Below are 113750 nucleotides of genomic sequence, written 5' to 3' on the forward strand. Positions count from 1 at the left end.
GATGCCGCTCAGCGCGAACCCCAGGCCAATGGCGGCGGCGGACCGCAGCAGGTTGTTGTTGACGTCGCTGCGCGTTTCGTAATCCATGATGTGGAGCATCCACAGGAAATCGAACCAGCGCCACAGGCTGTGCCGGCGCGCCAGCAACGCGCCGGTATCGGGTGAAAAATACAGCGTGGTGGCGCCGCGGTCGGCGAAATGCACCGCCCACATCGGCACCGGCCGGGTGGCGACCTCCTGCGGCGCATCGGTAATCCACTGCACGCTGCTGACGCCGGCCTGGCCCTGGTACGCCGCCACCGCCAGCGCCCTGGCCGTGGCTTCGTCCAGCGGACTGATCCGTTCGCCGGAGGCGGCATCGATCAGCACGCTGCGCTCGCCCTGGCGAAGTTCGAACACCTCCCGCTCCAGCAGGCGCTTGAGCCGGTACGAAGTCATCCCCGGATAGCGCTCGGACAGCGCGGCCGGATCGATGCGCTGCGCCGATGGCTGCAACGGTTCTGCATGGGTGTGCGCCAGATGGTCGCCGTGGATGATGTCCAGCGAGATGACCGTCATGTAGACGCCGCTGATCATCCACAGCAAGGCCTGCACACCGACGATCAAGCCGATCCATTTGTGGGCGCGGCGCGCCCAGAATGCGGGTTTCATAAGCGGGATTCTTCCAGATTCGACTGCGTTCACAAACGCCAGGCGGCTCCGCCGGCGCATGGCCGGCGAAGCCGCGCGCGTTCACCTGCGGCTCACCAGCGATATCCGATGCGCGCGTACCAACGGCGACCCAGCAAGTCGTAGGTCATCGTGTCGGTATTGGCATCGGTATAGCTCTGGATGAAGGGCGCGTCCTTGTCGAACAGGTTGTCGATGCCCAGCGACACGTCGAAGGCTTCGCTGACCGCATACTTCAGCTGCACGTTGTGATAGCTGACGCTGGGCGCGTGGTCGCCGATATCCCCCGGCGCGGCATTGATGTCGTCGGCCGAGCCGATGTACTGCAGGCTGTAGGAGCCCGACCACGCGTCCCGCGCCATCGTCAACGAAGCGAACGCGCGCCACTGCGTATAGCTGCCTTGGCCGCCGGTGATCCTGCCGGCGTAGTCGATCTCCTCGCCGCCCGGATAAGGGACGAAGTCGTAGCGGTCCAGGTACGAAAGATCGAAGTTGACGGTGGTGTCCCAGCCCGACAGGTCGAACTCGTACAGCATGCCAAGATCGATGCCGGAGACGCGTTCGCTGGCGGTATTGACCGGCTGCGCGGACAGGAAATCCACCTCGCCGGTGACCGGATTGCGGGTGAAGTTGCTGCTGCTGCAGAAAGGATGCGCCAGATTGGGCGTGTTGTAGCACAGCGCCAACTTGGTCGAACCGGCCACGCTGCGGATGGCGTTGTCGATCTTGATGTCGTAGTAGTCCAGCGTGAGCGTCAGTCCGGGGGCGAAGCCCGGTGTCCACACCGCGCCCAGCGTCGTCGTCCTGGCATCCTCGGGCTCCAGATCGATATTGCCGCCGGTGGTGGTCAGGATGGTGTTGCCCAGTTGGGTGTATCCGGCCGGGACGCCATGGGCCTGGCAGTTCTGGTAGACCGTCGACGACGCCGGCTGGCTGCTCCAGCCGCTGCAGGGATCGGCCGTGGTCAGGTTGCCCTCGCTGACGCCGCCGAACAGTTCCGGCACGTTGGGCACGCGGAACGCGGTGGAATAGATGCCGCGCAGCTTGAAGCTGGGCACCACCTGCCAGTCCAGCCCGACCTTGTAGTTGGTGTCGCTGCCGAACAGATCGTAGTCGGAGTAGCGCACCGCGGCATTGAACGTCAGCGAGTCGGCCAGCGCCAATCCCTGCAGCAGCGGCACCGCGAATTCGGCGAAGGCTTCCCTGGCCTCGTACTCGCCATCGATGCGTTGCTGCGCATTGCTGTTGGCGATGCCCAGCTGGGTCAGCTGATCCGGGTCGCGCCAGCCGCGGTCCTTGCGCGCCTCCACGCCAGCGGCAAAACCCACCCAGCCGGCCGGCATTTCGAACAACTGTCCGCTCAGGTTGGCGGTGAAGCTGCGCTGTTCGTTGCCGCCGGTGTCGCGCGTGGTGAACAGGATGTAGTCCAGCACCTCGCGGGTCACGTCGCCGTAGCCGAGATAATCGGCGCAGGGAATCGCCGCCCCCGGCGCATTGCTGCAGATGGCGGTGTTCAGGGTCTGGTCCACCCGGTCCAGATTGGCGACATTGCTGGAACCGTCGATACCGGTGTTGCGGCCCCAGTTGACGGCCGCATTCCACTCCCAGCCGGTGCCAAAGCGCCCCTCCAGGCCCAGCACCGCACGGAAGGTGTCGGTCTCCTGGTAGAAATGGCGCGGACCGGCTTCTTCCAGGCGGCGGCGTTGCAGCACCAGATCCTGGCCGGTGGGATTGGTCGGATGGTCTGCGGCAATGTTCATGGCGCGGTACTGGCCGAGCGAACCCGGCGTCGCCAGTTGATTGGAGCGCCGGTTGGTGAACATCAGCTCGGTGAACAGGTTCAGGTCCTCGCCCAGCGCCATGTCGCCGAATGCGCTGAAGCTCAGGCGCTTGATCGGATTGACCGCATTGAGCGACGGGTTGCCGTTGTAGTTGTGGATGGACGAATACGGCTCATAGAAGTCGCCATCGCCGTTGGGGTCCTGATTGAAGTTGACAGTACTGCCGTCGGCCAGGCGCGCGCGGCCGCCGATGGTGGCCGAACTGCCCACGCATTGCAGTCGCCCGTCGACCTCGCCCAGCCCGCATGGCGCACGGTCGGCCATATTGACCGCCTTGCCTTCGGAATAGCTCAGCGCCGCCATCAGCGAGCCGCGGTCGCTCTGGGTGCCCCAGGACAGATCGAAAGCGTAGTCGGCACCGTCGCCCTGGAAGGTTTCGCCGTAACGGAGGCCGACCTGACCGCCATCGAAGTCCTTCTTGGTGATGATGTTGACCACGCCGGCCACCGCATCGGCGCCGTAGATGGCCGATGCGCCGTCCTTCAGCACTTCGATGCGTTCGATCAATGCCACCGGAATCACGTTGAGATCGACCGATGCATTGGCGCCGGTACCGCCATTGACGATGCGGCGGCCGTTGAGCAGCACCAGCGTGCGGTTGATGCCCAGCCCGCGCAGGTTGACCTGGGTGGTGCCGTAACCGTTGCCGGCCCAATAGGCGTTGGTCTGGTTGCCGGCGAAACCGGCCGAAGCCGGCAGCCGCTGCAGCAGCGTTTCCACAGTGGTGGCGCCGGAACGCTGGATGGTTTCGGCATCGACCACCGTGACCGGGCCCACGCCCGATATCTGCGCGCGTTTGATGTGGCTGCCGGTGACCCTCACCGTTTCCATCGTGGCGGCCTGGCCGGATGCCGGTTCGGCCTGTGCTTGCTGCGCTTGCGAAGTATTGACGGCACCGGCGCACAGCAGCACGCCGACCGCTGTCGCCAGTGGGTTACGCTTGAAAGACATGGGTTCTCTCCCCAATCGGGTTGATCTTGTTCGGGTTCGGCCCGCTTGGCGCTAGGCGCGCCGCGGATGGCAGGGCCAACGGAAGCTCGCCGGCAAGGCGAGCGGACAAGATCAGGCGATAGGAGGTCGGAAGACCGGGGAGATCTCGTTGCGGACGCTGTGCGTCCTCAGGGTGCCGAGATAGACCGAAGCCAGCGCGTGCTGGGCGGAGAAAAGCACGCTGCCGCCGGGCGGATAGAAGGTGAGCATGCAACTGCAGCCGCAGAAGGCCTGGGCGCCGCAATCGCAGCCCTGGTGCGCGGTCCGGCCATCATTCTGTTGCCTGTCCGCAGCGCTGCCGTCTTCGCAATCTTCGATGTTCCCCTGTCCCGCCGCCGCGGACGCTTCGGCGTGCGCGATTGCGCCAACCGCCATCCGGGTGGAGGCCCAGGCGCCCAGTACGCCTTCCGCGCACAGCACGAAAATCAACAGCACTCGCAGCAGCGACTTGGCGGACGGCATGGGTGGCGTGGGGGGTTCAACGTGGGGTTGACGCCCCAAGCAATAACACGCGTTAAAAACCCGTGTCAACGCATCGGCGTCTTGCGGGTCGTCCGCCACGCCGCCAGCGTCGGAGAATCCGCGGACTGCCAAGCGCCGGACCGGCTCCCTCTGGCTACCGTTTTCGACAAGTTCGCGGAAATCAAAGCTGCCGCAGCGCCAGCGGGCGAACCGTTGGTCGGTCCGGCGCCTGATGGCCCGACAAACCCTTGACTCTTGACCAAGGTCAAAGGTGCAGAATGCGCGGGTCAGCCATTCCGGAGACCGCCATGAATATCGGACAGCTCGCGCGCCAGGCCGGCGTTGCCATCGATACCATCCGCTACTACGAACGCCAGCGGCTGCTGCCGGATCCGCCGCGCAGCGCCAGCGGCTACCGCCGCTACGAAAGCGGCGACGTGGTCCGTCTGCATTTCATCCGCCGCGCCAAAGGGCTGGGTTTCACCCTGGACGAAATCCGCGAACTGCTGGCCCTGAGCGCCAGCCGCGACCAGGACATGGCGGCGATGAAGACCGTTGCCGCGGCCAAGCTGGCGGTGGTCGAACAACGCCTGCAGGAACTGACCCGCATGCGCGATGCGCTGCGCACCCTGGTCGACGTCTGCCCGGGCCACGGGGCCCTGGAGCAGTGCCCCATCCTCAATGCCTTGACGGAGGAAACCGCATGAGCGCGCACAGCCACAATGGCGCTCCATCGCATGCATGCTGCGGCCGGCATGGCACTGCTGGGCAGGAAGACGGCGGGAAAGCCCGAGACCCGGTCTGCGGCATGCGCGTGGACCCGGCGCAAACCGCGCACCACGCCCAACACCAGGGACAGGACTACCACTTCTGTTCCGCCGGCTGCCGGACCAAGTTCGTTGGCGATCCGGAGAAATATCTGAATCCGGGCGAAGCCGCCGCGCCGGCGGCCCCGCCCGGCACCCAGTACACCTGCCCGATGCATCCGGAAATCGTTCGCGATGCGCCCGGCACCTGCCCCATCTGCGGGATGGCGCTGGAACCGATGATGCCGTCGCTGGACGAGGACGAGAACCCGGAGCTGCGCGACTTCCGCCGCCGCTTCTGGTGGACGCTGCCGTTGACCGTCGCCACCCTGCTGCTGGCGATGGCGGGGCAATACCTGCACCTGTTCTCGCCGACGCTGCGCAGCTGGCTGGAACTGGTCCTGAGCGCACCGGTGGTGTTGTGGGCGGCCTGGCCGTTCTTCGTGCGCTGGGCTCAGTCCATCGGCAACCGCAGCCCCAACATGTGGACGCTGATCGGTACCGGCGTGGCGGCCGCGTTCGGCTACAGCGTGCTGGCCACGGTCGCGCCGGGCGTGTTTCCCGATTCGTTCCGCGAACACGGCCGCGTCGGCGTCTATTTCGAAGCCGCCGCGGTGATCGTCTCGCTGACCCTGCTGGGCCAGATACTGGAATTGCGTGCGCGTTCGAAGACCTCGGCCGCCATCAAGGCCCTGCTGGGGCTGGCGCCCAAGACCGCGCGCCGCCTGCGCGAGGACGGCAGCGAAGAGGACATCGAACTGAGCCATGTCCATGTCGGCGACCGCCTGCGCGTGCGCCCGGGCGAGAAGGTGCCGGTCGACGGCAAGGTCATCGAGGGCCACTCCAACGTCGACGAATCGATGCTGACCGGCGAACCGATACCGGTCGAAAAAGCCGTCGGCGCCGCGGTGATCGGCGCCACCATGAACGGCAACGGCAGCCTGGTCATCCGCGCCGAGAAGGTCGGTTCGGCAACCGTGCTGTCGCAGATCGTGCAACTGGTGGCGCAGGCGCAGCGTTCGCGCGCGCCGATGCAGCGCATGGCCGACAAGGTCGCGTTCTGGTTCGTGCTGGCGGTGCTGGCGGTGGCGCTGGCCACGTTCCTGGTCTGGGGCCTGTTGGGCCCCGAACCGTCATGGACCTACGCCGTGCTCAACGCCGTGTCGGTGCTGATCATCGCCTGCCCGTGCGCGCTGGGGCTGGCGACGCCGATGTCGATCATGGTGGCCACCGGGCAGGCGGCCAAGGGCGGCGTGCTGTTCCGCGATGCCGAGGCCATCGAGAACTTCCGCAAGATCGATACCTTGATCGTCGACAAGACCGGAACATTGACCGAAGGCCGTCCTAAGTTCCGCACCGTCGTGGCCATCGGGGAACGCAGCGAGGACGACGTGCTGCGCCTGGCCGCCAGCCTGGATCAGAACAGCGAGCATCCGCTGGCCGATGCCATCGTCGCCGAGGCGCGCCAGCGCAAGCTGACGCTGACCGCCCCGGACAGCTTCGAATCCTCTACCGGCATCGGCGTGCGTGGCCGGGTCGCCGGAAACGGGATCGCGATCGGCAATACCGCGCTGATGCGCGAACTGGGCGTGGATCCGGATCCGCTGCGCGAGCGCGCCGAGGCCCTGCGCAGGGAAGGCGCCAGCGTGATGTTCGTGGCCATCGACGACCAGCTCGCCGGCCTGCTGGCGGTCGCCGACCCGATCAAGGCCTCCACCGCCGACGCCATCGGCGCGCTGCATCGGGCCGGATTGCGCATCGTCATGGCCACCGGCGACGGCGCGGCGACCGCCCAGGCGGTGGCGCGCACGCTGGGCATCGATGAGGTGCACGGCGAAGTGCGCCCGAAGGACAAGATCGAACTGGTGCAGCGGCTGAAAGCCGAAGGCCGGACCGTGGCGATGGCAGGCGACGGCATCAACGATGCGCCCGCCCTGGCCGGCGCCGATATCGGCATCGCCATGGGCACCGGTACCGACGTGGCCATGTCCAGCGCCCAGGTCACCCTGGTCAAGGGCGATCTGCGCGGCATCGTCCGCGCCCGCGTCCTCTCCACGGCGACGGTGGCCAACATGAAGCAGAACCTGACCTTCGCGTTCCTGTACAACGCGCTGGGCGTGCCGATCGCCGCCGGCGTGCTGTTCCCGCTCACCGGACTGCTGCTGAGCCCGATGATCGCCGCGCTGGCGATGAGCCTGAGTTCGGTTTCGGTGGTGGTCAACGCGCTGCGGTTGGGGCGTACCGAGTTTTAAGGCGTCGTTGCATCCGATCATCGGGCCTGCGCGCACCGTGAAGCGGAGCTTGTCCATGTTCCCCGGGCGGTATCCACTGCTGTTCGTGCATGGGCTTCGGAACGGCCAACCGAGCGAGCTCAAGAGCACCAGAATAGAAATCCTTGTGGGAGCGACATAAGTCGCGACATTGATGCTTCCGTCGCGACTTACGTCGCTCCCACCAGGCGGCGATATCAGCGGTGGCGGGCCGCGCTGGCCCCAACGCAGCGTTGGCGAAAAGCAGCCATCGCGTGCCACGCCCATGCCAGCCCTGGCCTCGCAGGCGCCTGCGGCGCTATCGCGCTGCGGGGACAGATTGCGTTGCTATCGGCGTCCTTCGCTGTCCGCTGCACCCTCTGTGCCAGCGCTGCCAGTTTCAGCAGCGTCAACAGGCCAGCGTTCTGGATTCCGCCACTCCCCGCTAGAATGCCGACGCGGGCATCAATCGGGGAATACCATGCACAGGCAGGCAACGCCGCCGGCGACCGGGCGCGCCGGCAAAGCATCGCTTGGGCGATACGCGCTTTTGGTAGCGCTGCCGCTGCTGGCGGCAACGGCGCTTGCGCTTCATTTCGGCGGCCAACAAACGGGGCTCGACATGGCTCCGGCCATGGTCACCCATCTGTCCTCGCCGCTGGCGCGGTTCCTGCTGCAGTTGCTGACCGTGCTGGTGGTGGCAAAAGTCGCGGGGTGGTTGCTGCGCCACCTGGGCCAGCCCGCCGTCATTGGAGAAATGGCGGCCGGACTGTTGCTGGGTCCGTTGCTGTTCGGCGCGCTGCTGCCGCAAACCCAGGCCTGGTTGTTCGCGCCCGAGTCCTTGGGAGCGCTGACCCTGGTCAGCCAGTTGGGTGTGCTGATGTTCCTGTTCGTGGCCGGCGCCGAGTTCGAGGTTTCCAGGTTGCGCGGCCAGCGCGGCTTCGCGCTGCTGGTCAGCCACGCCGGCATCGCGCTGCCGTTCCTGGGCGGCGTGTTGCTGGCATTTGCGCTGTATCGCCACCACGCGCCGGTGGGGGTTGGCTTTACCGGTTTCGCATTGTTCATGGGTATCGCCTTGAGCGTCACCGCGTTTCCGGTGCTGTTGCGCATCCTCTCCGATCGCGGAATGGAGGGCACGTCGCTGGGACGCATCGCCATCGCCTGCGCCGCGTTGGGCGATGCCAGCGCCTGGTGCCTGTTGGCCATCGTGGTGGCATGGGTGCATGCCGGTAGCTGGAACGCGGCGCTGCTCAGCCTGGCCGGAAGCCTGGTCTTCGCGGTGGTGATGGTTTCCGCGTTGCGCCCATGGATCAGCAAGCGTTCGATTGCGCCGGCACGCGAGGGTCGCGCGCTGATAGCCCTGTTGCTGCTGGCGTTGGCGGCGGCGCTGGCGACCGAACTGCTGGGCATCCATGCCCTGTTCGGGGCATTCCTGGCCGGTGCCGCGGTATCGGGCAACCAGCGACTGCGCGATCTGCTGGTGCAGCGGGTGGAGCCGCTGGCGATCGCATTGCTGCTTCCGTTGTTCTTCGCGATGACCGGCCTGCGCCTGCGCATCGATGGCTGGCAGGCTGGCGACCTGCTGCTGTGCGGGGCCGTGATAGCGGTCGCCACGCTGGGCAAGTTCGGCGGCACCTGGCTGGCCGCACGTTCGGCCGGCATGCCTTCGGCCGAGGCTTCGCGCCTGGGCGTGCTGATGAACACCCGCGGCCTGATGGAACTGATCGTGCTGAACCTGGGCTACGAGCTGGGCCTGATCGGCGACCGCCTGTTTGCGGTGCTGGTCATCATGGCATTGGTGACCACCGCAATGACCGGTCCGTTGCTGGATCTGCTCGATCGCCGCGCCGATCAGCGGCGACGATGACGCTGGCGGAATAAACCCGCCAGCGCCGGTGAACGCTCACTTGCCCAGTTTGGCGTAGGTGCCCTTCAACGCGACGCCGGACATGATGTTGCCGGCATAGCATTCGTAGTGGGTCGCGCTGCGGAATTCGTTTTTCTTGTAATAGCTGACCATGTCGATTACCGCATTGGCGCCGCGCGCCCTGGCCGACTCCTGGAATGCCTTCAGCACCGACAGCGCCACCCAGCGGCAGGCTTCCTCATCGGACTTGCCCACGCCGTTGGTCTTCTTGTTGGACACATCCTCGCCCATCTTCGAAGCCGCTGCCGGATGCGGCTGGCCGGCCAGGTAGAAGCGCACGCTGCCGTCGATGCCGGCTTCCTTGGCCTGTGGCGAATCCAGCAGTTCCTGCAACGGCAGCTCGACGCGGCGATCGGCGGCAGCGGCGTGCGTGGCCGTCATCGCCAAGCCGATCAAAGCAGTTGTCAGAAGTCGTTTCATGGTGTCACTCCATTGGACGGGAAGAATGACCTGTCCGCTGGATGCGGCGCAGGTCGCCAGCGCTGGCGCCACGGGATCCTGCCGGCTCGATGGTGGCAGGTCAATGGATCGGCGGCACATCTTCCTCGGGCCCGATCTCGATTGCCGCCTGATCGTTCGCATACTCGATCTTGAAGTCGCCCCGCCGCAGCCAGGCTGCCGTATCGGCGGCCAAGGCATTGCTGATCTTGCTCAATGACGAGCAACCGTCGCGGAAAAGCGTCATGGTGCGCCGGTAGGGCTGGTACTGGCCCACCAACGCGCCGTCCTCGTAAAGCTCGGCACGGATCATTGCCCACTTGGGCCCCGAGAACGCGCCTCCATCCGCGCTGCGCATATGCATGATGCGAATACGCAGGACACGGCCCGGTAGTGTCGCCAGATCCTGGTCGGTCAACTCGACCAGGCCTTTTGAGTATTCGGCCAGGCGTGCAGGAAACTCCGCCGTCCAATCGCATTCCTTCATGAACTCCGGATATCCGGCATAGCCCTCGCGCAGTTCGATCACCGGGCTGGTGCGGATCGGGTTGTCGGCCAACGCTGGCAAAGCCAGCAGAAGCAGGCACAGGGCCAACGGCAGGCGCAAGCCATTCATGGCGCTACGGCCGATGATGCGGGCTGGTGAAACACCGGCGAGGCCTGGATGTCGTGGGCCAGGTTGCGGATCCAGCGGTTGTAGTTGCCGTGGATCTCCGGTGCTCCGCGCTTGACCCGGTAGTTCATCTCCACGCTGGACACATACTCGATCTTGAAGCCATTGTCGTCGTAGCGCACGGCAACGACGACCTCATGCTCACGCGGCGAATAACGCAGCGTGACCCTACCCGGCTCGCTGTCAACGACGGTCCAGCCTCGCCGTTGGCCGGCATGGATGACTGCCGCCTTGATGCGCGCGGCGGTGGGCGCAATGCCGTTGGTGGATTCGACTCGCTGGTACTGCGGTATCGCCATCGGGTCGTGCTTGCCTGCGGCAGCGGGTCCGGACATCACGGCAAGCGCTGCCGCAAGCAGCAGCGAAACGGAGTGCTTCTTCATCTCTCTCCCCTATAGATGGTGAACAGTCAGGTCTGCCAGCGCTTGAAAATCAGCGAGGTGTTGATACCGCCGAAGGCGAAGTTGTTGCTCATCACGTAGTCGGTCTGCAGTTCCCTGCCCTCGCCGGTGATGTAGTCCAGTTCGGCGCAATGCGGATCGCGCTGTTCCAGATTCAGCGTCGGCGCAAACCAGCCTTCGCGCATCATGCCGATGCTGGCCCAGGCCTCGTAGGCGCCGCAGGCTCCGAGCGTGTGGCCGACATAGCTCTTCAGCGAACTGATCGGCATGCGCGCGCCGAACACCTGCGCGGTGGCCGCGGTTTCGGCGATGTCGCCGTGATCGGTGGCGGTGCCGTGGGCGTTGACGTAGCCGATGGCGGCGGCGCTCAAACCGGCATCCTCCAGCGCCAGCCGCATCGCCTGCGCCATCGTTTCGGCGCTGGGCTGGGTGACATGCTGGCCATCGCTGTTGGTGCCGTAACCGACGATCTCCGCCAGTATCGGCGCGCCGCGCTCGCGCGCGTGTTCGTACTCCTCCAGGATCAGCGTGCAGGCACCCTCGCCCAGCACCAGACCATCGCGGTTGGCGTCGAACGGACGCGGCGTGGTTTCCGGCGCATCGTTGCGTACGCTGGTGGCGAACAACGTGTCGAATACCGCCGCGGCGGTGGCGTCCAACTGCTCGGCGCCGCCGGCGATCATCGCGATCTGCTTGCCGGCGCGAATGACTTCGTAAGCCGAACCCACACCCTGGCTGCCGGAGGTACAGGCGCTGGAGGTGGTGATGACGCGCCCGGTCAGGCCGAAGAACACGCCGATATTGACCGGCGCGGTGTGGCTCATCATCTTCAGGTAGGTGGTGGCGCTGATGCCTTCGGTGGTGTGCTCGTTGAGCATGCGGCCGAACTCGCCGACGGCATCGTGGCTGCCGGCCGAAGATCCGTAGGACACGCCCACCCGGCCGCTTTTCAGCAGCGGGTCGCCCAGCAGGCCGGCCTGCTGCAGCGCCAGCTCGGTGGCGCGTACCGACATCAATGCGACCCGCCCCATGCTGCGGGTGGTCTTGCGGTTGTAATGCGACGGCAGCTGGAAATCCTCGGCCGGCGCCGCCAGCTTGGTGTTGAGCCCTTCGTAGATGTCCCAGGCGTCGATGCGGCGTACCGCGTTGCGGCATTCGCGCAACCGCAGATGCACGCTGTTCCAGTCATGGCCCAGCGGGCTGATGGTGCCGCCGCCGGTGACGACGACGCGCCTGTCGGTATTGCGGCTCATCCGATCAATCCCCCATTGACGGAGATCACCTGGCGGGTGATGTAGCTGGCCTGTTCGGAAACCAGGAACGCGACGATGGCCGCCACTTCCTCCGGCCGGCCCATCCGCCGCATCGGGATCATCTTCAACGCTTCCTCCAGCACTTCGCCACTGACCATCTCGGTATCGATCAAGCCCGGCGCCACGCAGTTGACGGTGATCGCGCGACTGGCCAGCTCCAGCGCCAGCGCCTTGCTTGCGCCGATGATGCCGGCCTTGGCCGCGCTGTAGTTGGTCTGGCCGCGGTTGCCGACCAGCCCGGACACCGACGACAGCGTCACGATGCGTCCGGGCTTGCGCCGGCGCACCATCGGCATGATCAACGGGTTGAGCACGTTGTAGAACGCATCCAGGTTGGTGTGGATGACCGCATCCCAGTCCTCGCCGCTCATCGCCGGAAAAGCGTTGTCGCGGGCGATGCCGGCATTGCAGACCACGCCGTAGCAGGCGCCGTGTTCGGCCACGTCGGCCTCCAGCGCCTGCGCGCAGGCCGCGCGGTCGGCGACATCGAACGCCAGTACGCGCGCCCGGCGGCCCAGCGCGCGGATCTCGTCGGCCACGGCCTCGGCTTCCGCCACCCGGCTGCGGCAATGCACGGCCACATCAAATCCGTCCCGGGCCAGCCGCAGCGCGATCGCGCGGCCGATGCCCCGGCTCCCTCCTGTCACCAGGATGGTCGAGTCCCCACTCATGCTTCGTCATTCTCCAGATAAGCCTTCGCATCCGCCGGTTCGTAGACCGATACGTTGGCGGAAGCCAACTCGTTGCCGCCTTCCAGAATCCGGCAGGCGAACATCCCCAGGCCATTGTCGCCCAACAGCTCGCATCTTGCCTCCACCCGCAACACTGCGCCGGGGCGGAAATACGGTTCCGCGCAGACATAGCGGCGTGTGCCCAGCAGGAAGCCGATCGACGGCTCGCCGCCGGCCCGGCGCGCGCGGCAGCCGGCCCAGGCAGCGATGGTCTGCGCCATGTACTCCACGCCCACCCAGGCCGGCACGCCCTGCTCGGCGTTGAACGGCCCGTCGGCCGGCACCTGCAGTTCCACCGCGGCGCTTTCTTCGTCCCACTCCAGCAGGCGCTCGATCAGCAGCAGAGTGCCGCGGTGCGGCACCACCCTTTCGATGTCGTAAAGCGTATTCATCCGTCGGCTCCGAACAGCAGTACGGCATTGCTGCCGCCAAAGGCGAACGAGTGGCTCAGCACATGCCGCAACGGCGCCGCCGCGCGTTCGCCCGGCGCAGCGAAACGCAATGCCGGCAATCCGGGATCGGCCTGGCCGTCCCACCAGTGCGGCGGCAGCCGGTGCTCGGGATTGTCGGCCATCGCCAGCCAGCACAGCGCCGCCTCGATGGCGCCGGCTGCGCCCAGCGTATGCCCGGTCAGCGCCTTGGTCGAACTGACCGGCGTGTCCAGGCCCACCGTGGCGGCCACGGCCCGGCTTTCCATCGCATCGTTCTGCGGGGTGGCGGTGCCATGCAGATTGACGTAATCGACATCGCCCGCTGCGATGCCGGCACGCGCGAGCGCCTGGCCGATCGCCGCAATCGCACCCAGGCCCTGCGGTTCGGGCGAAGAGATATGGTGCGCATCGGAGGTTTCGCCCCAGCCGGCCAGCCTTACCGGACCGGGTTCGCGGGTCATCAGGAACAGCGCCGCACCCTCGCCGATGTTGATGCCGTTGCGGTTGCGCGAAAACGGATTGCAGCGCGTCGCCGACACCGATTCCAGCGCGGAGAAGCCGTTGATGGTGAACCGGCAAAGCGAATCGGCGCCGCCGGCGATCACCGCATCGGCAATTCCGGCGCGCAGCAGCCGCGCCGCCGATGCCAACGCCTTGGCGCTGGAAGAACAGGCGGTGGAAAGCGTCCAGGCCGGCCCGCCGGCGCCGGCTTCGGCAGCGATGAAGCGCGATGGCGCGCCGATTTCCTGCTGGCCGTAGTGGAAACCTTCCGGCCACCGGCCGCTGGCGCGCCATAGCGGCAGCGCCCGCTCGGATTCGCCGATGCCGGACGTGCTGGTGCCCAGGATCACCGCGACCCGGTGTGCGCCGTAACGCGCCACGGCCGCGCCGGCGGCAACGCGGATCTGTTCGAAAGCCAGCCGCAGCAACGCGTTGTTGCGGCCGCGCAGCGGCAACGGACAATCGGAAAGATCCGGCAACGGCGCGGCGACTTCGCCCAGCGCCAGCGGCCGCCCCGGCGTCCACGCATCGGTGAGCGTCAATGGCGCCGGGGCGTCGGACCGCAACAGCGCCTGGGCAACCTGGCGGCGGCCATTGCCCAGCGCGCAGACCACGCCGAGTTCACTGAGAAAAACCGGCTGCGAGGCGCTCACTGGGTTTCCCCGTCTGCCGATTCGATCTCCAGCCGGTAGCCCTCGGCCAGGTTTTCCAGCCGTACCCGCTGCGGCGACAGCTCGGTCGCCACCAGCCACGCGGTGCCGCCATGCAGCAGCGTGCGCACGCCTGGCGACTGCTGCAGCTGCCAGCCTTCCGGCAGTGCGGCACGGATCGCCTCGGCGGGCCAGCGGACGAATTGCAGGTCGTCGAGCACGCGTTCGCCGCGCACCGCCGGCGGCAGCCAGGGGGCGCGTTGCTGTTGAAGTTCGCGTCCATCCCAGCGCAGGCGCACACCGGACTGGCCCAGCGCCAGCACCAGCAGGCGGACTTCGTGCCCATCGACCTCCAACAGCGCGTCCAGTTCGCGCTGTTGCGCGCCGAAGCTGAAATGCAGCCGTTGCTGCACCGAGATCGTCTGCCCCAGCGAGGCCGGAGACAACCGCAACGGCGGCAACTCCTGCAACGACGCCGCAGGCCTGTGCGCGCACGCGGCCAGCAACAGGCAGGCCAGCAGCAGCGGCATGGACATCAACCGGCGCACAGTTGCTCCAGCACGCGCAGCCGGCGCTCGGTTTCGGCCACGTAGGGATTGCGTTTGTCCCAGGCGTAGCCGGCCAGAATCGAACAGATCATGGCGCGGATATCCGGCTGCGGGTCTGGATGGAAGATGATCTTCTGGAAGCCGCCCTGGTACCACGCCTCGACGAAACGGCGGAACGTCTGCACGCCGTCGCGCAGCGGAATGGCGAAATCCCGTTCCCAGTCGACCGTCTCGCCGGCGTACTTGCGCTGCAGGCAAGCGCTGGCCAGCTGCGCCGACTTGAAGGCGATGGTGACGCCGGAAGAAAACACCGGGTCGAGGAATTCGCCGGCATTACCCAGCAGCGCGTAGCCCGGCCCCCACAGCGACTTCACATTGGCCGAGTAGCCGGTGATCTGGCGCACCGGCAGCACGCCCCATTCGGCGTTCTTCAGCAGCCGGGTCAGATTGGGATCCTCGCCGACAATGGCCTGCAGCCGCTCCATCTCGCCGCCGCGGTAGCGCTCCAGGAACGCCGGTTCGGCCACCACGCCCAGCGAACAGCAGCCGTTGGAGAACGGAATCGTCCAGTACCACACGTCCACATGTTCGGGGTGGGTGGTGATCAGGATCTTGTTGCGGTCGAAACCGGCATCGGCCGGAATATGGTCGCGCACATGGGTGAAGATGGCGCCGCGTACCGGGAAGTTGGACGGGCTTTCCAGCTTCAGCAGCCGCGGCAGCAGCCGGCCGAAACCGCTGGCGTCGAGCATGAAATCGGCCTGGATGATGTATTCCTCGCCTTCCGGCGAACGCACCGTGACCTGCGGGACTTCGCCCGGCATGGCCGCCAGCACTTCGTGCCGGTAGCGGACTTCCGCGCCCATCCGCTCGGCGCCCTTGGCCAGCACGTGGTCGAAATCGGCGCGCTGCACCTGGTAGGTGGTGCCCCAACCCGGCGAAAACTTGTCGCGGAAATCGAACTCGGTGCTGCGCTCGCCGCGCACGAACGCGGCGCCGTTCTTGTACTGGAAACCGGCCTCGACCACGTCCTGCAGCAGGCCGGCGGCCTCGATGTACTCCATGCTCTGCGGCAGCAGGCTCTCGCCGATGGAAAAGCGCGGAAACTGCTCGCGCTCGAGAATCAGCACCTGGCGCCCCTGCTGGCGCAGCAGCGCAGCAGCGACCGAACCGGCCGGCCCCGCGCCGATGATCAGGATTTCCGTCTTTTCGATCTTCATTCCGTTTTGTCCGTACCAGGGTTGGATAAAGGGGCGGCCAACGGCCGGAACAATGGCGAAATCAGCCAGACCAGGCCGATGCCGAACAGCAGCGTCAGCCCGAAGGCGCGCAACGCCGGCGTGGCCGACAGCGCCAGCAAGCCGAACGACAGCCAGGTGCTGGCGGCGCCGACGCAGACCGCCAGCCAGGCGCTGGCATCGCCGCGATGCTCGACCAGGAAGATGCCGTAGTCGATGCCCATGCCCAGCAACAGCAGCAGCGCCAGCACGTTGAACAACTGCAGCGGCTGGCCCAGCAACCCCAGCAACGCCACCGTCAGCAGCCCGGCCAGCAGCGTCGGCGCCAGCGCGCGCCAGGCCAGGCCGCGATAGCGCCACCACAGCGCCGCGAACACCGCCGCCACGCCTGCCAGCAGCAACCAGCTCATCTGCACCCGGTAATACGCCAGCAGCCGCGAGAAATCGCCGGTGCGGTCGACCCAGCGCACGCCCGGCAAGCCGGCGGCGGCGGCTTGCATCGCCTGCATCGACGCCTCGCCGTGCAGTCCATCCAGCATCACCACGCTGGCCACATCCGTGCCCAACGGGCCCAGCCACAGCTGCCGGAACGGCTGCGATACCGGCGAGGCCAGCCAGTCTTCCAGCGTCAGCGGTTGCGCCGGGAATGCGGCGCGTTGCAGGGGCTCGCCCAACGCCGCGCCAACCTCTGTCATCACTGCCGTTTCCACGCGCGCGGTCAGTTCGGCGTCGGCCTGCTGGGCCGCGTTCGATGGCAGCCAGTCGCTGATGGCGCGGTAGCCTCGCAACTGGCCGGCGGCGACAACCGGCGCCAACCGCTGCAGCAGCGCCTCCTCGCGCTGCAGGACGGTCTCGCTGTCGGCACCGCGGACAAGGAAGAACTGCGCCGGACTGGGCATGCCCAGCAGGCGGCCGATCCCGGCCTGCTGGTCCAGCAGAGCTTGCGGCGAAGACTGCAGGCTGCGCAGATCGTCATCGGTCTGCAGCCGCCACAGGCCGGCCGCCAGCAACACCGCCATCGCCAGTCCGGCGACCGCCCAGCCGCGGCTGGCGCGCACGCGCGGCCAGCGTTGCAGCGTATCGGCCAGCCAGCGCGAAAAGCCGCTGACGCGCAGCGCTCCGCCATCGAGCCAGGGAAACCAGCAGATCACGGTCAGGAATGCCGCCGCCAGCCCCACCACCGAGAACAGCGCCATCTGCCGCAGCCCCGGGAACGGCGCCAGTCCCAGCGCCAGGTACGCCAGCGCGCTGGTCAGCAATGCCAGCGACAATCCCGGCAGCAGGTAGCGCAACAGCGACCAACGCTGGTCGGGATGCTTGCCGCGACGCGATGCGAACCAGTGGATGCCGTAGTCCTCGGCCACGCCGATCAGGCTGGCGCCGAAGATCAGCGTCAGCAGGTGCACGTTGCCGAATACCATGGCGGTGATCGACAGCGCCGTCGCGCAACCTATCAGCAGCGACATCGCCACCAGCAGTATCGGCCGCAACGAGCGGAATGCCAGCCAGGCCAGCAGCAGCACCGCCGCCAGCGAGCCCAGTCCGATCACATTGACTTCGCGGCTGGCCTGCACCGCCGCGGCCTCTGCATGCAGCGGTACGCCGGCGCGCAGTTCCGTGATGTCCGCGACCTGGGCGCGCGCGGCCTCGGCCGCGCGGTCCAGCGCATCTTCGATGGTCCGCCGACCATCCAGCCGGAACGCCGATGCGCGGGTCTGGAACTGCAGCACCGCCCACACCCGGCCATCGGCATGCAGCAAGCCGTCCTCGCCGACCCGCAGCCCCGAACTCGCCGCCCGCGCCTGCCACCATTGCGGCCACAACCCCAACGGATCGGCATGCCATGCGGTCAGCCGCGGCGCGCCCATCGGTCCGTACAGGGACGCCAGCGCCGATTCGGCCAACGCTGCGGCCGGTTCCTCACGCAGCCGTTGCCGCTGTTGCGGCGTCAACAAGCGGTCGCGGTGCGGCGCATAGAACGCCTGCGCCTGCGCGAACCAGTCCTGCGCATCGCCGGCCGGCTCGAACGGCAGGGTCGACGCCTGCAGCGCGCCCAGGTAGGCCGCCTGCGCCTGTTGCGCCTGCCCGGCATCGGCGGCGCCCAGCAGCACCACCATCTGCCGTGCGCTGGCGTCGGCGATACGGCGGGTGGCATCGGCCAGCAGGCGATCGTCGGCGTCCTGCGGCAGCATCGCCAGCACATCGCTGTCGATGCGCGACTGCTGCCAGAACCGCCATTGATGCCACCCGATGGCGATCACCAGCAACAGCCAGCCCAGCGCCAGCCAGCGCCAGAGCGCGCGATATCGCGCATCGCGCTGGACCGCCGCATCAGTCAAAGCGTGCCGCCTCGGCATCGCTCAACACGGCCGGCGATTCGCTGATGCCGGTAAACTCCAGTACGGTGCGGTCGCCATTGGCTTCGTCGATTTCAACGTGGCGCACATGGCGGTCGCCTTGCAGGCGGATACGTTCGAACGAACGCGCCAGCGGGCCCGGCCGCGGCGTCAGCGTCAACCGCCAGCCCTGCTCCGGCAGCGCCTCGACCGTGCTGGAAAAGCGCGGCGCCAGCGCCGCCACATCGCCGCTCATCAGCGCGAACATCATCTCGTTGACCGCACGCAGCGCCGGTTGCTGGCGCCCGTCCAACTCGACCCGGGTGCTGCCGTCGCGCTGGCGGCTGAGGATGCGGTCGCGGGTCAGCACCACTTCCGAAGCAAACGGCTTCAGCGTGCTCCACAGCACGCCCCGCTCGCGCGACAGCACGAAATTCCCTTCCGACCGCAGCGACTTGCTGAACCCGGCCACCTGCTTCTGTTGCTGGAAATCTCCGCGCAACACCGGCACCTGCGCCACGCGCTGCTGCACCAGCGCCAGATCGTCGGCGGCCCGCACCGCTACCGCACCGAACGCCAGCGTCAAGGCCAGCAACCCCGTTATCGCCCATTTCATTGCGGTGCCACTCCCAGCTTCTGCCACAGGACCGGCGGACAGACATAGAGCATCTCGCCTGAAGCCGCCTCGACCGCCACCTGGATGGTGTGCGCGGCGGTCAGCTTCTGTCCGGTTTCGGCATCGCGTATCCGGTAATCGAACTTGAGCCGGTTTTCCCATTCGACCAGTTGCACGGCCACCACCAGCGGCTGGCCGAACCGCAGCGGCCGGATGTACTTGATGCGCGCATCCACCACCGGCCACAGGTAGCCGGATTCGAGCATTTGCGGGTAGTCGTAATCGAAGCGCTGCAGCAGCTTGCAACGCGCCAGCTCCAGGTATCTGAAGTAATTGCCGTGCCAGACCACGTTCATCGGATCGCAGTCGTGGAAGGCCGGCGACAGCGCCAGCTCGGCGGTCAGGTCAGCCGGCATACAGGCTCCAGCGGCCGGCGCGCAGATCCGCCAGCAAGGCGCGCAGCTCGCCGTCCAGCGCGCGATCCTCTTCCACCAGCGCAATGCGCTGGCGCAGGTCGGCGAACATCGCCGCCGGCTCGTCGCGCAGCTCGGTCGGCGGTCCGGCCTGCTGGCGCAGTTCGATGCCCTGGCGCGCGGCGATCAGCATCGCCGCGGCCACCTGTTCGGTCAGTTCGATCACGCGCAGGCAGTCGCGCGCGGCAATCGTACCCATGCTGACCTTGTCCTGGTTGTGGCACTCGGTGGAACGCGAGAACACCGAGGCCGGCATGGTCAGCTTCAGCGCTTCGGCGGTCCAAGCCGATACGCTGATCTGCAGCGCCTTCAGGCCATGATTGATCGCCGCCCGCGCCCCGCTGGCGGCGGACAGGTTGGACGGCAGGCCGTGGTTGTAGCGGGTGTCGACCAGCAGCGCCAGCTGCCGATCCAGCAGATCCGCCACGTTGGCGACCGCGGTCTTCAGCGCATCCATGGCGAAGGCGATATGGCCGCCGTAGAAATGGCCGCCGTGCAGGATCTGTTCGCGGTCCGGATCGATCAGCGGATTGTCATTGGCGCTGTTGAGTTCGGTTTCGATCAGCTGGCGCAGGAACGGCAGCGCGTCTTCCAGCACGCCGATCACATGCGGCGCGCAGCGCAGCGAATAGCGATCCTGCAGGCGCTGCTCGTTGCGCGGCGGGCGGTCGCTGTGCAGGTCCTCGCGCAGCCGCGCCGCCACCCGCATCTGGCCCGGGTGCGGCTTGGCCGCGAACAGCACCTCGTCGAAGTGGTGCGCGTTGCCGGCGCTGGCCAGCACGTTGAACGCGGTCAGCCGGGTCGCCAGCCGGCCCAGGTATTCGGCACGCTGCCAGGCCAGGCAGGCCAGCGCGGTCATCACCGCGGTGCCGTTCATGATGGCCAGGCCTTCCTTCGGGCGCAGCCGCAACGGCGCCATGCCGATTTCGGCCAGCGCTTCGGCGGCGCTGCGGCGCTGGCCGCGGTGCATCACCTCACGCTCGCCGCACAGTACCGCGGCCACGTACGAGAGCGGGGTCAGATCGCCGCTGGCGCCAACCGAGCCTTCGGCCGGGATCAGCGGCAGCACGTCTTCCTGCAACAGCTGCGCCAGGCCCTCCAGCAGCGGCAGGCTGACCCCGGACATGCCGCGCGCCAGCGATGCCAGCCGTGCCGCCAGCACCGCGCGCGTCTCGGCCTCGTCGAGGAACCGCCCCAGCCCGCAGCCGTGATAGGCATACAGGTGGTGCGGCAGTTCGGCGACCAGATCCGGCGGAATGTTGACCGTGCAGGAGTCGCCATAGCCGGTGGTCACGCCGTAGATGACGCCGTCTTCCTGCAGCAGCCGGTCCAGGAAGTCGGCGCCCCGCTGGATACGCGCGCGGAAGCCGGCGTCGGCGGACAGCGCGGCCGGACGCTGGCGGCGCGACAGCGCCGTCACGTCCTCGATACGCAACGGCGCGTCGCCGAACAGCAACGGCAGGGAATCAATGCTTGGGAGCGTCATGCGGTACCTGATCCCAGAAGGGAAAGAAATTGAACCAATCGTACGGAGCTCCGGACACCTGCAGCTCCAGCCATTGCGCAAACCTCGCCGCCTGCTCGGCCAGCGCGGCGTCGCGGGAACCGCGCGGCAGCTTCAGGCGGTCGGCAAAGCGCGCAAAACGCACCACGTAACCATCGCCCGCATGCACGCAAGCCATCGTGAACACCGGGCAGCCCAGCGTCGAAGCCAGCACGTAGGGGCCGATCGGAAACGGCGCCGGGTGGCCGAGGAACGAGGCGCGCACGCTGCGCCCCCCGCGCAGCGGCACACGGTCGCCGGCGATGGCGACGAACTCGCCCCTGGCGACCCGTTCGGCCAGCATCACCGCGGTGGCCGGCCCCAGTTCGGTGACCTGCAGCAACTGGACCTGGCCATTGGGATCCAGCCGCCGCATCATCCGGTTGAAGCGTTCGGCGTGCGCGGTATGCACCAGCGCGGTCAGGCGGAAGCCCGGGACGTAATCGGCCAGGGTCTGGCACAGTTCCAGGCAGCCGATATGCGCGGTGATGATGACCCCGCCCTCGCCGCGCGCCACCTGCGACAGCATCACATCGCGCTGCAGTTCCACCTTGGCAACCGGATAGCGCCGGCCCAGCGCCAGCAGCTTGTCCAGCAGGGTTTCGGCGAAGTAGCGGAAATGGCGCAGGCTGTGCCGCCAGCCGGGGGCGCGTTCGAATGCGCCGGCATGGGCCTGCAGGCGTTGCAGATACTGCAACGAAGCGCGGCGCGCGGTGGCGTTGCCCAGCCAGTGGAACAGCACCACCGGATACAGGCACAGCAGGAACGGCCAGCGGCCGAGCCAGCGGTGCACCCCGCACAGGAACGCGATGCCCATCACCGACGTCGATTCGCCGATGTCGGCCCAGTGCGCGGCCTGCGGCTGGTTCATGCCGCCCTGCCCTGGATGCGCGTGCGGCGTGCGGCCAGCAGGCGCGGCAAGCGCCGCAACATGCCGAAGAACAGGCGCGTATGCATGCGGCTGATGCGCAGGTTGTCGCGCCAGATGTCGAAATGGGAAACGCCGTCGCGGGGATAGGTGACCCGGGTCGGCAGGTTTTCCACCGGCACGCCGCGCCAGAACAGCCGCACGATGATTTCCGGATCGAAATCCATGCGTTGGCCGATGGTTTCCTCGCCCATCAGCCGCAGCACCGGCGGCAGCGGATAGACGCGGAACCCGCACATCGAATCCTTGATTGCCAACGAAAGCGTATTGATCCAGACCCATACGTGGGTCAGGTAGCGGCCGTACAGCCGCCCCTTGGGGACACTGGCATCGTATTCGGGACTGCCGCAGATGATGCTGTCGGGGCGCAGCCTTGCGCGCGCCAGGAAACGCGGGATATCGGCCGGGTCGTGCTGGCCATCGGCATCGATCTGCAACACATGGCTGGCGCCCAGCGCCGCCGCTTCGCGAAACCCCGCCAGCACCGCGGCGCCCTTGCCCTGGTTGCGCGGCAGCCGCAGCAGCCTTACCCGCGGCGCGTGCCGTTGCGCCAGATCCTGCAACACCTGCGCGCAAGCCGGGCCGGAACCATCGTCGACCAGCAGGCAGTCGTTGTCGCTGGCCAGTACGCCATCCACCATCGCGGCGATGGCGTGCTCGTGATCGAACACCGGAATCAGCACCAGCGGCGCAAACGCATCGGCGGCGCGGCTAGCCATCGAACACCACCCGGCCGCTGGCATGCGGCCCGTGCGACGAACGATAGGCAAATACCAGCGCCCGCTTGTGCGGCTGCCATTCCAGGCTCAGCTGCAGGCGATCGCCTGGGCGGGCCACGCGCTGGAACTTCACCGCCTCCATCCGCACGAAACGCGGCGGCATTGCGAATACCTCGCGCGCAAAGCGCACCGCCCAGTCCAGTTGGGCCACGCCGGGAAGGATCGGCGTGCCCGGGAAGTGGCCGTCGAACGCCGCCAGGCCGGCATCCAGTTGCAGTTCCAGTTCGGCACGGGCCGGCTCGCGCAGTTGCCAGCATGGCTCGGGCAGCTGCGGGCGGAACAATGCCAGCAGCGCCGATTCGGTGGTCTTGCCTTGCGCATTGATCGGCAAGGCCTCGACGAATCGCCAACGCCGCGGCCGCGTCACCGCATCGTGGCCATGCGCCAGATGAGCGCCGAGCCGCTGCGAAAATGCCCTGCGCCCATTGGAGGACAGCCGCGCCGCCTCGCTGGCCGCCGGGACCACCACCGCCGCCAGCGCATTGCGGCTGCCGGGCAACAGCAGCACTCGCGCCTGGCGCACCTCAGGGTGCTCCAGCAATTGCCGCTCCAACGCATCCAGCGATACCCGCCGCTCTTCGATCTTGACGATGCGATCGGCGCGGCCCAGCAGGCGGAACCCCTGCGCATCGGCTTCGGCGCGGTCCTCGCTGCGCCACCACTCATCCTGCGGCAGATGCGGCGAACGCACTTCCAGCCGTTGGCCATCGATTCGCCATTCCACACCGGGCAGCGCCTGCCACGTTGGCTGTTCGCCAGTCCAGCGCCGCCAGGCGATGCCTCCGGTTTCTGTGCTGCCGTAGATTTCGGTCGGCGCCGCCCCCAGCAAGGCGCGCGCCTGCAACGCCGCCTCGGCAGGGAGCGCTCCGCCGGACGAAAACACCGCCCGCAACCGCCCCTGCACCGCTGCCCAGTCCAGTTGTTCCGGCAGGCGGCGCAGATGCGCGGGACTTGCCACCAGCAGCGAAGGCGGTCCGGCCAAAGCCGCCACCATGTCTTCGGGAAAGAACGCGCGCGCCGCGATGCGGCGCCCGGCCGCCAGCGGCCACAGCACGCGGAACAGCAGTCCGTAGATATGCTGGTGCGACACCGTGCCATGCACCTGCGCATCGCCCAGGCCTGCGCCGAACGCGGCCTCCAGCGCTTCGACTTCGCGCGCCAACTGGCGCAGCTGCTTTTCGATGGCCACCGGTTCGCCGGTGCTGCCGGAAGTGAACACCACCAGCCGGGTGGCCTGTTCGTCCAGCGGCGCCATGTCCGCGCCGCCGCCGCCGTTGGCAAGCGGCTGCAGCGATGGCCAGCCAACGGGCATATCGCCGGCAAAGCCATCCACCTGCGCCTGCAAGCGGCCCAGCGTCTGCGGCAGATTGTCGCCGCACAGGAATGCCCGCTTGCCGGCATGCCAGGCGCCGAACAGCGCTGCGGCAAAACGTACCGCATCGTCGAAATAAAGCACCCAGTCCGGTCCCTGCTGCGCCGCGAATGCCTGGCGCCAACCGGCTACCTGCTGCAGGAACGCGGCGTGATCCAGCGCCAGCGGCGCAGCCGCGACCCCGCGCCCCGGCTGCGCCCGTACCGCCACACTGGCCAGCGGCAGCCAGTCAGCCACGGTGCGCCGCCAGGACCCGCTGCCGGATCAGCCACTCGCCGCCGAACAGCAGCCCCATCAGGCCATAGGCGATCAGGCCATTGTACAGCGCCCAGACGCGATCGCTGGCCCATAGCGCGGTGACCAGCGCCAGACTGCCGTTGACGACGAAAAAACCGCACCAGACCTGGGTCACCCGGCGCGTATAGGCCACCCCGCTGGCCGGCAACTGCGGGTCCTGCAGGCGTGCGATACGTTCGATCACCGTCGGCGGGAAACGCAGGCTGATCGCAAACACCGCCAGCATCACCGCGTTGACCAGCGCCGGGTACAGCTTCAATGGCAGCGCCTGGTTGAAGATGGTGGCGGTCAGCGCCAGCAGCCCGGCGCCGCCCGCGGCGACCAGCCAGACCGCTTCGCGCGCGGCGATTGCGCGCAGCAGCGCCAGCGCAAACAGCAGCAACGCCAGCCAGCGCGGTTCGAAGCGTCCGAGCGCGAAATAGATCGCCAGCGGATAGGCCAGCGAAAACGCGATGAACAACACCGCGCGGGCACGGTTCACGTCGGCGCCCCGGTTGCCGCGCTCAGGCGGCTTGGTCGCGGATCAGCCCGTACAACACGTCCACGATGTCCTGGATCGTGCGCACCGACTTGAACGCATCGGGCTGCAGGCTGCGGCCCAGCAACGGCTTGAGCTGGACGATCAGGTCCACCGCATCGATGCTGTCGATGTCCAGATCGTCGTAGAGCCGCGCTTCCGGAACAATGCGCTCCGGCGCGATTTCGAAGCTGTCATGCAGGATCGTGACGATCCGGTCGAATAGTTCGTTCTTGGTCATCTTGCTACCTCGCCGCAGAGACTACGGCTGCCCCTGCGAAGCGACGAATTCAGCCAGCGCCTGCACGCTGGCAAAGTGGCGGCGGGTTTCCTGCGAGTCGGCCGACAGGCTGACCCCGTAGCGCTTCTGCAACGCCAGGCCCAGTTCCAGCGCGTCGATCGAATCCAGCCCCAGGCCTTCGACGAACAACGGCGCCGCCGTCTCGATGTCGTCCGGCGTGATGTCTTCCAGCGACAGCGACGCAATGATCAATTCCTTGATCTCGTGCTCAAGTGCCTGCACGCGTTTCCTCCCCCGCAAAGTATTCGGCCAAATAGTCGGTCAATCGTCTCGCCGCGACCGCTTCCCCCCCGGAAGCCGGGTCGATTCCGTTCAGGAAACGCGCAATCGGCAGATCTTCCTGAACGTCGACCACCATGTGGAACCGTCGCGACGGCACACGATACCATTTCTCCCCTTTGCCGAGGGTCATCGGCGTGCAGGTCAACCGCACCGGCGTCACGTCCAGCCGTCCGCGCACGGCGATATTGGCCGCGCCGCGCTGCAGCTTGATTTTCCCGTCGCGGGCGGTGCGGGTGCCTTCCGGAAAGATCACCAGGTTGCCGCCCGCCCGCACCGCCGCAATGCAGTCGTCGACCAACCCTGCGCCGTCGTCGTTGGCGATGTAGCCGGCCGCGCGCACCGGCCCGCGCATGAACGGATTGCGGGCCACCGCCGACTTGACCACGCAATCGGCGTTGGGCAGCAGCGATACCAGCACCACCACATCGATCAGGGTCGGATGGTTGGCCAGGATCAGCAGGCCGTCGCGCTGCAGGCGCTCGCGGTTGCGGACCTCGTAGGTCATCAGCCTCAGCCCGCACATCAGTCCGACATGGCAGGCGAAGCTCAGTTGCACCAGCTTGCGCGCCCAGCGCTGCCGGCGTCGTGGATTGCGCACAAACCACTGCAACGGCGGTATCGCCAGCACGCGCAGCAACAGGCCGCCCAGGCCGAAGGCCAGGAAGCTGAGCCCGGTGCCGAACACCCGCCAGGCGTGGTTCAGACGCTCAAGCATCCTGCCGCCAGACCCAGTGGCCGCCAACGCCGGCAGCAGCATCCCGCGCATGCCACAGCCCCGGCTGCCCGGCCAGCAGGAAACGCATCACTTCCAGCGCATGCGGCAACCCATGCGAAGGCGCCTGTCCGGAGCCCGGCGGCGGGGACGCTTCCCAGTCCAGCCGGATCGCCTTGCCGCCCTGCCCGGCCGCGCGCACCCGCCAGCACCAGGCATGGAACGGATCCGGCTCATCGGCAAACCCGGCATAGATCGCCGGCAGCGCGCCTTCGTAGCAGATCACCAGCACTTCCGGCGCGCCATCGGCCAGCAGGCCGGCGGCCTCGAACATCGCCGCCTCGGGAGTGGAAGTGCCCGCCGCCAATGCCAGATAGTTGCCGCGCTCGCCGCGGATGATCGAATACAGCGCCGCTATCGCGTTGTGCACCGACAGACCGAATGCGGTGGGCGACAGCGGCTGCTCGGCCGCCAGCGTTTCCAGCAGGCCGACCGAACAGGCGACATCGCCATGCCGCGACGCGAACACCAGCGGCGCCTGCCCGCCTTCCTGCGGCTGGCACCAATACGCGGCCTGGATCGCCATCCGGCCCAGCCGGTCGATGCGCCGGCGCTGCATCGCCGGCACTTCGGCCAGCGCCGGAGTGTCATCGCCATGCGGCAGAAAAGGCGCCTGCGCCCAGGCCAGCCAATCCTCGCGACTGTGCAGCCCCGGCGCCCAGGCCGCCCAGTCCGCCACTTCGAATTCGATCATCGTTACCGCGCGCCGCCCAGCAAAGGTCAAGGCATCTATTTCAACCGCAACCCAATGGATTGCGCCAGCGGAAGAAGAAATTTTGTTCAGGCGCTTGCATGTCCGTAAATGCCTCTCTACAATTCCGCTCCTGCCAGCACGTTGGGGCCATAGCTCAGCTGGGAGAGCGCTTGCATGGCATGCAAGAGGTCGGCGGTTCGATCCCGCCTGGCTCCACCAACTCGGACAATTAGGCCTGTCCGAAGCTGCACGAAAACTCGTTGACCGCTTTACCGCGTCCCCATCGTCTAGAGGCCTAGGACATCACCCTTTCACGGTGGCGACCGGGGTTCGAATCCCCGTGGGGACGCCATTATTCAAGCACTCAGGGCTCGGGAAACCGGGCCCTGATTGTTTTGGGAAGGAATCGCCGTGTCGATTCCGGAGGCGAACCACATGCCGGCCAGTATCGCGATGGCGGCGCCCAGCGCCAGGAACAACACCGTTCTGAAAAACAGGAACTTCATTGCAGCGTCGCTCGTCCACCTCGGTTTCCACGGTACACCGTTCCGGGACCGCGTGCGGCATTGCAGCCGCCGCCGGTCTGAACGACAGACGGTCCGGCCTGTTCGGCCCGCTATAAAAGCTGCGGACGGGTAAAGCGCCAGCGGCCGAACTTCCGGGCAATCCGATGGAATATTCCCCGCCGCGTTCGGATGCGGTCCATGGCCATGGCCTGGAGACGATGGAATACATGGTCCTCGTTATCCAGGCCGGCTTTGCTTTGGATATCCACCGCCTGCGTCGCCCACGCCTCGGTGCAAGCCGCGTCTCCGTCCCATGCCTGCATGCGCCACATGTCATCGGCGGCCAGGGCGTTGATGAGTACATCCAGTTCGGGGCGAGTCTTGTAGGACATTCCTCACCATACGCGCGAAAGAGCCGCGTGCCGGAACAGGCCTTTCGGACCGTTGCTGGCATTCATCCCGATTGCTCGATTCCGCGGCGGAGAGACCGTAGCGCAGCCAGCGCAACTGTCGAGACCCCGCCGCAACCGGCCACCGCACGCCTTTACAAGAAACCCACAACCGGTGCGCTAGAAAGACCGGGATGAGCCGCGGAGGGCGCGGTACCGGCTCAGGTTCTGAGACGCCTGTCGCCGAAGCTGCTGCACCCTGCCTGGAGCCTGCCGGTCATGACCCACCCATCCCTTGCCGACGAACTGCTGTCGCAACTGCCCCTCAACCGCGATACCCGCTGGACTGCGGCGGGCCTGGGATTGGATGAAACCGCTTTTGGCGCGGTCGCGGCGCGGCTGCTGGAGCTCGAAACCAGCGGGCAGGTCGATGTGGTCAACATGACCCGCGAATCGTTCAGCGGGCTGCAGCGGCTCAACGCCATCCGGTTTGTCCGCTTGGGCTAGGGGATGCCCCGCACGGTCCAGCGCTGAATCAGGCCGCGTCCATCGTGGTGGCCGCTTCCACCCGCCGCAGCGTGGCCACGCCATGGCCCTGCTCGGCCAGGTATTCCAGCCATTTGCCAAGGAAGGTGTTCATGCGCATGCGGTGGCCGATGACCTGGGCCGGTGGCGGGTACAGCCCGATCACATCCTGCCAGCGCCGGCCCACATAGCAGTGGGTGGCCTCGGTCTGGTGGGCGTCGCGGTACAACCGCACGTAGGCGGAGGGGTCCGGTTCGCCGGTCAGCGGATCGCACAGGTCGTAGGTCAGCCGCAACTCCACCGTGTAGCGATGGGTTTCGATCACGTCCAGCCGTACATCCAGTCCGTCGCCTATCGACGACAGGTAGCTGCCGGTGCTCAGCCCCTCCGGCGCGAACAGGCGGTGCAGGCGCGCGTGGTTTTCGGCATACAGCGCCATCAGCCAACCGAAACGGCTGAGCTTGGGGATGCGCGCGGTGCGGGAAAGGGCCTGGCTCACGGCTCGATGCTACACGTTGCCGGCGCTTTGCGGCAGCATTGACGGCCGCCCGCATGCGGCCTAAGTTAAGCGTTCTTCCGGAACGTTTTTTTGCGCGTTCCCTGCCCCTTCAGTACATCTCCCGCTGCAGCCCCAGCGTGGTCAGCACCTTGCTGGAGATTTCCTCGATCGACTTGTTGGTGGTGCTGAGGGTCGGGATGCGTTCCATCTGGAACATCACCTCGGCCGCGGCCACTTCGCGCTTGCAGGTTTCCAGCTGCGCGTAGCGGGAATTGGGCCGGCGTTCCTGCCGGATCTGCTGCAGGCGCTGCGGATCGATGGTCAGGCCGAACAGCTTGCGCCGGTACGGCCGCAACCGCGCCGGCAGGCGGTCGGTGTCCAGATCCTGATCGGTCAACGGGTAATTGGCCGCACGCACGCCGTAATGCAGCGCCAGGTACACGCAGGTGGGCGTCTTGCCGGCGCGCGACACCGCCACCAGGATCACATCGGCTTCGTCGTAGTTGATGGCGATGCCGTCGTCGTGGGTCAGCGCGAAATTCATCGCGTTGATGCGGCGGTGGTAGGTTTCGAAATCGACCAGACCGTGCGCCTGCCCCACCCGCGACTGCCGCGGCGAACCCAGTTCGCGTTCCAGCGGCTCGATGAAGGGCTCGAACACATCCAGCATCAGCGCCCCGCTTTCGGCCAGGATGGCGGTCAGCTGCGGATCGACGCAGGAGTTGACCACGATCGGGCGGGTGCCCAGCCGCTCGCCGGCGCGGCGGATGCGCTCGGCCGTTTCGCGCGCCTTTTCCTCATCGTCGATGAACGACAGCCGGTCGGTCTGGAACAGGCAGCCGGAAAACTGCGTCAGCAGGCTGTGGCCGATGGTTTCCGCCGTGATACCGGTGCCATCGGACACATAAAACACCGCGCGCAGGTTGGACATCGCCGTTTTTTCCTCTTCGATCATGAAACCTCCGCCAGATCAAGCTTGTCTGCAATTGGTATGCACTGCATCATATCCGCTCTTCCCCCATGGACACGGCCTCGCCGGCGGTCTTCGGCGCGGCGCGGTCCGCCTTGGAGCATTGCGCTTGAACGAGAACGTCCTGTGGCTGCATGAGCTGCGCCTGTCCGACCTTGCCCGCGTCGGCGGCAAGAATTCATCGCTTGGCGAAATGATCGGCCATCTGGCCAACCTGGGGGTTTCGGTCCCCGGCGGCTATGCGACCACCGCGGAAGCCTTCAAGGCCTTTATCGCCCACAACGATCTGTCCCAGCGCATCTTCGACCGCCTGGCCACGCTGGACGTGGAGGACGTGACCGCGCTGACCGAGGCCGGCAAGCAAATCCGCGGCTGGGTCATCGAGGCGCCGCTGCAGCCGGACCTGGATGCCGACATCCGCAACGCCTACCGCAGGCTGTGCGCCGAGAACGCCGGCGACGGCGGCGGCGATGTCGCCGTTGCGGTGCGTTCTTCGGCCACCGCCGAAGACCTGCCCGATGCCAGCTTCGCCGGCCAGCAGGAGACCTTCCTCAACGTGACCGGCGCCGACGATGTGGTGCTGAAGGTCAAGGAAGTCTTCGCCAGCCTCTACAACGACCGCGCCATCGCCTACCGCGTCCATCACGGCTTCAAGCACGAAGACGTGTTCCTGTCGGCCGGCGTGCAGCTGATGGTGCGCTCCGGCGTGGGCGCTTCCGGCGTGCTGTTCACGCTGGACACCGAATCGGGCTTTCGCGACGTGGTGTTCGTCACCTCCAGTTTCGGCCTGGGCGAGATGGTCGTGCAGGGCGCGGTCAATCCCGACGAGTTCTACGTCTACAAGCCCACGCTGAAACAGGGCAAGCCGGCCATCCTGCGCCGCTCGCTGGGCAGCAAGCAGATCCGCATGGTCTATTCGGACCAGCCGGGCGAACGCGTGCGCACCGAGGACACGCCGGCCGAGCTGCGCAACACTTTCTCGATTTCCGATGAGGACGTGCACGAGCTGTCCCGGCAGGCGCTGACCATCGAGGAACACTACGGCCGGCCGATGGATATCGAGTGGGCCAAGGACGGGGTCAGCGGCAAGTTGTTCATCGTGCAGGCGCGCCCGGAAACGGTGAAATCGCGCGGCCACGCCACCCAGATGGAGCGCTTTGCGCTGGAAAAGCGCGGCCAGGTGCTGGCCGAGGGCCGCGCCATCGGCCAGAAGATCGGCAGCGGCATCGCCCGCGTGGTGCGCACGCTGGAGGACATGAACAAGGTCGAACCCGGCGACGTGCTGGTCGCCGACATGACCGACCCGGACTGGGAACCGGTGATGAAACGCGCCTCGGCCATCGTCACCAACCGCGGCGGCCGCACCTGCCATGCGGCCATCATCGCCCGCGAGCTGGGCGTGCCGGCGGTGGTCGGCACCGGCAATGCGCTGGACCTGATCGAGAACGGCAGCGAAGTGACGGTCAGCTGCGCCGAAGGCGACACCGGTTTCATCTATGCCGGCGCCCTGCCCTTCGAACGCACCACCACCGACCTGGCGCAGATGCCGCCGGCGCCGCTGAAGATCATGATGAACGTCGCCAACCCGGAGCGCGCGTTCGACTTCGGCCAGCTGCCCAACGCCGGCATCGGCCTGGCGCGGCTGGAAATGATCATCGCCAGCCACATTGGTATACATCCGCTGGCGTTGCTGGAATACGACCGCCAGGATGCCGACGTACGCAGGAAGATTGACGCCAAGACCGCCGGCTACAGCGATCCGGTCAGCTTCTATATCAACCGCCTGGCCGAAGGCATCGCCACCATCACCGCCTCGGTGGCGCCCCATCCGGTGATCGTGCGGCTGTCGGATTTCAAGTCCAACGAATACGCCAACCTGATCGGCGGCGCCCGCTACGAGCCGCACGAAGAGAACCCGATGATCGGCTTCCGCGGCGCCAGCCGCTACATCGATCCGTCGTTCGAGCCGGCGTTCGCGCTGGAATGCCAGGCCGTGCTCAAGGTGCGCGAACAGATGGGCCTGGACAATCTGTGGGTGATGATCCCGTTCGTGCGCACGCTGGAGGAAGGCCGCAAGGTCATCCAGGTGCTGGCCAAGCACGGCTTGAAGCAGGGCGACGGCGCCAGCGCCGACAAGCCGGGCCTGAAGATCATCATGATGTGCGAAGTCCCGTCCAACGCGCTGCTGGCCGACGAATTCCTGGACATCTTCGACGGTTTCTCGATCGGCTCCAACGATCTGACCCAGCTCACCCTGGGCCTGGACCGCGATTCGAGCATCGTCGCCAACCTGTTCGACGAGCGTAACCCGGCGGTCAAGAAGCTGTTGTCGATGGCGATCAAGGCCGCCAGGGCCAAGGGCAAATACGTCGGCATCTGCGGCCAGGGACCTTCGGATCATCCGGATCTGGCCGAATGGCTGATGGCCGAAGGCATCGAATCGGTATCGCTGAACCCCGACACGGTGGTCGATACCTGGTTGCGCCTGGCCAAGAGCAAGCGCTAGCGATCTTGCCGTCCGATTAATCCCGGCGCCGTTAGACTTGCCGGCACCATGCAGAGCCCCGCGCATGCGGGGCTCTGCGTTTGCGCTGTCCGCCAACCCCTTTCCGGCTCTCGCGGCCGTTTGAATGGAGCCCTCATGCTATCCGCCCTGCCCATCTCCACCGCCGAACTGAGCAAGATCGACTGGGAAAGCCTGCTGACCACCTGGGGCGTCAAGCTGGGGGCGGCGCTGGCGGTCCTGTTGGTGGGGTTGTGGGTTTCCCGCTGGCTGGCCAACCTGCTGCCGCGGGCGATGGGCCGGGCCGGTGCCGATGCCATGCTGAGCAATTTCCTGCGCAACGTCACCTATGCGCTGGGTGCGGTGGTCGTGGTGATCGCCGCATTGGGCACGCTGGGCGTGCAGACCGCTTCGTTGCTGGCGGTGATTGGCGCGGCCGGCCTGGCCATCGGCCTGGCGCTGAAGGATTCGTTGTCCAACATCGCCTCCGGCGTGATGCTGGTCAGCCTGCGGCCGTTCCGCGTGGGCGACGTGGTGACCATTGCCGGGCAGACCGGAACCGTGCAGACGGTGCGCATCTTCCAGACCGTGTTGAGCGGTCCGGACAAGCAGACTTTCACGATACCCAACAACCTGATTACCTCCAGCCCCATCGTCAACCTGACCGCGCAGCCGCTGCGCCGGATCGAACTGGTGATCGGCATCGGCTACGGCGACGACATCCAGGTGGCTCGCGAAGCGGCGCTGGAAGTGATGCGCGCTGACGAACGGATATTGGAAGACCCGGAGCCGGACGTACTGGTGTACGAACTGGCCACCAGCTCGGTCAACCTGGGCATCCGCTGCTTCGTCCGCCCACCGGACTGGTTCGCCACCAAGACCGCCCTGAACGAGCGCATCAAGCTGGCGTTCGACCGTTCCGGCATCAGCATCCCCTACCCGCAGCAGGACATGCACCTGTACCTGCATGGCGCCGACGGGCAGGAGCTGTCGCTGGACCGCCTGTTGCGCGACGGCAAGGGCGCACCCGCCGCGCTGGGAGCGGCCAAACCGCAGAACGACGCCGGCTGAGCCTCAGCCGGCCTGCTGCGCCGTTCCGGCCAACGTGCCCATGTACTGGCGGTAATGGCGCAGCTCGGCAATGGAGTCGTGGACATCGCTCAGCGCGGTATGCGAAGACTGCTTGCGCACACCCTCCAGCACCGCCGGCGCCCAGCGCCGCGCCAGTTCCTTCAGCGTGCTGACGTCCAGGTTGCGGTAATGGAAGTACTTTTCCAGCCGCGGCATCAACCGGTGCATGAAGCGGCGGTCCTGGCAGATCGAGTTGCCGCACATCGGCGAGGCGTTGGCCGGCACCCATTGCGCCAGGAACGCCACCGTCTGCGCTTCGGCCTGGGCCAGATCGATCCGGCTGTCCAGCACCCGCTGCCAGAGTCCCGACTTGCGGTGCTGATTGCGGTTCCAGTCGTCCATCGCCTCCAACGCGGCAAGCGGATGTGCGATGGCGATTTCGGGGCCTTCGGCCAGGACGTTCAACTGCGAATCGGTCACCACCGTGGCTATTTCGAGTATCGAATCGCGGCCGGTATCCAGCCCGGTCATTTCCAGATCGATCCAGATCAAACGGTCATTGCTCGATTTGCTGACTGCCATGCACCCGCCGCTCGGTTGTGGAATCGGCCCTGCCGGCCGCGAAGATTGCGGGAATACCGCACCATGTCATGATAACGCAGACCGTCACCGGCACCGGCCTATGAACAACATCACCGACCACGCAGTGCTGACCGCGATGCTCGCGCCCGCGTTTTTCCTGACCGCCACCGCATCGCTGCTGCTGTCGGCCAACAACCGCCTGGCCCGCATCATCGACCGCGCGCGCACGCTGCTGCGCGAGCTGGTCGACATCGAAGACCAGGCCGAGCGCGGCCTGTACGAACGCCGCATCGCGCTGCAACGCCGCCGCAGCCTGATCATCCTGCGCGCAGGCCAGCTGCTTTACGGCGCCATCAGTTTTTTCGTCGGCACCAGCCTGGCGGTGGCGGTGGATACGTTCCTGGATCATCGCCTGGGCTCGATACCGGTGTGGCTGGCCGCGCTGGGGGTACTGGCGATGTTCGCCGCCAGCCTGCTGCTGGCGCGCGAATCGACGCTGGCGGTCACCGCGATCAACGAGGAAATGGATCACCGGCACGCGCAGTCGCGCAAGCGCCTGCCCTAAAGCGTGTTATGGCCTTTGGGGTGAGTGCGAAGGCTGCTGTCGCGGTGTCAGGCAAGGCGCACGCCGCCGGTCCTGGCCAAGGCGTGCAACGCGGCATGGCGCCGCGACAGCGGCCTTCCCGAAGAGCCTGCCCCGTACTTGATACGGGGGTTGCGCGCCAGCGCCGCCGCAGCCGCGTTGCCCGGCTTGCCTTGGGCGCCACCCAAGGACCGCGCCGGCCGCCTTGCTGCAACGGCGCTGGCGCGCAACGCATCTCATCCCAAAGGCCATAACACGCTCTAGGGGCGCCGTCCTACGGCAGCGGCGGTTTGCCGCGCTTGGCGCGGAAGTAGTTGCTGAGCCGGCGCCCGGCTTCTTCCGCCAGCAGGCCGCCTTCCACCACGACGCGGTGGTTGTGGCGCGGGTCGGCGATCAGGTCGAAGACGCTGCCGCAGGCGCCGGTCTTGGGATCGGCCGCGGCGAATACCAGCCGCGCCACCCGCGCATGCACCAGCGCCATCGCGCACATCGCGCACGGCTCCAGGGTCACGTACAGGGTGCTGCCGATCAGCCGGTGATTGCCCAGCTTGCCGCCGGCGCGGCGCAACGCCACGATTTCGGCATGCGCGGTGGGATCGTGCTCGGCCAGATTGCGGTTCCAGCCCTCGCCCAGCACCTGGCCATCGGCGCCGATCAGCACCGCGCCGACCGGGATCTCGTCATCCTCGCGTTCGGCGCGCTCGGCCAGCGCCAGGGCGTGGCGCATCCAGCGGTCGTCTTGCTCCTGCGTCATCGGCAACGCCCGCACGAGCGGGCCGGAGTCCGGTGGGGCCTGGCCTTGTCTGTCTGCACCGCTGGGTTACCGCTATCGTCCACGTTGGCGCAGATTGTATAGCGGTGCATCCGCCCCGCCGGAGTGCGCTTGCACCACGCCCCCTGGACGGTCAGCGAGGGACGGATTCGCCATTCCGGCACGGGCCGGGGCCTGTTGATGCCGGCAAGCGCTGGAAAGCCGGCCCCGCCGCCGGCGGTTGACAGTCCGTCAACCGCCAACGCTGCCGCTTGACGCTTTGCCGGTTCCGGCAGGCGCACCGCCGCCCCAGACTTTGCCGGCGCCTTCACAGGCGATCACCGGCGGCCTGCATACGCGGCGCCGGCACGCACTCCATCAACCACAGGGGCCATCGCAACGCCATGATCAACATTCCCGTTTCCGACGCTACGCACGCCAGCATCGGCAAGATTTCCAGATTCCTCTGCTTCGCCGCTTTCCTGATCTTCGCGGCGCTGCTGAGCTATAGCGCCATTGGCGGCTATTTCCGTTCCAACGCGATTCTCAAGGACCACAGCCTGGTGACCGCCCCGGTAACGCTGCAGGACATCGAAGAAAAGAGCGGGCGCAAGGGCCGCAAGAGCTACACCTACCATTTCAGCTATGCGTTCGAAGCCGGCGGCCAGGCGCGGCGCGGCGAGTTCAGCACCTCCGAAGGCAATTCCATCCCGTACATGGACGAGGGCGCCACCGTCGAAGTGGCCTATTCCAACGCCGATCCCTCACGGTTCGAACGGCTGCAGCGGCTGCAAAACCAGTCCGGCCTCGGCGGCATGCTCGTGCGGCTGGCGGTGGCATTGCCGGTGTCCGCGCTGCTGGCGTTCATCGCTCACCTGCTGATCGTTGGCCGGCTGTTCGTGGCCAGGCCCAAGCCAGCCGAAGCCACCGCCTGACGCGCAATCCTCGCCGGACCGGATTTCATGGACGCGATTGACAGCGATGGCGGCGACGCTAAGGTAACCGGCTGCCTCCTGCCGCCGCCGCTGTCGCCCATGCCCGTCTCAGAATTCCCGCAACTGCTCGGGCAGCACATGCGCCGCATCCGCGCCAGCGCGGCGGACGTGGCCAGCGAAATCGGCATGAGCCGCGAGGCCGTCAACAACTGGCGCCAGGGACATTCGCTGCCCAACCGCAAGCATCGGGACAAGGTGCTGGCCTGCGCCGGCTACCTGCGCCTGACCGAGGTGGAAACCAACCGGCTCCTGGTTGCGGCCGGTTTCGATGCGCAGTTCCCTGCCGAGGCCGCCACCGCCACGGGCGGCTCTTCGGTACCGGCTGCCGCGCCGCCCGCGGTGGCGCAGTTGTTCGACCGCCTGCAGCAGATGCGTCCCTACCCGATCATCATGCTGCTGACGCAGGCGCATTGGGGACAGCCGCCGGAACGCGAGGCGATGCTGGCCGAGGCGGCCCGCCGCTACGGCCACGACAAGGTATTGCACCTGCACCCGCCCTTCAGCCTGCTCAGCGAGCCGGCCGCGTACTTTTCCGCGCTGGGCCAGCAATGCGGGCTGACGGGCGTGGACTCGGACTACGCGTTCGAAGCCGCGCTGACGCGCGCGCTGCAACAGCCCGAGCCGTTGTTCTGCCTGGTCAGCCGCTTCGAACAGGGCGACCCGGTCCAGCGCGACGTGCTGGCCGGCATCCTGCGCAGCCTGAGCGAAATGCACAGCGGCAGGCTGCACCTGCTGATCTGCGGCGGCTCGGCGCTGGCGGACCTTAAATACCAGGGCGGCGATCTGTCGCTGCTCAACATCGCCGCCACCGAGGTCTGGCCCGAACTCACCGCGGCCGATCTGCAGCGCCAGGCAGGCACCGCGCACGGTCACGGCCAGGCCGACTGCGAAAGAGCGCTGCGCCTGTCCGGCGGGCATCCGTTGCTGGCGACCGCGGCGCTGGCGCTGCTGGCTGAGAGCGGCGCCAACGCCAGCGATGAACAACTGGAGGAACAACTGGCAGGCTACGCACCGGTCTGGCAGGCCTTCGTGCCATTGCTGGCCGAACCCGTCCATCGCGCCACGATTACCGCGTGGCTGCAGCAGCCGCGCGTGGCGATGGCGCGCCCGTACCTGCTCGACCCGGTGCTGCGCAGCCTGTACTGGGCCAACCTGGTAACCCCGCGCCGGCATGCCGACGGTCTCTGGCTGGAATGGCGCAGCGAGTCGATTCGCCGCGCCGGCCTGCTGATCGCCGAACACGGGCATTCGTCCGAACGATGAACACGGCCGCCTCCCGCACCCCACGGCGCCCCTGGCTGCGCTGGGCGCTGGTTGCCGGCATCGCCTGCTGGGTTGCGGCCATCGCCTGGTTCCTGGGCAGCCTGCTGTTCGCACCCTGGCTCAATCCCTGGCTGCGCTGGGAAACGCAGCGCGACGGCCACAGCCTGATGCTGCTGCAGCAGAGCCGTTCCGAACTGGCGCTGATAAGGCAGGAAGCCGAAGATCGCTGGCGGGCCCAGGGGCAATGGCCCGCCACCATTGCGCTACCCGGGACAACGCTACCCGGTCCGCAGCTGTTGCATATCGAAGTGCCGCAGCCGCTGGCGCTCGCAGTCCGCTACGGCAACCGCTTCAGCGAAGCATCCGGCTTGCGCGGAACCCGTCTTGAGCTGCGCTTCGATCCGGACACGCAGATCTGGGCATGCACGACCGGCATACCCGCCCCGTCTTCGCGCTTCGTGCCCGCCGACTGCCGGACCGCCACGCAATGGAGCGCGTTGGAATGGCTGCTGGCGTTGCTGGCCATCGCCGCAGTGGCGGTAGCCGGTACCGCCGCGGCATTGTTTTTCGCCAATCCGCGCATCCGCGGCTTGCGCGCCAAGCCACGGCGACTGCGGCGCGAACCGATCGCGGAACTGCCGCAGCTGGATCGGCAGTTCGGCTGGATGCGATGCCGCCAGAGCATGCTCGCTGCCGCAGCTATCGACCCGGCGGACTGGCGCCAAGCGCTGGGCTTTGCGCAGGCCGGCAGCGCCGTGCGCGCGCAGATGCTGGCCGCGCGCGTCGCCGCGGAGACCAGCACCAGCCAGCATTGGCCGCTGCCGGGCATGGTCTGCCAGTGGCGGTTGCCGCTGACCCTGCCGGTGGCGCTGGAACGGGTACTGCTGTATCTGCCCGATGCGGACATCGAACCTTCGCTGCTGGTCCGGCTGCTGCGCGAACTGCCTTCGGGCCAGGACGTGATACTGGTCGTCAGTCCCGGCGCCGCCTTCGACAATGCGCTCAATGGCTTCGCCAACGATCCGGCCAACCTGTGCGTCTGCATCGACCAGGCCGGCCTGAGCGAGTGGTTGCTGCATCCTTCCCCCACCCAGGTGCTGGTAAGCCTGTTGGGCCGGCAGTTGCAGGTGACCCGGATTTCGCCGTACCAGACGCGCGGCGGCATCACCCGTCCGACGGCGTTCTTCGGCCGCGAATCGCTGCTGGCGCGGGTGTTGAATCGCGAACCGGGCAACTACCTGCTGGTCGGTGGCCGCCAACTGGGGAAGACCAGCCTGATGAAGGCGATCGAACGGCGCTTCGCCGGGCATCCGCATGTGCAATGCCATTATCTGTCGCTGCGGGATCACCGGTTTTCGGCCCGCCTGGCGGCAGAACTGGGCCTGCCGGCCGACACCGCCATCGATGCGCTGGTGGAAGAGCTTTCGCGCCGCAGCGATGGCCGTCGCCTGCTGCTGCTGATCGACGAAACCGACCTGTTCCTGCGTGCCGAGGCCGCTGGCGGCTATGCGCAACTGTCGGCGCTGCGCAGCCTGAGCGAGGAAGGCCGCTGCCATTTCATGCTGGCCGGCTTCTGGGACCTGTACGAAGCGGCCACGCTCGACTACGCCTCGCCCATCCGCAATTTCGGCGAAGCGATCAACCTGGGCGGACTGGAGCGCGACGCCTGCATCGCGCTGGCGGTCGAACCGCTGGCCCAGCTTGGCATCCATTTCAACGACCCCGCACTGCCGGGCCTGCTGGCCGAGGCCTGCGGCCATCGCGCCAACCTGGTGGCCATCGCCTGCCAGCAGATGCTGGAGCAGCTCGAACGCGGCCAGCGCCTGCTCGACGGCCTGCAACTGGACAGGGCCATGCGTTCTGACGCGATGCTGGACGCGCTGGCCGGCTGGGCGCGGCTGAGTCCGGATCCGAACGCCTGCCTTGTCGACCGGATCATCGTCTATCGCATCGCGCAAACCTCCCGCCACCGGCCCGGCCCCGGCACGAAAGCGCAGCCGATGACGCTGGCCGGCACGCTTGCCGATTTCGCCGGCGCAGGCATCGGTGTCGACGCCGAAACCGTACGCCGCTCCTTCGCCAGGCTGCAACTGGCCTACGTGCTCAGGCGCGAGGGCGAGGGCTACGACTTCGCGGTGCCGTTGTTTATCTCGCAGTTCCAGGCCTGCGAAGTCGCTGCGTTGCTGGCGCGGGAAATGCAGACCTTGCGCCAGGCCAATCCGTTGCCGCTCTGAGCTGCGAACGCGTTGGCCGGCGCCGCTTCGTAAACCGCGTGGCGCTGGGCGTTGTCCCGAGCGCCGGCTTCCTCGGAGACGTTCCTCCTGGGAGAAGGAAGAACTTCAATTCTCCAATCCGCCATCAGTCTGTCGCACGCGGTCGACACGCCCTGCTCCAGTCGCAACAGGTATGCTGGCGTTGCACAGCGTAAAATTCGTTACCTGCCAACGCGACAACGGCGTTCGCATTCGTACCGACTGTCGCCACACGCCCTGGAAAACACCGCGAGATGAACGATACTTCCCAAGCCGGCAACGGCGGCGTCCAACGTTCCCAGCTCGACCGCCTGCTGGCGCTGGCCGCTGCGCACGAGCCCATCCGCACCGCCATCGTCCATCCCTGCGATGCGGTGTCTCTCGGCGGCGCGCTTGAAGCCTTCCGGATGCAGCTGATCGTACCGGTGCTGGTCGGCCCGGCGGCGAAAATCGCCGCCGCGGCGGTGGAGGCCGGCGAAGACCTCGATGGCATCCGCATCGTTGCGGTCGAACACAGCCACGCGGCGGCCGAGACCGCCTGCCGGCTGGCGCTGGAAGGCGAAGTCGATGCCATCATGAAGGGCAGCCTGCAGACCGGGGAGCTGCTGGCCGCGGTTGTCGACCGCAACGCGGGCCTGCGCACCGACCGCAGGATGAGCCATGTGTTCGTGCTCGACGTGCCGACCTATCCGCGCCCGCTGCTGCTCAGCGATGCGGTCGTCAATATCGCGCCCGACCTGGCAACCAAGAAGGACATCGTCCAGAACGCCATCGACTGCGCGCATGCCCTCGGCGTGGCCGAACCGCGGGTGGCGGTGCTGGCGGCGGTGGAAACCGTGCACGCCAACATGCCTGCGACCACCGATGCGGCGGCGCTGGCCAAGATGGCCGACCGCGGCCAGATCGTCGGCGCCCTGATCGACGGCCCGTTGGCGTTCGACAATGCGATTTCCCCGCAGGCTGCCGATACCAAGAACATCGTTTCGCCGGTGGCCGGGATTGCCGACGTATTGATCGTCCCCAACATCGAAGCCGGCAACATGCTGGCCAAGCAGCTGGCCTATCTGGCCAACGCGCAATCGGCCGGCATCGTGATGGGAGCGCGGGTGCCGATCATGCTGACCAGCCGCGCCGATGGCCGCCTGTCGCGGCTGGCCTCCTGCGCCGCCGCGGTGCTGGTCGCGCACCACGAACCCATCAAGCCGCAGCGATGAGCCGGGCGCTGCTGGTCCTCAACGCCGGCTCATCCAGCCTCAAGTTTGCCGTGTTCGGCCAGGCTGCCGGGCTGCCGCTGCTGCTCAGGGGAAGCATTTCGCAGCTGGGCCATGCGCCCCGGCTGAAGATCCGCTGCCCCGGCGCAGCCGACAGCGAAACTGCGCTGGGCGCCGCGCCGATGCCGCCGGACGCCGCGGTACGGACCGTGTTCGACGAACTCGGCAAGCGCGACCTGCTTGAGCGGATTGGCGCGGTCGGCCACCGCATCGTGCATGGCGGGCTGACGTTCGCGCAGCCGAGCGTGCTCGATTCGCCCACCCTGGCCAGGCTGCGCCAACTGGCGCCGCTGGCGCCGCTGCACCAACCCTACAACCTGGACATCGTCGAACTGGCTTCCGGACTGCTGCCCGCGGCGATCCAGATCGGCGCCTTCGACACCGCCTTTCACGCCGGCCGGCCGCGGCAGGATCGTCTTTACGGCCTGCCGCGCCGGCTCAGCGACGACGGCATCATCGCCTACGGATTCCACGGCCTGTCCTATGCCCATGTGGCCACTGTGCTGCGCGCGCGCGACGGCGCGCGCGCAGGCGGCCGCACCATCGTCGCGCACCTGGGCAGTGGCGCCAGCCTGTGCGCGATGGACGCCGGCCGCAGCGTCGCCACCACGATGGGTTTCTCGGCGCTGGACGGCCTGATCATGAGCTCGCGTTGCGGCTCGCTGGATCCGGGCATCATCCTGCATCTGATCCGCGAGCGGCAGATGAGCGCCGATGCGGTAAGCGAACTGCTCTACGAGCGCTCCGGCCTGCTCGGCGTATCGGAACTGTCCGGCGACATGCAGACCTTGCTGCAGAGCGCCGACCCGCATGCCAGCGAGGCCGTCGAGCTGTTCGTCTACCGGATCGGCCGGCAAATCGGTTCGCTGGCCGCGGCGCTCGGCGGGCTCGATACCTTGGTGTTCACCGCCGGCATCGGCGAGAACGCGCCCATCATTCGCCAGCGCATCGGTGCGGCGGCGGCATGGCTGGGCGTGGACATCGACCCCGCGCGCAATGGGCAGGGCGAAACCAGCATCGGCTCGGCGGCATCGGCGGTGGAAGTGCTGGTGATAGCGGCGGACGAGGAACGCGCTGTCGCCGAAGGGGTCATGGCCTGCCTTGGCTGAAGCGCCCTCCACGCCTCACGTCCCGGCGCCAGCGAGCGCGCCCCTGGCGCGCTTGATGGCCAGGCGGATCTGCTTCTCGGTTTCGATGAGGGCAAACAGCGCCACGCCCACGCCGAAAATAAGCACGCCATCGGCCAGCGGTATCGGTTCGGTCGCGAAGATGGCCTGCAGCGGCGGCAGGTAGGTAATGGCGAACTGCGCCGCGGTGACCGCAATCACCGTTGCCCACACGACCCGGGTGCCGCGTACCGCCTTCCAGGTCAGCGATGTGCCGTAGATGTTGCGGATGAAGAACAGATGGAAGATTTCCATCGCCACCAGCGTGTTGAGCGCCATCGTCCGCGCCAGATCCACCGAGTAGCCCTTGTCCAGCGCATAGCTGAAGATTCCGAACACCCCGCACAGGAACAGCACCGCCACCAGCACGATGTGCCACACCAGCTCGCCGCCGATCAGCGATTCGTCGCGGGCGCGCGGCGGCCGGCGCATGGTGTTCTCCTCGGTGGGTTCGAAGGCCAGCGCGATGCCCAGCGTTGCCGCGGTGATCAGGTTGATCCACAGGATCTGCAGCGCCGTCACCGGCAGCGTCATGCCGAACAGCAGCGCCACAATGATGCTCAGCGCCTCGCCCGCGTTGGTGGGCAAGGTCCAGCTGATGACCTTCTTGATGTTGTCGTAGACGGTGCGGCCCTCGCGCACGGCACTGACGATGGAGGCGAAGTTGTCGTCGGCCAGCACCAGTTCGGCCGCTTCCTTGGCCGCCTCGCTGCCTTTGAGGCCCATCGCGATTCCGGCGTCGGCGCGTTTCAGCGCCGGCGCGTCGTTGACGCCATCGCCGGTCATGGCCACGATCATGCCGTGCGACTGCAGCGCCATCACCAGGCGCAGCTTGTGTTCGGGGCTGGTGCGGGCAAAGACGTCGCAATCCAGCACGGCCGCCTTCAGCGCCGCATCGTTCATGTTGTCGAGATCGGCACCGGTGAGCGCCGAATCGGGATCCCGCAACCCGATCTGGGCGCCGATGGCGGCGGCCGTCCGGGCGTGATCGCCGGTAATCATCTTCACCCGGATGCCGGCGCCATGGCATTCCTGCACTGCCGCCACGGCCTCGGCCCTGGGCGGGTCGATCATTCCCACCATGCCCAGCAGGGTCAGCGTGCCCTCCACATCGCTGTGCTCCAGCACGGTGTGCTCCGGCGGCACCGCTCTGACCGCAAAAGCCAGCACGCGCTGGCCGCGTGCGGCAATCCGGTCCGCTTCCCGGTTCCAGTAGCCAGCATCCAACGGCTCGCTGCCGCCTGCCGCCGCACGCTGGTCGCGGCACATGGCGACGATCCGCTCCGGGGCGCCTTTGACGAAGACGAAGGCATGGCGCTGGTGGTCATGGCATAGCGTGGCCATGAAACGATGCTGCGAATCGAAGGCAATGGCATCGGTGCGGGTCCAGCCAGCCTGGTGCCTGCGGACCTCGGTGCCGAGCTTGCCGGAGAAAGCCAGCAAGGCGCCTTCCATCGGGTCGCCTTCCACCGCCCAGACGCCGTCGCGCTCGCGCAATGCGGCGTCGTTGCACAGCGCGCTGGCACGCGCCAGCTCGCCCAGCACCGCGTGCTCGCGCGCGTCCACGTCGGCCTGGTCCAGCCTGATGGCCCCCTTGGGCTCGTAACCGGTACCGTCCAGACCAAAAAGGTGCTGCGATGTCACGACCGATGCGACCATCATTTCATTGCGGGTCAGCGTGCCGGTCTTGTCGGTGCAGATGACCGATACCGCGCCGATGGTTTCAATGGCCGGCAGCCTGCGGACGATGGCGTTGCGCCTGGCCATCGATTGCACGCCGATGGCCAGGGTGATGGTCAACACTGCAGGCAGGCCTTCCGGTATCGCCGCAACCGACAGGCCCACCACCACCATGAACATCTCGCTGAACTCGTGCTTGCCCAGAAAATAGCCATAGGCAAGCAGCAGCGCGGCAATCAGCAGAATCAGCACCGTCAGCCAGCGTGCGAACACCCCCATCTGCCTGACCAGCGGCGTGGTAAGTATTTCCACCGTCGACAGCAGGCTGCTGATGCGGCCGATCTCGGTGGCGGCACCGGTCGCCACCACCACGCCGCGGCCCTGGCCGGAGGCCACCAGGGTGCCGCTGAACGCCATGCCGGCACGATCGCCCAGCGCCGCGTCGGCGGCGGCCGCTTCGATGCGCTTTTCGACCGGCACCGATTCGCCGGTGAGGATGGCCTCCTGCACGGACATGCCGTAAGCCGAAAGCAGCCGCAGATCCGCGGGCACCTTGTCGCCGGCCTCCAGCAGCACGATGTCGCCGGGCACCAACGCTTCTCCGTCGACGCTGCAGCGCTCGCCATCGCGCAGCACGTTGGCGCGCGGCGCCAGCATCTGGCGGATGGCATCCATCGCCTTTTCGGCCTTGCCCTCCTGGATGAAGCCGATGACGGCGTTGACGATGACCACCGCCAGAATCACAGCCGTGTCGATCAGATGATCCAGCAATGCCGTAACGATGGCGGCGCCAAGCAGAACGTAGATCAGGATGTTGTGGAACTGCAGCAGGAAACGGACCAGCACGCTGCGCTTCCTGCCTTCGGGCAGGCGATTGGGGCCATGACTCTTCAGCCGGGCCCCGGCCTCGTCCTGGCTGAGACCGGCAGGCGCGGTCTTCAGCGCCTGCAGCACCTCCTCCACCGGACGGTCGTGCCATGAAGCCTGCGGTGCTTGCGTTGGTTGCTGCTGCACGTTCGTTGCCACCTTTGTCGGATCCCACTAGGAGCGAGGAACGAGTGGAGAGGAGTGAGAAACGAGTGAAAGCGACTCCTCACTTCTCACTCCTCATCTCTCGTTTCTCGTTCCTCTCCACTCGTTCCTCGCTCCTACCCATCCCACCGCCAGTCACGTATCTCCGGCATGTCCTCTCCGTGCGCCCGGATATACGCATGGTGTTCGCTGAGCTTGTCTTGCATCAGCTGTTTCAGCGCCACGCCTGCCGGCCCCGTCCCCGGCACCCGCTCGATCACGCTTTGCACCAGATGGAAACGGTCCAGCCCGTTCAGCACGGTCATATCGAACGGGGTCGTCGTCGTGCCTTCCTCGTTGTAGCCGCGCACATGCAGATTGCGGTGGTTGGTGCGGCGGTAGCTCAGCCGGTGAATCGTCCACGGGTAGCCGTGGTAGGCGAAGAGCACCGGCTTGCTTTCGGTGAACAACGCATCGAACTCGGCATCGGACAGGCCATGCGGGTGATTTTCGCGGGGCTGCAGCGTCATCAGGTCGACCACATTGACGACGCGGATTTTCAGCTCGGGCAGGTGCTGGCGCAGGATGCTGACCGCGGCCAGCGTCTCCAGCGTCGGGGCATCACCGGCGCAGGCCATCACCACGTCGGGTTCGCCATCGCCGCAGTTCGAAGCCCAGTCCCAGACGCCGAGTCCGGCCTTGCAGTGGACTACCGCCTGTTCCATCGGCAGCCACTGCCACAGCGGCGGCTTGCCGGCGACGATGATGTTGATGCGATCCCAGGTCCTGAGCACATGGTCGGTCACGCACAGCAGCGTGTTGGCGTCCGGCGGCAGATAGACCCGCACAATGTCGGCCTTCTTGTTCAGCGCGACATCGATGAAACCGGGATCCTGATGGCTGAAGCCGTTGTGTTCCTGATGCCAGACGTGGCTGGTCAGCAGATAGTTCAGCGAGGCGATCGGCCGCCGCCAGGGAATCTCGCGGCTGGCATCCAGCCATTTGGCATGCTGGTTGAACATCGAATCGACGATGTGGATGAACGCCTCGTAGCACGAGAACAGGCCATGCCTGCCGGTCAGCAGGTAGCCCTCCAGCCAGCCTTGGCAGGTATGCTCGGACAGGATTTCCAGCACGCGGCCGTCACGCCCAAGGTAGGTGTCCTCCTCGAGAATCGTTTCCATCCAGGCGCGCGCGGTCACCTTGAAGACATCCTGCAGCCGGTTCGAGGCGGTCTCGTCCGGGCCGACGATGCGGAAATTGCGCGCGCCGGCATTGGCCTGCATGACCGCACGCAGGAAATCGCCCATCGCCCGGGTGGCTTCGGCCTTGACCGTGCCGGGCTGCGAAAAAGCGATCGCCTGTTCGCCCACATCGGGCATTTGCAGCGTCTTGCGCAGTAGGCCGCCATTGGCATGCGGGTTGGCGCTCATGCGCCGCACGCCAGCAGGCGCGGTTGCGCGGATTTCGGCCACCGGCGCGCCTGATGCGTCGAACAGTTCCTGCGGCCGATAGCTGCGCAGCCAGTCCTCCAGCAGCTTCAGATGTTCGGCGTTGCCGGCCAGGCCGGACAACGGCACCTGGTGCGAGCGCCAGAACCCTTCCGTCTTCAGCCCATCCACCTGCTTGGGCCCGGTCCAGCCCTTGGGGCTGCGCAGGATGATCATCGGCCAACGCGGACGCGCCTGCCCGGTTGGCGGCTCCGCGCGCGCCGTCGCCTGGATGCCGCGGATACGCGCCATGGCATCGTCCAGCACCGCCGCCATGCGCTGGTGCATCGCTTCGGGCTCATCGCCCTCCACCAGCAGCGGTTCGTAGCCGTAACCGACGAACAGCGCGCGCAGTTCCTCGTCGGGGATGCGCGACAGGATGGTCGGGTTGGCGATCTTGTAGCCGTTGAGATGCAGGATCGGCAGCACCGCGCCATCGTGTTGCGGGTTCAGGAACTTGTTCGAATGCCAGGCCGCGGCCAACGGCCCGGTCTCGGCTTCGCCATCGCCGACCACACAGGCGACGACCAAATCGGGATTGTCGAAGGCCGCACCGAACGCATGCGACAACGCGTAGCCCAGTTCGCCGCCTTCGTGGATGGAACCAGGCACATCCGGCGCGGCATGGCTGGGAATGCCGCCCGGGAACGAGAATTGCCGGAACAGTTTCCGCATCCCGTCCTCATCCAGGGAAACGTCCGGATTCAGCTCGCTGTAGGTGCCTTCCAGATAGGTATTGGCCACCATCGCCGGGCCGCCATGCCCCGGTCCGCAGACATAGATGATGTCCACGTCCTGCATCCGGATGATCCGGTTCAGGTGCGCATAGATGAAGCTCAACCCCGGCGAGGTGCCCCAATGCCCCAGCAACCTGGGCTTGACGTGCTCGATGCGCAAGGGCTCGCGCAGCAGCGGATTGTCGAGCAGGTAGATCTGGCCGACGGTCAGGTAGTTGGCTGCCCGCCACCAGGCATCGAGCCGACGCAGTTCGGATTCCGGCAGCCGGTGGGACTCGGTGGGTGCGGCGGCGTTCTGGGCCATGGTACGGCTCCTGGAGGCTTCGTACTCGTATGAGGACGATGGACTGGGTTCTGCGACGCAGCAAACGCTTCGCCAACGACCTGCAGCGAAACGTGCCGGCATTCCGCGCTTGCGATACCTGGCGCGGTTCACCGCCTACCGGCATCTGGCAAGGCGATTGTCGCAGGCCCGCGATGACGAAGCGTTGACCTGAGTCAATACCTGTCGCGCGCGCGGCGAAGAAGCGCAGACCTCGAACCACGGCCGCTCTGCCGTACCTGGCCGCAGCCCTCTTCCGGGCCTGATCGTCGCCCCGGCCCGCGAACGATCGTGAGCGGCTTCAGCCGCGACGCCCCTGCAGCAGAGAGTCGCGGCTGAAGCCGCTTCAACACCCTCTACCGTTTCGGGGCCGGTTCACCGCCGCAAAGGGGGGATTCGACGATCACCAGCGGGCGTGTACGTACCGCTTGATGTCTTCCTCGTAGATCCGCGCCACCGCTTCCATGACTTCGTCCGACAGCGGCGGCAGATCGGCCGCGGCGACATTGGCCAGTGCCTGTCGTGGATTGCGCGCGCCTGGAATGACGACGGTGACCGCGTCGAACATCAGGATCCAGCGCAGCGCCAGCTGCGCCATCGTCGCATCGCCGGAAACCAGCGGGCGAATCCGCTCCACCGCGGCCAGGCCAACCTCATAAGGCACGCCGGAAAAGGTCTCGCCCACATCGAAGGCTTCGCCGTGGCGGTTGAACTGGCGGTGATCGGTATTCTCGAAGCGGGTGTCATGGGTGAACTTGCCGCTGAGCAGGCCGCTGGCCAGCGGCACCCGCGCGATGATCGCCACACCGCGTTCCTGTGCCTGCCGGAACAAGCGTTCGGCAGGGCGTAGACGGAACATGTTGAAGACGATCTGCACGCTGACCACGCCCGGGTATTCGATCGCCTTCAGCGCCTCCTCGACACGCTCGACGCTGACCCCGTACTGGCGAATCTTGCCCTGCTCGACCAGCCGCTCCATCCGCTCGAACGCTTCTGGGTGGTAGTACAGGTCGGTCGGCGGACAATGCAGTTGCACCAGATCCAGGCTGTCGGTATCCAGATTCCGCAGGCTGCGGTCGATAAAGGCGTTGAGGTTCTCCTCGCTGTAGCCGGCGACGGTCTGCTGCGGCAGGCGGCGGCCGGCCTTGGTCGCCACGAATGGCCGCGCGCCGCCGCGCTCCTTCAGCACCCGCGCGATCAGGCGTTCGGAATGGCCATCGCCATAGACGTCGGCGGTATCGATGAAATCGACGCCGGCATCGAGCGCCGCATGCAAAGCGGCGACGGCCTCATCGTCATCCACCCGTCCCCAGGCATCGCCGATGGCCCACGCGCCGAAACCGATCTCGCCAACGCTGCGGCCGCTGCGGCCGAATGGTCTGGAACGCATCTGTTCTTTCCTGTGCTTGGCCGGTTCAGATCTTGCCGGAAGGCTCACCTGCCCGATGACATCGCCGCGAGCCGGATCACTCCCACTCGATCGTCGCCGGCGGCTTGCCGCTGATGTCATAAACAACGCGAGAAATACCGCGCAACTCATTGATAATACGGTTAGAAACCGTACCCAGGAAGTCGTAAGGCAGGTGCGCCCAGTGCGCGGTCATGAAGTCGATGGTTTCCACCGCGCGCAGCGCAATCACCCATTCGTAGGCGCGGGCGTCGCCGACCACGCCGACCGATTTGACCGGCAGGAACACCGCGAAGGCCTGGCTGCTCTTGTCGTACAGATCGGCCTTGCGCAGTTCTTCGATGAAGATCGCATCGGCCTTGGCCAGCAGTTCGGCGTATTCGGGCTTGACCTCGCCCAGGATGCGCACGCCCAGGCCCGGGCCCGGGAACGGATGGCGGTAGACCATCGTGCGCGGCAGGCCGAGTTCCACGCCCAGCCGGCGCACCTCGTCCTTGAACAGTTCGCGCAGCGGTTCGACCAGGCCCATCTTCATGTGTTCGGGCAGGCCGCCGACGTTGTGGTGGCTCTTGATGACGTGGGCCTTGCCGGTCTTGCTGCCGGCCGATTCGATCACGTCCGGGTAGATGGTGCCCTGCGCCAGCCACTTGGCATTGGCTAGCCGACCGGCTTCCTCGTCGAAGATCTCGACGAACAGGTTGCCGATAATCTTGCGCTTGGCCTCCGGGTCGGCCACGCCTTCCAGCGCCTTGAAATAACGGTCGGCGGCATTGACCCGGATCACCTTGACGCCCATGTGCTCGGCGAACATCGCCATCACCTGGTCGCCTTCCTGCCAGCGCAGCAGGCCGGTGTCGACGAACACGCAAGTCAGCTGCGTACCGATGGCCTTGTGCAGCAGCGCCGCGACTACCGACGAATCGACGCCGCCGGACAGGCCCAGGATCACCTCATCGGAGCCGACCTGCTCGCGCACGCGGGCGATCTGGTCCTCGATGATGTTGGCCGCCGTCCACAGCGTCTTGCAGCCGCAGACATCGACCACGAAGCGGCGCAACAGGGTCTCGCCCTGCAGGGTGTGGGTGACTTCCGGATGGAACTGCACGCCGTACCAGCGCTTTGCCTCGTTGGACATCGCCGCGACCGGAATGCGGTCGGTGCGCGCGGTGACGGTAAAACCCGGCGGCGCCGCGGCGACATGATCGCCGTGGCTCATCCACACGTTCAGGCGCGGCTCGCCGCCATGATCGCTCAGGCCGGAAAACAGCGCGTCGGGCGCGACAATCTCCACTTCCGCGTGGCCGAACTCGCGCGCATCGGCCGCTTCGGTGGCGCCGCCCAGCTGCGCGGCCAGGGTCTGCATGCCGTAGCAGATGCCCAGGATCGGCAATCCGCAATCGAAGACCTGCTGCGGCGCCGCCGGCGCCCCGTGCTGTGTGGTGGATTCCGGCCCGCCCGACAGGATGATGCCCTTGGCGCCGAAGCCGGCAATCTCGGCCGGGTCGTGGTCCCAGGCCCAGATCTCGCAATAGACGCCGATCTCGCGGATGCGCCGCGCAATCAGCTGCGTGTACTGCGCGCCGAAATCGAGGATGAGGATCTTGTCGGTGTGGATGTTGGTCATTGAGCGAGAAACGAGTGGAGAGGAGTGAGAAGTGAGTAAAAGCGGGGACCGGAAAGAGAAGAGGAGTGTCGAAGCTTTCCTCGCTCCTCACTCCTCTTCACTCACTCCTTGCTTCAGCCCATCCGGTAATTCGGCGGTTCCTTGGTGATCTGCACGTCGTGGACATGGCTTTCGCGCTGGCCGGCGCCGGTGATGGTGACGAAGCTGGGCTTGACCTGCATTTCCTCGATGGTCGCGCAGCCCACATAGCCCATCGTCGCGCGCAAGCCGCCCACCAGCTGGTGGATGATGCCGCTGAGCGGGCCGCGGTACGGCACGCGGCCTTCGATGCCTTCCGGCACCAGCTTGTCGGCGTCGCTGGCGTCCTGGAAGTAACGATCCTTGCTGCCCTTTTCCATCGCGCCCAGGCTGCCCATGCCGCGGTAGCTCTTGTAGCTGCGGCCCTGGAACAGCTCGGTCTCGCCCGGCGATTCCTCGGTGCCGGCGAACAGGCCACCGATCATCACCGTGGAAGCGCCGGCGACGATGGCCTTGCCGATGTCGCCCGAATAACGGATGCCGCCGTCGGCGATCAGCGGGATGCGACCCTGCAACGCCTCGGCCACCATGCTGACGGCGGTCACCTGCGGCACGCCGACGCCGGCGACCATGCGGGTGGTGCAGATCGAACCCGGGCCCACGCCGACCTTGACCGCGTCGGCGCCGGAGTCCATCAGCGCCAGCGCGGCGTCGCCGGTGACGATGTTGCCGCCGATGACCTGCAGCTGCGGGAAGCGCTTCTTGGCCCAGGCCACGCGCTCCAGCACGCCTTGCGAATGGCCGTGCGCGGTATCGACGATGATCACGTCCACGCCGGCGGCCACCAGCGCTTCGATGCGCTGATCGGTATCGCCGCCAACGCCGACCGCCGCACCGACCAGCAGGCGGGTCGCGCTGTCCTTGGCCGCGTTGGGGTTGTCGGTCTTCTTCTGGATGTCCTTGACGGTGATCAGGCCGCGCAGATCGAAGCCGTCGTTGACCACCAGGATCTTTTCGATGCGGTGCTTGTGCAGAAGCTGCAGCACTTCCTCGTCGCTGGCGCCTTCCTTGACCGTGACCAGGCGATCCTTCTTGGTCATGATGTGGCTGACCGGGTCATCGAGTTTGGTTTCGAAGCGCATGTCGCGGCTGGTGACGATGCCGACCAGTTGGCCGCCATCGACCACCGGCACGCCGGAGATGTTGCGCGCCCGCGTCAGCTTCAGCACCTCGGCAATCGTGGTGTCGGGGCTGACCGTGAAGGGTTCCTTGATGACGCCGGCCTCGAACTTCTTGACCTTGGCTACTTCGGCGGCCTGCTGTTCGACGCTCAGGTTCTTGTGGATGATGCCGATGCCGCCAAGCTGGGCCATGGCGATGGCCAGGCGCGCCTCGGTAACGGTATCCATGGCCGCCGAAACGATCGGCAGCTTCAACCGCAGGTCGCGCGTCAGGCGCGTTCCCAGGTTGACGTCTTTGGGCAGGACGAGGGAATGGGCGGGGACGAGCGAAACGTCGTCGTAGGTAAGTGCTTCAGCCTGGATGCGCAGCATCGGCGGACCCGAGTGTGGGGAAGCGCGGCATTATACCCTGATCCGCGCCGTTTCCGCCGCCTTCATATCCGGAATGTTGCTTTTCCCTGTCGTGGTCTGTCCTTGTAGGAGCGACGTGAGTCGCGATGAAGCTTCCCCGCCGCTTTTTCGCGACTCACGTCGCTCCTACACAAGTCGACGTCTCAGAGCGTACCGGAAGCCTCGGCCGCTTCCAGCGTGTTCTGCATCAGGGTGGCCACCGTCATCGGCCCGACCCCGCCGGGAACCGGCGTGATCCAGCTGGCCCGCTGCGCGGCAGCGTCGAAGCCGACATCGCCGACCAGGCGGCCGTCTTCCAGCCGGTTGATGCCCACGTCGATGACCACCGCACCGGGTTTGATCCATTCCCCCGGGACAAGCCCGGGCCGGCCGACCGCCACCACCAGGATGTCGGCATCGCCAACCCGGTCGCGCAGCACGTCCGGCGGAGTGAATTTATGGCAGCTGGTCACCGTGCAGCCGGCGATCAGCAGTTCCAGCGCCATCGGCCGGCCGACATGGTTGCTGACCCCCACGATGGTGGCGTTCTGCCCGCGCACCGGGCGGTCGGTATAGGCCAGCAGCGTGGTGATGCCGCGCGGCGTGCACGGGCGCAGGCCGAACTGGCGCAACGCCAGATGGCCGACGTTTTCCGGGTGGAACCCGTCCACGTCCTTGCGCGGGTCGATCCGGTGGATCAGCCGGCTGGCGTCGGGAATGCCCGGCAGCGGCAACTGCACCAGGATGCCGTGGATTTTCGGATCGGCGTTGAGCCGGTCGATCAGCGCCAGCAGTTCGGCTTCGCCGGTGCCGGCGGGCAAATCGTAGTCGAACGCGCGGATGCCGACTTTTTCCGCCGCCCGCCGCTTGTTGCGCACATAGACTGCCGATGCCGGGTCGCCGCCGACCAGCACCACCGCCAGCCCCGGCCGCTCCAGGCCCGCAGCCAGGCGCGCATCCACCCTCGCCTTCAGTTGATCGAGCAGGTTTTCGGCAACGCTGCGGCCGTCCAGGATACGCGCGGTCATAGGGGAATTCAGGTGTAAAGTCGCGCGTATTGTCCCCGATTCCCGTTGTCCCGTGTAGGAGCGACGTGAGTGGCGACGCTTTATCGGTAAAGCCCCATTGCGACTGACCCGCGCCGGCATGCCTGCGCGGCTCCTACAGATACTCTGCGAGATCACCATGACCGACACCACCGCCCTCGAAGCCGCCGCCTTCCGCCGCCTGCTCAAGCACCTCAACCAGGATCGCAGCGATGTGCAGAACATCGACCTGATGATCCTGGCCGGCTTCTGCCGCAATTGCCTGGCCGACTGGTACCGCGAGGCGGCCGAGGCCGCCGGCCAGCCGCTGAGCAAGGACCAGGCCCACGAAGCCATCTACGGCATGCCTTTCGCGCAATGGAAGGCGCAGTTCCAGAAAGAAGCCAGCGCGAAACAGCTGGCGGCGTTCCAGGCGGCGCAGGCACGCCACGGCTGAAAACGTCATGAGCCGAATATTACTGGCCGCCGCGCTGCTCATCGTCCTGGCCTACGGAGCGCTCTGCTTCCTGTTGTACCGGCAGCAGCGCGCCCTGATCTATTTTCCCGATGCCACCCGACTGGCGTCCGAGCAAACGGATTTCAGCGTCTCCCGCGATGGCGCCACCCTGCGTGGCTGGACGGTCAACCCCGGCCAGAGCGATGCGATCCTTTACTTCGGCGGCAATGGCGAAAGCGTCGAGGCCTACCGCGAAACCTTTGCCGAATGGTTTCCCGATGCCAGCGTCTACCTGCTGGCCTACCGCGGCTATGGCGCCAGCGACGGTCAGCCCAGCGAAACGGCATTGTTCGGCGATGCGCTGGCGCTGTACGACGCGGTACGTCAGCGCCACCCCGGCGGTTCGATTGCGGTCATCGGCCGCAGTCTGGGCAGCGGCGTGGCCAGCTACCTCGCCTCCCAGCGGCCGCTGGCGCGGCTGGTGCTGGTCACGCCGTTCGACAGCCTGGCATCGGTCGCCCAGGCGCACTATCCGATCTTTCCGGTGCGCTGGCTGCTGCGCGATCGCTACGAATCGCTGCGTTACCTGCCGCAGCACCAGGGCGAGTTGCTGGTCCTGCGGGCCGGCCGCGATGAAGTCATCCCCGCGGCCAATACCGACCGCCTGCTCGCCGGCCTGCCGCAACGGCCGCGGGTGCTGAACATCGCCGAGGCCGGCCACAACGACCTGTCCCTGTTCCCGGCCTACCGCGAGGCTCTGGTCGGGTTTCTGCGCTCCGGCCCGCCGCCGGCCCCCGGGCCCTGAGTATCGGCGGCTACTTCGGCCCTTCTTCGCGGATGGCCTCGGCGGCTTCCTCGTTCAACGCGCGGCTTTCGCGGCGCGGCGGAACGAACGGGGTTGGCATCGGCTTCACCGGGGTATTGCCGCGCAGCAGCGGGATGCCGGCGCGGGTATCGCCACCGGCCGCCAGTTCCAGTTCGAAGCGCTCGGCATCCAGCCGGCGCACCTCCTCGGCGATACTGGCCGCCTCGTCTTCCGGTACGCCCAGCTCGACCAGCGCCGCTTCGCCAAAATCGACCGCCGACTCGAAGGTCTCGCGGATCTGGAAATCGACGCCGGCGGCAATCAGCTCCAGCGAATGTTCGCGGTCGAAGGAGCGTACCAGCAGCTTGGCGTGCGGAAACTCATGGGCCACCAGATCGACAATCTGGTTGGCTGCCGCCCTGTTGTCGATGCAGACCGCAATGGCGCGCGCGCTGCCGGCGCCGGAGGCATGCAGCACGTCCAGGCGGGTACCGTCGCCATAGTAGATCTTGAAGCCGAATTCCTCGGCGCTGCGGATCATCTCGATGTCGGTATCGATGATGGTCACATCGACGTCGCGCGCCAGCAGCGACTGGCTCATCACCTGGCCAAAGCGCCCGAAGCCGATGATCAGCACGCTGCCGACCTGGCCATCTGCGGCTTCGATGCCATCCATCGATTGCTGCGCCGCCGGCGCCAACCGGCGCAACAGCAGCACGGCCAGCGGCGTCAGCGCCATCGACAGCACCACGATGGCGGTCATGTTGGCGTTGACGGTGGCGTCGATCACGTTGGCCGATGCCGCCGCGGCAAACAGCACGAACGCGAACTCGCCGCCCTGCGCCATCAGCACCGCCCGGTCCAGCGCGTCGGCATGGCTGGCGCGGGTGAGCCTTGCCACCGCATAGATGCCCAGCGCCTTGACCACCATCATCGCCAGCACCGCACCGACGATCAGCGGCCAGCTCCGCGCCACCACGGCCAGATCCAGCGCCATGCCCACGCTGAGGAAGAACAGGCCCAGCAGGATGCCGCGAAACGGCTCGATATCGGCTTCGATCTGATGGCGGAACGTCGATTCGGACAGCAACACGCCGGCCAGGAACGCACCCATCGCCATCGACAGGCCGCCCAGTTGCATCAGCAAGGCCGCGCCGAGCACCACCAGCAGCGCCGCCGCGGTCATCACCTCGCGCGCCTTGGCCGCGGCCAGGATGCGGAACAACGGGTTCAGCAGCCAGATGCCGGCGACGACAAGTCCCACCAGCGAAGCCACGCCGATGCCGATGCCCAGCCAGCGCGATTCGCTCCCCGGCGCCACCACATTGGGCGACATGAACGCCACCACCGCCAACAGCGGCACGATCAGCAGATCCTCGAACAGCAGGATGGACACCACCTTCTGTCCACGCGGAAGCGCGATATCGCCGCGCTCGCCCAGCAGTTGCATGACCACGGCGGTGGAAGTCAGCACGAAGCCCATGCCACCGATGAACGACACCGGCAGCGAATACCCGAATGCCAGGCCCACCCCGGTCAGCAACAGCGCGCAGACCGTAATCTGCAACGTGCCCAGTCCGAAGATCTGCCGGCGCAGGCTCCACAGGTGCGAGGGCCGCATCTCCAGGCCAATCACGAACAGAAACATCACCACGCCCAGCTCGGCCACATGCAGGATGGACTGCGGGTCGGAAAACCAGGCAAGTCCGAACGGACCGATCGCCAGCCCGGCGGCAAGATAGCCGAGCACCGAGCCCAATCCCAGGCGGCGGAAGATCGGCACCACCACCACCGCTGCGCCCAGCAGGGCAACGACCTTGATCAGTTCACTGTTTCCGGCTTCCACGCTCATCTGGCGATTCTACCTGCCTGCTTGCGCCCAAGCGCCGGACAAACGCGCAACAAACCGTCCCTGTAGCGGTGGCACGAATGCGGCGTACCGGAGATTCAACGCCGGCGCGTCTTCCGCGCCAGCCACCATCCCGCCAACGCCGGTATGCCGAACAGCAGCAGATGGATCGGCAGTTCCTCGCCCAACGTATGGCCGTGCAAAAGTCCGGTACGCAGGTTCAGCAATGACGCCAGCAGCCATACACCGGCAAATACCCATGCGACCTGCGGCCGCTTGGCCGGCTTGGCCAGCCACATCGCCGCCGCCACGACCGCCAGCCCGATCAGGATGATGACAAGGGTACGCATGGGTTCTCCTTATCAAGTGCCGCAGCCCGAGGCGCTGCCGCGCAACGGATTCGGCAACGATAGCGCAAAAACCGGCAGCTACGACCAAGCGGCTCCAACAAGGATTCTGTTCGTGTTTTATGGAGCCGGGTTGGCCCGGCTGGCCACGGCTTCGTCCTGCGGCGCGCACGGTCGCGAGCGCGCGAACGCCTTCTCAGCGGACGCCGCAGAACTGCTGATAGTCGATATAACCCGGGAACGGTTTACCGGCTGCGCAGACCGAGCACCCGGGATCCGGCCGCAACCGGGTCTCACGGAAACGCATCGCCAGGGCGTCGAAATGCAGCAGCCGGCCGGTCAGCGGCTCGCCGATCTCCAGCAACAGCTTGATGACCTCGCTGGCCTGCAGCAAGCCGATCACCCCGGGCAACACGCCCAGCACGCCGGCCTCGGCGCAGTTGGGCGCGAACTCCGGCGGCGGCGGTTCCGGGAACAGGCAGCGGTAGCACGGCGCCACACCACGCTGGCGGCCGGCATCGAACACGCTGACCTGCCCTTCGAACCGCTGCACCGCCCCGTACACCAGCGGCCTGGCATGCCTGATGCAGGCATCGTTGAGCAGATAGCGCACCGGGAAATTGTCGGCCCCGTCCAGCACCACGTCCACGCCTTCGAGCAGGCGGTCGATATTGCCGGACGTCACCCGTTCGGCGACCGCTTCGACCTGCGTGCGCGGATTCAGCGCCGAAAGCGCCGCCTGCGCCGAATCCACCTTGGGCATGCCGATGCGCGCCTCGGTGTGCAGGATCTGCCGCTGCAGGTTGCTGCGCTCCACCACATCGTCATCGGCGATGCGCAGATGGCCGATGCCGGCAGCGGCCAGGTAGTAGGCCGAAGGCGAGCCCAGCCCGCCGGCGCCGATCATCAGCACCCGCGAGCGCTCCAGCCGGCGCTGCCCTTCCGGGCCGATCTCCGGCAGCAGCAGATGGCGCGAATAGCGCTCATGGAAATCCAGTTGCCCGGCATCCATCTGCGGCCGCACCACCGGCAGCCGCTCGGCGATCCAGCGCGACGTACCGCCGGCGACCGAGGCAAGATTGGTGTAGCCGGCCGCCTGCAACGCCTGCGCCGCCTGCAGCGAGCGTCCGCCCTGCTGGCAGATCAGCACCACTTCGGCGTGCCGATCCGGCGCATAGAAGGAAGGGTCGGCCTCCAGGCTGGCCCTGGCAACGCCGCGCGCGCCTTCGGCCTGGCCACTGACCCGTTCGTGCTCTTCGCGCACGTCGAGAAAGACCGCGCCGCGCGCCAGCCGTTCGCAAACTTCGGCGGGAGTGATTTCGCGGATGCCCATGCCCGGATTATCGCGCAACCATGTCTCAGTAGCCGAACACTTCGACAACATCGCCAACCGCGTAGTCGCGCGCACCGTCCGGCAACGCCAGCAGCACGTCGCTGTCGGCGGCAGCGCGCAGCCGGTGCGAAGCGTCGGCCGGATGCGGCAACACCGACAGCCGCCCGTCCTGGCCGTATTGCAGGCGCCCGCGAAGGAATTCGTAACGTTCGTGACTCTTGCGCCACGGCGCCGCCAGCGCAGCGAAGCGGCGCGCTCGCGGCTCCGTCCTGCCCTGCAATCCGTCCAGCAGCGCGCATCCCAGCGTCTGGAAAGTCGCCAGCGCCGAGACCGGATTGCCCGGCAATCCGAGGAACGCCGCACGTTCCAACGCCCCGAACAGCACCGGCATGCCCGGCTTCATGCGTACCTTCCAGAAATGTATCTGGCCTTGCGCAGCCAACAGCGCCGGCAGGTAGTCCTTCTGCCCGGCCGATACGCCGCCGCAGGTGACTACCACATCGAACGCCGAAGCGGCATCGCGCAACTGCGGGGCGATGCGCGCCGGGTCGTCCGGCAGGCTGGGCCAGGCAGTAGGTTCCAGGCCCTGCGCACGCAGCAAACCCATCAGCAGTTCGCGATTGCTGTTGTAGATCTGCCCTGGCCCCAGCGGCAGGCCGGGCTCGATCAGCTCGTCGCCAGTGGTGAACACTGCCACCGTCGGCCGCTGCGCGACCTGCAGCTCGGCCAGTCCCAGCGCCGAAGCCAGGCTCAGCCGCGCCGGCGTCAACAACTGGCCCGCCGCCAGCACCTGCTCGCCCACTGCGACGTCCTCGCCGGCCGCACGGATGTCGGCGCCGGGCATGGGCACGCTATCGAAGCTTATCGAACCGTCCTGCTCGCGGACATCCTCGCGGATGATGACGGTATCGGCACCGGCCGGCAGCGGCGCGCCGGTGGTGATGCGGGCGCACTCGCCCGGGCCGATACGCAGCCCGACGCTGTAGCCGGCGAATTGCTCGCCGACAATCCGCAACCGCGTGCCGCCCTCGCCGAGCACATCGGCATGGCGCAGCGCAAACCCGTCCATCCGGCTGTTGTCGAAAGGCGGCAGCGGAATCGGCGCCTGCACCGGCCCGGCAAGGATGCGGCCGTCCGCCCGGCGGGTGGCCACGCGTTCGCTGCCCAGCCTACGCGCAGCGGCGACGCGCCGGACGATGGCCAGCGCTTCGGGATAGGCGACGCGGCCGGGAAAATCGCTCATCGCGGCGGCGCCCACGGCATCACGCGGGCTACTTGCCGCGCTTGACGTGCCGGATCAGCCGGCGCTTCTTGGCCACCTGGCGCTCGGTCAGCACGTTCTTCTTGCCTTCGTACGGATTGACGCCTTCCTTGAAGACAAAGCGCACCGGCGTGCCGACCAGCTTGAAACGCTTGCGGAAAAAATTCTCCAGGTAGCGTTTATAGGACTCGGGCAACACCTTCAGGCGGGTGCCGTGCACGATGAAGGTCGGCGGATTGGTGCCGCCGGGATGCACGAAGCGAAGCTTGGAAACATGGCCGCGGATGCTCGGCGGCGGATTGGTCTCGTAGGCGATTTCCAGCGCCTTGTTGACTTCGCTGGTGCCCAGTTCCCTGGTCGCCGATGCATGCGCGCGATGGATGGCGCGGAACAGCTCGCGCAAGCCCGAGCCATGTTTGGCGGAAATCCGCACCGCCTCGGCCCACTCGACGAAACTCAGCTTGCGCGCCAACAACGATTCGGCCTGTTCGCGCTGGTAGACGGTCAGTCCGTCCCATTTGTTGATCGCCACCACCAGGGCGCGGCCGGCATCCAGGATGGCGCCCAGCACGCTGGCGTCCTGGTCGGTGACGCCCTCGGTGGCATCCAGCAGCAGCACCGCGACCTGGCATTGTTCGATCGCCTGCAGGGTCTTGACGATGGAGAACTTCTCCACGGCTTCGTCGACCTTGGACTTGCGGCGCAGCCCGGCAGTATCGACCAAGCGGTACTGGCGGCCATCGCGCTCCAGATCCACGGCGATCGAATCGCGGGTGGTGCCCGGCACCTCGGAGGCGATCATCCGCTCTTCGCCCAGCAGCCGGTTGACCAGCGTGGACTTGCCCACATTGGGGCGGCCGACGAACGCGATGCGCATGCGCGACGGATCGTCGTCCAGCTCTTCGGCATCACCCTCTTCCGGCAGCCGCGCCAGGATCTCTTCCAGCAATTCGTCGATGCCCTGGCGATGCGCGGCCGAAACGGCGAGCACATCGCTGAAGCCGTAGCGGGCAAAATCCGAACGCACCGTGGTTTCGTCCATGCCGTCGATCTTGTTGATCACCAGCACGGTGGGACGGGCGGTCTTGCGCAGCCAGGCCAGGATTTCGTCGTCCAGCGCCGAAGCGCCCTCGCGGCCGTCGACGACGAACAACACAAGGTCCGACTCCTCGGCCGCCGAACGGGCCTGGCGCGCGGTGGCGCCGGCCAGTCCCTGGGTTTCCAGGTGCACGCCCTCGCCGGCGATGCCGCCGGTATCGACCACCGCGAATGGAGCTTCCGGGTCCAGCCGGCACACGCCGTAATTGCGGTCGCGGGTCACCCCCGGCTGGTCGTGCACCAGGGCATCGCGGCTGCGGGTCAGCGCATTGAACAGCGTCGATTTGCCGACATTGGGACGGCCCACCAGGGCGACAAGGGGAAGCATGGAAAAACCGGAATAGGAGTGGGAAGACAGGATGAAGATAGCGCCGCCGGCGACGGTAGCACGGATTCGGGAATGCGAAACCCGGATAGCGAACCGGGGCGTTTCCGCCCCGGCGCTTCCTTCCCTATTTCCGCCGCGTTACGGCTTCATTGCAGACGGAAAGCGGTCAATTCGCCCTTGACGTTCTGTACCAGCAGGATGCCGTCGGCAACGACCGGCTTGCCGCGCACGGGCTTGCCGCCAACCCGGGCCCGCGCCGCCTGTTCGCCGTTATCCAGCCGCAACCAGTGCACATAACCATCGAAATCGCCGACAACCGCGTAGTCGCCGTGGATGGTCGGGGCGGTCAGCGAGCGTCGCGCCAGCGACGGCTGCGACCACATCGCCGCGCCGCTGTACTTGTCCAGCGCCCAGACCGTACCGCCCAGATCGGAGACCACCACATAGCTGCTGGACACGTCCAGGCCGCCAACCCCGCCGTTTTCGCGGGTCCACAGCGGTCGGCCGCTCGGCCCTTCGATGGCCACGGTTTCCTGCTTGTAGCTGGTCGCAAACAGGGTGGTGCCTTCCAGCACCGGCGCACCGTCGACGTCGGCCATGCGCTCGAGCTCGCTGCGGCCATCGGGCACGGCGATGGTCTGCTCCCACAACACCCGGCCGTCGTTGAGCGACAACGCCGCCACCGTGCCGTCGTCGTTGCCGACAAACAGCACCCCCGGCCCCAGCGTCAGCGAGGCATTGCCGCGCACGGTCAGATTCGGCAGATCATGCACCCAGAACCAGCGGCGCTCGCCGTTGCCTGCATCGAATGCCGACACCCGGCCATCGTTGGAACGCACCAGCACCAGCCCCTGGCCGATGGCCGGGGCGGAAATCACCTCGCTGGGCACCTTGGCGCGCCACTTTTCGCTGCCGTCGCTGGCATCGAGCGCAATCACCTGGCCATCCAGCGTACCGATGGCGACCAGGCCGGCGCCAGCGCCGGGACCGCCCGAAAGCCGCAAGTCAGGCTGTTTCTTGACCTTTTCCGGCTGGTACTTCCACAGTTGCTTGCCGGTCTGAAGGTCCAGCGCACGCACGCCGCCTTCCACGGCCGCCGCGTAGACCCGGCCATCGAGCACCGCCGGCACCTGGCGCAGGCCCAGCAGGTCTTCACCCTTGCCGACTCCGGTGCTCCACAGTTTGGAAACGTTCGCCGAGGCGGTGAAATCGACCAGCTCCGCCGGCTCGGTCGGCTTCTCCCCTTCCTTGCTCTTGCCGCCGAACCAGCCCTTGACGGTGCTGCACCCGGACAGCAGCGCGACCACCGCAAGCGCCGCAAGTAAGTGTTTCGGAGCTTTCGCGAGCATCTTCAAGTGCGGCCTCATCAGGTCGGTTCCCCGGTTTTCGGAGGCGTACCACCGGCATCGGTAAGTTTCAGTTCCACCAGGCGGCGCTGCGGAGCTGCGACATCCAGCCCGGTCAGCGCCTGCGCGTAGGCCTCGCGCGCTTCATCGCGCTTGCCGCTGGCCAGCAGCGCATCGCCGCGCACCTCAAGGCTTTCCGAATCGCTGGCCTGGGCCAGCAGCGTCAAGGCTTCGTCGGCCTTGCCGGCATCGATCAGCAGACGCGCGAGGCGGCGGTCGACCAGCGGTTGCAAGGAAGGCTCGGGAGCGATGCCGCGCAACGTGGCGATGGCCGCATCGCGCTCGCCGGCATCCACCTGCGCCTTGGCCAGACGCAGTTCCGCCAGGTCGGCATAGATGTCGCGCTTGCTGCCTGCCAGCGCGGTGACCGCGGCCTGCGCCTTCTTCAGATCGTCCCCGGCTGCGGCTTCCATTGCGGCCTGGTAATCGAGATGGGTCTTTTCGTCCTGGGCGGCCTGCTGCTTCTGCCACCATTGCCAGCCGAAAATGACAGCAAGGCCCAGGGCCACGCCACCGAAAAGACCGGTTGCGTTGTTCCTGAGCCAGCTGCGGACGCGTTCGCCTTGTTCGTGTTCGTCAAGCAGATCGTCAATCGCCATGCGTACTCTTGTCCCGTCGCAGCGGGATCTTGTTTGGTTGGACAGACCCGCGCGGGTCAGTCGGCGACCGGCGCGAGGGAACCGTCAGAGGATACCGCAAAGCGCGCGACATTCGCGCGCCGGTACGCGGCGGTGTCCACCGTACTACCTGCATGCTGAACCTCGACCGCCGCCGCATTGCCCAGCACGACCCGCGCAACCTGGCCGATGGCATAGCTGCGTTCCTCGCCTGCCCTGAGCAGCGATTGCTCGAGCGTGCTGCCATCGGCGGCGGTGATCTGGACCCAGCTGTCGCCGCTGAAACGAAGCTTCAGGGCCGCCGCCTGCGGGCGCGGAATCGGCGCGATCGACGCGACATAAGGCGTCGCCGCCGGCCGGCTACCCGGGGTGGCCTGGGTGGAGCCCGCCCCGGCAGGCGCGCTGCCCCGAGCCGACGATTCGGCACCCTCCAGGTCCAGCGAAGCGGTGCGCTGTTCCCCCTTGTTGCTCAGATGCGGCTGGGTCGCCAGCCATACCGGTACGGCAATCGCCGCGGTGATCACGATATAGACGGCTCGGCGGGCCGCGCTTTCGAAGAAACGCTGGAACCTGGGCGTATAGCTGTGGCTGACCAGCTCGGCAGGCCGCACCGTTTCCAGTTCCGCCTGTTGCAGATACGGTTCGATATCGATCTTGAGCAGGCGCGCGTAGTTTCTCAGCTGGCCGCGCACGAATACCGGAGCGCCCAGCAGTCCCCACTGCTCGTCCTCCAGCGCCTGCAACACCTTCAACGGCATCTTCAGCCGGCTGCTGGCTTCCGATTGGCTCAGGCCCGCTTTGTCACGTGCTTCCCGCAGAACAGCTCCGCAGCCTCCGACCTGCTGCGTCTGAATCCGGTTTGAATCGGTCATGGCACCGCGTTTCCCCCTAGATTAGCTTCGACCGTGCCGGGAAACTCCGCCCGTAACCGCTGAACATATCGGCTGGCGGCCGTCCTGTCGCCGAGCCTTTCTTCGATTTGTGACGCAAGTTTTAGCATATCGGCACTGGCCGGTGCAGCCGCCAGCCGCCTTTCGACGAAGGCGCGCGCCTCGAAATAGCGCCGATGATGGAATTCGCTTTCGGCCATCGCGCCCAGCGCGAACGGATTGCCCGGCTCCAGCGCCAGAGCCTGGCGAAGGTCGCGCTCGGCGCGTTCGTACTGCCCGCTCTTGAGCGCGCAGCCGCCGGCGTTGGCCAGTGCCGAGGCCGGGGTGGCGTAGTCGGGAGCGGCCAGCGCACGGTCGAACCAGACCAGCGACTCGGCGGCAAAACCATTGCCGCACAGCCATGCGCCGTAGTTGTTCTGTACCCCGCCATTGCCCGGCGCCAGCTCGGCGGCGCGCCGGTAGTAGGCGCCGGCCTGCTCGGAACGGCCGCGGCGGTCCTCAATCACCGCCATCAGCGTGTTGGCATCGGCCGATTCCGGCGAGCTCTTCAGAATCGCCTTGACTTCGCGTTCGGCAGCGTCGAAATCTCCGCTCTGCACGCGCTGGGTAGCCCTGGCCATCCGTTGCTGGTCGGCCAGGCGCCGTTTGGTCGCCGGACTGTCGCTGACCTGGTAGTCCTGCGCGATCTGTTCGCCGTCCTTGCGCTGCATCTTGGGCTTGATGAAGGTCAGGCGGCTGCAGCCGCCCAGCAGCAGCACCGCAAGCGCCAGCAGCCAGCCTCCCTCACGCAGCCGCATCGTCGAGCCCCTGTTCCTGCAGCTTGCGGCGGAAATCGGCCTGGCGGCGGGTACGGTCGGTCACCTGCCCTTTCAGCTGGCCGCACGCGGCATCGATGTCGTCGCCGCGGGTGCGCCGCACCATCGTCAGCACCTGCGCATCCAGCAGGATCTTCTGGAACGCGCGGATATCGGTTTCGCTGGAACGCTCGTAGCGCGTGCCCGGGAACGGATTGAACGGAATCAGATTGACCTTGCCGGCGTCGCGCGACTGCACGGCGTTGTCGAACTGGCGGATCAGGCGGGCCAACTGGCGCGCGTGCTCGGGACGATCGTTGACGCCGCGCATCATGGTGTATTCGAACGTCACCGAATCGCGCTTCTTGTTGTGGCTCACGTAGCGCGCGCAGGCCGCCATCAGCTCTTCGATCGGATATTTCTTGTTGAGCGGCACCAGTTGCGTGCGCAGCTCATCGTTGGGCGCGTGCAGCGACACCGCCAACGACACGTCGGTTTCGGTGGACAGCCGGTCGATCATCGGCACCACGCCCGCGGTGGACAGCGTCACCCGCTTGCTGGCCAGGCCATAGCCCAGATCGTCGCGCATGATGTTCATCGCGCGCACGACGTTGTCGAAATTCATCAGCGGCTCGCCCATGCCCATCATCACCACGTTGGTGAGCTTGCGCTGTTGGTGCGGCACATTGCCCAGATGGCGCGCGGCGATCCATACCTGGCCGATGATCTCGGCGGTGGACAGATTGCGGTTGAAACCCTGGGTGGCGGTGGAACAGAACTGGCAGTTCAGCGCGCAGCCGACCTGCGAGGACACGCACAGCGTGCCGCGGCTCTTGTCCGGGATGTAGACCGTTTCGATGGCATTGGCGCCGCCATCCATGCCCAGCAGCCACTTGTGGGTGCCGTCATGGGACGGCTTGTCGAAATGGACGTTCAAGGCGACGACCTCGGCATGCGCTTGCAGCTTTGCGCGCAAGGCCTTGCCGAGGTCGGTCATGGCGTCGAAATCGGTGACGTAGCGGTGGTGGATCCACTTCATCACCTGATGGGCACGGTAGCGCTGCTCGCCGAGCGTCTCGGCGAAGAAGCGCTCCATGCCCTCGCGATCGAGGTCGAGCAGATTCTGTTTCTTGGCTGCGACTTCGTTCACGTCGATCACAGACTCAGCGCGAAAAGATTTCGGTGCTGGCGAAGAAGTACGCGATTTCCTGCGCGGCCGTTTCCGCCGCATCGGAACCATGCACGGCATTGGCGTCGATGCTGTCGGCGAAATCGGCGCGGATGGTGCCCGGCGCAGCGTCCTTCGGATTGGTGGCGCCCATCAGTTCGCGGTTCTTGAGAATGGCGCCCTCGCCTTCCAGCACCTGGATGGAGACCGGACCGGAAATCATGAACTCGACCAGCGCGTTGAAGAACGGACGTTCGCGGTGGACCGCATAGAAGCCTTCGGCCTCGCGGCGCGACAGGTGCTTCATCTTGCAGGCGACGATCTTCAGACCGGCCTTTTCGAAACGCGAATAGATTTCGCCGACGACGTTCTTGGCAACGGCATCGGGCTTGATGATGGACAGTGTGCGCTCCAGCGCCATGGGGATTTCTCCGTTGGGCGGGCCACTAAAGGCCCGAGGTTAACATGAAAAAACCCGCGTTGAAACGCGGGCTTAGCCTGACAAGCGAAGTGCAATTCTAACCTATTCGCGGACGGGCGCGACCACCGGATGGCAGATATTTGCTGCATAGCAGCATGACATTCCCCGGTCCGGCGCCCAAGATCAAACAAGCGTTTGATTCAGCCTGGTACCCCGCATGGTCGCCGCCGCACATTTCTCCACCAAAGATCGCATCCTCGGCGCCGCCGAGGAACTGTTCGCCCAGTACGGCTTCGCCGGTACCTCGCTGCGCCAGGTCACCAGCCGCGCCGACGTCAATATCGCCGCGGTCAACTACCACTTCGGCTCCAAGGAAAACCTGGTCAACGAGGTGTTCCGCCGGCGCATGGACGACATGACCGCGCAGCGCCTGGGCCAGCTGAAGGCCGCGCTGGAGCAGCATCCCGGCGAACTGGAGCCGATCCTGGCCGCCTTCGTCGAACCCGCCCTGGCGCTGGCCCAGGACCGCCATGGCGGCGGCGCCTTCGTCCGGGTCATCGCCCGCGCCTATGCCGAGAAGAACGACAGCCTGCGGCAGTTCCTGTCCGACCACTACGGCCATGTCCTGCGCGATTTCGGCAAGGCCATCGCCGCCTGCGTGCCGGGGCTGAGCAAGGAGGAGCTGTACTGGCGGCTGGACTTCTTTTCCGGCGCGCTGACCTATGCGATGGCCGATTTCGGCCTGATCAAGCGCCCCGCCGGCGTTTCCGAAACCGCGCACCGCGAACGCGCGGCGCGCGAGCTGATCCGTTTCGTCGAAGCCGGCCTGCGCGCCGGCCATGCCAAATAGCGCCTGCTGGCAGGCCTCACCTCCTCCACCCCAAGGATCTATCGAAATGTCCACCAACCAACTGCTTGTACGCAAGGCGGCCGTGCTGGGCGCCGGCGTGATGGGTGCGCAGATCGCCGCCCACCTGACCAACGCCGGGGTCGACACCGTGCTGTTCGATCTGCCCGCCAAGGACGGCCACCCGGATGGCGTGGTCATCAAGGCCATCGCCAACCTGGGCAAACTCAGCCCGGCCCCGCTGGCCGGCAGGTCGCTGGCCGAAGCCATCACCCCGGCCAATTACGAGACGGGTCTGGAGCAACTGAAGGATTGCGATCTGATCATCGAGGCCATCGCCGAACGGATGGACTGGAAGCAGGACCTGTACAAGAAAATCGCCCCGTTCGTGGCCGACCACGCGGTACTGGCCAGCAATACCTCCGGCCTGGGCATCAACAAGCTGGCCGAAGTGCTGCCCGAGCAACTGCGCCACCGCTTCTGCGGCGTGCACTTCTTCAATCCGCCGCGCTACATGCACCTGGCCGAGCTGATTCCGGCCCGGGGTACCGATACCGGCGTGCTGGAAGGGCTGGAAACCTTCCTGACCACCACGCTGGGCAAGGGCGTGGTCTACGCCAAGGACACCCCCAACTTCATCGGCAACCGCATCGGCGTGTTCTCGATCCTGGCCACGGCCCACCATACCGCCGAGTTCAAGCTTGGCTTCGATGAAGTCGACGCGCTGACCGGCCCACTGGCCGGGCGCCCGAAGTCGGCGACCTACCGCACCTCCGACGTGGTTGGCCTGGACACGATGGCCCATGTCATCAAGACCATGGGCGACACCCTGCCCGACGACCCTTGGCACGCCTACTTCAAGGCGCCGAAATGGCTGGAGGCGCTGATCGGCAAGGGCGCGCTGGGCCAGAAGACCGGCGCCGGCATCTTCCGCAAGGTCGGCAAGGACATCATGGTGCTGGACCTGGAGAAGCAGGACTACCGTCCCGCCGACCGCGCCGCCGCGCCGGAGGTGGTCGAAATCCTGAAAACCAGGAACCCGGCGGAGAAGTTCGCCAGGCTGCGCGAAAGCCAGCACCCGCAGGCGCAGTTCCTGTGGGCGGTGTTCCGCGATCTGTTCCATTACAGCGCCTACCACCTGGCCGACATCGCCGAAACCGCGCGCGATGTCGATCTGGCCATCCGCTGGGGCTACGGCTGGTCGCTGGGTCCGTTCGAGACCTGGCAGGCGGCCGGCTGGAAGCCGGTGGCGCAGTGGATCGCCGATGACATCGTCGCCGGCAAGACCATGAGCAGCGCCCCGCTGCCGGACTGGGTATTCGACGGCCGCGAAGGCGTGCATGCGGCCGAAGGCAGCTACAGCCCGGTCAAGAACGCCAAGCTGCCGCGCTCGGCGCTGCCGGTCTACCAGCGCCAGCGTTTCCCGGACCCGCTGCTGGGCGAATCGTTCCCGCAGGGCGAAACGGTGTTCGAGAACGATGGGGTGCGCCTGTGGACCGATGGCGACGATGTCGCCGTGGTCAGCTTCAAGACCAAGATGCATACCGTGTCGGACGCCGTGCTGGACGGCCTGCAGCAGGCGGTCGCCATCGCCGAGCAGAAGTTCAAGGGCCTGGTGATCTGGCAGCCGAAGGAGCCGTTCTCGGCCGGCGCCGATCTGGCCGGTGCGCTGGGCGCGCTGCAGGCCGGCAAGATCGCCGAATTCGAAGCGATGGTCGCCAACTTCCAGGCCACCAGCCAGCGCATCAAGTACTCGTTGGTGCCGGTGGTCGCGGCGGTGCGCGGCCTGGCGCTGGGTGGCGGCTGCGAGTTCCAGATGCACAGCGCCAAGACCGTGGCATCGCTGGAAAGCTACATTGGCCTGGTCGAGGCCGGCGTGGGCCTGCTGCCGGCCGGCGGCGGCCTCAAGGAAATCGCCGTGCGCGCTTCGCAGGCGGCCGGTCCCGGCGGCGATGTGTTCGCCGAACTCAAGCGCACGTTCGAAACCGTAGCGATGGCCAAGGTGTCGGCCTCCGCCGTGGAAGCCAAGGAACTTGGGCTGCTGCGCGCAACCGACCATGTGGTCTTCAACGCCTACGAGCAGTTGTACGTGGCCAAGCAGCAGGTACTGGCGCTGGCCGAAAGCGGCTACCGCCCGCCCCTGCCTGCTCGCCGCATCCAGGTGGCCGGCGACGTCGGTATCGCCACCTTCAAGATGATGCTGGTCAACATGCTGGAGGGCCGTTTCATCAGCGAATACGACTACGAAATCGCCACCCGCATCGCCACGGTGATCTGCGGCGGCGAAGTCGACCGCGGCTCGCTGGTGGACGAAGAGTGGCTGCTGAAGCTTGAGCGCAAGCACTTCGTCGAATTGGCGCAGCAGGAAAAGACCCAGGCGCGGATCGGCCACATGCTGAAGACGGGCAAGCCGTTGAGGAACTGATGAAGCCGGGACTGGGGACCAGGGACCGGGGACCGGGAAAGGCAAGAGCGGAGCAATGCTTTTGACTTTCCCGGTCCCCGGTCCCCGGTCCCTGGTCCCGAACCCGCAACCTTCCAGCCATTCGAGACCTCACAAATGACCAGACAAATCCAAGAAGCCTACATCGTTGCCGCCACCCGCACCCCGGTCGGCAAAGCGCCCAAGGGCGTCTTCCGCAATACCCGCCCGGACGACATGCTGGCGCATGTGCTGAAGTCGGTGGTGGCGCAGGCGCCGGGCATCGATGTCAACCGCATCGACGATGCCATCATCGGCTGCGCCATGCCCGAGGGCGAGCAAGGCATGAACGTGGCGCGCATCGGCGTGCTGCTGGCCGGCCTGCCCAACACCATCGCCGCCCAGACCATCAACCGCTTCTGCTCCTCGGGCCTGCAGGCGGTGGCGCTGGCGGCCGACCAGATCCGGCTGGGCAATGCCGACCTGATGCTGGCCGGCGGCACCGAATCGATGTCGATGGTGCCGATGATGGGCAACAAGGTCGCACTGAGTCCCAGCGTGTTCGCCAAGGACGAGAACATCGCCATCGCCTACGGCATGGGCATCACTGCCGAAAAGGTGGCCGAGGAATGGAAGGTCTCGCGCGAGGAGCAGGATGCGTTCGCGCTGGCTTCGCACCAGAAGGCCATCGCCGCCATCCAGGCCGGCGAGTTCCGTGACGAAATCTCGCCCTATGAGGTGATATCGCATCAACCCGACCTGGCCGGCAATACCATCCGGTTGCGCAAGCTGCTGGTCGAGAATGACGAAGGTCCGCGTCCGGATTCCTCGGCCGAGGGGTTGGCCAGGTTGCGCCCGGTGTTCCGCAACGGCCAGTTCGGCGGCAGCGTCACCGCCGGCAACAGTTCGCAGATGAGCGACGGCGCCGGCGCGGTGCTGCTGGCGTCTGAGCAGGCCATCAAGGACTATGGCCTGACCCCGCTGGCGCGTTTTGTCAGCTTCTCGGTGGCCGGCGTGCGCCCGGAAGTGATGGGTATCGGCCCCATCGCGGCGATTCCGAAGGCGCTGAAGCAGGCCGGGCTGAGCAAGGACCAACTGGACTGGATCGAACTCAACGAGGCCTTCGCCGCACAGGCGCTGGCGGTGATCCGCGATTCCGGGCTGGACCCGTCCAAGGTCAATCCGCTGGGCGGTGCCATCGCGTTGGGCCATCCGCTGGGCGCCACCGGCGCCGTGCGTACCGCCACCATCGTGCACGGTCTGCGCCGCCGCCAGCAGAAGTACGGCATGGTGACGATGTGCATCGGCACCGGCATGGGCGCGGCAGGGATTTTCGAAGCGCTCTGACGCCGCTTGCCGCAGGCAGCGCTGGCAGAAACGGAAATGGCGCCGTGAGGCGCCATTTCCTTGTCCCGCCGGTGCGCGTGTTTACGCCAGCCGTGTGCCGTTGGGCACCGGACGTTCGACGGTGGCGATCACCACGCCCTCTTCGGTAGGAAAGCCGGTCAGCAGGAACTCGGAAAGAAAGGGGCCCACCTGCTTGGGCGGGAAATTGATCACCCCGACGATCTGCCTGCCCAGCAGTTCCGATTCGGAATACAGCGCCTTGACCTGAGCGCTGGTCTTGCGCACGCCGTACGGCCCGAAATCGACCCACAGCTTCCAGGCCGGCTTGCGCGCCTCCGGGAAAGCTTCGACACGGACCACCGTGCCCGCGCACAGCCGCACCTTCTCGAAATCCGGCCAGCTGAGCGTGGCGTCGGCGTCCATGGCGTCGGGGCTACTCGAGTTCGGTGACGCCCAGTTCCTTCAGCGCGCTTTGCATCATGTCGCGGGCCGCATCGCTGAGCTTTTCGTGATCCAGCGCAAACCGGATGGTCGCCTCGATCAGGCCGATATGCGTACCGCAGTCGAAGCGGGTGCCCTGGAAGCGATAGGCATGAACGGGTTTTTCCTGTAGCAGCGTGGCAATGGCATCGGTCAGCTGGATTTCGCCGCCGGCTCCGGGCGTGGTGCTCTCCAGCAACTGGAAAATACGCGAATCCAGCACGTAGCGCCCCACCACCGCCAGATTGCTGGGCGCATCTTCCGGCTTGGGCTTCTCGACTATCGCGCGAATGCGCCCGGAGCGTCCGGAAAAAGCGTCGGTGGCGACGATGCCATAGCTGGCCGTCTGTTCCTTCGGCACGTCCTGCACCGCGATCATGCTGGCGCCGGAGGCCTCCGCCGCATCCGCCATCTGTTTCAACGCGCCCGGCCCGCGGTTCCAGATCAGATCGTCGGGCAGCAGGACCGCAAAAGGCTCGTCGCCGACGATGGGCTTGGCGCACAGCACCGCATGCCCCAGGCCCAGGGCTTCGGCCTGGGTGACGAAAACCGCGCGTACGTGGCTGGGCAGCACATTGCGCACCAGTTCCAGCTGTTCCAGCTTGCCGGAACGTTCGAGCTTCTGCTCCAGCTCGTAGGCTTTATCGAAATAATCGGCAACCGCATGCTTGTAGCGGTTGGTCACGAAGATCAGCGTATCGCATCCGGCCTCGATGGCCTCATCGACGGCGTATTGGATCAGGGGCCGATCGATGATCGGCAGCATTTCCTTGGGAACGGTCTTGGTTGCCGGCAGAAAGCGGGTACCCAGTCCTGCCACCGGGAATACCGCCTTTCGTATGCGCTGGGTCATCGGTGTCTATTTGCCTCGCGTGCGGGGAAGGCCACTATGTTAGCCGCCGACGCCTCCTGTTCCTGTACAAGCGGCGTGAATTCCGGCACCGCCACACGCAAAATTTCTCCCAGCTCATTGGTGTCGTAACGGCCGAATGCGCTGCGCAACCGCTGCAACGCCAGTTCGATGAATTCCGGCGCCACCTCGCGGGCCTCGGCCTGCATGATCTTGGAATGCGAGGTGGGACGGTAGTTCTCGTCGGCGTGGAACAGGTTCTCGTGCAGCTTTTCGCCGGGCCGCAGGCCGGTATAGACGATTGCGATGTCGCGCCCCGGGGTTTTCCCCGCCAGCCGGATCATCTGCTCGGCCAGCAGCCGGATCGGTACCGGTTCGCCCATGTCCAGCGTGTAGATGGAGGCATGCGCGGCGCTGGCGGCGGCCTGCAGGATCAACTGGCAGGCCTCGGGAATGGTCATGAAGTAACGGGTCACTTCCGGGTCGGTGACCGTCACCGGCCCCCCTTTGCGGATCTGTTCGCGGAACAGCGGCACCACGCTGCCGGCCGAATCCAGCACATTGCCGAAGCGCACCGTGACATAGCGGGTGCCGATTCCGCCGACATCCATCGCCTGGCAGACCATCTCCGCCAGCCGCTTGCTGGCGCCCAGCACGTTGACCGGATCCACAGCCTTGTCGGTGGAAATCAGCACGAACGTCGCCACGCCGCTGTCGCGGCACGCGCGTGCGACCGTCTCGGTGGCCAGCACATTGTTGCCGACCGCCTCGCGCAGATGCTGTTCCAGCAACGGCACCTGCTTGTAGGCTGCCGCATGGAATACCGCATCGGGCTCCGCCAACCGCAGCGCGTAGTTAACCACCGCGGGATCGCCGCAGTTGCCGAGGACGGGAATGATCTCCAGGTCCGGGAACGCACGCTGCAAATCCGCCTGGATGGTAATCAGCGCCAGTTCGTCGATCTCCAGCAGCGCAATCCGCTGCGCGCCATGGCGGGCGCACTGCCGGCACAGCTCGGAACCGATTGAGCCGCCTGCGCCGGTCACCAGCACCGTGCGGGCACCCAACCAGCCACGGATCAGTTTCCAGTCAGGGGTGACCGATTTACGTCCCAGCAGGTCCTCGATGGCGACTTCCTTCAGATCGCCAGGCATCGACTGGCCTTCCAGCACATTGACCAGCCTGGGCACCATCCGGAACGGCAAGCTGGTGCTTTCGCATATCGCCACCACCCGCTGCATCGTCGGCGCGTCCAGCGAAGGCATCGCGATGACCAGCATCTTTGCCGCCGTCTCGCGCGCGATGGATGCTGCGTTTTCCAGCGGGCCCAGCACCGGCACGCCCTGCAACTTCGAACCGTGCAGGCGGCTGGCGTCGTCGAGGAACCCTACCGGATAATAGATGCCGGTCCGGCGCAATTCGCGGACCATCGCTTCGCCGGCACGCCCGGCACCGAGGATCAGCACGCGCGAACCGGACTGGCGCGAGCGGTTTTCCTGGCTGTCTTTCCAGGCCCGGTAAACCAGGCGCGGCAACCCCAGAAACCCGACCAGCGCGAACGGATAGAACGCCAGCACCGCCCGCGGCACGGAACCGAAGCGGTTGTAGAAGAACAGGCCGACAATGACCGCCAGTAACCCCAGCGCGGAAGCCTTCAGGATGTTCCACAGGTCGGGAAGGCTGGCGAACCGCCACAGTCCCCGATACAGGCCCATCCACCAGAACACCAGCCCCTGTCCCAGCAGGACGATGGCGATTTCGTTGGACCACAGCGGAAACGATGGCGGATCCGGCACCATCGCATAACGCAGCCGATGCAACAGCTGCCAGCACAGCCAGACCATCAGCAGGTCGTGACCCGCCACCATCAATCTGGGGAAGGTACCTGCAATCCGGTCCCGCCAAGCCACCATACCCTCGTCTCCTTGACTAGATCTTCAATCCCTTGCGCGCCCCTAGCCACAACGCAAGCAGAACCAAACCGCATCCCGGCAAGATCATCAGAGCCGACTGCAATGACGCCCGGGACAGTAGCAGCATTAACATTAACGTAACGGCACCAAGAAGGAAATAAGCCCCGGTGACCCGCACATGGCCGAACCGGAAAGCTGCCTGCTGGTAGACATGGGTGACATGCGGTGTCCACCAGCGTTCGCCAGCCAGCATGCGCGAAATCAGCGTGAAGCCCGCGTCTACAAGAAAGACCGCCAGCGGCAGCAGCAGCAATGGCCAGGCCAGCGAGGATGTCTGCAGCGAAACGGCCAACAGCGCCGCCAGCGTATAGCCCAACGCACCGCTGCCGACATCGCCCAGGAAGATCCTGGCCTTGGGGAAATTGAAGGGCAGAAAGCCCAGGCAGGCCGCCAGCAGGCTGGCCGCCAGCGCTGCCCAGGGGCCGTTCAACACCCAGAAGTAGGCGCTGGCGGCAATTGCCGCCTGGCTGGAGGCGATGCCGTCGATGCCATCCATGAAATTCCAGACATTGACCAGCACCAGCGCCATGACCAGCGCCGTCAGCGCCGGCCATGGCCCGGTTCCGGCCTGGTAAAGCCCCCAGCCCAGAATCGATGCGGCGATCGCCTGTACCGCCAGGCGAAGCCACGGAGATAGCGGCCGGTGATCGTCCCACCAGCCGATGCCGGCCACCAGCGCCAGCCCTATGGCGAAAGATCCGAACAGCATCCTGTCCTTTCCGGCGGCAAGCATCGCCAGCCACAGCGCCGCCAGCAGAACGGACAGTACGACGGCGATGCCTCCCCCCCGCGGCGTCGCCACGGTATGGCTGCGCCGTTCGCCGGGCTGGTCCAGCAGACGGCGGCGCAGGGCGTAGGCGCGGGCGGCCTGGGTCGCAGCTGCCGCCAGCAGAAAATGCAGCAGCAGCCAGACAGGCAAATCCGGCATCAGACCACCGCGTAGTTGAGCAGCGGCTTGATCGTGGCCCACTCCTTGCAGCTGGGACACTGCCAGTGGTGCGTCCGCGCGCCGAACCCGCAGCGGGTGCAGCGATAGCTGGGATTGCGCACCAGCAGTTGATCGGTGATGTGCTTCAAATCCTGCAAGGTCGCGTTCGCGTCGGCGCCTTCGGCCAGGGTCAGGTCGATCAATGCCGCCTCGCCCCTGACCGAGGGGCGGTCCTTCAATTGCCTGGCCAGGTAGGCGCGCGCGGCCGCCACGCCATCCTGCGACTCCACCAGGCGCGTCAACGCCAGCACTGGTGCGATGCCGCGGTAGTGCTCGCACATTTCCGACAGGAACGCGCGCGCGCCGGACAGATCCCCTCCGCCCTCGTAATTGGCCAGCAGGCTGGGCAATACCTCCGGCAGGTAGTCGGGATCATGGCGCGCGGCGCGCTCGAACGCGCGGATCGCAGCCTCGCGATTGCCGGCATCCGATTCCAGCCTGCCTTCCAGTATTCCGGCGCGTACGCAGCCAGCATCGGCCTGATAGGCGCGCGCGATCGCCGCGCGCGCGGCCGGAAGATCGTTGGCGGTACGGTAACGCTCGGCCAGTTCGCACTCGAACTGCGACACCAGTTTGCCCATCGGTTCGGCGGTGACTTCCTCGTAGCGCATCGCGTTGTCGATGGCCTTGCCCCAGTCCCGCTCGGCCTGATAGATGCCGATCAGGTGCTTCAAGGCCTGCGGGGCGCGATGATCGATGCGCGCCAGATCGGTGAACACCGTCTCGGCGCGATCGAGCAGCCCCGAACGCATATAGTCCTCGCCCAGCGCCAGCAGCGCCTGCACTCTCTGCTGATCGCTCAAGTCCGAACGCTGCACCAGCCCCTGATGCAGGCGGATGGCGCGATCGACCTCGCCGCGACGGCGGAATAGATGCCCCAGCGCGACCTGCGTCTCGAAGGTTTCCTTGTCCAGTTCGGCGATATGCAGAAACAACTCGATCGCCTTGTCGGGCTGTTCGTTCAACAGATAGTTCAGACCGCGGAAGTAAGTGCTGGAAAGCCGGCTGACCTGGGTATCGCCATGCCGCTGGCCGCCGCGGCGGCCGACGATCCAGCCGCTGAGCGCGGCCAGTGGCAGGAACAGGAAAAACCAGAACCACTCGGTCAGGAAGGCCATCGCTCAGATATCCGTGCCTGTGGAGGCGGGCGGCATTGGCGTCTGCGCGGCTTTGCCGGCCTTGCGCAACCGGGAATACAGCGGCAGGACCAGCGTCGCGAACACGATGGCGCCGCCGATGATGACCCCCGCCAGCAGCGACACGATGATCGCGGCACCGGATGAGGTTGCGAATTCGGTAAACAGGAAATTGACCCGGACCGGCTGGGTATTGAGCACACCCACCACCAGGCCGACAGCCAGTAGCACGAGGGCGATGAGCAGGCGGAAGACATTCATCAGGCGACTCCTTGCGACAGAGCGGTTAGAGCGGGTTATGGACGCTCTAGCTTAGCCGACAGCGCCGGGCGCAGCACCCGCGAGACAGCGGATGGCAGGCCTACTCGCCGTTTTCTTCGATCGGCGCGACACCGCTGACGCGTTCGCGCAGTTCCTTGCCCGGTTTGAAATGCGGTACATGCTTGGCCGGCAATGCGACGGATTCGCCGGTCTTGGGGTTGCGGCCCACCCGCGGCGGGCGGTAATGCAGCGAAAAACTGCCGAAACCGCGAATCTCGATCCGATCCCCCTGCGACAGCGAACCGGCCATCATTTCCAGCAGCGCCTTGACGGCCAGATCGACGTCTTCGGCCTTCAGATGGGGCTGGCGGCGGGAAAGGATTTCGATGAGTTCGGATTTGGTCATCGCATGCGGCATCAGGCGGGTACGCCCATGGCCGGCCCGGGAAGAACCCCGGGCCGGATGGGAACAGACTTGCTTGGCTTACTCGGACTTGTTGCCGTCCAGCTGCGCACGCAGCAGCGCGCCCAACTGGGTGGTACCGCCGGAAGCGGACTGGTATTCCTCCAGCACTTCGCGCATCTCGGCATCGTCCTTGGCCTTGATCGACAACTGCAGGGTACGGCCCTTGCGATCCATGCCGATGAACTTGGCTTCGATCTTGTCGCCGACCTTCAGGTGCTGGCTGGCATCGTCCACGCGCTCGGCGGCGATGTCGCGCGCCATCACGTAGCCTTCGATGCCGTCGGCCAGTTCGATGGTGGCGCCCTTGGCGTCGACTTCCTTCACCGTGCCTTCGACCTTGGAGCCCTTCGGGTGCGCCGCCATGTACTGGCCGAACGGATCCTGCTCCAGCTGCTTGACGCCCAGACTGATGCGCTCGCGTTCCGGATCGACCGCCAGCACCACCGCTTCCACGGTGTCGCCCTTCTTGAAGTTGCGGGCCAGATCTTCGCCGGTGGAGTTCCAGCTGATGTCCGACAGGTGAATCAGGCCGTCGATACCGCCGTCCAGGCCGATGAAGATGCCGAAATCGGTGATCGACTTGATCTGGCCGGACACCTTGTCGTTCTTCTTGTGGATGGCGGCGAAGGTTTCCCACGGATTGGCGGCGACCTGCTTCATGCCCAGCGAGATGCGGCGACGCTCTTCGTCCACGTCCAGCACCATCACTTCGACGTCGTCGCCGACCTGCACGACCTTGGACGGATTGACGTTCTTGTTGGTCCAGTCCATTTCCGAGACGTGCACCAGGCCTTCGACGCCCGGCTCGATCTCGACGAACGCGCCGTAATCGGTGACGTTGGAGACCTTGCCGAACACGCGGCTGTTGGCCGGGTAGCGGCGGGCGATGTTGTCCCACGGATCCTCGCCCAGCTGCTTCAGGCCCAGGCTGACGCGGTTGCGCTCACGGTCGTACTTGAGCACGCGCACGTCCAGCTCCTGGCCGACTTCCACGACTTCGGACGGATGGCGCACGCGCTTCCAGGCCATGTCGGTGATGTGCAGCAGGCCGTCGATGCCGCCCAGGTCGACGAACGCGCCGTAGTCGGTGAGGTTCTTGACCACACCCTTCAGCACCACGCCTTCCTGCAGCTTGTCCATCAGCTGCTCGCGCTCTTCCGAATGCTCGCTCTCGACCACCGCGCGGCGGGAGACGACCACATTGTTGCGCTTGCGGTCCAGCTTGATGAGCTTGAACTCGAGTTCCTTGCCTTCCAGGTAGCCCGGGTCGCGCACGGGGCGCACATCGACCAGCGAGCCCGGCAGGAACGCGCGGACGTCCTTGATGTCGACGGTGAAGCCGCCCTTGACCTTGCCGCTGATGCGGCCGGTGATGGTTTCGTTCTTCTCGAGGGCTTCTTCCAGCTCGTCCCACACCATGGCGCGCTTGGCCTTCTCGCGCGAGAGGACGGTTTCGCCAAAGCCATTCTCGAGGGAGTCGAGCGCGACTTTCACTTCGTCGCCCACGCCCACGTCGATTTCGCCGGCGTCGTTACGGAACTGTTCGATCGGCACGATGCCTTCGGACTTCAGGCCGGCGTTGATCACCACCACGTCGTTGCGGACTTCCACAACGGTGCCGATGACGATGGCGCCGGGCTTCAGCTTGGCCAGATGGGTCTGGCTCTGTTCAAACAGTTCTGCGAATGATTCGGTCATTGTTGATTACTCGGTTGGACACACGGGCAGGTGTTCGCCGGACCGGCGATTCCCCCTGCCCACCCTTTCGGCACGCAAGTGCCGTGTGCTGGAGTGGATTAACCGCCACCGCGACGACCATCGCCGCGGGACGGGGCTTGTTCTGCTGCGCAACATCATTCCCGCGCCGACCGGAAAACCGTCCCGCCCCCAGCTTTCCGACGGAAAGCCGAAGAAGCCGGAGTAGTCGCAATGAAGCCGCGGCTACGGGTTCACCAAGGCCAGTACGCGTTCCACGACCTGTTCTATGTCCAGTCCGGTGGTGTCGATGAGGACGGCGTCTTCGGCCGGCCGCAGGGGCGCCACCGTGCGCTGGGCATCACGGGCGTCGCGGGCGAGAATCTCGCGTAGCAGACCGTCCAATGTAACCGAAACCCCTTTGTCTTTCAACTGCTTATAGCGCCTTTTCGCGCGTTCCTCGGCGCTGGCGGTCAGAAACACCTTGAACGGGGCATCCGGGAAGATGACCGTACCCATGTCGCGGCCGTCGGCGACCAGCCCGGGCGGCTGCCGGAACGCCCGCTGGCGTTCCTTCAGCGCAGAACGCACCTCCGGGAAAGCCGCGATTGCCGAGGCTACCGCCCCGGTGGTTTCCAGCCGCAACTCGTCGGTGGCATCGACATCGTTGACCAGGACCCGCAGGCCATGCTCGGCATCGCTGAAGCTGACCCGGGTATCGAAGGTGCAGCGCACCAGCGCCGCAGGGTCGGAGATATCCAGGTTGGCCCAGCTGGCGGCCACCCCCACCGCCCGGTAAAGCGCGCCCGAGTCCAAGTAGTGCCAGCCCAGTCGGCTGGCGACGATACGGCTGACGGTGCCCTTGCCCGCCCCGGAGGGGCCATCGATCGTCAGTACGGGAATGCTGTCCGGCATGTTGGCTCCTGATTTTTCGGCCATTATGCCGTGCCGCCGGGCGCCGCTCCGCCTCCGGCCATCGCCGCGCCTTGCAAGCGCTTGATATGGCGGGAGAAAAGCCGTTAGAATAGCCGGCTTACTGTTTATCCCATTACTTACGCCGAGGTTCTATCCATGAAGGTCCTGTCCTCCCTGAAGTCGGCGAAGGCCCGTCACCGCGACTGCAAGGTGGTCCGCCGCCGCGGCAAGGTCTTCGTGATCTGCAAATCCAATCCGCGTTTCAAGGCGCGTCAGCGCTGAAACCATAAGGCACGCCCAAAGCGCGCCACTGCTGGGATTCGGGTTTAGCCTCAACGGCGGCGCCAATACCGTGCGCCGCTGCCGGCCAAAGAAAGACCGCCTACGGGCGGCTTTTCTTTATCCGGCCCCGGGGCGTTCCGGCATCCGGGCGCATGCCGACGCGCTCACCGTCACGATTACTGCACAACATGGCGGCACGGCGGTTTTTTGTTGTCGCCGTTTTGCTATAAAGACGCGTCTTCCGGGGGAAACCGCAGCATGAACCGTCGCGCTTACGCCATACCTTTGATCGCCCTGCTCGGCCTGGCCGGCACGGCCTCCGCCGATACGCTGCTGATCGACCGCGCCGCGGAAAAACCCGCCGAAGCGGTGCCGGTGCGCGGCCAGACCGCCGCCCAGGTCGAGGCCCGTTTCGGCGCCCCGCAGCAAAAGCTGGAACCGCGCGGCGGGCAGAAGCGCCAGTGGCCGGTGATCAACCGCTGGGTCTACCCGGCTTTCACCGTCTATTTCGAGAAGAACCGCGTCATCGACGTGGTCGCCAACCAGGCCGGGCCGGAGGAAATCGGGCCCAAGCCGCCGATACGATGATGCGATTGCTCGCAGCAAGCCGGACATGCCTGGTGCGGAGATAACCAGATGACCGACGCTTTTCGCTTTCCCGCGGAATGGGAGCCCCAGTCCGCGGTCCTGATCGCGTGGCCGCATGCCGACACCGACTGGGCCGAACGCCTGGGCGCGGTCGAGGATACCTATGTCGCGCTGGTCGCCGCCGCCACCCGATTCCAGCCGGTGGTGATCTGCGTGGCCGATGACGACCTGCAGATCTACGCCGAAGCCCGGCTGCGCTCGGCGCGGGTGGATATGGGGCGGGTGCGTTTCGTGCCGTCGGTCGAGTACGACGACACCTGGCTGCGCGATTCCGGCCCGATCACGCTATGCGGCGATGGCCCGCGCTTCAAGCTGCTGGATTTCCGTTTCACCGGCTGGGGCGGCAAATTCGAAGCCAGTCGCGACGACCTGCTGGTCGGCGAGTTGTCCGGCTTAAATGTATTTCATAACTATTTCGTCCAAAGCATTGATTTTGCTCTAGAAGGTGGTGCCATCGAGACCGATGGTGCGGGTACGCTGCTGAGTACCTGGCGGTGCCTGCACGAACGCCATCCGGAGGCTTCCCGCGAAAGCGTCAGCGCCCGCCTGTGCGAATGGCTGCACCAGGACCGCGTGCTGTGGCTGGACCATGGCTATCTGGAAGGCGACGACACCGATGCGCATATCGATACCCTCGCCCGCTTCGCCCCGGACGACGCCATCGTCTTCCAGGCCTGCGACGACCCCGCCGATGCGCACTACGCCGAGCTTGCGGCGATGGCTGCCGAACTGGCCGCGCTGCGCACCCGCGAGGGCAAACCGTACCGGTTGTTTCCGCTGCCGTGGCCCAGGCCGATCCTCGATGGCGGCCGTCGCCTGGCCGCCTCGTACGCCAACTTCTTGATCATCGACGGCGCGGTACTGATGCCGGCCTACGGCGATGCCGCCGATGAGGTCGCCGCTGCCGTGCTGGCGCAGGCATTCCCGCGGCGCGAGATCGTGCCGGTGCCGTGTCGTTCGCTGATCTGGCAGAACGGCAGCCTGCACTGCATCACGATGCAGTTGCCGGCCGGACTGCTGGCGCCGGTGGAGTAACAAAACCGCCAACGGTTCGTCGCAACGCGGACTCGCTTGGCCGCACGTCGACAATTTGTTTACATCTCGATGCGTCCGATGGCCGATAACAGCGGCCCAGGCCGTGCCGTCAATCCCCGAGCAGGCCTGCCCGGAGACTGACGACTCGCTCTAGACGGAGACTGCCATGTACACGCGACGCAAGTTCCTGACTTCGACCGCCATTGCCGCTGCCGGCATTTCGCTGGCCGCCTGCCGGGAGCAGGCCCAGGCCAATGGCGTACCGCAGAGCGCCGCCCCCGCGGCGGCACCGGCCACGGTTGCGTCGGCCGGCGTCCTCAACTCCCGCGCGATTCCCTCGTCCGGCGAAAAAATCCCGGTCATCGGCATGGGCACCTCCGGCAGCTTCGAGGTGGGCAACAGCGCAGAAGAACTGGACCCGTTGCGCGAGGTGCTCAAGCGCTTCTTCGCCGCCGGTGCGACCGTCATCGATACCGCGCCGACCTACAGCGTGGCCGAAGACGTGATGGGCGAGTTGCTGGCCGCGCAAGGCCTGACTGCACAGGCGTGGTTGGCGACCAAGCTGTCCGGCGTGAGCGGCCGCGATGCCGGCCTGGCCCAGTTCAACGACAGCCTGCGCCGGCTCAGGACCGACAAGGTCGCGCTGTTGCAGGTGCATAACCTGCGCGATGTGAAAACCCAGTTGGCGCTGGCGCGCGAACTGAAGGCCGAAGGCAAGGTGCGCTATGTGGGCGTCACCCACTATGTCGAAAGCGCGCAGGACGAACTGGCCGATATCGTGCAGGCGGAAAAACCGGATTTCCTGCAAATCAATTATTCGGTGGTGTCGCGCGGCGCCGAAAAGCGCGTGCTGCCGCTGGCGCAGGATCTGGGCGTGGCGGTGATGATCAACCGCGCGTTCGAAGACGGCAAACTGTTCGCCCAGGTCAGGGACAAAGCGCTGCCGGAGGCGGTGGCCACGGCGGGAGTGAGTTCGTGGGCGCAGGCCTTCCTGAAGTTCGCGCTCAGCCATCCGGCGGTGACGGTGGTCATTCCCGCCACCGGTAAACCGGACCGGCAAAGCGATAACCTGCTTGCGGGATACGGACCGGACCTGGATGAAGCGCAACGCCAAGCGCTGATTGCGGCATTCGCCTGACCTGCAGGATGAGCGTTCCCCCCCAGCCGCCAGCGCCGCTGCGCTTTCTCGTCCGTCTGTTCAATGTCGAACCGCACGAGGCGCCTGCGGTGGCAGCCGGACTGGTGATGTTCTTTCTGCTGTTCACCGGTTATTTCATGCTGCGGCCGGTGCGCGAAACGATGGGCGTGACCGGGGGCGTCGACAACCTGCAGTGGCTGTTCACCGGTACCTTCCTCGCCACGCTGGCAATGCTGCCGCTGTTCGGCTGGATCGCGTCGAAGGTGCCGAGGCGACGGATTCTGCCGTGGACGTTCGGTCTTGTCGTGCTGACCCTGCTCGGGTTTGCGCTGGCGATGCTGCTGCGGCCGGACAATCTGTGGGCCGCGCGCGCGTTCTACATCTGGATCTCGGTGATCAACATGCTGATGATATCGCTGGCCTGGAGCGTGCTGGCCGACGTGTTCGTCAGCGGCGAGGCCAAGCGGTTGTTCGCATTGATCGCCGGCGGCGCCAGCCTGGGCGGGCTGACCGGCCCGCTGCTGACCACGCTGCTGGTCGCGCCTGTCGGCCATGGCGGTCTGCTGTTGCTGTCGGCGGCATTCATGAGCGGAAGCGCCGTCGCCGCGATCTGGCTGCATCGCTGGCGCGATCGCCATCCGTTGCCGGCCGGGCTCAATGCCCCCGAGCAGCGCCGCAAGCCGCTGGGTGGCAATCCATTCGCGGGCGCCACCGCGGTCTTGCGCTCGCCCTACCTGCTCGGTATCGCCGCGTTTGTGGTGTTGCTGGCCAGCGTCACCACGTTCCTTTATTTCGAGCAGGCGCGGATGGTGGCCGAACACTTCCCGGACCGCACCCGCCAGACCCAGATATTCGGCCTGATCGACACCGTGGTGCAGACACTGGCCATCCTGACCCAGGTGTTCCTGACCGGCCGCATCGCGCAGAAGCTGGGCGTGGGCGTGCTGCTGGTGGCGGTGCCGCTGATTGTCGCCGCAGGTTTCCTGTGGTTGGCGCTGGCGCCGGTATTTGCCGTGTTTGTGGTGGTGATGGTGGTACGGCGCGCCGGCGAATACGCCTTCGTCCGCCCAGGCCGGGAAATGCTGTACACCGTGGTCCCGCCCGAACAGAAGTACAAGGCCAAGAATTTCATCGACACGGTGGTCTACCGCGGCGGCGATGCGATCAGCGCCTGGGTCAAGCGCGGGCTGGATCTGATGGCCGAAAATCCGGCGCTGGCGATGTTCATCGGCGCCGGCATCGCCCTGGTCTGGGCCTTTACCGGCGGAGCGCTGGGGCGTTGGCAAAGGCAGAAGGAGGCTGCCGAGGCTCGTTGCTGAGCGTGTTCATCCGGCGTGGGCCTGCCGCGCCCGCTTCCGCGCTAACATGGGCGATTCTCCCCCCACGCCCTGCCCGCAAACGCTACGATGACCCGCAAGACCCTGCCTGTTGCCCTGATCCAGGAAAAAAACCACGGCGACGCCGATGCCAACCTGGGCGTCATCGAGGCCCGCGTGGCCGAAGCCGCCAAGCGCGGCGCGCGGCTGGTGCTGCTGCAGGAACTGCACAATGGCGCGTACTTCTGCCAACACGAGTCGGTGGCCGAATTCGACCTGGCCGAGCCGATTCCCGGCCCCAGCAGCGAGCGCCTTGGCCAACTGGCCAAGCAGCACGGCGTGGTGCTGGTCAGTTCGCTGTTCGAGCGCCGCGCCGCCGGGCTGTACCACAACACGGCGGTGGTCTTCGAAAAGGACGGCAGCATCGCCGGCAAATACCGCAAGATGCACATTCCCGACGATCCGGGTTTCTACGAGAAGTTCTATTTCACCCCCGGCGACATGGGATTCACGCCCATCGATACGTCTGTGGGCCGGCTGGGCGTACTGGTGTGCTGGGATCAGTGGTATCCGGAAGCCGCGCGCCTGATGGCCCTGGCCGGCGCCGAACTGCTGCTCTATCCCACCGCGATCGGCTGGGATCCCGACGATGCCCAGGACGAGAAGAACCGCCAGCGCGATGCCTGGATACTCAGCCACCGCGGCCATGCGGTGGCCAACGGCCTGCCGGTGCTCAGCTGCAACCGCGTCGGCCACGAACCCTCGCCGCTCGGCGCTTCCGGCATCCGGTTCTGGGGCAACAGCCATGTGCTGGGACCGCAGGGCGAGTTCCTGGCCGAGGCCGGCGACGAAGCCGAAATCCTCAGCGTCGACCTGGATCTGGCGCGCAGCGAGGACGTGCGCCGCATCTGGCCTTTCCTGCGCGATCGCCGCATCGACGCCTACGGCGACCTGTTGAAGCGCTACATCGATTGAGAACCGCGGCTTGAACCTGACCCTGCGCGACGCCACGCCGGCCGATATCCCGGCCATTACCGCCCTCTATGCAGACGAGGTGCGCGAACGCGTCGCCACCTACGAGTACGACGTGCCCGACGAAGCCGAAATGGCGCGGCGGATGCGCGAACTGCAGGCGGCCGGCTACCCCTACTTCGTCGCCGAACTCGACGGGGCCTTCGCCGGCTACGCCTACGCCAGTTCCTACCGCAGCCGCATCGGCTACCGCTGGACCGTCGAAGACACCGTCTACATCGCGCCCGCCGCGCAGGGCCGCGGCGTCGGCAAGGCGCTGCTGGCCCGCTTGATCGACAGCTGCGAAGCCAAAGGCTACCGGCAGATGGTCGCGGTGATCGGCGAGCCGGCCAATGGCGCCTCGGTCGCCCTGCACCAACGGCTGGGCTTCCGCACCGTCGGCGTGTTCCATGGCCTGGGCCGCAAGCACGGGCGCTGGCTGGATACCGTACAGATGCAGCGGGCGCTGGGTAGCGGCGACCGCGATGCCCCTCCCAATGAATGAGCCAATGACCACCGATATTTCCGTTTCCCTGGCCGCGCAGGCGCTGGCCAGCCAGCCGCACCGCATCGTCGAACGCGGCGGCGTGAGTTTCGCCCTGCTGGGTACCGCGCATGTTTCGAAAACCAGCGTCGATGCGGTGCGCGCGGCGATCGCCAGCGGCGAATTCGACGCCGTCGCCATCGAACTCGATGCCGGGCGCCTGCAGTCGATCAGCGATCCCGATGCGCTGGCCAGGCTGGACCTGATCAAGGTGCTGCGCGAGGGCAAGACCCACCTGTTCGCAGCCAACCTGGCGCTGTCGGCCTACCAGCGGCGCCTGGCCGAACAACTGGATGTCGAACCAGGGGCCGAACTGAAGGCGGGCGCCGAGGAAGCGCGCCGGCGCGAGCTGCCGCTGCACCTGATCGATCGCGAAGTCGGCCTGACCTTCAAGCGCGCGCTGCACCGGCTGAGCTGGTGGGGCCGCACCAAGATCAGCGCCGGCATCATGGCGGCGATGCTCGGCGACGAGGAAGTCGGCGACGAGGAAATCGAAAAGCTCAAGCAGGGCGATCTGCTGGAAGCCAGCTTCGGCGAATTCGCCACCGACAATCCGGCGCTGTACGACACCGTGATCGCCGAGCGCGACCGCTACATGGCCACGCGTCTGCGCCAGGTCGCCGAGCAGGCCCCCGCTGGCCGCGATGGCGAACCCTACCGGGTACTGGCGGTGGTGGGCGCCGGCCATCTGCAGGGTCTGGCCGAACACCTGCGCGAAGACACCGCGCCGCCGGCCAGCGTCCTGGCCGAACTGGAGCATCTTCCCAAGAAGAGCGACATCCCGTGGTTCACCATCGCGCTGGCGGTCTTCCTGCTGTGCGGTTTCGTCTGGGGTTTCTGGCAGGGCGGCATCGATGTGGGCTCGGACCTGATCGTGCAATGGGTGCTGGCCACCGGCCTGCTGGGCGCGCTTGGCTGCGCGATTGCCGGCGGCCATCCGCTCAGCATCCTGGCGGCCTTTGTTTCTTCGCCGCTGACCCCGCTGCATCCGGCGCTGGCATCCGGCACCGTCAGCGCGCTGGTGGAAGCGACGCTGCGCAAGCCCACCTATGCCGACTTCATGGCCCTGCGCGATGACGTGCAGAGCTTCCGCGGCTGGTGGAAGAACCGGGTGGCAAGGATCCTGCTGAACTTCTTCCTGACCAGCCTGGGTACTGCCATCGGCGTCTGGACCGGCGGCCTGCGCATGCTGGGCAAGTTGTTCGGCTAGACGGAGCCGCGGCTGCGGGCGACGCCGGTTGTCCGCCGCTTCCGTCCAGAAGATTGCGGCAGCTGACACGGCGGCACCGCCGTGGAACCGGGCCAGTCCGGCCCGGCTCCGTGCAACCGTCACTCGCTATGGATGGCCGCTACCGCTGCGGCCTGCGGACCGCCCTTGCGGGTACGGGCGCGCCGGATCAACCGCACCGTACCGTAGCGCAGATCGTCCAGAATCGCGTAGATCGTGGGCAGGAACAGCAGGCTGACCACGGTGGAGAATGCCAGTCCACCCGCGACCGCGCGCGCCATCGGCGAGTACTCCAGACCGCCCAGCACCACCGTCTTGCTCAGCGAGATCGGGACCATCGCCAGGATCGCCGTTCCCATCGTCATCATGATGGGGCGAAGGCGTTCGCGGCTGCCCTCCACCAGCGCATCGGTGCGCGATAGTCCCTTGCGGCGCAGGTTGTTGATGTGCTCGACCATGATGATGCCGTTGTTCACCACCACGCCCATCAGCACCAGGATGCCGATGAAGGCCATGATCGTGAACGGCGTACCGGTGATCCAGAACAGCCAGAACACCCCGAAGATCGAGAACAGCACGCAGCTCATGATTGCCGACGGGAACAGCAGCGACTCGAACACCGCCGCCATCAAGATGTAGATCATCACCAGCGCCAGCAGCAGGTTGAACAGCATCTGCTTCATGCCCTCGGCGTCCTCCTGGAAACCGGAGCCCTCGAACGAATAGGTGTAGCCCGGCGGGAACTGCACTTGCTTCAGCGTCTCCTCCATCGCCTTGCGCGCATCCGGATTGGTCGTTCCCTCGGTGAGGTTGGCCTGCAGGACCAGATTGGTCTGGCGGTTGTAGCGGCTGATCTGGGTCGCGGCCGGCACCACCGAGATGTCGACCATGCTCAGCAGCGGTACGGTCCTGCCGTCGGGCGCGCGCACCATGAAGCCGGCGATATCGTTGACGCCAAAACTCTGCGCGCCCTCGAAGCGCACCCACACCGGCACCTCGGTCTGGCCACGGCGGAACTCGCGCAGTTGCGCGCCGCGCAGCGCCAGGGCGATGAAGTTGGACACTTCCTGGGCGCTGAAGCCGAACGCGGCCGCGCGTTCGCGGTCGACCCGCACGTTGAGTTCGGTGTTGCTGTCGCCCGCATCCACCCGTACGTCGCGCAGTTCGGGCCGGGCCGCCAGCAGCGGGATCACATCGGTGGCCAGATCGTTGAGCATCTGCGTGGAATCGCCGACCAGTTGCACCTGCACGTTCTGCCCGGTGCCGCCGCCCTGGTTGTTCTGGCCGCGTATGCCCAGCGTCATCCGCGCGGACTTCGGCAGTTCCTCGCTGATCTTGTCGGTGATCGCCTTGCTGTCCTTGACCTTGTCGGCAAAGGTGAGCAGCGTCGAGGCTTCGCCCTGCTCGCTGTACCAGGAGTACAGCTGGGCGATCTGGAACCGCTCGCGGTTCCGGTTGAGGAAGTCCTCCACCCGCACCACTTCCTGCAGCATCTGTTCCTTGGTGTAGCTGCCGTTCCATTGATAGTAGATGGCCGCTTCCTTGCCGCCGCCGCCGCCGAAGAAATCGACCTTGGTGCCCTTCATCGGCAGAACGCTGGCCAGCACGATCACCAGGATGCCGATCGCGCTCCAGCCGCGGTGCTCCAGCGTCCAGCGCAGGATGCCCGCATAGCGGCGCTGCAGCCGCGAAATGACGCCATCCGGATTGTTCACCGCCGGCGGAGTCTTCATCCGCGCCGACAGCATCGGGATCAGGCTGACGGCGACCAGCCAGGACGCCAGCAGCGACACCGAGATGGTGATCGCCAGCTGCGCCATGAAGATGCTGATGTTGTTGGTCTCGCCCAGCAGATTGGGCAGGAACACAATGCAGTGCGACAGCGTGCCCGCAGTCAACGCGATGGCGACGCTGCGGGTGCCCAGGACCGAGGCCAGCTTTGGCTGGTCCGGCATGCGTTCGCGTTCCTGGTAGATGCTCTCCACCACCACCACCGCGTTGTCCACCAGCATGCCCACCGCCAGCAGCAGGCCCATCAGCGTCAACACGTTGAGGGTGACCCCGGCAAAATGCATGAAGCCCAGGGTGACGATGAAGCAGATCGGAATCGCCAGCGTGACCATCAGGGTCGAAGGCCAGTGCCGCAGGAAGAAGAACAGCACCGCGATCGACAGCACCAGCCCGATCGCGCCGGCCTCGGCCAGTTCGGTCAGGGAGTCGGTAACCTCGGCGCCCATGTCCTGGATGACCTTGACGTCGATCCCGCTCATGCCCGGCTCGCCGCGGATCGTTTCGATCTCCTTGAGCACGTTGCTGGAAACCTCGACCAGGTTGGCGCTGCGTTCCTTGAAGATGTCCAGGCCTACCGCGGCGCGTCCGTCGAGGCGGCGGCCATAGTCCATGCGTTGGGGTTTGAGCCGCACCTCGGCAATGTCGCCCAGGCGCAGGCCCTGCGGATTCAGCACCAGGTCGCGCAATTGCTGCAGATCGGTCAGCTCGCCGACCGGCTGCAGGCGCAGGCGTTGTCCATCGTCTTCGATCTGCCCGGCGGAAATGGAGAAGTTGACCTTGCGCAGGCGGTCGGCCAGCTCGTTCAGGCTGAGATCGTGGGCGGTCAACCGGCTCGGGTCGATCGCGATCTCCACCTCGTTGGGCGGCGCACCGCTGACCTCCACCCGCGCCACCCCGGCGATGCGCTCGATGCGCCGCTTCATCTCGCGGTCGATCAGGTCGTACGCGCCGGTCAGGTCGACGTCGCCGGCCAGACGCACGCGCAGCACCGCCTCATCGCTGGTGGACCACTTGAACACGTAGTAACGCTGGAAATCGTCCGGCAATTCGTCGCGAATCGCGTCCAGCCGCTCGCGCGCATCGGCGGCGGCGATGGAGATGTCGCGTTCCCAGTCGGAAAACTCGATGAAGATCCCGGCATCATCGGCGCGTGCGCGGCCGCGCATGCGCTTGATGCCGGTCATCGTTGCCAGCGCCTCCTCGGCCGGGCGCAGCACCGTGCGCTCGACCTCCTCGGGCGTGGAGCCCGTATACGGCAGTTGCACGTACAGGAACGGTGCGGACACGTCCGGCAGCGCCTCCAGCGGCAGCCGGAAGGAGGCGATCAGGCCGATCGCCACCAACGACACGAAACACATGATCGTGGTGACGGGGCGCCGGATGCTGAACTCGGAGATGCTGATGCTCATGCCCGCTCCGGTGCGGCATCGCCGCCTTCGTCCAACGCGGCACCGCCGCTTCCGACATCCATGCTGCGGCCGCGCTCCCGGTAGTAGGCATCGCCGCGGCGGTCCACCAAGCCGTACACCACCGGAATTACGAACAGGGTCAGCAGCGTCGACATCAGCAGGCCGCCGATCACGGTGATCGCCATCGGCGAACGCACCTCGGCGCCGTCGCCCATGGCGATCGCCAGCGGCAGGAAGCCGAACAGCGTCGACATCGTGGTCATGACGATCGGGCGCAGGCGGGAGCGTGCGCCTTCGATCATCGCTTCGTGCTTGGCCACGCCGGCCTCGCGCAGCTGGTTGATCTTGTCGATGAGGATGATCGCGTTCTTGGTGACCAGGCCCACCATCAGGATCAGGCCGATGAACACCACCACCGAGATCGAGTTGCCGGTGATCAACAGCGCCAGCACCGCGCCGACCAGCGCCAGCGGAATGGTGAACAGGATGACGAACGGGTGCAGCAGCGATTCGAACTGCGAGGCCATCACCAGGTACACCAGGAAGATCGCCAGGCCAAACGCGAACAGCAGCGAGCGCACCGACTCGGCCAGTTCCTCGCCCTGCCCGCCGATGTGCAGGCCGACGCCGGCGCCAAGCGGATCGGCGCTGACCATCTGCCGCACTTCGGCGATGGCCGTGCCCAGATCGATGCCGCGCAGATTCGCCGAAACCACCGCCACACGCACCTGATCGGCGCGATGGATCTCGCTGGGGCCGGTGGTGGCGGCCACCTCGGCCACTGCGTCCAGCCTTACCGGGCGCGCGCTGCCGGGATTGACGATCAGCTGGCGGATATCCTCCACCGAGGCGCGATCGGACTCCTGCGCACGCACCAGCACGTCGATCTTGCGGTCGCGGAAGCTGTAGCGCGTGGCCACCTCGCCGCGCACCTTCTTCACCACCACGTCGGCGATCTGGCGCGTGGTCAGGCCCAGTGCGCCGGCGCGTTCCTGGTCGAAGCGGATCTGGATCTCGGGGAAACCCTGCTCGACCGTCGACTTCACATCGGCATAGTGCGGATTGCCGCGCAGCATCGCGGTCAGCTTCTGGCCCGCCCCCTGCAACTGCTCCAGATCGTGGCCGCGCAGTTCGATCTCCAGCGGCGTGGAAAAACTGAACAGCTGCGGCCGGCTGAAGTCGACCTGCACGCCCGGTTGCCCGGCCATCGTCGCACGCAGCCGCTCGGTCTGTTCGGCCTCGAAGCGGCGGCTGCCGCCGCCTGCCATCACCACCGTCAGCTTGCCGATGTTCTCGCCGCTCTCGGTCGGATTGGCATCCAGCCGGGTACCGCTGCCGCTGACGCCATAGAGCGATTCAACGCCATCGTCCCGGGAGTGCTTGAGCTGCAATTCGCGCACCAGCCGGTCGGTCTCGCGCAATGGCGTGCCCGGCGGCAGCTTCACCGTCATTTCGAAGCGGTCCTGCGCCAGTTGCGGTATCAAGTCGGTGCCCAGGGTCGGAATGAGCGCAAGAGTCACCGCGAACGCGGCGCCCGCCAGCGCCAGTACCCTGCCCGGCCGCGCCAGCGCCGCTGGCAGCAGTCTCAGATAGCTGCGCTCGGCGCGGGCATACGGCGCCATGGCCAGGTCGCTCAGGCGTCCCATCACCGGCGATACCACGAACACGCAACCGCGCCACAGGCGCACCACGCTCCAGGCCACCGCAAACAGCATGCCGCGCACCACCGCGCCGATTCCACGGCCGGCCAGCGCCACCGGTTTCTGCACGCGCGCATTCGGACGCCATGGCTGGCGCGCCGGCTCTTCGGGGAAAGCCAGCGGTGCGCGGCCTTTCCAGGCCGACAGCATCGGGATCAGGGTCAGCGACACCAGCAGCGACACCGCGATTGCGATGGCCACGGTCAACGCCTGGTCGCGGAACAACTGCCCGGCGATACCTTCGACAAACACCAGCGGCAGGAACACCGCGATGGTGGTCAGCGTGGAAGCGACCACCGCCATGCTGACTTCGCGGGTGCCGGTGATGGCGGCCTCGATGATGCCCAGCCCGCGTTCGCGCGCCTTGGCGATGCTTTCAAGCACCACGATCGAATCGTCCACTACCAGGCCGGTGGCCAGCGCCAGGCCGCCCAGCGACATCACGTTCAGGCTCAGGCCCAACTGATCCATGAAGAAGAACGTGGTGACGATCGATACCGGCAGCGACAGGCCCACCACCAGGGTGCTCCAGCCGTTGCGCAGGAACAGGAAGATCACCAGGATCGCAAGGCTGCCGCCGAGAACCGCATCGGCCTTGACGTCGGCGATCGCGCTGCGGATGAACTTCGACTGGTCGTCGATAACGGTCAACTCGATGTCGGCCGGGAACTGCGCCTTCATCTCTGCCAACCGCTTCTGGATGGCGTCGGCGGTGGCGACAGTGTTGGCATCGCCTTCCTTGTAGACGGCCAGTTCGACGGCTTCCTTGCCGCCCAGGCGGATGATCGCCTCGCGCTCCTTGTAGCCCTGGCGCACGTCGGCCACGTCCTTCAGGCGCACCGGCATGCCGCCGGCAACCGCGCTGGAGGACCCGCCCGAGGCGCTCTGCACCGATGCGGCTGCGGCCATGGCCGCAGCCGAGCCGGTGGAGGCGGCAATGGCCGCCATCTGCCGTGCCGCGGTTTCGGCTTCGTTGTTGCCGCCGCTCTGGGTGGTGACCAGCATCTCGCGGATGGCGGTAATGTCGGCGAACTGGTTGACCGTGCGCACCAGGTAGCGCTGCGAGCCTTGCTCGAGGCGGCCGCCTGACAGGTTGATGTTCTCCTGCTGCAGCCGGTTGACGATGGTGTCGATCGGCAGGTTCAACTGCGCCAGCCGCTGCTGGTCGATGTCGACCTGGATTTCGTCCTCCAGGCCACCGCCGACCTTGACCGCGGCCACGCCAGGCACCGGTTCCAGCTTCTTCTTCAGATCGTCGTCGGCGTAGCGGCGCAGTTCGGTCAACTGGCGGATCGCATCGGCCTCGCTGCTCGAATCCCGGGCAGCCGACAGTACCAGCCGCATGATCGGTTCGGTGGAAGGATTGAACCGCAGCAGCACCGGCGCCTTGGCTTCCAGCGGCAGGCGCAGCGATTCCATCTTGTCGCGCACCTCCAGGCTGGCCTGGTCCATGTCGGTGCCCCAGGCGAATTCCAGCACCACATCGCTCTGTCCGGCGCGCGAAACCGACTTAAGCTTGCGCAGGCCCTTGGCGACGCCGACGGCCTCTTCGACCGGCTCGGTGATCAGCGTTTCGATTTCCGACGGTGCCGCGCCGGTGTATTCGGTGCGCACCGTCAGCGTGGGATAGCTCAGATCGGGCAGCAGGTTGACCTTCAGGTCGCCCAGCGCCAGCGCGCCAAACAGCACCAGGGTCAGGGTGAACATGAAGATGGTGACGCGGCGGCGCACCGCGAATTCGACCAGTCCGCCGCGCGCGCTGTCCTGCCAGTCGCGCGGACCGGACGAGTGTGGATCGCTGGAAGAGCCGCTCATTGCTTGCTGCCTTTGGCCGCCTTCTCAACCGACGCGCTCTTCGCAGCAGCCGTCTCGCGCCCGATGATCTGCACAGTACTGCCTTCGCGCAGCGCCACCTTGCCGGCGGTGACCACCTGGTCCTTCTCCTTCAGGCCGGCACGTATTTCCGTCCATTCGCCTTCGCTGTAGCCCAGTTGCACCGGCACGCGCACGGCCTTGCCGTCGCGCACGACAAACACCGCCGGCTCACCATCGTCGAGCAGCGCCACCCGTGGCACCACCAGCGCATCGGCGCGCTGGTCGTAGTCGATGCGGACGCGGCCGAACATGCCCGGCTGCAGCATGTCATCGCCAGCGAACGCGCACACCACGCGGAACGTGCCGCTGCCGGAATCCACCACCGGGGCGATGCGGTCGACCTTGCCGGCGAAAGTCTTGCCCGGCAGCGCATCGACCTGCAGCAGCACCGGCTGCCCCGCCTTCAGTGTGGACAGCTCGCGCTCGGGCACGTTCAACGTCGCTTCCAGTTGCGAGTTGTCGATGATGCGGAAGATCGGCGTATTGATCTGGACGAAGTTGCCGGTCTTGATCGAACGCGAGGCGACAACGCCCGAGATCGGCGCTTCCACGGTGGTGTAGGAAAGTTCCAGCGACGCCATCCGGTACTGGGCGCGGGCGTTGTCCAGGTCGAACTTGAGCTGGTCGACGTCGCTGGCGCTGACCATCTGCTGGCCGACCAGCTGCTGCGCGCGGCGGTAATTGTTCTCCAGCTTGCTCATCTGCGCCTGGCTCTGGGCCACGGCCAGGCGGGCACGGTCCGGGTCCAGCCGCACCAGCGGCTGCCCGGCGCGGACCTGCTGGCCTTCTTCGACCAGCACCGCCAGGGCGACGCCGGAGGTCTTGGCGACCACCTGCGATTCGCCGCGCGCCTCCAGGGCGGCGGTGCCGGTATAGCTGGCCGCAATCGCGCGGCGGCTGGCGCTCACCGCCTCCACCGGCACGGCATCGGCCTCTTTCGGGGCATCGCCGTTCTTGGCTTGCGCTTCTGCGGCGGGGCCGCCCTTGCAGGCGGTCAGAGCCAACAGGGCGCACAGCAGGGGCACAAAAGCCAGGCGCAAGGGGAAAGGACCGGACGGGAGGTTGGCTGCGGGCATGGGTCGGGACCGTGGGTGTTGTTGTTTAGGTGTTGTATGAAGGTATATCACCTGAACGCGACTTCCATGCGCCGAAGGTCATGGTGACTTGCGTCAAGGGCTGGCATCCCCGGTTGGATGCGAAAAAGGCCGGACCGGTTGCACGAGGCGATCGGACGCATGGCGACAGCGCCACAGACCGCCGATGCGTCGCTGCGCGCCAAGCTGGCGTTGCTCCCGCGCACTCGGTACCTCACTGTCGCGCCAGGATGCCGGCAGGAGCGATCGCTGCGCCCGCTTCGGCCTGTTTCGCACGCTTCGACAGCCTAGCGCCGGCGGCGCGCACGGCGCGACCGTTCGGCGGATGGCGGCTTTGCCGGGGCGCACGCTATACTTGCGCCAGCCAAGCGCTGCGGTTGGACGTGGCGCGCGCAATTTGAGAGTCCCGGATTACGACATGATGCGACCGCTGCCGCTCGCCGCCTGCCTTGCCTTGGCCGCTGCCCTGCCGATGGCTGCCCTCACCGCCCAAGATGCCCCCGCCACTGCCGGACCAGCGCCTGCGGAAACCGCGCCCGCCGCGACCTCCGCCGCCATGCCGGTGACCGGCAGTGCCGAAAACGGCAAGCAGCTGACCTACACCTGCCAGGGCTGCCACGGCATCACCGGTTACAAGAACGCCTACCCCAGCTTCCATGTTCCGCGCATCGGCGGCCAGTCGACCGAGTACCTGACCAACGCGCTGACCGAGTACAAGAACGGCAACCGCAAGCATCCGACCATGCAGGCGCAGTCCCAGAGCTTCTCCGAGCAGGACATCGCCGACATCGCCGCATTCCTTTCCACCGTCAAGTAATCCGCCCATGCCCAACGCCAAGTACGCCCAGCGTCTAGCCATCGTCCTGCTCGCCGCTTTCGCCCTGGTGGCATGTTCCGGTGCGGAGCACAGCGCTGAAGGCGCCGAAGCCAAATCCAGTTCCGCCGGCCTGCCGACTGGCCGCATCGCGGTCGGCGAACAGCTGGCCTCCGCCAAGGGCAAGGCCACCGGCCAGAGCTGCGTGGACTGCCACGGCGCCGATGGCAATGCGCCCATCGATGACAGCTATCCCAAACTCGGCGGTCAGTACGCCGACTACCTGGCCTACGCACTGCAGGCCTACCGCGCCGGCAATCGCCAGCACGCGCTGATGACCCCGCAGGCCGCCAGCCTGACCGATCAGGAAATCGCCGACGTCTCCGCTTATTTCGGTTCGCGTCCGTCGCAACTGCGCGACCTGCACAAGGTCCACTAACACCGCGCCAGTGGCAGGCGGTCAAGGAACGGAGCCTTCGGGCTCCGTTTTCGTTTGCGGCGGCGCGATGCGCGGCACGCCGACGATTGAGCAGCCCACAAGAACAGCCGCCCGCAGATAGGAAGCGAATACCCGCGGACCGGATCGACAGGGCTGTTTTTGGCCCGGCTGTTTTCGGGCTGCGCCGCGAACGGCTCTGGCGCGAATTGCTCCAGGCGCATCCGCGTCAGCTGTCGGTTGGAATCGGTGTGCGCTTGACCGGAATCTCCGGCGGCGGCCGCGCCTGCGCCGGCTGCTCATTGAGGTTGGGGTCGAACAGTCCGCAGCCGCCGCCCAGTTGCAGCACCGACACCACGCAACGGATCTTCTTGTTGGTGCCCGGTATCGGAATCACCGTTTCGCGGATGTTCTTGCGCACCCATTCGGCCAGCAGCGATTCGTTCGGCGCCCAGTACTTGTCGAACGTGGTGGGCTCGTAGTCGTACGGCGGGCGCTGCAGCCAGGTGCCGGCCTGCTCGATCCGCTCGCGTGTCCACACATCGTTGCCGCCGCCTGGCCCGCCGCGGTCGGCGGTTTCCGCGCCGGCGTCCTCACCAGGCAGGCGTACGCTGCCGTCGGCATTGAAAAGACCCGGCGTGGTACCGGCGCTGGCGCCGGAGTCGCCGGGGGTGTTGCGCGTGGAGGCGCCCCAATCGTCGGCCCGCGCCGGCGCGGCCCAGCCTCCAGGGCGGTCGGCGGCGGCAGGGCCGGCCGCGCTGGCGCCGGGCTGTACGCCGCGTGCGGGTTCTCCGCGGCGGCTGGAAGGTGTGCCGGCGCTGGCGGCGGATTCGCTGCTGCTGCGCTGGGTGGACGTACTGGCGGCGTCGCTGGCATCGGCGGCGGCGCCTGCTGCCGATGGCCGCGAAGAACTTGGCGCGGCGATTTCCCGTTGCCTTACGCTGGCTTCGGACGTGCGCAGTTCCACGGTGGCCGGAGCGCTGTCCGGCACCGGCATCGGGCGCAGCGCAGGAACGTCGACCGGGGCGGCAATCTCGCGCTGCCGGATCTGCTGGGCCGGCAACTGCACCTGTGGCATGTCGATGGGGCGTTGCGGAATATCCCGGCGCACCGTCGGGGTTTCGGCAATGGCGATTTCGCGCACCGGCACCTGGATGTCGCTGGGGCGCACCTGCGGCGGAGCGATCTCGGTCGGCGGAACCGGTGGCGGCAATACGAATTCGCGCGTCGGTACCGGTGTCTCGGTCACCTGCAACGGCTGTTGCGATGCCGGCACGCTTGGCTCGGGGATGTCCCGGGTCGGCAACGGCGGCACTGCGGGAGGTTGCGGCGGCGCGGGTTCGGCGCTGGCGGCAGCCTGCGGTGCCGGCCGCTGCTGCGCCGCGCCCGCCGCCGCGGATGCGGAGGCCGCCGGCGCAGGGGATTGCTGTGCAGCAGGCGCGCCGCCGCCCTCTTCTTCCGGCGTGCCCTGGCCGATGAACTCGATCCTCACCCGGCTGCCTTCGCTGCTGGTCGAAGGCGGCGGCAGCCTCACCACCGCCACCAGCACCAGCAACGCCACGAACAGCAGATGCATCAACACGCTGATGGCACTGGCGGCCCAGCGGATGCCGCGCTCCTCCCGCGGCGGCGGATCCCAGGTCTGGTAGAACAACGCGCGCACCGCCTGCAACCGGTTCAGCGCTGGCGCGATTGGCCCCGGCGCAGGTGCCGCCCTACCGGCGAATGCGGCGACTACCGATTCGGCCTTTTCCCGACTGATGGTGCCCAGACGCGCAGGCAGGCCACGCATCCACAGGCCCCAGCCGTACGGCAGGCCGGTATGCCTTTCCAGCATCGGCGCCGGCCGGCGCGGCAGCAAGGCGGCAATAAGGTCGGCGGCTGTCGTCACCGGCGGCCAGGATTCGTCAGCGCATGCGCAACAGACCGCACTTGGCCTGTTGACGTGCGGGACAGGGGGAGCGCGCACCGAACCGGCGTCTCGCCGGCTGCGCCAGGCAACGGCGCCTGAGCGCTATCGGGAAGCGAAGCGACCGGTTGCGCATCGGCCGGCAATCCGGGTCAGGCCGCGTTGTCGCGGGGAATGTACGGCGCGGCACCGGTGTCGTGATCGGTGGCGTCGCGCACTGCGGTGACGCCGGGCACGCGCGCCATCAGCGTTTTCTCGATGCCCTGCTTCAGGGTCACGTCGGCCATCCCGCAGCCGTGGCAACCGCCGCCGAAACGCAGGAACACGGCGCCCTCGGCGGTGACCTGCTCAACCGCCACGCGGCCCTTGTGCTGGGCCAGCTGCGGATTGATCTCGTTCTCGACCACCCAGCGCACGCGCTCGATCAGCGAGGCGGATTCGGCCGGCGCTTCGCCCTTGATCTTCGGCGCCTTGATGGTCAGCTGCGCGCCGGCGCCCTGGGCGACGTAGTCGATCTCGGCGCCATCGAGCCACTGCACGCTGCCCGCGTCCACATACAGGGTGAAACCCTCGCAATCCACCGCCCATTCGTCGCCGGCCAGATCGCCGGGTTCGGCGAACTCCAGCCGCGCATCGGCACGGGCGGTGCCCGGGTCCACCGCGCTCAGGCGCACACCGAGCCCCGGCAGGGACTCGCGTTCGATCAGTTTGCGGAAGTGGGTCTGGGCGCTGTCGGAAATCTGGATCATGGGGAGTATTCTAGCCGTCTCATCGTTAGCCGCTCATTCAAGCCTGCCACAATGTTGCGGCCGGCGTTCAGGCGGGCACCACGCAGGAGAAAACAATGTCCGATCTGATCCCCCTCGCCCAGGCCCACTGCCTGCCCCTGCGCGGCAGCGAACACAGGCTGGGACAGGCCCGCATCGCCGAACTGCTGCCCGATATTCCCGGCTGGGAGCTGGTCGAGGAAGGCCATGCGCTGTGCAAGACCTTCCAATTCAAGAACTACTACGAAACGATGGCATTCGTGAATGCGCTGGCCTTCATCTCCCACCGCGAGGATCATCATCCGGATCTGGGCGTACATTACAACCGCGCCGTGGTCCGCTACTCCACCCATGATGTCGGCGGCCTGAGCGAGAATGACTTCATCTGCGCGGCCAAGGCCGATGCGTTGCTGGGAGAAGCCTGATGGACGTCCGTACCCGCCGCCGGCCGCCGGCCCTGCCCCTGTCCCTCGCCCTGGCCGTTGCGCTGGCGCTGTCGGCCTGCGGAAACAACGAGGCGCCCGAGGCGCCGGCGATCCCGCCGACGGAGCTGGCCGCCATCGAAACGCCGCCGCCCGCCTATCCGCCGGAAGCCGAGTGCGACAGCGAAGGCGGCACCACGGTGCTGCGGGTGACCATCGAGCGCGATGGCGAGCCTGCGCAGGTGAACCAGGTGCAGAGCAGCGGCAACGACGCCCTCGACCGGGCCGCGCTGGAAGCCGTGCGCGGCTGGAAATTCCGGGCCGCAACGCGCAATGGAAATCCGGTCAGCCATACCATCACCGTACCGGTGACCTTCCCGCCGGTGCTGGAAAAGCCGACCCGCTGCTTCGCACCGGATGCGCAGCGCTGACGGCGCCACGCCCGATCGGTAGCCGCGCTTTCTACCCCAGCCGGTCAAGCGCGTCGGCAAGCTCATCGGCCAGCGGCGCGTTCAGCACATAAGGCGTGTTGCCGCCATCCAGCGCGAACTGCAGCGATGCCGCATGCAGGAACAGCCGCTTCAGCCCGGCCTGTTCGCGCAGCCGCTTGTTGACCGCTTCATCGCCGTACTTGTCGTCGCCGGCCACCGGATGGCCGATATGCTGGGCGTGCACGCGAATCTGGTGGGTGCGGCCGGTTTCGATGCGCACCTCGCAGTAGGAATGCCCGCCGCGCCGTTCCAACACCTTGAAGTGGCTCAGCGACGGCTTACCGCCCGGGTTGACCTGCACATGGCGTTCGCCGCCCTGGCGCAGGCCGACGTGCAGCGGCGCATCCACCGTCATCACCCCGTCGGGCATGCGCCCGATCAACAGCGCCAGATAGCGCTTCTGGATGCCGCTGCCGCCGTCCTCGCGCATCAGCGCCTGCAGTTCGGTCAGCGCCGAGCGCTTCTTGGCCATGACCAGCAGGCCGGAGGTGTCGCGGTCCAGCCGGTGCACCAGTTCCAGCGACAGGTTGGGCCGCAGCGCGCGCATGGTCTCGATGGCGCCGTGGCTGATGCCGCTGCCGCCGTGGCTGGCGACGCCCGACGGCTTGTTCAGCACCAGCAGGCGCGCGTCCTCGAACACGATGGCCTGTTCCATCCGTTGCAGGAACGCGGCCGGCGGCGGCGCCTGTTCTCCGGGCTCTGTGAGACTGACCGGCGGAATCCGCACCTCATCGCCGCCTTCCAGCTTGCGCTCGGCCTTGGCGCGGCCACCGTTGACCCGCACCTGGCCGCTGCGCACCAGTTTGTAGACCAGACTGCGCGGCGCGCCTTTCAGCTGGCCCAGCAGGAAATTGTCCAGCCGCTGGCCGCCGCGGTCGGCCGGCACGGTGACCATGCGCACCGCGGTTTTGGCGGCAGAAGACTTCGGGGCGGGGGGCTGAGCGGTCATCCGTCTTTTTCTGTTACACTCGGCGGGCGAGATAAGGGTTTGATTTCGCAGGAAGTTAGGCAGTTCGTTCAATGCCGCGGGCCAGAAGCCCAGCTTTCCGCGATACCGGTCTAGTGCGCGGCCACCGCCCCAGGGGCGGCCATGTTAGCGGCTTACCGGCGGACCCGGATACCGCCCGATGCGTCAGACATCGGAGCTGAACATGCCCCGCGCGGCGCAACCCCCTGGGGAAGCTGCCGCCGGCCCGTAACAAACCCATTCAGAAAAAGCGCTCCCGCGGTTTGCCGTGGTGTTGAAGCGCTGGATACCCAACCCGCCCCGCTGCGCCTGCGCGAGGGGCGGAAAAGCCTCTCACGAGGAGCAGGTTCCAGAGGCGAAATGCCACGGCGTTCCGCGCGGTAGTAGCGCGCGAGGAACGCACCATGAAACGCATGTTGATCAACGCGACGCAGGAAGAAGAACTGCGCGTCGCCATCGTCGACGGACAGACCCTGTACGACATCGATATCGAACAGCCGTCGAAAGAACAGAAGAAATCCAATATCTACAAGGGCCGCATCACCCGGCTCGAGCCCTCGCTGGAAGCGGCTTTCGTCGAATACGGCGCCGAGCGCCACGGCTTCCTGCCGCTGAAGGAAATCTCCCGCGACTACTTCCAGGCCGGGGTCGACCACAACAAGGCCGGCCTGCGCGAACTGTTGCGCGAAGGCCAGGAAGTGGTGGTCCAGGTCGACAAGGACGAGCGCGGCAACAAGGGCGCCGCCCTGACCACGTTCATCTCGCTGGCCGGCCGCTACATGGTGCTGATGCCCAACTCGCCCACCGCCGGCGGCGTCTCGCGTCGCATCGAGGGCGAAGACCGTGCCGAGCTCAAGAAGGCGATGGATGCGCTGACCATTCCCGACGACATGGGCGTGATCATCCGTACCGCAGGCGTCGGCCGCGATGCCGAAGAGCTGCAATGGGATCTGGACTACCTGCTGCAGGTCTGGAAGGCCATTGCCGAGGCCGCGCTGACCAAGCCGGCGCCGTTCCTGATCTACCAGGAGTCGCGCCTGATCGTGCGCGCCCTGCGCGACTACCTGCGCAACGACGTCGGCGAGATCCTGGTCGACACCGACGAGCTCTATGCCACCGCGCAGGAATTCATGCAGCAGGTGATGCCGCACAACCTGCGCAAGCTCAAGCACTACAAGGACGACATCCCGCTGTTCAACCGCTTCCAGATCGAGTCGCAGATCGAAGGCGCGTACGAGCGCAATGTCCGCCTGCCATCCGGCGGCTCCATCGTGGTCGACCAGACCGAAGCGCTGACCGCCATCGACGTCAACTCGGCGCGCGCCACCAAGGGCGGCGACATCGAGGAAACCGCGTTCCACACCAACCTGGAAGCGGCCGACGAAGTGGCCCGCCAGCTGCGCCTGCGCGACCTCGGCGGCCTGGTGGTGATCGACTTCATCGACATGTCGTCCAACAAGCATCAGCGCGAAGTCGAAAACCGCCTGCAGAACGCGTTGAAGTACGACCGCGCGCGCGTGCAGCTGGGCCGCATCTCGCGCTTCGGCCTGATGGAAATGAGCCGCCAGCGCCTGCGCCCCAGCCTGGGCGAATCCAGCCAGATCGTCTGCCCGCGCTGCGACGGCCACGGCCGCATGCGCAGCGTGGAGTCGCTGTCGCTGTCGATCATCCGCGTGGCCGAAGAGCACGCGATGAAGGACAACACCGGGCAGGTGCTGATCCAGGCGCCGGTGGAAATCGCCAACTTCCTGCTCAACGAGAAGCGCAGCGCGCTGCGCGAGATCGAAAAACGCCATGACGCGCCTATCGTCATCGTCGCCGACGAGCAACTGCACACTCCGCATTACGAAGTCACCCGCATCCGCGAGAACGAACTCGGCGAGGAAACCAGCAAGCCCAGCTACCAGCGCGGCACCCCGCGCAAGCTGCCGGTGCATGCGCTGACCAAGGCGCAGCTGAACATTCCGCCGGCACCTGCCGTCACCCACGTCAAGCACGCCGCACCGGCGCCGTTGCGCGAGGAACGCGAACAGCCGGTCGCCGCCCCCGTTCCGGTGGCCGCTCCGGTCGCCGCCGCACCCGCTGCAACCGGCGGCGTCGTCGGCTGGTTCAAGCGCCTGCTGGGCGGTGGCGAAACGCCGGCACCGGCGCCAGTGCACCCGTCGCGTGCGCAGGATGGACAGCGCGGACGCACCGAGCGCAACGAACGCGGCAATCGCCGCGACAACCGCGATGGCCGCGGCCAGCAGGGAGCAGGCCGTGGCGGCAGCGCCCAGCGTCGCGACGAACGCGGCAACCGGCCGCAAGGCGCCCCGGCCGCCGCCGGCCAGCCGCAGCAGAAACAACGCGGCGAACAGGCCCCTGCGCAGCAGAAGCAGGCCAAGGCGCAGAATCAGCCGCAGAAGCAGCCCAAGCAGCAGAACCTCGCCGGCGGCACGGCCCAGGCAGGCAACCGGCCACCGCGCCAAGCCGACGCGCCGCGGCCGGCAACGCCCAAGCCTGAAGCCGCCGCCGTCGACGAGACGGCCGCCGCCGCTGCGGCCGCAACTGCTGCTGCCGTAACGGTAGCCGCGAGCGCCAGCGAAACTCCAACCGCGCCGCCGGCGACAGCCGTGGCCGCCGCAGCATCGGCCGAAACGGAAGGAGCTACCGCCGCTACCGCCGCGACAGACGCTGCCGGCGCTGCGGCTTCCGCGCCTGTCGACGCCGCCAGCAACGACAGCAATGAAACCGGCGAAGGGACTGGCCGTCGTCGGCGTGGCCGGCGCGGTGGCCGCCGCCGCCGCCGCGGCAACAGCGATGCTGCCGCCGGCGAAAACGAGGCCATCGACGATCTGTCCGGCGAAGGTGGCGATGGCGAGGAGGCGGCGTTCAGCCGTTCGCAGCCGGAGTTCGATTTCGACGACGTGCCCGCGGACAGCAAGCCTGCTCCGCGCGCGGTTGCGCCAGTGCAGCCTGCCGCCGCCGCCGAACCGGTTGCGGTCAACGATGCGCCCGCGCCGCAAGCGCCCGTGGCCAGCCGGTCCGAACCGGCCATCCCACCCGCTGCGGAAGTCGCCGGCCCTGCTCCTGCCGAGCCAACCCACGCCGAAGAAGCCGCGGCAACGGCGTCCGATTCCGATCGAAGCCCAGCCGAAACGGTGACCAGCGCGGTGGCGGCCGAAGCAGCCGCCCTCGCCCGGCCCGCCCAGGCCGAGCCAGCCCAAACCCAGCCCGCTCAAGCCGAGGTCGCGGCCATCGTGCAACACGAGGCCGAAGCGGTCGCCAGCCGGATGGAAGCCGTAAAGCAGGACGCCATCGAACAGGCCGCCCTGCAAATACCTGCGGTCGAAGCGACGGACAGCGATGCGCTGGCCAAGGCGGCAGCCGATGCCAAGGCGACCGTGCAAGCGGAACTCTCAGCCTCGCCGGCGCCCGCCGCCGCGGCTGAGGCCGGGAAAGAACAAGCGCCGCCGGCTGTCGCCGTAGCGCCCATCCCGGCACCTGCGCCGCTCACGACGCCGGAGCCGCCGCGCGGCAGCACCGGCTCATTGTTCTTTGTTGCCGACGAGAACACGCCGGCCTCGGTCAGGCGCAGCCTGTTCGATCCTGTGCCGGCCCCGCAATCTGCCGAACCCGCCAAGGTCGCCGATGCGGCCCACAACGACGACGAAAAGCCGTCCGAACCCGGTGAGCAAGGCAACGAGGAACGCAGCGCATAACCGCATGCGACGGGCCGCCGCAGCGCCGCCCGCGCAATCCGGACCAGCCGGCCGCGCAAGCGGCCGGCTTTTTTTATGGTTCTTCCTTCCAACAGAAATCTACCGATACACCGCCAAGCGCGACGGTTACCTTCTCCCTCCGGGAGAAGAGCCTGCGTACGTGATGCGGGGCGGCCCGAACAGTCGGATCAGGGTACGGCGAAGAATCACACGCTCAGGGCCGGTCATTTCGCCGCATCTTCCGGCAAAGCCCGGCTCCGCTTCGGAGATCAGATGGCCCGCGACGGATCCAGCAGACCGTACTGCGCGGCCAGCCGCGCCAGCGCGATGTTGTCCTGCACGCCGGTCTTCTCGAACAAGCGCGTCTTGTGCGTGTTCACCGTCTTCGCGCTCAGGCTCAGGCGCTTGGCGATATCTTCCTGCCGCAATCCCTGGGTCAGCAGCATCGCCACTTCCAGTTCGCGTGGCGACAATGCATCGAACGGCGACGCCTCGCCGCCGACATTCAGCAACGCGAGGTTCTGCGCGATGCTGGTTCCCAGATAACGCTTGCCGCGCGAAACGTCGCGTACCGCGCGAATCAGTTCGGTGGCATCGCCGCCCTTGCCGATATAACCGGACGCGCCGGCTTCCAGCAGCCGCTTCGGCAACGGTCCATCCTCCAGCACCGACACGATGATCACCCGCGTCTTCTGCTCCCCGCGCACGATGCGCTCGGTGACTTCCAGGCCGCTGTAGCCGGGAAGATGCAGATCGCACAACACCACATCCGGGTTGAGCTGGCGGATCAGCGGCAGCGCCTCTTCGCCGCTTTCGCTCTCGCCCACCACTTCGATATCGACCTCATTGGCAAGAATCATCTTCATGCCGGTTCGCACCAGCGCATGATCGTCAATCAGGAATACGCGAATCGTCATCCTTACGCTCCTTGTCGGCCTTGCCCCGCCCAAGACTGTTGCATCGGTTTCCTCCCGTTTTTCATTCTATTCGCGCCGCGCCGCCGGCGCGCGGCCTTCGGCTTATGGCATGGGCACCGCGGCGGCGGCCTGTGCAATACTCGTCACATTATCAGGAGAATCAATATCATGCGCCTGTTCCGTATTTTCGGTGCCCTGCCCTGGCTGCTGGCGTTGTCGGCTGCCCCCGCGCTGGCCGACAACCCGGCGGCCGGTTCCTGGCAACAACAGGTCGCCGCCGTCAGCGCCGGCCGCGACTCGTTGTCGCGCGGCCATGCCATTACGGCGCGGCTGGATGCGCTGGGCATCCAATGGCGCCGGGAAGCGTTCGAACGCGACGGCAAGCGCGGCAGCAATCTGCTGGCCGATCTTGGCGGCCCGGCCGGCGCGCCGTTGCTGCTGATCGGCGCCCACTACGACAAGGTCGAAATCGGGCACGGCGCCACCGACAACGCCTCTGGCGTCGCTGCGGTGCTGGAACTTGCGGCGGCCCTGAAGGCGCGCCCGCTGACGGCGCATCGCGTGCAGGTCGCTTTCTGGGATCTGGAAGAGCACGGCCTGCTGGGTTCGCACGCCTGGGTGGAAACGCCCGATCGCGAGCGTCCGGCGCTGTACGTCAATTTCGACGTGTTCGGCTGGGGAGACACGTTGTGGATGATGTCGCCCAACGCCGACACTCCGCTGATCCGCTCGTTGCGCGAAGCGGCCAGCGCGCAGCAACTCGGCTTCGCGCCGGGCGAACGCTACCCGCCCACCGATCATCTGGCGTTCCTGAATTCCGGTTGGCCGGCGGTGTCCTTTTCGCTGGTGGGCGGCGACGAAATCGACGCCATCCTGGCGGTTTTCGGCGGGCAGAATCCGCCGGTCGCGCCCAAGGTCATGCAGGTGATCCACAGCGCGCGCGACACCATCGCCGAAATCGACGCCGTCCATATCGGCAAGGCTCTGACGGTAGTGGAACGCGGCCTGCGCGACTGGGACAGCGCAAACCGGTAGGCATGCCGGCAGCGTGACGACTCGCTGAATGCGAAATCGGGGCGTCGCCTTCTTTGCATCGGTATCACAGACGGTTTCGTAGCCTGAGTCGGGCCCATCGTTCGTCCCCCCCAACATGATGACCTTCGACCTGCCGTACGCGCCCGACTCCCACGACGCCTTTTTGCTGTCCATCAACGAGTCTCCGCCATTGCGCTTTCCGAGCCGCGGCGCGGCGCTGACGTACGCCATCCGCCTGGCCAACCAGCGGATAGCTCAAGGTTTGGACTACGCCATCAATGTCGAAGGCGGCGACGGCAAGTGGCGCGTATTCCAGGGCGTAGGCCATCTGCTGGTCGCCTGAACGGTAACGCGCCATCCTGTCGGATTATTCCTACCCGCCAGCGCGGCAAGCCCCGACTGCCAAAGTGCTGCCGCGCAGGCAAGCTATTCCTGTCCCCGGAAGCACGCCCTGCACAGGCAATGGATGCCGCTCTGCAAAGGACCAAGGGCACCGCCTTGAGCAAGCGGGCCGCTGGAACCGGGGACATCTCCCCTTTCAAAGACCCGGAGCGGATAGGTTCTCCGGGTCTTTTTCTTTGCGCGGGCGCTTCCGGTCCGGCGCCGCTGCAGGCCGCTGGCGCCGGCAGACCTGCCGCCACCACCGGCCTTTTCACAGTGTCTTGAACCGTCTGCGGCGACAGTAGCGGCAACCCACCGCAGGAAACTCCACAATGGCACGCGACCGTAAAGATCCGCCCGGCCCCGACGAGAACCGGCAATGCTGGGAGACGCCGCTGCACGAGCGCATGCGGCTCAATCACGAAGATTACAACCAGGACCAGGCGTTGCTGGAGACCTTTCCGGCCAGTGATCCGGTGTCGCCGTTCGTCCCGGCCAGAGCCCCCTGATCCGACCGCTGCGTTCGCCTTCCCGCCCAGGTTGAAACAACCGCAAACTTCCACGAACCGGTTCCGAACCGGGACATGCGGTTACGGGTTGCGGTGAATCGCGACATCCCACCGCGCCTGTTTGGGCGATTGACGACACCTCCTGTCCGGACAGGCAGTTCGCGAAAGATGGCGCCTCGGCCGCATTGCCGCAACCGGTTGCGGCCGCGGCAAAGACGACAATGTCCGAAAACGGCGAGTCCGGCATGCAGCGGCATGGCAAGCTGCGCATCCCTTCGCCGCCCGAGCCTGCCATGGCCTTCCAACCCGAGCTTACCCAGCAGTTCCGTCAACTCCATACCCACGGCCTGCTGCGGCTGGCCAACGCCTGGGATGCCGGCAGCGCCCGCCTGATCGAAAGCCTGGGCGCGCCTGCCATCGCCACCACCAGCGCCGGATTGGCCTGGTCGCAAGGTTATGCCGACGGCGACCACCTGCCCGTCGCCAACCTGCTGGGCACGGTCGCCGCCATCCGCCGCGTCATTGACGTACCGCTGAGCATCGATATCGAAAGCGGCTATTCCGACGACCCGCAGGCCGTCGCCGCGCTGGTGCTGCAACTGGCCGAAGCGGGCGTATCGGGCATCAACCTGGAAGACGGCGCCACTGCGCCGGAATCGCTATGCACCAAGATTGAGCACATCCGCCACGCCTGCGCGGCCGCCGGCGCCGATATCTTCATCAATGCGCGCACCGATGTTTATCTGCGGCAACTGGCGCCCGCCAGCGAACAGGTCGCCGCAACGCAGGCACGCGGCAACCGTTACCGCGATGCTGGCGCTGATGGCCTGTTCGTGCCGGGATTGACGGACAGCGCGTCCATCGGCGCCATCGCCGCGGAGGTCGCCTTGCCGTTGAACGTGATGCTGCGCCCTGACTTGCCGGCAGTTGCGGAACTGGCCGCACTGGGCGTGCGGCGGCTGAGCGCAGGTTCGAGCCTGGCCGAATCGGTCTTCGACCGCCTGCAGGCCGGTGCGCTGGATTTCCTGGAGTCTTCCGATCATGCAGGTGAAGATCGCCCGCCCCTGAGCTACCCGCAGATCAACCGGCTGTTCGCTGCGTGAGCCACGCCATGGACGGCCGTTCGGGTTTGTCGCGATGGGATTAACATCCCGCCCACGTAGAGATAACCCGCCTTAGACAAAACTGAAGCATCCATCCATAAGCGTATTGGAGGTAGCAATGGGATCGGTTTCTCGTGCAACCACGGCCACAGCCAGCGCCCCGGAGTGCGAATGCATCGATATCCGCGCCGAGCTGTCGTATTGGCGGCAGCATATGGAATCTCAGGACTGGCACGACCGGTCGGCGAATTTCGACGACTGTCGCGCCACCATCAAGTTTGCCTACGACGCCTACCTGAAGTGGCACCGGGAACCGCTGCATCTGCTCGGCCCCACCCTGCGGCAGGCCTACGAACAGAAAATCAGCTATCGCGACCGTTTGGATTGGTTCGCAGCCGAGCAAATCATCCACGATGTATGGGACCGGATCCGGACTGCCGGCGCCTGTTGCGATGGCGAGGCCCGTTCCGGCGCACCCGCCCGGCCGATGCCGGCACTGGCCGCGACCATCAACTGAAGCCGTCGTTTTCGAGAGACGACAAGAAGGCGGGCCAACAGGCCCGCCTTTTTCATGGCCGGCACCTGGGTCGCCATCCTCCGGCCGCGCCACCGCCTGCCGCGGCGATGCCGCCGCTCGGCACCGTTGCGCCGTCCGCCTCCAGCCGATGATTCCTTCCCGGTAAAGCAGCCTCTGGCGGGCATCGCAGGCCCGCAACCGACGCCGTGGTCGTGACAACGATATCTATCTGCCGCGGCCCTCCCAACGGACAAAATTCGAGATATCGTTACCAGGTGGCGCCCGAAAGGCCGGCACAAAAAACCGAAATCCACAAAATCTGGGTCCTGGGAGGGAACAGTAATGTCGAAGTATTCGCTCTGTGCTGCAGGGTGCGTCGCGTCGTGCCTGTCGCTAGGTTTTTCCCGTTCCGCATTGGCATTGGGGGTGGCCTTGGCTCTGGCCGCCGGCACGGCGCACGCCCAACAGGCAACGCCGGAAGACATCGGCGAGACCGTCGAGCTGGAGACCGTACAGGTCACAGGCGTGCGCGGCAGCGTGATGCGCGCGCAGGAAATCAAACAGGACGCCGCACAGATCTTGGATTCGGTCACCGCCCAGGACATCGGCGCGCTACCCGACCGCAGCGTCACCGAAACCCTCAAGCGCATATCCGGCGTAACCATCACCGGCTTCCTGGCGCGCGACGATACCGATCACTTTTCCGCCGAGGGCAGCGGCGTGATGATCCGCGGCCTGACCTTCGTGCGCGGCGAGCTCAACGGGCGCGACGTGTTCAGCGCCAACGGCGGCCGCGGCCTGAGCTTCGAGGAAGTCCCCGCCGAGCTGATGGCCGGCGTGGACGTGTACAAGAATCCGTCGGCCGAAATCATCGAGGGCGGGCTGGGCGGCACGGTCAACCTGCGCACGCGCATGCCCTTCGACGAAGCCGGCCGCAAGATCGCCGGCAGCGTCGATTACAACTACGGCGACCATGCCAGGAAGGGCAAGCCTTCGGCCTCGTTCCTGTTCAGCGACCGCTGGCAGACCGGTGTCGGCGAGATCGGTTTCCTGGCCAACGTTTCCTATTCCGAACTGGCCACCCGCTCGGACGGCATCCAGGTGCAGCCGTTCATGCGCCGCGGCCTCCAGCCCGAACCCTGGACGCCGGATTCCTCCGGTGAGGAGAAAATCGACATGCTGCTGGGCGATACGGGCCTGGATGCGGTGTTCGTCCCCGGCGGCGCCAACTGGCGGCAGACCGATTTCGACCGCAAGCGGCAGGGTCTGGCATTCGCGTTGCAATGGCGCCCCAACGACGACACCGAGGTCTATACCCAGTTCCTGACCTCCAGGTACAAGATGGCCTGGCGCGAGCACTTCATGGAATTCGGTGGCGCCAGCGAGGCCGACAACGCCGACGGCAAGACCAATACCGTATTGCCGGCGCCGGGCACCCGTTTCGTCTACGACGCCAACGGCAGGTTCGTGAGCGGCTCCCTGCGCGCGGGCCACTATCCGTGGCACGACATCTACGTGAACAGCGACTTCGGCATCCAGTTCATCTCAGGCCACCGCTACAACGTGTCGAACAGCGATACCACCGACTGGTCGGCCGGTTTCCGCCACTTCATCACCGACAAGCTGGTCGTGCGCGGCGACTTCCAGTACGTGACCTCGAAGAACGACAACATGGACTTCTCCGTGCACGCCTCGACCCTGCTGGAAGGCGTGCACCTGGACCTGAGCGGCAAGTATCCGTCGCTGACCGTCGACGAGCAGTTCGCCACGGAGAAGAGCAATTACTTCTGGCGCTCGGCGATGGACCACATCGCCGACAACGAGGGCAACGAGCGGGCCGGGCGCGTCGACTTCGAGTACACCTTCGACAACGGCGACTGGCTGCGCTTCGTGCGCTTCGGCGCGCGCCTGGCCGATCGCAGCTACACCAGCATGTCCACGCGCTGGAACTGGCGACCGGTCAGCGATTCGTGGCGCGCGATCAACAATCCCGAACGCGGCAACGTCGCCTGGCTCGATCAATACTTCCCGGGGGATTCGGAGCTGTATTCGCTGGGCGACTTCTTCCGCGGCGACATCAACGTACCGACCCGGTTGTGGTTTCCGACCGCGCGGATGGTCAACATCGACTATGCCGCAGGCACCCTCAGCCCCCTCGCCAACGAGGTCGAACCGGGCACGGGCTGGTCGCCGATCGCCTACGCCCCCGAGAACATCAACCGCCAGAACGAACGCACCCAGGCGGCGTACGGCATCGTGTACTTCGAGAACAACCAGGCGCTGGGCGTGCCGGTGGACGGCAACGTCGGCGTGCGCGTAGTCAAGACCAGCGTGAGAACCTCCGGCGGCGGGCAGATGCCCGATCTGTCGACCTGGGGCGAAAACGTCAGCGACGAGGTCAAGGCCAAGTTCGCCGGCCAGTTCTTCAGCACCGATACCGCCAGTTCCTACACCGACGTGCTGCCCAGCCTGAACCTGCGTTTCCGCTTCGGCGAAGGCCTGCAGTGGCGCGTGGCGGCGTCCAAGGCGATCGCGCGGCCGGAATTCCGGCTGATGCAGGCCTGGCTGCCGCTGAGCGTGGACGTTTCATCGGCGTGCACCAGCGCCATCGAGCTGGGCACCCGCACCGAACCCTGCGGCTTGGAGGACCTGACCGACTTCGAAGGATCGGCCGGCAACCCGGCACTGAAGCCGATGCGCGCCACCCAGTACGACACCGCGCTGGAGTGGTACTTCGGCCCGGCCAACATGCTGTATACGACGCTGTTCTACAAGGACGTGAAGGACTACTTCGCCACCACGGTGGGCTACGAGACCTGGGGCGGCGACGAGTATGCGATCACGCGCACCAACAACCTGGACGAGGGCAGGATCCGCGGCTTCGAGGTCGGCTATTCGCAGTTCTTCGACTTCCTGCCGGGCTGGCTCAGCGGCTTCGGCGTCCAGGCCAACTACACCTACGTGGACAGCACCGGCGGCACCAACGCGGTCGTCGACCCGTACGAGACCGATGTCCGTGCCGCTCCCGTCGAACTGCCGCTGGAGGGCCTGTCCAAGCGCTCCTACAACCTGGTCGGCATCTACGAAAAGGACAAAGTCTCGTTCCGCCTGGCCTACAACTGGCGCTCGCGCTACCTGCTGACCTCCAGCGATGTGATCACCCGGCTGCCGACCTGGAACGAGGATTTCGGACAACTGGATGGCTCGTTCTTCTACAACCTCACCAACAACATCCAGATCGGCCTGCAGGTGAACAACATCACCAACACGGTCACCAAGCTGACGACCGGGCCGCGCCTGTACCCGACCGACGGCTATCTGGATACCACGGTATACAACCGCGCCTGGTTCATGAACGACCGTCGCTACTCGGCGGTGCTGCGCGCCAGTTGGTAACGCCTGGTGAAGCACGCGACGGCCCGCGCAGTGATTGCGCGGGCCGTTGTTTTTGGGGGCGTAGCGTCGGGCGAAGAGAACGGTGCTCAGACCCAAAGGCATTCGGCGATCCTCCAACAGCGAAGCTGGTCATCCGCTTGCGCGGGTTCCGCCTTAGATGCTCCACCCATTGGATGCCGCGTGGGGTTGGCAATCCTGCGAACAGAGGATTTTTGTCGGAGTTGGCGGGCCGCACAGATCGGGCCATGCGATGCGCTTGAACGCTGCAAGCGGGTCGTCGGCAGCCACCAGAAAGTCCAATCAAGGCAACACGGACAAGCCGCCGGGATGACGATCTTTGACTTTTCAGTCTTGTCTTAATTCCCGTCAAACTTGTTACTCACGCTCCCCTGCCGTTCGGCGGTACATCTTTGCCAGGTGCAGCGTCGATAGGTAGTGGCGCCGTTGCTGACCTGGAATCCGGCCGCCGTTGTGCCTGCGGCAGGCGCAGCAACGGACAGTCCACGCGACATCCCGGTTCGAACGTACCCAACCTGGAGGATCAAGAATCATGATCACATCGTCTGAGAATGGCCGAGGAAGCGAGCTGCTCGGAATGCGGACTCCATCCGTCGTGTCGGCTGAGGAGTGGCAGGCCGCCCGGGAGAAGTTGCACGTGAAGGAGAAGGCGCATTCGCGCGCTCGCGACGTCCTGGCTGCCGAACGCCGACGGATGCCTTGGCTGGCGGTCGAGAAGGATTACGCTTTTGAAGGGCCGAATGGCCGCGTGAGCCTGCTTGACCTGTTCGATGGCCGCCGACAGCTGATCGTCTATCGCGCTTTCATGGAGCCCGGCGTCGGGCGCTGGCCGGAGCGCGGCTGTATCGGTTGTTCCATGGTCGCCGATCAGGTGGCGCACCCGGCACACCTCGGCGCCCGCGACACCAGCCTCGCCTTCGTCTCGCGCGGATCGCAAGGCGACCTTCAGCGCCTGAAGGCAAAGATGGGCTGGGACCATATCCCGTGGTACACGCTGACGGACGACTTCGACGCCGACTTCGGCGTGGACGAATGGCACGGCACGAACGCATTCATCCGCGACGGCAACGCCGTGTTCCGGACCGGCTTCATCAACGGCCGTGGCGACGAGCAAATGGGGAATACCTGGAACTACCTCGACATCACTGCACTTGGTCGCCAGGAATCGTGGGAGGACTCACCTGAGGGCTATCCCCAGACCCCGCCGTACCAATGGTGGATCTGGCATGACGATGGAGCGACGGATCCCCAGCGCGATAAAGATTAGCGCGTAGGGCGGAACCCGCAGCGGATGACTAGCTTCGCTGTTAGGGGCCTGCCGAATGACGGCCGGTTATGGCGGAGAGAGTGGGATTCGAACCCACGGAAGGTTTGACCCTTCGCCGGTTTTCAAGACCGGTGCCTTAAACCGCTCGGCCATCTCTCCGTTGTTGCTTCTCTACCCGCGGCGCTACGCGCCGTTCGCCGGTTTTACCATCGACCTGCGGTCGATGTTCGCTCCGGCCTGCGGCCTTCGCAGTCAAGACCGGTGCCTTAAACCGCTCGGCCATCTCTGTATATTTTTTTTACAACGGCGACAATGCGGGGCCATGCGAATACCGCATCCGTACCTTGCGACCACCCGGCCCATTACAGGCCGGGCCGCATTTTCGCATGAAGCGGGCGGTTTTGCTTACGAGGCGCGCTTGACCCGTTCGGCCTTGGTATTGTCCAGCGCCTGCGCGAGGGCCTGTTCGGCTTCCTTGCCGCATTTGCCGCCGCAATCCAGCCGCGAGGATTCGATCTGCTGCGGCAGGTGTTCGGCCAGGAAGTCGATGAACACGCGCACCGCCGGCAGCAAGCCGCGGCGTGAGGCGAACACGGCGTGGCATATGCCCTGCGGCAGCGACCATTCCGGCAGCACCACCTCCAGCTCGCCCTTGCGCACGGCTTCGGCACAGACAGTTTCCGGCAGCAGGGTGATGCCGAATCCGTCCTTGGCCATCGCCTGCAGCAGCGGAAAGTCGAAACCGGCCAGCCGCGGCTGCAGGTCGACCCGGCGCACTTCGCCGTTGGGACCGTGCAGTTCCCAGCGCTGGCGCGCCTCGTCTTCGCTGATGCTCAGGGTGACGTGTTCGGCCAGGTCTTCCGGGGTCTGCGGGCGGCCGGCGCG

101 protein-coding genes and 3 tRNA genes (2 of these 104 running past the window's edge) are annotated in these 113750 nt (G+C 66.5%); 39 read left to right on the forward strand and 65 right to left on the reverse strand.

What is annotated here, in order from left to right; translation table 11 throughout:
• From CRO39_RS04100 to CRO39_RS04110, 3 genes are all read right to left on the reverse strand, one after another.
• Window positions 1-651, reverse strand: the 5' portion of a protein-coding gene (locus CRO39_RS04100) for a PepSY domain-containing protein (RefSeq protein ID WP_097120557.1). The gene continues 42 nt to the left of window position 1, outside the view; only the first 651 of its 693 coding nucleotides appear in the window; it begins with the start codon at window positions 649-651; the stop codon falls past the left edge of the window.
• A gap of 92 nt (window positions 652-743) precedes the next feature.
• Window positions 744-3461 (reverse strand): TonB-dependent receptor, encoded by a 2718-nt coding sequence (locus tag CRO39_RS04105; protein ID WP_097120558.1) that lies wholly within the window; start codon window positions 3459-3461, stop codon window positions 744-746.
• A gap of 111 nt (window positions 3462-3572) precedes the next feature.
• Entirely contained in the window at window positions 3573-3962 is a 390-nt protein-coding gene (locus tag CRO39_RS04110; RefSeq protein WP_097120559.1) for a CopL family metal-binding regulatory protein, read from the reverse strand.
• Between the two features lie 308 nt (window positions 3963-4270).
• Here CRO39_RS04110 and CRO39_RS04115 point away from each other — a divergent pair, with 308 nt between their 5' ends.
• From CRO39_RS04115 to CRO39_RS04125, 3 genes are all read left to right on the forward strand, one after another.
• The gene (locus tag CRO39_RS04115) at window positions 4271-4669 is read left to right on the forward strand and encodes a MerR family DNA-binding protein (protein ID WP_097120560.1); all 399 of its coding nucleotides are present in this window, start codon (window positions 4271-4273) and stop codon (window positions 4667-4669) included.
• Window positions 4666-7020 (forward strand): heavy metal translocating P-type ATPase, encoded by a 2355-nt coding sequence (locus CRO39_RS04120; protein WP_097120561.1) that lies wholly within the window; start codon window positions 4666-4668, stop codon window positions 7018-7020. Before CRO39_RS04115 ends, CRO39_RS04120 begins: the two co-directional genes overlap by 4 nt.
• A gap of 478 nt (window positions 7021-7498) precedes the next feature.
• On the forward strand, window positions 7499-8884 hold the full coding sequence (locus CRO39_RS04125; protein ID WP_097120562.1) for a cation:proton antiporter: 1386 nt from the start codon (window positions 7499-7501) through the stop codon (window positions 8882-8884).
• Between the two features lie 36 nt (window positions 8885-8920).
• Here the strand turns inward: CRO39_RS04125 and CRO39_RS04130 are convergent, their stop codons facing one another.
• The 21 genes from CRO39_RS04130 to CRO39_RS04230 all read right to left on the reverse strand — a co-directional run bounded on the left by CRO39_RS04130 (window position 8921) and on the right by CRO39_RS04230 (window position 26778).
• Window positions 8921-9364, reverse strand: coding sequence for an excinuclease ATPase subunit (locus CRO39_RS04130; protein WP_097120563.1), 444 nt, complete (start codon window positions 9362-9364; stop codon window positions 8921-8923).
• Window positions 9365-9464: 100 nt separating this feature from the next.
• Window positions 9465-9989 carry a hypothetical protein gene (locus tag CRO39_RS04135; protein WP_217991833.1) on the reverse strand — a complete coding sequence of 175 codons (525 nt, stop codon included), beginning with the start codon at window positions 9987-9989 and terminating at the stop codon, window positions 9465-9467.
• 5 nt (window positions 9990-9994) lie between these two features.
• Complete coding sequence (locus CRO39_RS04140) at window positions 9995-10438, reverse strand: hypothetical protein (RefSeq protein WP_097120565.1); 444 nt, start codon at window positions 10436-10438, stop codon at window positions 9995-9997.
• 26 nt (window positions 10439-10464) lie between these two features.
• Complete coding sequence (locus CRO39_RS04145) at window positions 10465-11709, reverse strand: beta-ketoacyl-ACP synthase (RefSeq protein ID WP_097120566.1); 1245 nt, start codon at window positions 11707-11709, stop codon at window positions 10465-10467.
• Window positions 11706-12440, reverse strand: coding sequence for a 3-oxoacyl-ACP reductase FabG (gene fabG, locus CRO39_RS04150; protein ID WP_097120567.1), 735 nt, complete (start codon window positions 12438-12440; stop codon window positions 11706-11708). Before fabG ends, CRO39_RS04145 begins: the two co-directional genes overlap by 4 nt.
• The gene (locus CRO39_RS04155; protein ID WP_097120568.1) at window positions 12437-12892 is read right to left on the reverse strand and encodes a hotdog family protein; all 456 of its coding nucleotides are present in this window, start codon (window positions 12890-12892) and stop codon (window positions 12437-12439) included. Before CRO39_RS04155 ends, fabG begins: the two co-directional genes overlap by 4 nt.
• The gene (locus CRO39_RS04160; RefSeq protein WP_097120569.1) at window positions 12889-14085 is read right to left on the reverse strand and encodes a beta-ketoacyl-ACP synthase; all 1197 of its coding nucleotides are present in this window, start codon (window positions 14083-14085) and stop codon (window positions 12889-12891) included. The genes CRO39_RS04155 and CRO39_RS04160 overlap by 4 nt, the downstream gene beginning before the upstream one ends.
• The gene (locus tag CRO39_RS04165) at window positions 14082-14612 is read right to left on the reverse strand and encodes a DUF3261 domain-containing protein (RefSeq protein WP_238394537.1); all 531 of its coding nucleotides are present in this window, start codon (window positions 14610-14612) and stop codon (window positions 14082-14084) included. The genes CRO39_RS04160 and CRO39_RS04165 overlap by 4 nt, the downstream gene beginning before the upstream one ends.
• Window positions 14613-14617: 5 nt before the next feature.
• Window positions 14618-15850 carry an NAD(P)/FAD-dependent oxidoreductase gene (locus CRO39_RS04170; protein ID WP_097120570.1) on the reverse strand — a complete coding sequence of 411 codons (1233 nt, stop codon included), beginning with the start codon at window positions 15848-15850 and terminating at the stop codon, window positions 14618-14620.
• Window positions 15847-18225, reverse strand: coding sequence for an MMPL family transporter (locus CRO39_RS04175; protein ID WP_238394538.1), 2379 nt, complete (start codon window positions 18223-18225; stop codon window positions 15847-15849). Before CRO39_RS04175 ends, CRO39_RS04170 begins: the two co-directional genes overlap by 4 nt.
• Entirely contained in the window at window positions 18200-18820 is a 621-nt protein-coding gene (locus CRO39_RS04180; RefSeq protein WP_097120572.1) for a LolA family protein, read from the reverse strand. The genes CRO39_RS04175 and CRO39_RS04180 overlap by 26 nt, the downstream gene beginning before the upstream one ends.
• On the reverse strand, window positions 18817-19236 hold the full coding sequence (locus CRO39_RS04185) for an acyl-CoA thioesterase (RefSeq protein ID WP_097120573.1): 420 nt from the start codon (window positions 19234-19236) through the stop codon (window positions 18817-18819). Before CRO39_RS04185 ends, CRO39_RS04180 begins: the two co-directional genes overlap by 4 nt.
• A complete protein-coding gene (locus CRO39_RS04190; protein WP_097120574.1) occupies window positions 19226-20779 on the reverse strand; it encodes an HAL/PAL/TAL family ammonia-lyase in 1554 nt (517 codons plus the stop codon). Before CRO39_RS04190 ends, CRO39_RS04185 begins: the two co-directional genes overlap by 11 nt.
• Window positions 20760-21707: a lysophospholipid acyltransferase family protein gene (locus tag CRO39_RS04195; protein ID WP_097120575.1), complete on the reverse strand. Its 948-nt coding sequence runs from the start codon at window positions 21705-21707 to the stop codon at window positions 20760-20762. The genes CRO39_RS04190 and CRO39_RS04195 overlap by 20 nt, the downstream gene beginning before the upstream one ends.
• Entirely contained in the window at window positions 21704-22483 is a 780-nt protein-coding gene (locus tag CRO39_RS04200) for a glycosyltransferase family 2 protein (protein WP_097120576.1), read from the reverse strand. The genes CRO39_RS04195 and CRO39_RS04200 overlap by 4 nt, the downstream gene beginning before the upstream one ends.
• Entirely contained in the window at window positions 22476-24152 is a 1677-nt protein-coding gene (locus CRO39_RS04205; protein WP_097120577.1) for an ApeI family dehydratase, read from the reverse strand. The genes CRO39_RS04200 and CRO39_RS04205 overlap by 8 nt, the downstream gene beginning before the upstream one ends.
• Window positions 24145-24693: a COG4648 family protein gene (locus CRO39_RS04210; protein WP_097120578.1), complete on the reverse strand. Its 549-nt coding sequence runs from the start codon at window positions 24691-24693 to the stop codon at window positions 24145-24147. The genes CRO39_RS04205 and CRO39_RS04210 overlap by 8 nt, the downstream gene beginning before the upstream one ends.
• A gap of 22 nt (window positions 24694-24715) precedes the next feature.
• A complete protein-coding gene (locus CRO39_RS04215) occupies window positions 24716-24970 on the reverse strand; it encodes an acyl carrier protein (protein WP_097120579.1) in 255 nt (84 codons plus the stop codon).
• A gap of 21 nt (window positions 24971-24991) precedes the next feature.
• Window positions 24992-25252: a phosphopantetheine-binding protein gene (locus CRO39_RS04220; RefSeq protein ID WP_097120580.1), complete on the reverse strand. Its 261-nt coding sequence runs from the start codon at window positions 25250-25252 to the stop codon at window positions 24992-24994.
• Window positions 25239-26027, reverse strand: coding sequence for a lysophospholipid acyltransferase family protein (locus CRO39_RS04225; protein ID WP_097120790.1), 789 nt, complete (start codon window positions 26025-26027; stop codon window positions 25239-25241). The genes CRO39_RS04220 and CRO39_RS04225 overlap by 14 nt, the downstream gene beginning before the upstream one ends.
• Complete coding sequence (locus tag CRO39_RS04230; RefSeq protein ID WP_097120581.1) at window positions 26020-26778, reverse strand: beta-ketoacyl synthase chain length factor; 759 nt, start codon at window positions 26776-26778, stop codon at window positions 26020-26022. The genes CRO39_RS04225 and CRO39_RS04230 overlap by 8 nt, the downstream gene beginning before the upstream one ends.
• 143 nt (window positions 26779-26921) lie before the next feature.
• Between CRO39_RS04230 and CRO39_RS04235 the strand changes: the two genes are divergently transcribed.
• Window positions 26922-26997 (forward strand) — tRNA-Ala (locus CRO39_RS04235).
• Window positions 26998-27054: 57 nt separating this feature from the next.
• Window positions 27055-27130: transfer RNA gene (locus CRO39_RS04240), tRNA-Glu, on the forward strand.
• A 4-nt stretch (window positions 27131-27134) separates the two neighbouring features.
• Here the strand turns inward: CRO39_RS04240 and CRO39_RS20845 are convergent.
• Both CRO39_RS20845 and CRO39_RS04245 read right to left on the reverse strand, forming a co-directional pair.
• Complete coding sequence (locus CRO39_RS20845; RefSeq protein ID WP_162125686.1) at window positions 27135-27284, reverse strand: hypothetical protein; 150 nt, start codon at window positions 27282-27284, stop codon at window positions 27135-27137.
• 110 nt (window positions 27285-27394) lie between these two features.
• Complete coding sequence (locus tag CRO39_RS04245; protein ID WP_097120582.1) at window positions 27395-27676, reverse strand: hypothetical protein; 282 nt, start codon at window positions 27674-27676, stop codon at window positions 27395-27397.
• Between the two features lie 276 nt (window positions 27677-27952).
• Between CRO39_RS04245 and CRO39_RS04250 the strand changes: the two genes are divergently transcribed.
• Window positions 27953-28180 carry a hypothetical protein gene (locus tag CRO39_RS04250; protein ID WP_097120583.1) on the forward strand — a complete coding sequence of 76 codons (228 nt, stop codon included), beginning with the start codon at window positions 27953-27955 and terminating at the stop codon, window positions 28178-28180.
• Between the two features lie 28 nt (window positions 28181-28208).
• On the opposite strand, the gene CRO39_RS04255 is transcribed toward CRO39_RS04250, so the two are convergent.
• Window positions 28209-28697 carry a DUF1249 domain-containing protein gene (locus tag CRO39_RS04255; RefSeq protein ID WP_097120584.1) on the reverse strand — a complete coding sequence of 163 codons (489 nt, stop codon included), beginning with the start codon at window positions 28695-28697 and terminating at the stop codon, window positions 28209-28211.
• Between the two features lie 109 nt (window positions 28698-28806).
• The gene (gene ppsR, locus CRO39_RS04260; protein ID WP_097120791.1) at window positions 28807-29628 is read right to left on the reverse strand and encodes a posphoenolpyruvate synthetase regulatory kinase/phosphorylase PpsR; all 822 of its coding nucleotides are present in this window, start codon (window positions 29626-29628) and stop codon (window positions 28807-28809) included.
• Window positions 29629-29776: 148 nt separating this feature from the next.
• On the opposite strand from ppsR, the gene ppsA reads away from it, so the two are divergent.
• Both ppsA and CRO39_RS04270 read left to right on the forward strand, forming a co-directional pair.
• Window positions 29777-32173 (forward strand): phosphoenolpyruvate synthase, encoded by a 2397-nt coding sequence (gene ppsA / locus CRO39_RS04265; protein ID WP_097120585.1) that lies wholly within the window; start codon window positions 29777-29779, stop codon window positions 32171-32173.
• Between the two features lie 135 nt (window positions 32174-32308).
• The gene (locus CRO39_RS04270) at window positions 32309-33241 is read left to right on the forward strand and encodes a mechanosensitive ion channel family protein (protein WP_097120586.1); all 933 of its coding nucleotides are present in this window, start codon (window positions 32309-32311) and stop codon (window positions 33239-33241) included.
• A 3-nt stretch (window positions 33242-33244) separates the two neighbouring features.
• On the opposite strand, the gene orn is transcribed toward CRO39_RS04270, so the two are convergent.
• Window positions 33245-33823 (reverse strand): oligoribonuclease, encoded by a 579-nt coding sequence (orn, locus tag CRO39_RS04275; protein ID WP_097120587.1) that lies wholly within the window; start codon window positions 33821-33823, stop codon window positions 33245-33247.
• A gap of 100 nt (window positions 33824-33923) precedes the next feature.
• Here orn and CRO39_RS04280 point away from each other — a divergent pair, with 100 nt between their 5' ends.
• Window positions 33924-34388, forward strand: coding sequence for a DUF2721 domain-containing protein (locus CRO39_RS04280; RefSeq protein ID WP_097120588.1), 465 nt, complete (start codon window positions 33924-33926; stop codon window positions 34386-34388).
• A 292-nt stretch (window positions 34389-34680) separates the two neighbouring features.
• On the opposite strand, the gene tadA is transcribed toward CRO39_RS04280, so the two are convergent.
• On the reverse strand, window positions 34681-35160 hold the full coding sequence (gene tadA, locus CRO39_RS04285; protein ID WP_097120589.1) for a tRNA adenosine(34) deaminase TadA: 480 nt from the start codon (window positions 35158-35160) through the stop codon (window positions 34681-34683).
• 401 nt (window positions 35161-35561) lie between these two features.
• On the opposite strand from tadA, the gene CRO39_RS04290 reads away from it, so the two are divergent.
• The 5 genes from CRO39_RS04290 to CRO39_RS04310 all read left to right on the forward strand — a co-directional run bounded on the left by CRO39_RS04290 (window position 35562) and on the right by CRO39_RS04310 (window position 42047).
• Window positions 35562-36092, forward strand: a complete 531-nt coding sequence (locus tag CRO39_RS04290) for a DUF3592 domain-containing protein (RefSeq protein WP_097120590.1) — start codon at window positions 35562-35564, stop codon at window positions 36090-36092.
• A gap of 99 nt (window positions 36093-36191) precedes the next feature.
• Window positions 36192-37415, forward strand: a complete 1224-nt coding sequence (locus CRO39_RS04295) for a hypothetical protein (RefSeq protein WP_097120792.1) — start codon at window positions 36192-36194, stop codon at window positions 37413-37415.
• Window positions 37412-39649: an ATP-binding protein gene (locus CRO39_RS04300; RefSeq protein WP_097120591.1), complete on the forward strand. Its 2238-nt coding sequence runs from the start codon at window positions 37412-37414 to the stop codon at window positions 39647-39649. The genes CRO39_RS04295 and CRO39_RS04300 overlap by 4 nt, the downstream gene beginning before the upstream one ends.
• Window positions 39650-39921: 272 nt before the next feature.
• Window positions 39922-40881: a bifunctional enoyl-CoA hydratase/phosphate acetyltransferase gene (locus tag CRO39_RS04305; RefSeq protein WP_097120592.1), complete on the forward strand. Its 960-nt coding sequence runs from the start codon at window positions 39922-39924 to the stop codon at window positions 40879-40881.
• Window positions 40878-42047, forward strand: a complete 1170-nt coding sequence (locus CRO39_RS04310; RefSeq protein WP_097120593.1) for an acetate/propionate family kinase — start codon at window positions 40878-40880, stop codon at window positions 42045-42047. The genes CRO39_RS04305 and CRO39_RS04310 overlap by 4 nt, the downstream gene beginning before the upstream one ends.
• A 15-nt stretch (window positions 42048-42062) precedes the next feature.
• On the opposite strand, the gene CRO39_RS04315 is transcribed toward CRO39_RS04310, so the two are convergent.
• From CRO39_RS04315 to folD, 6 genes are all read right to left on the reverse strand, one after another.
• Window positions 42063-44798, reverse strand: a complete 2736-nt coding sequence (locus CRO39_RS04315) for a cation-transporting P-type ATPase (protein WP_097120594.1) — start codon at window positions 44796-44798, stop codon at window positions 42063-42065.
• Window positions 44799-44932: 134 nt separating this feature from the next.
• Window positions 44933-47326: a phosphoketolase family protein gene (locus CRO39_RS04320; RefSeq protein ID WP_097120595.1), complete on the reverse strand. Its 2394-nt coding sequence runs from the start codon at window positions 47324-47326 to the stop codon at window positions 44933-44935.
• Window positions 47327-47747: 421 nt separating this feature from the next.
• Window positions 47748-48734 (reverse strand): aldo/keto reductase, encoded by a 987-nt coding sequence (locus CRO39_RS04325; protein WP_097120596.1) that lies wholly within the window; start codon window positions 48732-48734, stop codon window positions 47748-47750.
• Window positions 48735-48810: 76 nt separating this feature from the next.
• Window positions 48811-50376, reverse strand: a complete 1566-nt coding sequence (guaA, locus tag CRO39_RS04330) for a glutamine-hydrolyzing GMP synthase (protein ID WP_097120597.1) — start codon at window positions 50374-50376, stop codon at window positions 48811-48813.
• A gap of 113 nt (window positions 50377-50489) precedes the next feature.
• Window positions 50490-51947, reverse strand: coding sequence for an IMP dehydrogenase (gene guaB / locus CRO39_RS04335; RefSeq protein ID WP_097120598.1), 1458 nt, complete (start codon window positions 51945-51947; stop codon window positions 50490-50492).
• A gap of 182 nt (window positions 51948-52129) precedes the next feature.
• A complete protein-coding gene (gene folD / locus CRO39_RS04340) occupies window positions 52130-52993 on the reverse strand; it encodes a bifunctional methylenetetrahydrofolate dehydrogenase/methenyltetrahydrofolate cyclohydrolase FolD (RefSeq protein ID WP_097120599.1) in 864 nt (287 codons plus the stop codon).
• Between the two features lie 157 nt (window positions 52994-53150).
• On the opposite strand from folD, the gene CRO39_RS04345 reads away from it, so the two are divergent.
• On the forward strand, window positions 53151-53447 hold the full coding sequence (locus CRO39_RS04345) for a DUF1244 domain-containing protein (protein ID WP_097120793.1): 297 nt from the start codon (window positions 53151-53153) through the stop codon (window positions 53445-53447).
• Between the two features lie 7 nt (window positions 53448-53454).
• Window positions 53455-54252: an alpha/beta hydrolase gene (locus tag CRO39_RS04350; RefSeq protein ID WP_097120600.1), complete on the forward strand. Its 798-nt coding sequence runs from the start codon at window positions 53455-53457 to the stop codon at window positions 54250-54252.
• A gap of 10 nt (window positions 54253-54262) precedes the next feature.
• Here the strand turns inward: CRO39_RS04350 and CRO39_RS04355 are convergent, their stop codons facing one another.
• From CRO39_RS04355 to ndk, 11 genes are all read right to left on the reverse strand, one after another.
• Window positions 54263-56104: a monovalent cation:proton antiporter-2 (CPA2) family protein gene (locus CRO39_RS04355; RefSeq protein ID WP_097120601.1), complete on the reverse strand. Its 1842-nt coding sequence runs from the start codon at window positions 56102-56104 to the stop codon at window positions 54263-54265.
• Between the two features lie 95 nt (window positions 56105-56199).
• Window positions 56200-56451, reverse strand: coding sequence for a hypothetical protein (locus tag CRO39_RS04360; protein ID WP_097120602.1), 252 nt, complete (start codon window positions 56449-56451; stop codon window positions 56200-56202).
• Between the two features lie 193 nt (window positions 56452-56644).
• Window positions 56645-57781: a molybdopterin-synthase adenylyltransferase MoeB gene (moeB, locus tag CRO39_RS04365; protein ID WP_097120603.1), complete on the reverse strand. Its 1137-nt coding sequence runs from the start codon at window positions 57779-57781 to the stop codon at window positions 56645-56647.
• 25 nt (window positions 57782-57806) lie between these two features.
• Window positions 57807-59024, reverse strand: coding sequence for a molybdopterin molybdotransferase MoeA (locus CRO39_RS04370; RefSeq protein ID WP_097120604.1), 1218 nt, complete (start codon window positions 59022-59024; stop codon window positions 57807-57809).
• Between the two features lie 28 nt (window positions 59025-59052).
• Window positions 59053-60468, reverse strand: coding sequence for a ribosome biogenesis GTPase Der (gene der, locus CRO39_RS04375; RefSeq protein WP_097120605.1), 1416 nt, complete (start codon window positions 60466-60468; stop codon window positions 59053-59055).
• Between the two features lie 146 nt (window positions 60469-60614).
• Window positions 60615-61817: an outer membrane protein assembly factor BamB gene (gene bamB, locus CRO39_RS04380; protein ID WP_097120794.1), complete on the reverse strand. Its 1203-nt coding sequence runs from the start codon at window positions 61815-61817 to the stop codon at window positions 60615-60617.
• Window positions 61818-61834: 17 nt separating this feature from the next.
• Complete coding sequence (locus tag CRO39_RS04385) at window positions 61835-62473, reverse strand: YfgM family protein (protein ID WP_097120606.1); 639 nt, start codon at window positions 62471-62473, stop codon at window positions 61835-61837.
• Window positions 62474-62529: 56 nt separating this feature from the next.
• Window positions 62530-63363 (reverse strand): helix-turn-helix domain-containing protein, encoded by an 834-nt coding sequence (locus CRO39_RS04390; protein WP_097120607.1) that lies wholly within the window; start codon window positions 63361-63363, stop codon window positions 62530-62532.
• Window positions 63360-64178, reverse strand: a complete 819-nt coding sequence (gene pilW / locus CRO39_RS04395; protein ID WP_097120608.1) for a type IV pilus biogenesis/stability protein PilW — start codon at window positions 64176-64178, stop codon at window positions 63360-63362. The genes CRO39_RS04390 and pilW overlap by 4 nt, the downstream gene beginning before the upstream one ends.
• Window positions 64165-65334, reverse strand: a complete 1170-nt coding sequence (rlmN, locus tag CRO39_RS04400) for a dual-specificity RNA methyltransferase RlmN (RefSeq protein ID WP_484564661.1) — start codon at window positions 65332-65334, stop codon at window positions 64165-64167. Before rlmN ends, pilW begins: the two co-directional genes overlap by 14 nt.
• Before the next feature lie 4 nt (window positions 65335-65338).
• On the reverse strand, window positions 65339-65764 hold the full coding sequence (ndk, locus tag CRO39_RS04405) for a nucleoside-diphosphate kinase (RefSeq protein WP_097120610.1): 426 nt from the start codon (window positions 65762-65764) through the stop codon (window positions 65339-65341).
• Between the two features lie 217 nt (window positions 65765-65981).
• On the opposite strand from ndk, the gene CRO39_RS04410 reads away from it, so the two are divergent.
• From CRO39_RS04410 to CRO39_RS04420, 3 genes are all read left to right on the forward strand, one after another.
• Entirely contained in the window at window positions 65982-66614 is a 633-nt protein-coding gene (locus CRO39_RS04410; protein ID WP_097120611.1) for a TetR/AcrR family transcriptional regulator, read from the forward strand.
• Between the two features lie 46 nt (window positions 66615-66660).
• Entirely contained in the window at window positions 66661-69036 is a 2376-nt protein-coding gene (locus CRO39_RS04415) for a 3-hydroxyacyl-CoA dehydrogenase/enoyl-CoA hydratase family protein (RefSeq protein WP_097120612.1), read from the forward strand.
• Window positions 69037-69171: 135 nt separating this feature from the next.
• On the forward strand, window positions 69172-70380 hold the full coding sequence (locus CRO39_RS04420; protein WP_097120613.1) for an acetyl-CoA C-acyltransferase: 1209 nt from the start codon (window positions 69172-69174) through the stop codon (window positions 70378-70380).
• Window positions 70381-70461: 81 nt separating this feature from the next.
• Here CRO39_RS04420 and CRO39_RS04425 read toward each other — a convergent pair whose 3' ends face one another.
• The 9 genes from CRO39_RS04425 to cmk all read right to left on the reverse strand — a co-directional run bounded on the left by CRO39_RS04425 (window position 70462) and on the right by cmk (window position 79144).
• Window positions 70462-70803 (reverse strand): tRNA-binding protein, encoded by a 342-nt coding sequence (locus CRO39_RS04425; protein WP_097120614.1) that lies wholly within the window; start codon window positions 70801-70803, stop codon window positions 70462-70464.
• A gap of 10 nt (window positions 70804-70813) precedes the next feature.
• Window positions 70814-71713, reverse strand: coding sequence for a UTP--glucose-1-phosphate uridylyltransferase GalU (gene galU, locus CRO39_RS04430; RefSeq protein ID WP_097120615.1), 900 nt, complete (start codon window positions 71711-71713; stop codon window positions 70814-70816).
• Window positions 71710-73623, reverse strand: coding sequence for a polysaccharide biosynthesis protein (locus CRO39_RS04435; RefSeq protein WP_097120616.1), 1914 nt, complete (start codon window positions 73621-73623; stop codon window positions 71710-71712). Before CRO39_RS04435 ends, galU begins: the two co-directional genes overlap by 4 nt.
• A gap of 16 nt (window positions 73624-73639) precedes the next feature.
• Window positions 73640-74611, reverse strand: coding sequence for an MraY family glycosyltransferase (locus CRO39_RS04440; RefSeq protein ID WP_097120617.1), 972 nt, complete (start codon window positions 74609-74611; stop codon window positions 73640-73642).
• Entirely contained in the window at window positions 74611-75789 is a 1179-nt protein-coding gene (gene lapB / locus CRO39_RS04445; RefSeq protein WP_097120618.1) for a lipopolysaccharide assembly protein LapB, read from the reverse strand. The genes CRO39_RS04440 and lapB overlap by 1 nt, the downstream gene beginning before the upstream one ends.
• A 3-nt stretch (window positions 75790-75792) precedes the next feature.
• Complete coding sequence (locus CRO39_RS04450; RefSeq protein WP_097120619.1) at window positions 75793-76068, reverse strand: LapA family protein; 276 nt, start codon at window positions 76066-76068, stop codon at window positions 75793-75795.
• Window positions 76069-76168: 100 nt separating this feature from the next.
• Window positions 76169-76474, reverse strand: coding sequence for an integration host factor subunit beta (locus tag CRO39_RS04455; RefSeq protein ID WP_097120795.1), 306 nt, complete (start codon window positions 76472-76474; stop codon window positions 76169-76171).
• 78 nt (window positions 76475-76552) lie between these two features.
• Window positions 76553-78232 carry a 30S ribosomal protein S1 gene (rpsA, locus tag CRO39_RS04460; protein WP_097120620.1) on the reverse strand — a complete coding sequence of 560 codons (1680 nt, stop codon included), beginning with the start codon at window positions 78230-78232 and terminating at the stop codon, window positions 76553-76555.
• A 243-nt stretch (window positions 78233-78475) separates the two neighbouring features.
• The gene (gene cmk, locus CRO39_RS04465; protein WP_097120621.1) at window positions 78476-79144 is read right to left on the reverse strand and encodes a (d)CMP kinase; all 669 of its coding nucleotides are present in this window, start codon (window positions 79142-79144) and stop codon (window positions 78476-78478) included.
• A 156-nt stretch (window positions 79145-79300) separates the two neighbouring features.
• On the opposite strand from cmk, the gene ykgO reads away from it, so the two are divergent.
• The 8 genes from ykgO (at window position 79301) to CRO39_RS04505 (ending at window position 86328) form a co-directional block, all read left to right on the forward strand.
• A complete protein-coding gene (ykgO, locus tag CRO39_RS04470; protein ID WP_010342887.1) occupies window positions 79301-79426 on the forward strand; it encodes a type B 50S ribosomal protein L36 in 126 nt (41 codons plus the stop codon).
• A gap of 258 nt (window positions 79427-79684) precedes the next feature.
• Complete coding sequence (locus tag CRO39_RS04475; protein WP_097120622.1) at window positions 79685-80014, forward strand: hypothetical protein; 330 nt, start codon at window positions 79685-79687, stop codon at window positions 80012-80014.
• 48 nt (window positions 80015-80062) lie between these two features.
• Window positions 80063-81109, forward strand: coding sequence for an agmatine deiminase family protein (locus CRO39_RS04480; RefSeq protein ID WP_097120623.1), 1047 nt, complete (start codon window positions 80063-80065; stop codon window positions 81107-81109).
• A gap of 166 nt (window positions 81110-81275) precedes the next feature.
• Entirely contained in the window at window positions 81276-82247 is a 972-nt protein-coding gene (locus tag CRO39_RS04485) for an aldo/keto reductase (RefSeq protein ID WP_097120624.1), read from the forward strand.
• Window positions 82248-82255: 8 nt separating this feature from the next.
• Window positions 82256-83566: an NTP/NDP exchange transporter gene (locus CRO39_RS04490; protein WP_097120625.1), complete on the forward strand. Its 1311-nt coding sequence runs from the start codon at window positions 82256-82258 to the stop codon at window positions 83564-83566.
• 87 nt (window positions 83567-83653) lie between these two features.
• Window positions 83654-84538, forward strand: a complete 885-nt coding sequence (locus CRO39_RS04495; RefSeq protein WP_097120626.1) for a carbon-nitrogen hydrolase — start codon at window positions 83654-83656, stop codon at window positions 84536-84538.
• A 10-nt stretch (window positions 84539-84548) separates the two neighbouring features.
• Window positions 84549-85079, forward strand: a complete 531-nt coding sequence (locus CRO39_RS04500; RefSeq protein ID WP_097120627.1) for a GNAT family N-acetyltransferase — start codon at window positions 84549-84551, stop codon at window positions 85077-85079.
• Window positions 85072-86328, forward strand: a complete 1257-nt coding sequence (locus CRO39_RS04505; RefSeq protein WP_162125689.1) for a TraB/GumN family protein — start codon at window positions 85072-85074, stop codon at window positions 86326-86328. Before CRO39_RS04500 ends, CRO39_RS04505 begins: the two co-directional genes overlap by 8 nt.
• A 119-nt stretch (window positions 86329-86447) precedes the next feature.
• Here CRO39_RS04505 and CRO39_RS04510 read toward each other — a convergent pair whose 3' ends face one another.
• The 3 genes from CRO39_RS04510 to CRO39_RS04520 are packed head-to-tail and all read right to left on the reverse strand — an operon-like array spanning window position 86448 to window position 94197.
• Window positions 86448-89540: an efflux RND transporter permease subunit gene (locus CRO39_RS04510; RefSeq protein ID WP_097120796.1), complete on the reverse strand. Its 3093-nt coding sequence runs from the start codon at window positions 89538-89540 to the stop codon at window positions 86448-86450.
• A gap of 2 nt (window positions 89541-89542) precedes the next feature.
• On the reverse strand, window positions 89543-93061 hold the full coding sequence (locus CRO39_RS04515) for an efflux RND transporter permease subunit (protein WP_097120629.1): 3519 nt from the start codon (window positions 93059-93061) through the stop codon (window positions 89543-89545).
• Entirely contained in the window at window positions 93058-94197 is a 1140-nt protein-coding gene (locus tag CRO39_RS04520; RefSeq protein WP_097120630.1) for an efflux RND transporter periplasmic adaptor subunit, read from the reverse strand. Before CRO39_RS04520 ends, CRO39_RS04515 begins: the two co-directional genes overlap by 4 nt.
• A gap of 439 nt (window positions 94198-94636) precedes the next feature.
• Between CRO39_RS04520 and CRO39_RS04525 the strand changes: the two genes are divergently transcribed.
• Complete coding sequence (locus tag CRO39_RS04525; protein WP_097120797.1) at window positions 94637-95032, forward strand: c-type cytochrome; 396 nt, start codon at window positions 94637-94639, stop codon at window positions 95030-95032.
• Between the two features lie 7 nt (window positions 95033-95039).
• Entirely contained in the window at window positions 95040-95468 is a 429-nt protein-coding gene (locus CRO39_RS04530) for a c-type cytochrome (protein ID WP_097120631.1), read from the forward strand.
• A gap of 226 nt (window positions 95469-95694) precedes the next feature.
• Here the strand turns inward: CRO39_RS04530 and CRO39_RS20435 are convergent, their stop codons facing one another.
• Entirely contained in the window at window positions 95695-97356 is a 1662-nt protein-coding gene (locus tag CRO39_RS20435; protein WP_097120632.1) for a hypothetical protein, read from the reverse strand.
• Between the two features lie 170 nt (window positions 97357-97526).
• On the reverse strand, window positions 97527-98123 hold the full coding sequence (locus CRO39_RS04540; protein ID WP_097120633.1) for an NfuA family Fe-S biogenesis protein: 597 nt from the start codon (window positions 98121-98123) through the stop codon (window positions 97527-97529).
• Between the two features lie 95 nt (window positions 98124-98218).
• Between CRO39_RS04540 and CRO39_RS04545 the strand changes: the two genes are divergently transcribed.
• Together CRO39_RS04545 and CRO39_RS04550 are read left to right on the forward strand one after the other, a co-directional pair.
• Window positions 98219-98566 carry a 4a-hydroxytetrahydrobiopterin dehydratase gene (locus CRO39_RS04545; RefSeq protein ID WP_097120634.1) on the forward strand — a complete coding sequence of 116 codons (348 nt, stop codon included), beginning with the start codon at window positions 98219-98221 and terminating at the stop codon, window positions 98564-98566.
• Window positions 98566-98994, forward strand: a complete 429-nt coding sequence (locus tag CRO39_RS04550) for an energy transducer TonB (RefSeq protein WP_097120635.1) — start codon at window positions 98566-98568, stop codon at window positions 98992-98994. The genes CRO39_RS04545 and CRO39_RS04550 overlap by 1 nt, the downstream gene beginning before the upstream one ends.
• A gap of 31 nt (window positions 98995-99025) precedes the next feature.
• Here CRO39_RS04550 and CRO39_RS04555 read toward each other — a convergent pair whose 3' ends face one another.
• Complete coding sequence (locus CRO39_RS04555; RefSeq protein ID WP_097120636.1) at window positions 99026-100003, reverse strand: RluA family pseudouridine synthase; 978 nt, start codon at window positions 100001-100003, stop codon at window positions 99026-99028.
• A 422-nt stretch (window positions 100004-100425) separates the two neighbouring features.
• Between CRO39_RS04555 and CRO39_RS04560 the strand changes: the two genes are divergently transcribed.
• Window positions 100426-103722: an Rne/Rng family ribonuclease gene (locus CRO39_RS04560; RefSeq protein ID WP_097120637.1), complete on the forward strand. Its 3297-nt coding sequence runs from the start codon at window positions 100426-100428 to the stop codon at window positions 103720-103722.
• 269 nt (window positions 103723-103991) lie between these two features.
• Here the strand turns inward: CRO39_RS04560 and CRO39_RS04565 are convergent, their stop codons facing one another.
• Window positions 103992-104639: a response regulator gene (locus tag CRO39_RS04565; protein WP_097120638.1), complete on the reverse strand. Its 648-nt coding sequence runs from the start codon at window positions 104637-104639 to the stop codon at window positions 103992-103994.
• 168 nt (window positions 104640-104807) lie between these two features.
• Here CRO39_RS04565 and CRO39_RS04570 point away from each other — a divergent pair, with 168 nt between their 5' ends.
• From CRO39_RS04570 to CRO39_RS04595, 7 genes are all read left to right on the forward strand, one after another.
• The gene (locus tag CRO39_RS04570; RefSeq protein ID WP_162125692.1) at window positions 104808-105674 is read left to right on the forward strand and encodes a M28 family peptidase; all 867 of its coding nucleotides are present in this window, start codon (window positions 104808-104810) and stop codon (window positions 105672-105674) included.
• A gap of 115 nt (window positions 105675-105789) precedes the next feature.
• The gene (locus CRO39_RS04575; RefSeq protein WP_097120640.1) at window positions 105790-106017 is read left to right on the forward strand and encodes a hypothetical protein; all 228 of its coding nucleotides are present in this window, start codon (window positions 105790-105792) and stop codon (window positions 106015-106017) included.
• Between the two features lie 370 nt (window positions 106018-106387).
• Complete coding sequence (locus tag CRO39_RS20850; RefSeq protein WP_176520154.1) at window positions 106388-106564, forward strand: hypothetical protein; 177 nt, start codon at window positions 106388-106390, stop codon at window positions 106562-106564.
• A gap of 221 nt (window positions 106565-106785) precedes the next feature.
• The gene (locus CRO39_RS04580; protein ID WP_238394540.1) at window positions 106786-107667 is read left to right on the forward strand and encodes an isocitrate lyase/PEP mutase family protein; all 882 of its coding nucleotides are present in this window, start codon (window positions 106786-106788) and stop codon (window positions 107665-107667) included.
• Window positions 107668-107785: 118 nt separating this feature from the next.
• Window positions 107786-108184, forward strand: a complete 399-nt coding sequence (locus CRO39_RS04585) for a hypothetical protein (RefSeq protein ID WP_097120641.1) — start codon at window positions 107786-107788, stop codon at window positions 108182-108184.
• A 342-nt stretch (window positions 108185-108526) separates the two neighbouring features.
• Window positions 108527-111580: a TonB-dependent receptor gene (locus CRO39_RS04590; protein ID WP_338015723.1), complete on the forward strand. Its 3054-nt coding sequence runs from the start codon at window positions 108527-108529 to the stop codon at window positions 111578-111580.
• Between the two features lie 550 nt (window positions 111581-112130).
• Complete coding sequence (locus tag CRO39_RS04595; RefSeq protein ID WP_097120643.1) at window positions 112131-112865, forward strand: DUF899 domain-containing protein; 735 nt, start codon at window positions 112131-112133, stop codon at window positions 112863-112865.
• 69 nt (window positions 112866-112934) lie between these two features.
• On the opposite strand, the gene CRO39_RS04600 is transcribed toward CRO39_RS04595, so the two are convergent.
• Both CRO39_RS04600 and CRO39_RS04605 read right to left on the reverse strand, forming a co-directional pair.
• Window positions 112935-113024 (reverse strand) — tRNA-Ser (locus tag CRO39_RS04600).
• 246 nt (window positions 113025-113270) lie between these two features.
• Window positions 113271-113750: the final stretch of a LysR family transcriptional regulator gene (locus CRO39_RS04605; protein ID WP_097120799.1), read on the reverse strand. It continues 525 nt past the right edge of the window; only the last 480 of its 1005 coding nucleotides appear in the window; its start codon lies beyond the right edge, outside the window; the stop codon is at window positions 113271-113273.

This window comes from Pseudoxanthomonas wuyuanensis (assembly GCF_900215535.1).
Lineage (GTDB): Bacteria > Pseudomonadota > Gammaproteobacteria > Xanthomonadales > Xanthomonadaceae > Pseudoxanthomonas_A > Pseudoxanthomonas_A wuyuanensis.

What these genes read in the sequence shown, in the direction of transcription:
- CRO39_RS04555 (WP_097120636.1), bottom strand. Translation starts at nt 100,003, where the DNA reads ATGACCGCTCAGCCCCCCGCCCCGAAGTCTTCTGCCGCCAAAACCGCG.
- CRO39_RS04490 (WP_097120625.1), top strand. Translation starts at nt 82,256, where the DNA reads ATGAGCGTTCCCCCCCAGCCGCCAGCGCCGCTGCGCTTTCTCGTCCGT.
- CRO39_RS04590 (WP_338015723.1), top strand. Translation starts at nt 108,527, where the DNA reads ATGTCGAAGTATTCGCTCTGTGCTGCAGGGTGCGTCGCGTCGTGCCTG.
- CRO39_RS04390 (WP_097120607.1), bottom strand. Translation starts at nt 63,363, where the DNA reads ATGACCGATTCAAACCGGATTCAGACGCAGCAGGTCGGAGGCTGCGGA.
- CRO39_RS04505 (WP_162125689.1), top strand. Translation starts at nt 85,072, where the DNA reads ATGAATGAGCCAATGACCACCGATATTTCCGTTTCCCTGGCCGCGCAG.
- CRO39_RS04200 (WP_097120576.1), bottom strand. Translation starts at nt 22,483, where the DNA reads ATGGCTAGCCGCGCCGCCGATGCGTTTGCGCCGCTGGTGCTGATTCCG.
- CRO39_RS04270 (WP_097120586.1), top strand. Translation starts at nt 32,309, where the DNA reads ATGCTATCCGCCCTGCCCATCTCCACCGCCGAACTGAGCAAGATCGAC.
- ndk (WP_097120610.1), bottom strand. Translation starts at nt 65,764, where the DNA reads ATGGCGCTGGAGCGCACACTGTCCATCATCAAGCCCGATGCCGTTGCC.
- CRO39_RS04295 (WP_097120792.1), top strand. Translation starts at nt 36,192, where the DNA reads ATGCCCGTCTCAGAATTCCCGCAACTGCTCGGGCAGCACATGCGCCGC.
- galU (WP_097120615.1), bottom strand. Translation starts at nt 71,713, where the DNA reads ATGACCCAGCGCATACGAAAGGCGGTATTCCCGGTGGCAGGACTGGGT.
- orn (WP_097120587.1), bottom strand. Translation starts at nt 33,823, where the DNA reads ATGGCAGTCAGCAAATCGAGCAATGACCGTTTGATCTGGATCGATCTG.
- CRO39_RS04575 (WP_097120640.1), top strand. Translation starts at nt 105,790, where the DNA reads ATGATGACCTTCGACCTGCCGTACGCGCCCGACTCCCACGACGCCTTT.
- CRO39_RS04450 (WP_097120619.1), bottom strand. Translation starts at nt 76,068, where the DNA reads ATGAATGTCTTCCGCCTGCTCATCGCCCTCGTGCTACTGGCTGTCGGC.
- CRO39_RS04420 (WP_097120613.1), top strand. Translation starts at nt 69,172, where the DNA reads ATGACCAGACAAATCCAAGAAGCCTACATCGTTGCCGCCACCCGCACC.
- pilW (WP_097120608.1), bottom strand. Translation starts at nt 64,178, where the DNA reads ATGCGGCTGCGTGAGGGAGGCTGGCTGCTGGCGCTTGCGGTGCTGCTG.
- CRO39_RS04115 (WP_097120560.1), top strand. Translation starts at nt 4,271, where the DNA reads ATGAATATCGGACAGCTCGCGCGCCAGGCCGGCGTTGCCATCGATACC.
- CRO39_RS04175 (WP_238394538.1), bottom strand. Translation starts at nt 18,225, where the DNA reads ATGCCGAGGCGGCACGCTTTGACTGATGCGGCGGTCCAGCGCGATGCG.
- CRO39_RS04145 (WP_097120566.1), bottom strand. Translation starts at nt 11,709, where the DNA reads ATGAGCCGCAATACCGACAGGCGCGTCGTCGTCACCGGCGGCGGCACC.
- CRO39_RS04310 (WP_097120593.1), top strand. Translation starts at nt 40,878, where the DNA reads ATGAGCCGGGCGCTGCTGGTCCTCAACGCCGGCTCATCCAGCCTCAAG.
- CRO39_RS04190 (WP_097120574.1), bottom strand. Translation starts at nt 20,779, where the DNA reads ATGACGCTCCCAAGCATTGATTCCCTGCCGTTGCTGTTCGGCGACGCG.
- CRO39_RS04140 (WP_097120565.1), bottom strand. Translation starts at nt 10,438, where the DNA reads ATGAAGAAGCACTCCGTTTCGCTGCTGCTTGCGGCAGCGCTTGCCGTG.
- CRO39_RS04225 (WP_097120790.1), bottom strand. Translation starts at nt 26,027, where the DNA reads ATGCTTGAGCGTCTGAACCACGCCTGGCGGGTGTTCGGCACCGGGCTC.
- CRO39_RS04585 (WP_097120641.1), top strand. Translation starts at nt 107,786, where the DNA reads ATGGGATCGGTTTCTCGTGCAACCACGGCCACAGCCAGCGCCCCGGAG.
- CRO39_RS04165 (WP_238394537.1), bottom strand. Translation starts at nt 14,612, where the DNA reads ATGCCGCTGCTGCTGGCCTGCCTGTTGCTGGCCGCGTGCGCGCACAGG.
- CRO39_RS04565 (WP_097120638.1), bottom strand. Translation starts at nt 104,639, where the DNA reads ATGACGATTCGCGTATTCCTGATTGACGATCATGCGCTGGTGCGAACC.
- CRO39_RS04545 (WP_097120634.1), top strand. Translation starts at nt 98,219, where the DNA reads ATGTCCGATCTGATCCCCCTCGCCCAGGCCCACTGCCTGCCCCTGCGC.
- CRO39_RS04480 (WP_097120623.1), top strand. Translation starts at nt 80,063, where the DNA reads ATGACCGACGCTTTTCGCTTTCCCGCGGAATGGGAGCCCCAGTCCGCG.
- CRO39_RS04300 (WP_097120591.1), top strand. Translation starts at nt 37,412, where the DNA reads ATGAACACGGCCGCCTCCCGCACCCCACGGCGCCCCTGGCTGCGCTGG.
- cmk (WP_097120621.1), bottom strand. Translation starts at nt 79,144, where the DNA reads ATGCCGGACAGCATTCCCGTACTGACGATCGATGGCCCCTCCGGGGCG.
- fabG (WP_097120567.1), bottom strand. Translation starts at nt 12,440, where the DNA reads ATGAGTGGGGACTCGACCATCCTGGTGACAGGAGGGAGCCGGGGCATC.
- CRO39_RS04515 (WP_097120629.1), bottom strand. Translation starts at nt 93,061, where the DNA reads ATGAGCGGCTCTTCCAGCGATCCACACTCGTCCGGTCCGCGCGACTGG.
- CRO39_RS04455 (WP_097120795.1), bottom strand. Translation starts at nt 76,474, where the DNA reads ATGACCAAATCCGAACTCATCGAAATCCTTTCCCGCCGCCAGCCCCAT.
- CRO39_RS04385 (WP_097120606.1), bottom strand. Translation starts at nt 62,473, where the DNA reads ATGGCGATTGACGATCTGCTTGACGAACACGAACAAGGCGAACGCGTC.
- CRO39_RS04520 (WP_097120630.1), bottom strand. Translation starts at nt 94,197, where the DNA reads ATGCCCGCAGCCAACCTCCCGTCCGGTCCTTTCCCCTTGCGCCTGGCT.
- CRO39_RS04595 (WP_097120643.1), top strand. Translation starts at nt 112,131, where the DNA reads ATGATCACATCGTCTGAGAATGGCCGAGGAAGCGAGCTGCTCGGAATG.
- CRO39_RS04305 (WP_097120592.1), top strand. Translation starts at nt 39,922, where the DNA reads ATGAACGATACTTCCCAAGCCGGCAACGGCGGCGTCCAACGTTCCCAG.
- CRO39_RS04570 (WP_162125692.1), top strand. Translation starts at nt 104,808, where the DNA reads ATGCGCCTGTTCCGTATTTTCGGTGCCCTGCCCTGGCTGCTGGCGTTG.
- bamB (WP_097120794.1), bottom strand. Translation starts at nt 61,817, where the DNA reads ATGCTCGCGAAAGCTCCGAAACACTTACTTGCGGCGCTTGCGGTGGTC.
- CRO39_RS04355 (WP_097120601.1), bottom strand. Translation starts at nt 56,104, where the DNA reads ATGAGCGTGGAAGCCGGAAACAGTGAACTGATCAAGGTCGTTGCCCTG.
- CRO39_RS04550 (WP_097120635.1), top strand. Translation starts at nt 98,566, where the DNA reads ATGGACGTCCGTACCCGCCGCCGGCCGCCGGCCCTGCCCCTGTCCCTC.
- CRO39_RS04180 (WP_097120572.1), bottom strand. Translation starts at nt 18,820, where the DNA reads ATGAAATGGGCGATAACGGGGTTGCTGGCCTTGACGCTGGCGTTCGGT.
- CRO39_RS04250 (WP_097120583.1), top strand. Translation starts at nt 27,953, where the DNA reads ATGACCCACCCATCCCTTGCCGACGAACTGCTGTCGCAACTGCCCCTC.
- CRO39_RS04525 (WP_097120797.1), top strand. Translation starts at nt 94,637, where the DNA reads ATGCGACCGCTGCCGCTCGCCGCCTGCCTTGCCTTGGCCGCTGCCCTG.
- rpsA (WP_097120620.1), bottom strand. Translation starts at nt 78,232, where the DNA reads ATGACCGAATCATTCGCAGAACTGTTTGAACAGAGCCAGACCCATCTG.
- CRO39_RS04530 (WP_097120631.1), top strand. Translation starts at nt 95,040, where the DNA reads ATGCCCAACGCCAAGTACGCCCAGCGTCTAGCCATCGTCCTGCTCGCC.
- CRO39_RS04415 (WP_097120612.1), top strand. Translation starts at nt 66,661, where the DNA reads ATGTCCACCAACCAACTGCTTGTACGCAAGGCGGCCGTGCTGGGCGCC.
- CRO39_RS04170 (WP_097120570.1), bottom strand. Translation starts at nt 15,850, where the DNA reads ATGAAGATCGAAAAGACGGAAATCCTGATCATCGGCGCGGGGCCGGCC.
- CRO39_RS04485 (WP_097120624.1), top strand. Translation starts at nt 81,276, where the DNA reads ATGTACACGCGACGCAAGTTCCTGACTTCGACCGCCATTGCCGCTGCC.
- CRO39_RS04290 (WP_097120590.1), top strand. Translation starts at nt 35,562, where the DNA reads ATGATCAACATTCCCGTTTCCGACGCTACGCACGCCAGCATCGGCAAG.
- CRO39_RS04185 (WP_097120573.1), bottom strand. Translation starts at nt 19,236, where the DNA reads ATGCCGGCTGACCTGACCGCCGAGCTGGCGCTGTCGCCGGCCTTCCAC.
- CRO39_RS04345 (WP_097120793.1), top strand. Translation starts at nt 53,151, where the DNA reads ATGACCGACACCACCGCCCTCGAAGCCGCCGCCTTCCGCCGCCTGCTC.
- CRO39_RS04440 (WP_097120617.1), bottom strand. Translation starts at nt 74,611, where the DNA reads ATGCCGGATTTGCCTGTCTGGCTGCTGCTGCATTTTCTGCTGGCGGCA.
- CRO39_RS04110 (WP_097120559.1), bottom strand. Translation starts at nt 3,962, where the DNA reads ATGCCGTCCGCCAAGTCGCTGCTGCGAGTGCTGTTGATTTTCGTGCTG.
- CRO39_RS04580 (WP_238394540.1), top strand. Translation starts at nt 106,786, where the DNA reads ATGTCCGAAAACGGCGAGTCCGGCATGCAGCGGCATGGCAAGCTGCGC.
- CRO39_RS04105 (WP_097120558.1), bottom strand. Translation starts at nt 3,461, where the DNA reads ATGTCTTTCAAGCGTAACCCACTGGCGACAGCGGTCGGCGTGCTGCTG.
- guaA (WP_097120597.1), bottom strand. Translation starts at nt 50,376, where the DNA reads ATGACCAACATCCACACCGACAAGATCCTCATCCTCGATTTCGGCGCG.
- CRO39_RS20845 (WP_162125686.1), bottom strand. Translation starts at nt 27,284, where the DNA reads ATGAAGTTCCTGTTTTTCAGAACGGTGTTGTTCCTGGCGCTGGGCGCC.
- CRO39_RS04125 (WP_097120562.1), top strand. Translation starts at nt 7,499, where the DNA reads ATGCACAGGCAGGCAACGCCGCCGGCGACCGGGCGCGCCGGCAAAGCA.
- CRO39_RS04495 (WP_097120626.1), top strand. Translation starts at nt 83,654, where the DNA reads ATGACCCGCAAGACCCTGCCTGTTGCCCTGATCCAGGAAAAAAACCAC.
- guaB (WP_097120598.1), bottom strand. Translation starts at nt 51,947, where the DNA reads ATGCTGCGCATCCAGGCTGAAGCACTTACCTACGACGACGTTTCGCTC.
- CRO39_RS20850 (WP_176520154.1), top strand. Translation starts at nt 106,388, where the DNA reads ATGGCACGCGACCGTAAAGATCCGCCCGGCCCCGACGAGAACCGGCAA.
- tadA (WP_097120589.1), bottom strand. Translation starts at nt 35,160, where the DNA reads ATGACGCAGGAGCAAGACGACCGCTGGATGCGCCACGCCCTGGCGCTG.
- der (WP_097120605.1), bottom strand. Translation starts at nt 60,468, where the DNA reads ATGCTTCCCCTTGTCGCCCTGGTGGGCCGTCCCAATGTCGGCAAATCG.
- CRO39_RS04120 (WP_097120561.1), top strand. Translation starts at nt 4,666, where the DNA reads ATGAGCGCGCACAGCCACAATGGCGCTCCATCGCATGCATGCTGCGGC.
- CRO39_RS04280 (WP_097120588.1), top strand. Translation starts at nt 33,924, where the DNA reads ATGAACAACATCACCGACCACGCAGTGCTGACCGCGATGCTCGCGCCC.
- CRO39_RS04230 (WP_097120581.1), bottom strand. Translation starts at nt 26,778, where the DNA reads ATGATCGAATTCGAAGTGGCGGACTGGGCGGCCTGGGCGCCGGGGCTG.
- ykgO (WP_010342887.1), top strand. Translation starts at nt 79,301, where the DNA reads ATGAAGGTCCTGTCCTCCCTGAAGTCGGCGAAGGCCCGTCACCGCGAC.
- CRO39_RS04320 (WP_097120595.1), bottom strand. Translation starts at nt 47,326, where the DNA reads ATGGCCCAGAACGCCGCCGCACCCACCGAGTCCCACCGGCTGCCGGAA.
- CRO39_RS04155 (WP_097120568.1), bottom strand. Translation starts at nt 12,892, where the DNA reads ATGAATACGCTTTACGACATCGAAAGGGTGGTGCCGCACCGCGGCACT.
- CRO39_RS04360 (WP_097120602.1), bottom strand. Translation starts at nt 56,451, where the DNA reads ATGCGTACCCTTGTCATCATCCTGATCGGGCTGGCGGTCGTGGCGGCG.
- CRO39_RS04350 (WP_097120600.1), top strand. Translation starts at nt 53,455, where the DNA reads ATGAGCCGAATATTACTGGCCGCCGCGCTGCTCATCGTCCTGGCCTAC.
- CRO39_RS04540 (WP_097120633.1), bottom strand. Translation starts at nt 98,123, where the DNA reads ATGATCCAGATTTCCGACAGCGCCCAGACCCACTTCCGCAAACTGATC.
- ppsR (WP_097120791.1), bottom strand. Translation starts at nt 29,628, where the DNA reads ATGTCCAACCTGCGCGCGGTGTTTTATGTGTCCGATGGCACCGGTATC.
- CRO39_RS04195 (WP_097120575.1), bottom strand. Translation starts at nt 21,707, where the DNA reads ATGAACCAGCCGCAGGCCGCGCACTGGGCCGACATCGGCGAATCGACG.
- CRO39_RS04245 (WP_097120582.1), bottom strand. Translation starts at nt 27,676, where the DNA reads ATGTCCTACAAGACTCGCCCCGAACTGGATGTACTCATCAACGCCCTG.
- CRO39_RS04425 (WP_097120614.1), bottom strand. Translation starts at nt 70,803, where the DNA reads ATGGACGCCGACGCCACGCTCAGCTGGCCGGATTTCGAGAAGGTGCGG.
- folD (WP_097120599.1), bottom strand. Translation starts at nt 52,993, where the DNA reads ATGACCGCGCGTATCCTGGACGGCCGCAGCGTTGCCGAAAACCTGCTC.
- CRO39_RS04215 (WP_097120579.1), bottom strand. Translation starts at nt 24,970, where the DNA reads ATGACCAAGAACGAACTATTCGACCGGATCGTCACGATCCTGCATGAC.
- CRO39_RS04560 (WP_097120637.1), top strand. Translation starts at nt 100,426, where the DNA reads ATGAAACGCATGTTGATCAACGCGACGCAGGAAGAAGAACTGCGCGTC.
- CRO39_RS04325 (WP_097120596.1), bottom strand. Translation starts at nt 48,734, where the DNA reads ATGCGTTCCAGACCATTCGGCCGCAGCGGCCGCAGCGTTGGCGAGATC.
- CRO39_RS04410 (WP_097120611.1), top strand. Translation starts at nt 65,982, where the DNA reads ATGGTCGCCGCCGCACATTTCTCCACCAAAGATCGCATCCTCGGCGCC.
- moeB (WP_097120603.1), bottom strand. Translation starts at nt 57,781, where the DNA reads ATGGGCATCCGCGAAATCACTCCCGCCGAAGTTTGCGAACGGCTGGCG.
- lapB (WP_097120618.1), bottom strand. Translation starts at nt 75,789, where the DNA reads ATGGCCTTCCTGACCGAGTGGTTCTGGTTTTTCCTGTTCCTGCCACTG.
- CRO39_RS04435 (WP_097120616.1), bottom strand. Translation starts at nt 73,623, where the DNA reads ATGGTGGCTTGGCGGGACCGGATTGCAGGTACCTTCCCCAGATTGATG.
- CRO39_RS04475 (WP_097120622.1), top strand. Translation starts at nt 79,685, where the DNA reads ATGAACCGTCGCGCTTACGCCATACCTTTGATCGCCCTGCTCGGCCTG.
- CRO39_RS04370 (WP_097120604.1), bottom strand. Translation starts at nt 59,024, where the DNA reads ATGAGCGATTTTCCCGGCCGCGTCGCCTATCCCGAAGCGCTGGCCATC.
- CRO39_RS04130 (WP_097120563.1), bottom strand. Translation starts at nt 9,364, where the DNA reads ATGAAACGACTTCTGACAACTGCTTTGATCGGCTTGGCGATGACGGCC.